Here is a 115,343-nt window from a genome sequence, read left to right as displayed (position 1 = left end):
ATTCCGAAATCCGCACGCGCACACGAGAAATGAACATGCGAATGGCGAGGCGGGTGCCGACGATCGCCGCCGCCTCCGCGGCCGGGGCGGTCGGCGGAAACAACCAGCACGCGGCGATCTCGACCGCCAGCAGACCCAGCGACGAAATCACCATCCACTGACCGGATTCGATCTCGTCACCCGTGCTGTCGGCGCCCTCGGCGATATTGGCGAAGTCGTGCGCCAGCCTGGCTACGGATCCGTTCTCCGGATCGTCGAGCGCCTTTCCGTTCCCGTCGCGCAACGAATCGAATGCCGCGGCGATCTGTTCCCGGGCCTTCCCTTCCGGGTACGCGTCGAGCGCGGCCTTCTTGGCCGCGTCGATATCCTTCTCGATCTCCTCGAGTTCCCTGGCCGCGTTACGCCAGAGCTGCGCGAGCGCACGCATCTTGTCCGGATCGCCATTGGGCCATTCCGACCCAGCGACCCAGCCGAGGGCGCTCATCAACTCCATATGCGGTCATCCCCGATCACCAGCCGGAATCGGTGATTCCTGGCTCTCGGGGATCGCGCTTCTCGACGACCTCGACATTGTCGAAGGTCATCGGGCGCCCGGTATCGTCGGCGGATCCGAAGATCTCCTGGGCGCCGGGTTTGGTCACGGGGGCGCGCTCCGGGGGCGGTACCTGTTCGCGCAGGTCCGGCATGCCCGGGACCATATCGGACAACTTCGGCAGCCGCGCGCGCTGTTCGTCCAGCGGCGACATCAATTCACGCGCTTTGCGGTTGACGTCCGCGGACGCCTCCTGCACGGCCTCGATCACCGCGCGCGCCAGCTCCGGATACTCGAGATCCTCCACGTCGCGCCCGAATTTCAGATCGACCAGCACACTGTCGGCATTCACCACGGCGGAGACCCGGCCGCGCCGCACCGACGCCTTACCCACCAGCGCCGTCCGCTCACGCTGCAATCGGGCAATGGTCTCCAGGGTGTCCTGGATATCGTCCATCAGGTCCGGGAATTCCTCCGGGCCGAATCGCCCCGACATGGCCCGCTACCCGTTCGACCGGAAACGGCGGCGGTTGTCTTCCTCGAGCTCCTGCCGCACCTTCTCGCCGGTCTTGCGCTGTCCGTCGGCCAGGTTCCCGACGTTCTTGACAATGCCCTTCTCGCCGGTGAGACCCTTTCCCACGTTCTCCTGGGTCTTGATATATCCGTTGCCGTTCTCGCCCTTGCTGAACTGCTCGCCGGTCCGGCACGTACCCCACGGGCTGCCGAGGGCGTCGGCCCCGGACTCCAATGTCGACCAGACCTCGCCGATCCGGTCGGCGACATGCTGCGTCTTACTGGCGGCCTTCCCGAAGGACTCCGGGTCCAAATGCCAACGCTGGGTCCCCATCACGCACCCTTTCTGTCCGGACACCGTTCATGTCCTTATCGAGAGTCGGCCGAATAACGGTAACATTGCTGAACCAAACCGACCACTCGGTGTCAATCGGCAAACCCCTGCCCTGTAACCGATTCTGACATCCCAACGGGGGCTTATAAATCGGTTACGAGCAGCGAAATCTCGAGGGCATGTCAAAGATCCGGCGCTCGGCCCCGTCGCGGCAAAGAGCAGCTCGTGAGCCCTGTGGTTTGCAAGGATCGGCGCGTAAGGCTCGCGGTGGTCGAAGACGATGAGGGTGTCGGGGGACGCGGTCAGCAGGCAGCAGCTGATGGATCGCATAGGGGGCGACGCGTTCCTGGCCGTCTCTTGCGCTCAGCTCCCCGCGTCGCCTGTCGACTTGCGGCGGTGTTCGTCGAACATGGCCTCCATCCGGGCGCGGCGGGCGGCGTGGTTCGAACCGTCCAGTTGTCCGGCGAAGGCGCGGTGGGCGGCGGCCACGAGCGCATCGGGGACGTCCGGGTAGGCCCGCGCGATATCCCACAGGGCCGCCTCGGTCTCCATGTCCAGGCCGGTGTCCGACGACAGTCCGCCGCCACCGCACGCCGAGGTGAGTTCCTCCTCGAAGTTGCGGCGCAGCTCGGCCTGCGTGGGGGGATTCAGGCGCACGATGCCTCCTCGAGGTTTCCGGCGGAACCTCCGGTCGCCGATGCAACGGTTTTCGGACCAGCTTCGTCAGGCCAGGCCAACGCTCGGTGACCGGGCGGGAACGCGTCGGTGACATCCACTGCTATGGGTCAGCCGCGCCGGTCGAACTGTTCCAGTTTGCGGGCCAGGGCGGCCTGGCGGGCCGCCGCGTGCGAGCCGTCCAGCTGGCTCGCGAAGGTGCGGCGGGCCGCCTGGATCAGCTCGTCGGGGACGTTGGGGTGGGCGTCGGCGACGGCCCACAGGGCCTCCTCGGTCTCGGTGTCGAGGCCGGTCTCGGAGGTCAGGCCGCCGCCCGTGGAGACCGATTCCAGCTCCCGTTCGAAGTTGCGTCGCAGTTCGTCGTCGGACGGACGTTCCTCGCGCACTGTTCCTCCTCTGCGCCGCTCCGATATTTCCGGTGCCTCATCGGGCGAAGATACGCTCGCGCCGGGCCGGGTCCGCGCAGACGTCGCGGATCAGCAGTCCCACGTCGTGCTCCGCGGAAAAGGCGCGGTATCGCAACTCACACTCGACCGTCCCCGCGACGGTGACCGCGAACCTGATTCGGTTCTCTGCCAACGGTTCCCAGGTAACCGACACCATTCCGGACGCCAGGTCGACGGACCGGTCGCCCACCCGCAGCGCCAGCCCGCCCGCGCCGCGGTAGAACACCACCGACACCCCGCCGAGTTCGCCGTACACGCCGCCCGGCGCCTGCATGGCCAGCGCGGCGGGCCGCAGCGCTCCGGTAGCGGGGTGGAACTGCGCCAACTCGCCGAAACCGCCGTAGGCCTGCACCAGAATGTCCGCACCGGCGGACTTGGACGCGCTGGTGAACATCCGCCTGCGCTTGCCGTTGTCCGCGGGCGGCGCGGGCATCCCGGGCGGGCCCGGTGGCGGCATCATCGGCGCGGCCGAATCCTGTTGCGGCCCAGGCGGGGTCACCGGAACACCCGGCGAATTCGAGGGCACCGGAACATCCGGCGGCCCGGGCGGGTTCGGATACCCCGGCGGCAGCACACCAGGCGGTCCCGGCGGCGCGGGCATATCCGGCGGTTGCGGCGGCAAAGGTGTACCCGGCTGCGGCAGCGGCAGCGGGGGCTCCGACGGCAGCGGAACACCCGGGGGCCACGGCGTACCCGGCGGCAGCGGAACACCCGGGGGCACCGGCGGATTCGGATACCCGGGCGGCGGCGTACCTGGCGCCCACGGCGGCTCCGGAATACCCGGCGGCACAGGCGGACGCGGCGGCTCAGGAGCTAGCGGCGGGTAAGGCGGCTCCGGAGGACGCGGAGGACGCGGAGACTCCGGCGGGTACGGCGGCTGCGGAGGCAACGGCGGGTACGGCGGACGCGGGGGTTCCGGCGGACGCGGCGGCTCTGGCGGGTACGGCGGCTCTGGAGGCGACGGCGGACGCGGCGGCTCCGGAAGACGCGGCGGCTCCGGAAGACGCGGCGGTTCCGGAGGACGCGGCAGCTGTGGCGGGTCCGGCGGACGCGGCGGCTGCGGCGGCTGCGGCGGCTCGGGCGGGTATGGCGGGTACGATGGCTCCGGAGGCGACGGCGGACGCGGCGGCTGCGGCGGCTGCGGCGGCTGCGGCGGACACGGAGGCTCCGGCGGACACGGAGGCTGCGGCGGGTACGGCGGTTGCGGAGGCTCCGGCGGACGCGGCGGCTGTGGCGGACGCGGCGGTTCCGGCGGGCGCGGGGGTTGCGGAGGCTCAGGCTGGCGCGAAGGCTCGGGGGGCTCCGGGGGTTGGGGCGAGAGCCAGGGGCCCGGGTCTATCGGCTTGTTCGGCTTTACGTCCGGGAGGTCGAACTCGGGCTCGTGTGGCGGATGCGGGATGTGGGAGCGCAGGACCGGGCCGCGGCGTGGGCCCCGCCCTTCGGGCCCGCCGCCACCGCGGCCATTGCCGCCGTCTCCGGGAGGTGGTCCGCCGGAACCGGTTCCATCGTCGCCCGCGGGCGTCCCCGAGTCCCCACCTCCATCGGGAGTGCGCGCACCAGCGTCATCACCCACAGTCCCGCGCGACGGGCCACCATCGGCCCCGTCACCCGAACGGGCACCCGCATCGCCACCCCGACCGTCAGCCCTCCCCGACTCACCTCCTTCATCAACAGCCCTCCCCGACTCGCCACCTTGTTCGGCAGACCTCCCCGACTCGCCACCTTGTTCGACAGACCTCCCCGACTCGCCACCTTGTTCGACAGACCTCCCCGACTCACCACCTTGTTCGACAGACCTCCCCGACTCACCACCCTGTTCGACAGACCTCCCCGACTCACCACCCTGTTCGGCAAACCTCCCCGACTCACCACCCTGTTCGGCAAACCTCCCCGACTCACCACCCTGTTCGGCAAACCTCACCGACTCACCACCCTGTTCGGCAAACCTCACCGACTCACCACCTTGTTCGGCGGACTTCTTCGGCTCTCCAACTTCGTCAGGCGAATTCGGGTTCGGGGCTTCGGGGAGCGCGGCGTCGGAATCGTCTGGTGCACCGGGCTCGAGTGCGGCGAATCGGGCGCGCATTTGCGCCCGTGCTTCTTTCAGTTCACGCATCAAACGCTGGTGTTCGCGCTCCACCTCGTCCGCGTGCTGCCGCAGCGCGGCATCCAATTCCTCCAGTTCGCGCGCTACGACGCCCTGTGGGGACTCCGACTCCGGTTGCTGCCCAATCTGTTTCGAATCCGGCTCGCCGTCCTGCCGCGCGGGCGGTCCATCCGGCGAGCGCGGGCGGGAGTCGCCACCCGGTTCGGCATCCGCCGCGGGCGCCGCCCGATCGAGATCGTCCGCCTCGAGCTCGGCGAACGCTGCCTCCAACTCCTCCTGAACCTCCGCCAGACGCCGCATCGCCTTCCGATGCTCGCGTTCCGCCTCGACGGCATTGCGCCGCATCGCCTCGTCCAGCAGCCGGCGCTCCCGCTCGGCCGCGGCCCGGAACGGATCCGGCTCCGGTTGCCGCGCAGCAGGTTCCGGCTCACGGTCGGAACGCGAGCCTCCCTCCGGCGGCGCATGGGATTCCGGCGCCCCAGCAGGCTCGCCCGCGGAAGGCCCGGAATCCGATGCCGCACCACCGGAATCGCCCGCACCGTCGGCCAGCGATACATCGAGCCCCGCCCGCGACTCCGCCTGGATCTCGGCCAGGCGCTGCATAGCCTTCTGATGCTCACCGGAAGGTTCCGGCGGGGCCGAGCCCGGCGGTGCGCCCGAATCATCGGGCCGGGACGGGCGGGGGCCGGGGAGCCCGGCGGGACCGGAACCGTTGCCGCCGTTCTCCATTCGAGAGGTTTGCGACGGTGGCGCGTAAGGAATGTCGGCACGCCAGTCGGTGAGCGGCGGCCGGTTGGCGTCCCAGTGCAGCCCCTCCTTCGCGGCAACATACGCGTTCGCCTCGTGCCAGGTGGCGCCCTCGTTCGTCGCCAGGAACCGCGCCTCGGCCAGCGCATCGCGCAGCAGCAGGATGTCCTGGTCCAGCGGATCACCGGACACCAGCCGGTTCCACGCCTCGGCGACATCGGCCACGCAATCGAGCGGGCGGCGGGTGAGCAGGTGCGTATCGGGATCGAGCACCAGCAGCGGATCGCGCATCAGGTGGTTCTTGATCTGCACCAGCTGCTCACGGGTCAGATCCGGAATATCGGCGTCCATGTGCGGAGTGAGCACCGCGGCCAGGGCGTCGGCGTCCGCACCGTCGAGCAGCAGCGTGCGAATGTCGTCGATGGTGTCGCGCACGCTGTCCGCGTCGGCGCCCCGGAACTTGCTCGCGAGTTCGTCTGCCACGCGGTTGATCTCGTCGTCCGAACGCAACAGCTGCGCGTCGACGTCGCCGCGCGGATCGATCCCGCGGTCCGCCTCGACCAGCTGCCGACGGACCGCGTCGACGACGTCGCGCGCGGCCCGCGCACACTGATCTCGCCGTAGCGGCGCCAGTTCCCGGAGGATCCGATCCACGTCGGTGTCGGCCGAATCGTCGCGGTACCGGCGGTATTCGGCGTCCGCCCACCGCTGCACCTTCGCCCACTCCTGCTCGCGCGCGAGCTGCTGGCGCACGAATCCGGGATCGATCTCGCCGCGATCGTCGGCCAGTGTGCCCCAGTCGATCTCGCGCACCAGGGGCTGCGCCTCGGAGGGCTTCTTCTTGAACCAGTAGTGGCCCTTGAACCCCGGTCTGATCCGCCCCGGATGATCCGGGTCGTTGTACCAGGTGAAGCCGCTCAACTTCGCCGTCTCCAGGATGATCCGCATGGTGTTGTAGACGACCCCGGCGAACGGCACGTCGTAGGCCTGCACCCCGGGCGGGACCATCGGCTCCCCACCCGGAATCGCCGGAAACAGATCCTTCGGAATCGCGCCGGGCTGGTGATCCACGAGCGCGCCCTCGACCGCCGCCTGGGTCGGGTCGACCGCCCAGCCGCTGACTCCTTCCGGCAGGTCGCGCGGCTTGAACGCCTTCGGCACCGCTGCCGAGGACCCGCTCATGACCCGGTCCGGCTTGGCCGGATCCACCGAATGCCACTGCCCGGCCTCCTCGCGCCACATGGTGACGTCGATCCGGCGGCCGCCCTGCCAACCGGTACTGAATCGCCGCACGTCCGGCGGCGGCAGCTCGGTCACGGTCGGCTTGCCGTTGCGGTCGACGGTGACCCGGTGGAACTCCACGGTGGTCTCCGGCCGCACCATCGCCTGCGCCACCGCACCGCTGCGGTCGAGCGCGCGGGCCAGCTCGGCGTCGAAACGCGCGCGCGGCGAATCCCCCAGTGCGGCACGCGGTCCCAGCACGATGATGCGCGGGCGCTCCCCGTCGACGAGGCCGACGGTGCCGGTGATCATGCGCCCGCCCGCATCCTCGACCAGCCGCCGCCAGACGCCCGCTGTCCGGGCCATCTCGTCCTGGATTCGGCCGATCTCGTTGTGCGCGGCGTTCACGTCGCGCGCGGCATCGCGCAGCGCATCGATCTCGGCCGCGCGCTCCGGCTGCTCGGCTGCCACGCGGCGCAGCGTCGCGTCGAGTTCCCCCGCGGTCAGCGCCTGCTCGTCGAGCACCCCGTTCTCGTCCACCAGGCCCAGCCGCGCGGCCAAGTCGTCGCGCATGCCGCGCCGCGGTTTGATCCGCAGCAGCTCCTCGGCCCGGTCCCGGGCCAGCTGCTCCAGCCGGTCCGCCACTTCCTGCGACGGCGGCCGGTTCACCGCGCCGCTGCGCTCCAGCTCCTGAATCTGGCGATCGAGGTGGCGCACCTGATCGTCGAGCTGGAAGACGTGCTGGGCCGCGTCCACCATCTTGGCGAGTGCTTCGCGGCGGTAGGCCACGTCCAGCGGCTCGGCCCGGCGATCGAGGTGCCCCTCGGCGTCCTCGCCCAGCGGGTCGACGTCGACGTGGCGGACGACGGCGTCGCCGTAGCGGAGCAGCACCTCGCGCGCCAACCGGCCGCGGTCACCGAGCGCGTCGAGAATCCGCTGCGAGTCCGCCAGCCGACCGACCCGGTCTTCCAGCTTGACGCGCCAGAATTCCGACTCGCGCACCAGGTTTCGGCGCTCCTGCATGAGCCGGTCGTATTCGTTGTTCGCCCATTGCGCGGCCGGGTCGCCGTCGTCCGGCTGGTCGTCGTCGAAGTGGCCGCGCGCGTCGTCCGCCCGGTCCGGGCCGTCGGGGCGCGTGCCGGATCCCACCTCCGGGGCGATCGGCCGCGCCGACCGGGCGGCGGATTCCAGCATGTCGTAGAGCGCCCGGGTCGGTTCGCTCACCGCGTTCCGGCCGCGCAGCATCACGTCGGCGAAGGCCTCCGCCAGCGCCTCGCCCGGATTCAGGTTCGTCTTGGCCGAATCGTGGAAGCTGTAGCCGCTGAGCTGCTGCATCCACCGCTCGAACTGGGCCATGTCCCCGTCCGGATGCGCCCGCATGTACGCCCGGACCATGTCGATGGGCGTGCCCCCGTCCAGGCGCATCCGGGTGAGCGGGGAACCGGCATTGTCGAGAACGTGGCCCATTTCGTGCAGGACGATGCCCCGCACCGGGCGGTCGTGGAAGCTCTGATGGAAGCGGCCGTCGCCGATATTGAGGTCGACCGAGCTGTTGAAGTAGGCCAGATTCGTGGCCACGGTGCGGTTGACGACGAGTTCGGAGTACTGCCCGTTGCGGTCGCCCGGCCGCGGATGCGCCACCGTCTTGGCGAACCTTCCGTCCGCGAGCGTTTCCACCCGAACTGCCCGCAGATCTATTTGCGGGTACTCGGATCTGGGGTACTTGGTGAGTACTTCCTCGACCGCCCTGGCGATCTCGCGCACCACGTCCGGGTCGGCATCGGCGAGATCGATATCCTGGATGCCGAATTCGTCGCGGAGCCGATCGGCCACCTGATCGGGGTCCAGCGGTGTCCAGCTGTCTTGGAGGTCCGGACGCCGGGGGTCGGCGGAGTCACCGGGCCCCAGTTCACCTTGCGCCGCATCCGTGTCGGATACCTCCGGAAGCCGTTGCGCCGCACCGCCGCCGCCAGGCATGTCCGGAGGTGGCGCCGCTCCCATCGGTGCCGGATCGGGCGGCTCGTCGCCGCGATCACGACCCTCCGGCCCGTCGGATTCGCCGGACAGCTCGCGCCGCACTAGCGCCAGATGTTCTTGCACGCGCCGGAATTCGGCGTCGATCTCCTCCTGCTGCCGCCGGAACTCCGCCTCGATCTCCGCTCGCCGCCGCCGAAACTCCGAATCCGCCTCGTCCCGCCGACGACGCGCCTCCGATTCGGCATCATCCCGCCGACGACGCGACTCGGACTCGACATGATCCAGCCGACGACGCGACTCGGACCCGACATCATCCCGCCGACGACGCGACTCGGACCCGACATCATCCCGCCGACGACGCGACTCGGATTCGACCTCATCCCTCCGACGACGGGCCTCGGATTCGGTATCGTCTTGCCGACGACGCGACTCCTCAGCGGTATCTTCCTGCCGACGACGCGACTCCTGGTCGGCTCCGTCCTGTTGGCGTCGGGATTCGGCCTCGGCGTCTGTCTGTCGCTGCCGGGGCGGCGGGTCGGCCGGATCGCCCGCAGGCTGACGCCCCTTGGGCGATTCGGCGGATGCATTGTCCCCGAACAGATTTCGGCGGAATTCGTCGAGGTCGGCCATCAGGCGCTGGAACTCGTCCGCTGCCACACCGGCGTTGCGCAGGTAGGCCTGGTTCAGCTCGGCCAGCTCCCGCTGCAGCGCGCCCTCCACGTGCGACGATGGTTGCGCCGCATCGGGCTCCGGCGCGGTGCCGTCGCGGAGTTCCATCCGCAACTGCTCGATGCGATCCATCAGATTCCGATGCTGGCGCTGCTCCTCCTCCGCATTGCGCCGCATCACCTCGTCCAGCTTGTCCAGCTCACGCTGCGCCGCCGTCTCTGGTCGCGAGGGCTCGGCGTCCGGCTCTCGCTGTGGCATCGCGGATTCGTCAGCGGCGCGGCCCGCATCGGCGGCAGGCCCCCCTTCCCCGGCCAGCTCCTGCCGCAACTGCTGCACCCGCTCCATCAATTCCCGATGCTGACGCTCCGCCTCCTCCGCATTGCGTGCGAACAACTCGTCCAGCTTGTCCAGCTCACGCTGCGCGGCAGCTTCGGGCCGAGACACCTGATCGCGCGATTCACCCTGCGGCTCATCACCTTTCGACTCGAACGCAGCACCACTCGGCAAAGCCGCACCACTCGGCGAAGCGGCACCGTCCGGTGGCGGCCCACCCGGCTGAGCCGGACCATCCGGGGGCGGTCCGCCCGGTGCGTTCGCCCCGCCCAGTGGCGAGGGGCCGGGCGGCGGGGTGGGCGCGGCGGGACCTTCGTCGGGGTCGACGCTCGGGTCCGCCGCATCCAGGCCCCGCACCTCCCGCAGTTGGGCGGCCAGGGTTGCGAGGGTGTTGATCTGCTGCTGCCGGTGCCGCACCTCATCGCGCAGATCCCCGACCTCGGCGCCCAGATCCTGTGGCCCCTCGTGGTTTTCGATATTGCCGTCCTGATAGGCCGTGTAGACCTCGAGGAAGCTCGGATCGTCCGGATGCGGCACGCCGACACCGACCACCCGCGACCAGTCACCGCCCGGCTCGGGACGCGGGCCCGTGTGGTCGTCGAGCATGCCGCCGTCCGCCTCCGCGCGCGCGACCGCCTCCGCGACGGCCTGGCCGAAGGTGGCCGGCTCACCGGTCGCACAGGCGTCGGCGACGATATCCCGCAACTCCGGCAGCGCGTCGGTGTCGTGCACCGCCGCCTCGGGATCGGCGACCCGCGGATCGGCGGCGTGGTCGCCGCGCGCGACCTCCGAGTACGGGTCGATCTCGATCAGGGCGCGCGCGAACTCCTCCATCGCGTCGCGCGCCTGGGATCGCCTGCCCTGTTTCGCCAACCGTGCCAGCGCTTTTCGCAGCTCGGCCGGATCGATCGACGTCGAATCGGAGTTTTTGTGCTTGCGGCGGGCGCCCGTTTCGGGGTCGTTCCTGTACTCGTCCGGGTACAGCGACGATTCCGGGATTCCGAGGTCCTCGGCAAGCCGGGCGCGCGCCGCGGTGAAGGCGTGGACATCGACGGCGCGCAGCCGGGCGGCGTACCCGCACAGCGCCTGCATCTGCTGCCCGCGCAGGAGAAATCCGTTGCCCGGGTCGGTGATTCGGTCCGCCAGGCTCGCCGGGGTCAGCGCCGCTTCCGACAGCCCGAGCGTCTGCGCCAGTTGTGCTCGCCCCGCCGGGTCATCGGCCCTGGGGCCGCCGTCCTGCAGCCCGTAGTAGGTCCCGATATCGCGCATCGTCCTGGCGAAGTCGGACAGCGCCTCGAGCTGTCCGGCGCGCAGGGCGTTGCCCAGCTTCATATCGGCGATGATCTGTTCGCCACCGGGCTGCAGCAGCCGAACCACGTCCGCGGGGCCCAACCCGAGATCCCGCGCCACATCGACCAGATCGCGCAGCAGTTCCTCCCGCGACCGCGGCGACGCGAGATCCGGTGTGCCATCAGTGGGTTCGGTGATCGACACCGGATCGACGGTGTGCGGCACCGCACGCCACTCACCGTCGCCATCCCGAACCAGTGTCGCGACCACCTCCCGGCCGTCGACGGTCTCGCGATGGTGATACACCTCCGGCGTCTCGACCGGATCGAGGCGGATCTCACCGTCGGCCTCGGTGCGCGTCTGCCGATAGTCGAGCATCACCTCGCCGTCATTCAGTTGCCTTGCGAGAACCGGGTTTTCGGCAAGCAGATCCGCGAGCACGTCGTTGCGCTCGCGCTCGCCGTCGACGATGACCAGCCGATTCGGCTCGCCGTCGACCGGCACCCGCACCGCCTGATCGTTGAGCGGAGCGGGCGACAGATCCGCCTCGGCGACCGCGGCCAGCTCGGCGAGACGCGCCATACGGGCGTTGTTCTCGTCCCGCAGGCGGTCCAGCGTCGCGTCCAGGTTCGCCGAATCAACCTCGTCGAATCCGAGCCCGAACATCTGTGTCCACGTGGACAATTCGTCCCGCAACTGATCGCGACGCAGCGCGTTGGAATAGTACGGTGGCAGGCCGCCGTCGCGATCCGATTCGGGATTGGGCGAGACGTGGTGCCACTCACTGATCGTGTCTTCGCCGGTGAGGACGCCCGGCGTAGTCCGCAGACCGGTATCCCCGCCGAAGGCGCCGATCACCTCGGTGAGGAAGTCACCCATCGGGTTCTCGCTGTAGAAGTCGCGCTCGCCACGCGGGACGGGCGCGGACTCGTCGCCGTTTCCGTAGGGGCGAGCCATCTCCTCGTTGTAGCGACGGGCCGCCTCGCCGAGCCCCTCGATCGCGCCGGTCGTGCGCAGGCAGCGGTACTGCTGTTCGTCCAGCATCTGCCGGATGGTGGCCGGATGCTCGTCCGGCAGTGGGAAACCGAGCCGGGCGGCCATTTCCGACAGCGTCTCGTCCTCGGGCGGCGGGGCCTCGGGCGGCGGTTGTTTCGGAATCGCGTCGGCCGGGTCGAGTACCGGTTCGTGCTCGAGCGCACGCGCCTGTTCGTCGGTGATCAGATTCCGGTTCGTGAGGTCGTCGAGAATCTGCTGCCGCAGATCCGGATCGGACGCCAGGTCCCGTAATTCCAGCAGGCGCTGCCTGCCATCCTCCGGGGCCAGGGTTCCGTCCTCGAGTCTCGCGACGAGATCGGCGTGGGTATCGGCGAGGTCTCCGAACTCCAACGCCATGGCGATGTCGTTGTGCGCCAGGCCGTTGTCGGCCAAGTCGTTGACGATCCGCTCGCGCAGCTCGGTATCGGCGACCGACCCGTACAGCTCCCGCAGCGCCACCCGGGCCTGCCGCGGCGAGACCAGGTCGAAGTGCGCCAGGTCCCCGATGGTCCGGCGGTGCAGGTCCGAATCCGTCGGCAGGCCCGTCTCCGGATCCCGCGTCGCCTTCAGCAGATCAAGCAGGTCCTCGAAGCCGTCGCGCGGCGAAATCAGGCCCTGCTCCAGGCTTCTCACGACACCGGTGCGGGCCGTTTCCGGCTCGACGTCGGTGATCCAGGGCTTGTATTCGCGGCCGTCGGCGGCGCGCAGCGGCACGTGCTCGCCGACCTGCAGGACGATCTTGGATGTCAACCGCCGCAACAGCGGAACATGCTCGAGGTTCGCGATCATCAGCTGGATGATCTGGCCGATCCGGGCCAGCGGATCCTCCGGCGTCCCACCCGAATCCGGCGGGGCCTTGAACTGCGGCAGGTCCGACGGCGGGGGCTGCGCCGGCGGCGCGGGCGGCGGGTCGGCCAGATCGGGAATGCGCGTGGCGCCGTCGATGGCCGCCGACTGTCCGCGCGAATCGAGCCGAGATCCGGAGGGGTGCTTGGCGATCGGGTTGTGGCCGTGCTCGTTGAACCTCTTCCGCAGCCGGTCCAGCGCGCGCCGCAGCGCCGACTTCTTGCGTGGCGGCTGGGAGCCCTCGGGGCGGGCCGGGGCATCGGAGTCACGGTGCCCGGTGCCGGTCTCGCCGTCACGCGCCGGTCTCCAGCCGCCTCGGCCGTCGGGAACGCAGCGCACGGTCACCTGCTCGCCGTCGATCTCCACGACGATGTCGCGCGAGCGCTCCGGGGTTTCGATCGAGGTCGGCTCGATCGCTTCGGAATCCTGCTGCTTGCCAGGATCTTCCGCGGCCGCCGGATCCTCCGAATTCGCCGATTTATCGGGACCGGAACCGTCCCCGGACTCCGGCCGCTGCGGGCTCGAACCGTCGCCCGGATCATCCGGCGATCCAGCGGGCTTCTTGGGCCGGCCGGGCGGCGGTTCCTTGCCCCCACCTCCGGCGGCGAGGGCCGGACGCGGTGCGGGAGCCGGTTCGGCGCCGACTGCCACCGGCACGACGAAAGGCGCGGAACCGTCGGATTCCCCGAGCTTTTCGGCCGATCCGTCCTGGCCGCGCGGCGTGCGAGGCGCCTCCTTCCCGCTCGATGCCGCCTGTACGCCCGAATTACTGTCCTGCGGTGGCGAACTCGTCGCGTCCGCGCGGCTCTTCGGTGCGCCGGAGCCGTTTCCGTCGCCCGCGCGCAGCTGCTCCGCGCCGGACCGTGCCTCACCGCCGCGGCTCTCCGGTGCTCCCGTGCGCGGCTGGACGGGCGACGAACCCTTCGGTTGGTCCCCACCGTCCCCGACACCACGCGCCTCACCCACCCGGCTGCCCTCCGGGGTAGCGAGAGACGAACCGCCACTGGGGTTTTCGCCGCCACTCACGACCGGGGACGCACCGGTTCCGGCCGTACCCGCCGCTGGACCACCCGAGTTCGAACCACCCACCACCGGGCCACCCACAATCGGAACAGCACCGTTCCCGACCGGATCGGAAGCCTGCCGAACCCCACCTGCCTCGGCATCCCCCCTCGGCGCACCATTGGCGCCCTGCCCGACCCCGCCTTCCTCAGCATCACCCTTCGGCAACACACCCTCAACACCCGGCTCGGCACCCTGCCTAACCCCACCTACCTCAGCACCGCCCTTCGGCAACACACCCTCAACACCCGGCTCGGAAGCCTGCCCGCTATCACCGGCTTCGGTATCTCCCTTCGGCGTGGAGCCCTCGGCGGCCGGGCCTGCCCCGGGCTCGTCGGCGGTCTTACCGTCCGGCTGTGGCACACCGGCTCGCGCGTCCTGCCCGCCGGGCTGGCCGGAATCACCTTGTCCGGCAGTGTTGTCGGCGTTCGCCGGGCCTCGGTCGCCTGCAACCGGCGCGGCCAGCGGGCTCGAACCGGTCTGTGGTGGCGCGCCACCGGCCTGACCGTCGTCGCCCGCCTGCTGGGGCGCGCCTCCCTGCTCGGCACGTCCCGCGCCGGGGGCGGTGCCGGTCGTCTGGTTGTCTCCCGAATTTTGTTGCTCCGCAACAGGTTCGGATTCAGCAGCGGGATCCTCGCCGCGCTGTGCGCCGTCCCCGGGCGGCTCGCCTGTGGCCGCCGCGGGCTGTACTTGGCCGTCGTCCGATCCCTCGGTCGGCGGGGCAGCCACTGGTTCCGGAGCGACTGCGGGTTCCGGCGTCTCCTCGGGTGTCGAGGCGCGGCCCTCGGGTTCCGATGCGCCGTCCGGCATTCCCGCGCCCTCGGGACCGCCGCCCTCGGGCACGCCTTCGTCCGGATTCGAACCGCTTCCCTGGGGCGCGCCCTGCACGTTCGAAGGGTCGCTACCGTTCTGACCACCCTCCGGCGCACCCTGCACATTCGACGGATCGCTACCGTTCTGACCACCTGGCGCCGCACCGGCACGCGCCGGATCGCGAGGCGCACTGCCGTCGCCCCCCGGGTCCCCGCCCGGCTGGTTCATCTGGTTGAACACATCGTCCATCCGCGACCCGAAGCTGGGACGATTGGCCAGATCCGGGTTGTGGCTGTTCCAAAAGTGGTTCGCCCCAGCCTTGTTCGCGCCGCTGAGCGCGCCGTTGGAGGCTCCCGCGGTGAACATGAGCGGATCGATGCCCGCGGCTTTCGCATTCGCCCAGGCCTTGTCGAAACCGTATTTATAAGTGTCGATGGCCATTTGAGTGCCGGTCGCCGCCAGATACCCCGCCCCCGCCCCGGCCAGACCGGCGGTGGTCCCGGTGATCGCGCCGTTCAGGAGCTTACTGCCCAGCGAGTCACCGAGCTTGTTCCCCAGCGACTTACCGATCTTGTCGCCGAGCGGTCCGGCGGCGGCGCCACCGGCCGCCGAACTGATCGCGGTGACCGCCACCTGCTCCAGATTGATGTTCTTCCGATGGCCGGCGTTGACCTGATACGCCTGGATCCCGACCTCTTGCAAGGTGCCCAGCGCGGTATCGATGGCCACGTGCCTGGCCACGAACTTCAGCGTCGACGACGAGACCAGCCGCCGAACGATCTGCTGCACGGCCCTTCTGGCCCCCGCGCTGAGCAGGCGCAGGCCGACCCGAGTACCCGCGATGGCCGCCGCCTCCACCGCCGGCGCCGTCGGCGGGAAGATCCACGCCGCCGCGATCTCCGCGGCCAGCAGCCCCAGCGACGTGATGAACATCAGCTGGGTGTATTCGATTTCGGTGCCGACGCCGTCGGCCGTCTCGGCCATCGCGTCGAAGTGCTTGGCCAGCTGCTCCAGCGACGCCTCGCCGTGCAGCAGCTGATCGAAGGCCTTGGTGATCTTCTCGGTGCCGTCGCCCTGCGGATAGGCCGCCAGCGAGGCCGCCTTGGCGTCCCGGATGTCGTCCAGGAGGTCGCGCAGGTCACCTGCCGCGGTGCGCCACGGCTTGCCGACGCCGTCCCACATCCGATCCGGGTCGCCGTCGGGCCATTCGGAACCGGCCACCCATTCCAGCCAGGTCAGCCAGCCGGGCAGCTCAGCCATCCCCGCCTACTTCGCGATTACCAGCCGGAGTCGGTGACGCCGCGACCGCGTTCACCGTCCGAAACGGCTTCGACGTCGGTGAACCGCATGGTCTCCGCGGACTCCGCGAGCCGCTCCGGCGCGCCCGGAGGTGCGGTGGAAACCGGTGGCGGAGAGGGTGTTTCGGCGCTGAGGTCGGGCATGTCCTCGATCAGGTCCGTCAGCTTGGGCAGCCGAGCGCGCTGATCGTGCAGCGGCATCATCAGTTCCTGCCCCTTGCGGGCGGCCTCGGCGGCGGCCTGCTGCGCGGCCTCGGTGAAGGCCTTGGCCAGCTCCGGACAGGTCAGGTCCTCGGCCCCCGCGGCCAGCTTCGTCTCGATGACAACGCCGTCGGCGTTCACCGTCACCGTCACCCGCTTGCGGACGGTCGCGGTGCCCGTCAGCCGCGTACGTTCCTGCTGAATGCGCGAGATCGTCCGCAACTGGTCCCGGACGCCGTCCAGGACCGCGGCCATCTCCGCCTTCGCGTGTTCGTTTGTCACCCCGGCCCCCGATCAGCGCCGGAAGTTGGCGCGGTCCTGGCCCTCCAGCTTCGTGGCGGCGTCCTGCTGCCCCCGGGAGAAGTCACCGAAGGTGGTCTGGAAGTTACCGGCGTTGTCGTACAGGTTCTTTCGGGTGACGCCGTAGCCGTTCGGGCCGTCGTAGAACTGCGAGCCGATCTTGTCGTTACCCCAGGGCGAGCCGGAATCCAGCGACCCCTGCAGCGTGTTGATGACATCCTGGATCTTGTCCCGGAGATCCCCCGTCTTGGTGGACGCCTTGCGGAACCGTTCCGGATCGAGCTCAACGGTCATCGTCATTCCCTCCACGTTCTGCCGCCCGCGCCCGCCCGACGCCGGTGTACATCACTGCACGATGACAGCCGGGAGGAAATCGCTTCTTGCCTGAACGTGAACGGCAGATACCCCGGTGGGTGAACGGGATTCGTTCACCACCAGGACCGCGGGCGTACGCGGTTGGCCAGATCGACGAGCGCGTAGCGCTGCAACCTGCGCGGCGAGGTGCGCGCGACGGTCCGCAGCACCGTCTCCAGCCCCTCGCGCAAACCCGTTGCGGTACAGGGGAATCCCAGAATCGTGGACTGCTCCGGATCCGGCCGCCCGCCCGCGCGCACCCACGACAGCGCCGCGCCCAGCACGACGGCCTGCATCTGCAGCAGGCGCGGGTCGTCGGGCAGCGCCTCCAACCGGGCCTGCGCCTCGTGCAGATCGGCCTGCGTCAGCTCCTGCGGCGGCCGCGAGACCAGCAGCAGGCAGGCGGTGAGCCGGGCGGCGTTGTAGTGCCGCGACACCTCGGGCATCTGCTCCAACGTGCCGACCGCGGCCGCGACGTCGCCGTCGGCGACCTGCCTGCGTGCCAGGCCGAAGGCCGCGCTCGCCAGACCGCGGTCGACCTGCCACGCGGCGCGGTAGTGCGCCGCGGCGACCCGGGCCCAGCGTTCGCCGCCCCCGGACTCGGCGCCGAGCTGCACCAGCAGTTCGGCGGTAGCGGCCAGCGCGAGCTGTGGCGCGACCTCCCCCGGCACCGCGCCGTGTACGAGATCGAACAGCTTGTAGGCCCGTTCGATCCTGCCGTCGCCGAGTTCGGCGATTCCGCTGTACCAGTCCAGGCGCCAATCGCCGTGATACTCGGCCCGCAACCGGTCCAGGTCGGCGCGGGCGTCGTACACCCGGCGCAGATCGAGCTGCGCCCGGATCTCGGTCAGGGCGGCCTCCAGTTCGAAGGTCTCCGGCATGGCAATGTCGCCCGCGCTCATGTTGTCCCGGTGCAGCCGCAAGGTGTCCAGCGCCTGGTTCGGGTCGCCGTGCAGCAGCGGCGACACCAGTTCGTAGCTGGGGTCCTCGCTGTCGATCAACGGAACGGGCAGTGCGGCAAGCACACTGGCAGCATCGAGCGAGGGCGGGCGATACCGGCCGTCGATGATGCCGTCGGTCTGGCGCAGCAGTGCGGTGACCCCGAAATCGCCACGGGGAGCGCCGAATACGGACGACACCTGGGGGTGTCCGCGATCGGTGTCCGCGGCGAGCACCGCCCGCAGCACGCCGCCGAGCTGCCGATACATCGCGAACGTCGACGGAAACCGCTGTGCGGGATCGGGATGCGTGGCCCGGCGCAGCAGCCGCTCGAACGACGGGTACCGCCGCAGCACCGGCTCGCGATCGGCCGACGGCAGCCCCGGGAGCTTGCGGCCGCGCCGATCGGTGGGCAGATCCAGGGTGAGCGCGGCCAGCGTCCGGCCCACCGTGTAGATGTCGGACGCGATGGTCGGACCGGTGCTGGTGTACTCGGGCGCCTGGTATCCCTGTGTGCCGTACAGGCTGCCGCCCGACTGCCGGGCCGCCACCGCGCCCAGGTCGATGAGCTTGACCTCATCCTCGCTCACCATGATGTTGTCCGGCTTCAGATCGTTGTACGCCAGTCCGAACGAATGCAGATAGTCCAGTGCCGGAAGGATTTCCATCACGTAGGCGATGGCCTCGGCCACCGGCATGCGCCGCGGCGCGTGCATGTCGAGCACCGTCTTCAGGGAGCGGCCGCCGATGTACTCCATCACGATGTAACCGCACGACGCGCCGTCTGCGGCCCGGTGCGTGACGAAGTTGAAGATCTTCACGATCGCCGGATGCGCCATCTCCGAGAGGAACTGGCGTTCGGCGAGCGCGACCACGTTCGCCTCGAAGTCCAGCGGGTTCTGCAGGCCCTTCAGCACCACCCAGCGCCGGGCGACATTGCGATCGCGGGCCAGGTAGATCCAGCCCAGCCCGCCGTAGGCGAGACACCCCTGCACCTCGTACTGGTCGGCGACCAGATCGCCGGGGTTCAGCAGCGGACGGAAGTTGAACGGCGCGCCGCAGGACGCGCAGGTACCGGCCGACCGAGCCGGGCCGTCCGCCCCCGAGCGGCCGACCGGCTGCGAGCACTTCCAGCAGAACCGCTTGTCCTCGGGCACCTCGGGGTCGGACAGCATCGCGGTGGCCGGATCGGTAGAGGTGAACGCGGGAAGTGCGACCAGCCCGGCACCCAATCGCCGCACGCTGGGACGGGACCGACCCCCCTCACGGTTCGAGCCCGGGTCCTCGTGCTCCGAATTCTCGATCTCCGAAACCCCGTCTTCCGAATGCGACCGCTCCGAGCCGGTGAACTCCGGCGACCACGGACCGGTCGCGGAGCCGCCGGGGCGGGCAGCCCACCGGTAACTCCGGTCGGCGTCGCGCAGTTGCCGCGACGCCCACGGTTGCGAGCACAGGCGATCGGATGCGGTGGCATCGTCCGGCATGTGACCCTCTCAACCTATCGCGCCGCCCCGAAACCTGAACCGCCCCGCGGGACGGAGATCATCCGTCCCGCGGAGCGGCCGGGGCCGGTCCCATGCGGCGTCACAGAGTCGGGACCGACGGGCATTACCGCGATTCTGCCTCATCGCGGGGTTCGGGGTGTGGGCTCGCTTCGGAAGGCTCTTCTGCCACCTTGTCCTCGCGGTGCTCGAGCGGCCGCTCGGCCACCACGGGGAACTGCCCGGTGTAGCCCTCGCGCAGCGCCGCCACGTGCAGGACCTTGCGGCGCGCCAGGAACCAGCCGCCGACCAGCAGCGGGATCATGATCACCGCCATCGCGATGACGGCGCCGCGCTGGGTGTCGTCCTCGCCGAACAGCATGAGCAGCACCACGATCGCCATGAAGATCAGCGCGGCGATATTCGTGTAGGGCGCGCCCATCAGCTTGAAGGAGGGCCGCTGCATGCGTCCTTCCTTCGACCACTTCACCAGCTTCATCTGGCAGAGCAGAATGGCCGCCCACGCCGTGATGGTGCCGAGTGCCGACATGTTCAGCACGATCTCGAACGCCTTCTCCGGGACGATCGCGTTCAGCCCGACACCAGCCAGCGCGATGGTGCCGGTGGCGAGAATGCCCACGTAGGGAACGCCCTGCTTGGACATCCGGGACGCCAGGGAGGGAGCACTGCCGTTCATCGACATCGAGCGCAGGATCCGGCCGGTCGAGTACAGCCCGGCGTTCAGGCTGGAGAAGGCGGCGGTCAGCACCACCAGGTTCATCACCGTGCCGGCGCCGTCGACGCCGAGCTTGGAGAAGAAGGTCACGAACGGGCTCTCGCCGGACTTGAACGCGGTGAAGGGCAGCAGCAGCGCCAGCAGCACGAGCGAACCGACGTAGAACAGGGCGATGCGGGCGATGACCGAGTTGATCGCGCGCGGCATGATCTTCTCGGGGTTCTCGGCCTCACCGGCGGCCGTGCCGATGAGCTCCACCGCGGCGTAGGCGAACACCACACCGGTGACGGACAACACCAGCGGTAGCGTGCCGTTCGGCAGCAGTCCGCCGTGGTCGCTGATCACGCTGATACCGGTCTGCGCGCCCTCGATGGTGAAACGCCCGGCCAGGAAGATCGTTCCGACGATCAGGAAGCTCACCAGCGCGACCACCTTGATCAGTGCCGCCCAGAACTCCATCTCGCCGAACCACTTCACCGACACCATGTTGATGGCGACGACGATCGCCAGTGCCACCAGCGCGATCGTCCACTGCGGGATCACCTTGAACGCGCCCCAGAAATGGACGTAGGTGGCGATCGCGGTGATATCGACGATGCCCGTCATACACCAGTGGAAGAAGTACATCCAGCCCACGCCGAACGCCAGCTTCTCCCCATAGAACTCGCGGGCGTACGAGACGAACGAGCCCGACGACGGGCGGTGCAGCACCAGCTCGCCGAGCGCCCGCAGGATGAAGAAGACGAAGATGCCGCAGACGGCGTACGCGATGAAAAGGCTGGCTCCCGCCTCGTGGAGCCGACCGCCCGCGCCCAGGAACAGGCCGGTGCCGATCGCTCCGCCGATCGCGATCATCTGCAGCTGGCGAGGCCGCAGCGCCTTGTGATATCCCGCGTCTTCGGCGTCCAAGCCACGCGCGGCCGCCTCCGTCTCCGGCGGGTGTTGAACGGTGGTCATAGTGAGACCTCTCCTGTGATGCCGATCATACCATCAGTCCATGGAACATACCTCCAATCGATGGCACATACAACGCCGGAACGAAATTTGTAACGCCGCGGAAACCCGGCCGGGACGGTCGAAAGCGATTGCCCGGCAATAGCGATCGAAGCCGAAGCGCCGCGGACACGCGCGGGCGTCGTTTGCCCCCGCGTCACCCGTCCGACCAGGGCCGCCGCTTCGCTCACACGAGGCCGACCGGGGTGCCGGTGTGGTTTCCTTGAAACATGACATCGGGTGCGGAGTTCACGATCGACGAGCTGGCGCGCGAATCCGGCATGACCGTGCGCAGCCTGCGGGCCTACCAGGAGCGCGGCCTGTTGCCGCCGCCGCGCTTGAAGGGCAGGACCGGGATCTACAGCCCGCAGCACCTGAACCGCGTGCGCATCATCAGTCGGCTCATGGATCGCGGAATAAAGCTGAGCGGCATCCGGGAGCTGCTCGACGCCTGGGACCGCGGCGACGATCTGGGCGACGTCCTCGGCGTCAGCCTCGAGGCGGAGGGCGTCCCGCCGCGCGGCACCACGCCGCAGGGCCGACCCGAATCCGAAAAGACCATTGCGGCAACGGATCTCGCGGCCCGCTACGGCGAGGTACCCAACGGCCTGGCCCGGGTGGTAGCGGCCGGTCTGTACGAGCCGTTCGACGCCACCACCTATCGCGAGAGCGATCCGCAACTCGTCCGGTTCGCCGAGCAGCTGATGCTGTCCGGAGCGCCGCAGGTGCGGGTACTCGACGAGCTCGAGCGGCTGCGCGCCGACTGCGACCACATCGCCCGGCGCTTCGTCGACCTGTTCGAGAGCACCGCGGTCCAGCGGTATCAACAGTCCGAGCACACCCCCCACGACCTGGCCGAATTCTCCGAACAGCTGGCCACCACGCGGAGCCTGCCCGGCCGGGTGTCCGCCGAGCTGGTCGATCGGTTCGTGGGGCGGTACCTCGAGCATGCGACCAGGGGACTCGACGAGATACCGGACGAGCAGACCGAGCCCACGCGGCCCATCACCAGGACACGTCCCGCCGAGTAGTGGCACATAGGTAGCAAATCCGCCCGCCCGAGCGTCTGCGATGATCGCGGGCATGCGAGTACTTGTGCAGAGGGTGAGTTCGGCGCGGGTCACCGTCGGCCACGAGGTCGTCGGGCGCATCGATCCCGCCGCCGCGGGCGCGCCGCACGGCCTGCTCGCGCTGGTCGGCGTCACCCACGACGACACCGCGGCCACCGCGAAAGCGCTGGCGGACAAGCTGTTCCGGCTACGCGTCCTCGACGGCGAACGCTCCGCCGCCGATCTGAACGCGCCGATCCTGGTGGTCAGCCAGTTCACGCTGTACGCCGACACCACCAAGGGCCGCCGCCCGTCCTGGTCGGCGGCCGCCCCCGGCCCGATCGCGGAACCGCTGGTCGACGCGTTCGCCGCCACCCTGCGCCGGTTGGGCGCCACCGTCGCCACCGGCCGATTCGGGGCCCACATGCACATCGAGCTGGTCAACGACGGTCCGGTGACGGTACTGCTGGAGGCGTGACTCCCGACAGCGCCGCTACCCGGCGGACTGTGGCCGGAATGGAATCCGCGCGCGCGTTGATTGTGAAACGTCCAGTCGGACACGGAACGGCCGTGGCGCGGCATCGATCCGGTTAGTGTCGAGCACGACTCACGTCTGAGCAGCAGGCCCGATCGGGCCGGGAGATAAACCGGTATGCGCAAACGCCTTCCATACACCGCGGCATCGGAGCTGCGGGAGATTCTCGACTATTTCGGCAAATGCCCCGAATGTGGTTACCCCGCAAGGGCTTCGACGACCCTGCGAGATACCAGAACCGTCTTCGCCTCCTGCGACCGGCCGTGCGGCTGGACCGGCGTGGTGCCCCTGACGACGATGACCGAGCACCGGCGGCGGGCCGACGTGCACGACTGACGAGCGCCGTCGGCCAGCACCCGGAATTGCGCCGACTCACCCGCGTGGAACCAGTCGACGGTGATCCGGGGTCGTCCGGATCCACCACCCAGCTACCGATGCGCAACGCCAGCCCCTGCCGATCCCGGCTGATCTCACGGCTGCGGTGCTACAGGCGGCGTCCGCAACTGCGGCGGCACGGGACCGAACACCGGCGTTGACGAAACCGATGCGCCAGAACTACTCCGGACGCAACGTCAGAATCCGCGGCCCGTCCTCGGTGACCGCCACGGTGTGCTCCCAATGCGCGGCCCGGCTGCCGTCCTCGGTCACGACGGTCCAATCGTCGCCGAGAACCCGGGTCTGAGTAGTCCCCAAGGTGAGCATCGGCTCGATCGCAAGTACCGATCCCACAACGAGTTTCGGCCCCCGGCCCGGCTCGCCCTCGTTGGCGAGGAACGGGTCCATATGCATCTGCCGCCCGATACCGTGGCCCCCGTAGCCGTCCACGATGCCATAGGCGCGGTCGTGTTCCCGCTCGGCTGCCCGGGTGCCCAGCTCGATGGCGTGGGAGACGTCGGTGAGCCGGTTCTCGGGCAGCATGGCCGCGATACCGGCCTCCATCGACAGCTTGGTCGCCTCGCTCAGCAGCCGGTCGGCCTCGATGAGCTCGCCGATGCCGAACGTCCACGCCGAATCGCCGTGCCAGCCGTCGAGAATGGCGCCGCAGTCGATCGAGACCAGATCGCCCTCGGCCAGCACCTCGTCCTTGGTCGGAATCCCGTGCACCACACGGTCGTTCACCGAGGAGCAGATGGATCCCGGGAAGCCGTGGTAGCCCTTGAACGACGGCACGGCCCCGGCCTCGCGGATGATCTGCTCGGCTACCTCGTCCAATTCCAGCGTGGATACACCCGGCTTGGCCGCCGACCGCACCGCGACCAGCGCCTTGCCCACGACGGCCCCGGCGGCCGCCATCGCATCCAGCTCACCGGCGGTGCGGAACGGCACCACCTTCTTGTGCTTGCGGCCGAAGACCATTCGCGTCAGCGGCCCAGGGCCCGGAGCAGACGGTCGTTGACCTCGTCGACCTCGCCGACGCCGTCCACCGAGACGACCAGCCCGTCGTAGTGCTCGAGCAGCGGCTCGGTCTCCTCGCGGTACACGCGCATCCGGTTGCGGATCACCTCTTCGGTGTCGTCGGCGCGGCCACGGCCCATCATGCGGCCGACCACGACATCCTCGGACACCTCGAAGCTGAGCACGGCGTCCAGCTCGAACCCCGCCTCCTTCAGCATCTTCTCCAGCGCCTCGGCCTGGTCGACGGTGCGCGGGTACCCGTCGAGCACGAATCCGTTCGCGGCATCCGGCTCGGCGATGCGGGCCTCGACCATGCGGTTGGTCACGTCGCTGGGCACGAGATTGCCCGCGTCCAGGTACTTCTTCGCCTCGCGGCCCAGCGGCGTCTGCTGGTCGATGTTCGCACGGAACAGATTCCCCGTGGAGATATGCGGGACACCCAGCTTGTCCGACAGCAGTTCGGCCTGCGTGCCCTTGCCGGCACCCGGCGGTCCGAGCAGTACGAGTCTCACTTGAGGAACCCTTCGTAATTTCTGTTCATCAGCTGGCTCTCGATCTGTTTGACCGTATCGAGGCCAACACTCACGACGATCAGCACGGCCGTGCCACCGAACGGCAGGTTCTGCAAACCGCTCGAATTGCCCATATTAAGGAACAGGTTGGGCAGTACCGCCACGGCACCGAGATAGAGGGAGCCGGGGAGGGTGATGCGGCTCAGGACGTAGTTCAGATAATCGGCGGTCGGCTTACCGGGGCGGTACCCCGGAATGAAGCCGCCGAACTTCTTCATCTCGTCCGCGCGTTCCTCCGGATTGAACGTGATCGCCACGTAGAAGTAGGTGAAGAACACGATCAGCGCGAAGTAGATGACGATGTACGCCACATTCGTCGGATCCACCAGGTACTTCTGGATGATCTCCTGCCACCAGCTGGGGTCGGTCGAATTCGTCGACTGCGTCAACTGGGCGACCAGGTTCGGCAGGTACAGCAGCGACGACGCGAAGATCACCGGGATGACACCCGCCTGATTGACCTTCAACGGCAGATACGTGGAGGAACCGCCGTACATCTTGCGGCCGACCACGCGCTTGGCGTACTGCACCGGTATTCGGCGCTGACCCTGCTCGACGAAGATCACCGCGACGATCACCAGGAAGGCGCCGACGCACACCAGGGAGAAGATCAGCGCACCCTTGCTGTCCAGGATCGCCTTGCCCTCACCGGGAATCCGGGCCGCGATACCCGCGAAGATCAGCAGCGACATGCCGTTGCCGACGCCGCGCTCGGTGATCTGCTCGCCGAACCACATCACCAGCGCCGCACCGGCGGTCATCACCAGCACGATGATGATCATGCCGAAGATGCTGGTGTCGGCGAGGATGTCCTCCTGACAGCCGCGCAGCAGCTGACCGCGGGCCGCGAGCGCCACGAGGCCGGTGGCCTGCAGGATCGCCAACGCGATCGACAGGTACCGGGTGTACTGCGTCATCTTGGTCTGGCCGGCTTGGCCTTCCTTGCGCAGTTCCTCGAAGCGCGGAATGACCACCGTCAGCAGCTGGATGATGATGCTCGCGGTGATGTACGGCATGATGCCGATCGCGAACACCGACAGCTGCAGCAGCGCACCGCCGGAGAACAGGTTGATCAGCTGGTAGATCCCGGCGTTCTCGCCGCCGGACACCTGCTCGATACACGTCCGGATCGCCTTGTAGTCGACACCGGGCGACGGCAGCGCGGCACCGACGCGGTACAGCGCGACGAGGCCCAGCGTGAAGAGAATCTTCCGCCGTAAGTCCGGGGTCCGGAAAGCCGATACGAAGGCGGAAAGCACAGATCCTCCTGGCTAACGACATGGGGCAGGGCAGACAACAACTTGACTTTAACAGCGACGCCGGACGGGCTCTCACCCGTCCGGCGCCCCCTACTACATAAGGTAACTGTCAGCCCAGCTCGGTGGCGGTTCCACCGGCGGCGGTGATCTTCTCCTTGGCGGAGCCGGAGAACTTGTCGGCGGAAACCTGAACGGCCACACCGATTTCGCCCTCGCCGAGCACCTTCACCAGTTCGTTCTTGCGCACCAGACCGGCCGCGACCAACTGGTCCTTGTCGATCGCACCGCCCTCGGGGAACTTCACGGCGATGTCACCGACGTTCACGACCTGGTACTCGGTCCGGAACGGGTTGTTGAAGCCCTTCAGCTTCGGCAGCCGCATGTGCAGCGGCATCTGGCCACCCTCGAAGCGGGCGGGCACGTTCTTGCGAGCCTTCGTACCCTTGGTACCGCGGCCCGCGGTCTTGCCCTTGGATGCCTCACCGCGACCCACGCGGGTCTTCTCGGTCTTGGCGCCCGGGGCCGGACGCAGGTGGTGGAGCTTGATGGTCATGCCTTGACCTCCTCAACATTTACGAGGTGGCGCACGACGTTGATCAGCCCGCGGTTCTCGGCGGTGTCCTCGCGAACGACGGACTTGCGGATGCCCTTCAGTCCGAGGGTGCGCAGCGAATCGCGCTGATTCTTCTTGGCGCCGATCGTGGACTTGATCTGGGTCACCTTCAGCTGGGTCATATCAGGCTCCCACTCCCGCGCGCGCACGCAGCATGCCCGCAGGTGCCACATCCTCGAGCGGCAGGCCACGGCGGGCCGCCACCTCTTCGGGACGCTGCAGCATCTTCAGGGCCGCCACGGTCGCGTGCACGACGTTGATCGCGTTGTCGCTGCCGAGCGACTTGGCCAGGATGTCGTGGATGCCCGCGCATTCCAGCACGGCACGCGCGGCGCCACCGGCGATCACACCGGTACCCGGCGAGGCCGGACGCAGCATGACAACACCGGCCGCCGCCTCACCCTGAACCGGGTGGGTGATGGTGGAGCCGATCATCGGGACGCGGAAGAAGTTCTTGCGCGCCTCCTCGACACCCTTCTGGATGGCCGCCGGCACTTCCTTGGCCTTGCCGTAACCGACGCCGACCAAGCCGTTGCCGTCGCCCACGATCACCAGGGCGGTGAAGCTGAAGCGCCGACCACCCTTGACAACCTTGGACACGCGGTTGATCGCGACAACGCGCTCGAGCTGGTTCTTCTCGGCGGCATCGTTGCGACGATCGTCGCGGCGGTTACGCCCGCCGCCACGCTCCTGGCGGCCGCCCTCGTTCGAATTCTGTCCGGCGGGTCCGTTTCCGCCGTCACGCCGCTGACGTCCCGGCATCAGACGTTCCTTCCGTTCATGCGCTTGGTGCTGGTCATTAGAACTTCAACCCGCCTTCCCGTGCGGCATCCGCCAGGGCGGCGATGCGGCCGTGGTAGTCGTGGCCGCCGCGGTCGAAGACCACGACCTCCACACCGACGGCCTTGGCGCGGGCGGCGATCAGCTCGCCGACCTTGCGGCCCTTGGCGGTCTTGTCGCCCTCGACGGCCCGCACGTCGGGCTCGATCGACGAGGCGGCGGCGACAGTCTTGCCGACCGAGTCGTCCACCAGTTGGGCGTGCAGGTGCCGCGCGGAGCGGAACACGACCAGGCGCGGCGCCTCGGCGGTACCGGCGACCTTCTTGCGCAGCCGGAAGTGCCGGCGCGTCTTCGCGACTCGGCGACGGGTCGACACGTCCTTGCCGAGCGGCTTGCGCGCGGCCTTCTGAGTATCAGTTTGTGCCATGGCTTACTTACCCGTCTTCCCTTCCTTGCGCCGCACGACCTCGCCCTCGTAGCGAATGCCCTTGCCCTTGTACGGGTCGGGCTTGCGCAGGCGGTGGATCACCGCGGCGACCTGGCCGACCCGCTGCTTGTCGATGCCGGACACCGAGAACTTGGTGGGGGCCTCGACCTTGAGGGTGATGCCCTCGGGGGCCTTCACCGGAACCGGGTGGCTGTAGCCGAGCGCGAACTCGAGGTCGCTGCCCTTCTGCTGCACGCGGTAACCCACGCCGAAGATTTCCATCTTCTTCTCGTAGCCCTGCGAGACACCGATGATCATGTTGTTGATCAGGGTGCGGGTCAGACCGTGCAGGGAACGGTTGCGGCGCTCGTCGTCGGGACGAACCACCTCGAGTTCACCGTTCTCGGCCTTGGTGATCGTGATCGGCTCGGCGATCACGTGCGACAGGGTGCCCTTGGGGCCCTTGACCGACACGCTCTGGCCGTCGATGTTCACCTCGACGCCGGAAGGAACGGCAATCGGCCTCTTACCGATACGCGACATTGTTCCTAACCTCCCTTACCAGACGTAGGCGAGGACTTCGCCGCCCACGCCGTGTTGCTTGGCCTGACGGTCCGTGAGCAGGCCCTGCGACGTGGAGATGATGGCCACGCCCAGGCCGCCCAGCACCTTGGGCAGGTTGGTGGATTTCGCGTACACCCGCAGACCCGGCTTCGAGACGCGGCGCACGCCCTGCAGGCTGCGCTCCCGGCTCTGGCCGTACTTCAGGTCGACGACCAGGGTCTTGCCGACGGTCGCGTCTTCGGTGCGGAAGTCGGCGATGTAGCCCTCACGCTTCAGGATCTCGGCGATATTCGCCTTGAGCTTCGAATGCGGAGCCTTCACCTGATCGTGGTACGCCGAGTTGGCGTTGCGCAGACGGGTCAGGAAGTCTGCGATCGGATCAGTCATGGTCATGCTTGACCGCTCACCTTTCTCGCCGCGGTTCCCATACAGCACCCGCGTCCCTTTCGGCACGCCGATCGTGGGCCTACAGCAATTCGGCTGGTCCGGCCGACGATCTGTCAGCCGGTTGAGTACGTATCGCCTGGGTGGTGCACACGCGAACATGGGCACAGCGGTGCCCAGGCAACTGCTCCAGTGTAAGCAAGGCCCTCGTCGCGACCAAAACCGGGGGGACGTGAGGTTGCGCTCAACAGGACGAACGCCGGAGCCGTCAGCGGTCAGGGGCGCATATATGACACAATACTCATATGCCTCTCAAGCGCACCATGGTCTACGCCGACGCCGAGGACCTGGCTGCCATCAAGGAGGCGGCCGCGCACAGCAACGTCAGCGAGGCCGAGATCATCCGCAACGCGATCCATCTGGCAGCGATGCGAGTTCGCCGCCGGTCGGAACCACTGCGCCTGCGCCGTTTCGCGAGTGGTGATCCCACGCTCGCCGAGCGGGTGGACGACATCCTCGCCGATGGCTTCGGCAGCGAGGATATCGGCGGCGACTCGGCCGACCGCTGATGCTCGACCCCGAGGGCCTCGGGATCGTCATAGCCGACACCTCCGGCCTCATCGCCGCCTTCGACACCTCGTCACCGGACAGCGACGGTGCCTTCCGGGTTCTCGAAGAGGCTGGGCTGGTCGTCCTGTCGCCGCTGGTGCTGGCCGAGGTCGACCATGTCGCACGGCGGGAGCTGGGTCGGCGCATCTCGGTCGAGATGATCGAGGATCTCACGATCCAGACGCGGACCGAGCACTTCGAAGTGGCCGTCGTGAACACCGATGTCCTCGACCAGGCGAACGCCCTGCGCCGGCTCTATCCCGACCTGCGTCTCGACCTCGCCGACGCGGTGTCGGTGGCGCTCGCCGCAGACTACGAGACCAACGAAATCCTCACCCTCGACAGGCGAGATTTCCGCGCTCTCACTCCCCTGACCTCGCACAAAGCATTCCGCGTACTGCCTGACGATTTACCCGGGTGATCGTCGCACGACACAGCCGCTGCCCGGGCTTCCCGCATCCGAGCGACGCGGAATCGGCGTGTGCGGCTGTGCTGCCGTGCGACGTCACCGCACTCAACGCAGTACGGAAGCCGAGGGGACCACGACGCCGTAGAGGTCGCCGATGGTGGCGAGGGCGCTGCGGTGCAGCTGCTCGGCGGATACGTCGCCGGTCACAGTGGGCAGGGGCCGGGTCGCGCAGGCGTCCGCGACGACCGTCGGGTGGTTGCCGCGCAGGAAGGCGCCCTCGGTGGTTCGTTCGCGCACTCCTTACATGGACCTGCAACCAGTGCGGGAACGACCAGAGGGTGCGGGAATTGGAACTCTGCCGACCGGTAGGCGCGGTCGCGGTCAGAGGTTTCGGATTATGCGGCAGGGGTTCCCGGCGGCGAAGACCTGTACCGGTAGGTCTCTCGTGACGACGCTGCCCGCACCGACGACCGTGTTCGCGCCGATCGTGACTCCGGGGCAGACGATGACACCGCCGCCCAACCAGACGTTGTCGCCGATGGTGATCGGAGCCGCTGTCTCCCAGCGGCGGCGGCGCAGTTCGTGGTCTTCCATCGGGTGCAGGGCCGTCAGCAGCTGGGCGCGCGGGCCGATCGACACATCGTCACCGATGGTGACCGGGGCGCAGTCCAGCACGATCGCGTCGTAGTTCAGAAAACTGTTGCGGCCCAACCTGACCAGATGGCCGTAGTCGCATTGGAACCGCGGCATGACCCACGAATCCTCGCCGATGGCGCCGAGCAGCCGCTCGAGAATCTCGCGGCGCTCGGCGTCCGCACCCGACCGGGTCTCGTTGAACCGGTCCAGCATTTCCTGACAGGCGCGACGCTCCGCGACCAGTTCCGGGTCATTGTCCCGATAGGGTTCTCCGCGCAGCATGCGCTCCTTGTGCGTCACCACGGCAACGATCTTGCCTCGACGGGTCTACCCGGCGGCAGCCCCCGCCTGTCTGCCACTCGGTGGTTCTCGGCAATCGCATCACACGAGAAATGCCCCTTGGCGGCTACCCCACCGCGCGGCCGAGGAAGGCCAGGAGCCGGGTTTGATCGTCCGCGCCGGACGGCGGGTTGACCTCGGGGCCGAAGAATCCGGGCGCGCGAACGATATTGGCGTGCGCCCACGTGGAGGCCCGCGCGACCAGGTCGGGTGGGACCTGGATGTCGATTCCGAGCGGATGACCCATATCCCAGGCGTGGGTGATCGAATCGGTCAGCAGCAACGGCAGGATGGCCGCGAGGGGGATCTCACCGATGCCCGTGATCTGGGTGATCCGGGCCAGCGCCGCATCGGTCAGCGCGGCATCGCACGCGGCGCGCGCCGCCCGGAAGGTCTCGACCGGATCCTCACCCGCCAGCACGGCGGGATGCGCGGACCCTGGCGCCCCGCTGCGGTCGGTGAACTCCTCCCCCGTCGCCCAGGCCCGCATCTGCCGCTGCGCCCAGGCGACGTGCCCGGCGATATCGCGAACCGTCCACTCGGCACAGGCCGACGGCGAATCCCACTGGTCCGCCCCGACTTTCGCCAACACCCCTTCCAGTTCGTCCACCGCCCGCCGATAGGCCCGCAAAGTCTCATCCATAGCTGTTCCTCGCTCTCGAGGGTCATTGTCACAGCAAGGACGATCAGCACCCACCCATCTCGACACCACCAACTGAGAACCCATCCGGCAATTGACGGCGACCAATTCATAGCAGCGCATAGCATCCGCCGCTATAATCAGGACATGACGAAAACGATCACACAGGCGGAGCTGCGCAACGGCAGCGCCGGCGTGATGGATGCACTCGAAGCCGGCGAGGACTTCGTCATAACCCGCAATGGACGACCGGTCGGCGAACTACGCCCACTCGCTCCGCGGCAGGACATGACGATCACGGAACTCAAGGCACGGCTCGCCCGATTCGCCGGAACCGCGAGCGGCGCAGCCGAACGAGCCGAAATCGAGGCCACGTTCGGCGAGGACCGCCTGGATGACTGAGTCGACACCAGAGGAGCAACGGTTCCCGGTGGGGCTACTGGATACCTGTGTCCTCATCGATATCGATGCCATCGCCGACACCGACCTTCCAGTTCGAGCGAGGATAAGTACTGTCACGCTTGCCGAGTTGGGCCTGGGAATCGCTCTCGCCGGGACACCGGAAGCACTCGCGCTGCGCACCGAGCGACTTCTCGAAGTCGAGCACGGCTTCGACGCCCTCCCGTTCTCGTCGACAGCAGCACGGCGGTTCACCTCCATGGCCAAACTGGTGGTCGCTTCGGGACGAAATCCGAAGCCGCGCAAAATGGATCTGATGATCGCCGCTATCGCATCGGTCAACGACCTGCCACTGTTCACGCGCAACGCGGATGACTTCAAGGGGTTGGACCCGTTGTTGACCGTGGTCTCGGTATGAAATTGAGATTCCCGGGATATGCGAATGCGGTGGTCCGTCTGTGACGGACCACCGCACCGGCTTTCAGCTGGGGCTTACCAGCTGGACTTGTGGACGCCCGGGAGTTCGCCCCGGTGGGCCATTTCGCGCAGGCAGACGCGGCACAGGCCGAACTTGCGGTAGACCGCGTGGGGGCGGCCGCAGCGCTGGCAGCGGGTGTAGGCGCGAACGGCGAACTTCGGCTTCGCGTTGGCCTTGTTGATCAGAGCTTTCTTAGCCATGTGCTCAGTTCTCCTTGAACGGGAAGCCGAGGTGACGGAGCAGCGCGCGGCCCTCCTCGTCGTTGGTAGCCGTCGTCACGACCGTGATGTCCATACCGCGCGGGCGGTCGATCTTGTCCACGTCGATCTCGTGGAACATCGACTGCTCGCTCAGGCCGAACGTGTAGTTGCCATTGCCGTCGAACTGCTTCGGCGACAGGCCGCGGAAGTCGCGGATACGCGGGAGCGCGATGGACACCAGGCGGTCCAGGAACTCCCACATGCGGTCGCCGCGCAGGGTGACCCGGGCGCCGATCGGCATGCCCTCACGCAGCTTGAACTGCGCGATCGACTTGCGGGCCTTGCGGATCTCCGGCTTCTGACCGGTGATCAGGGCCAGGTCGGCGACGGCGCCGTTGATCAGCTTGGCGTCGCGGGCGGCGTCACCGACACCCATGTTCACGACAACCTTCACCACGCCCGGGATCTGCATCACGTTGGCGTAGTCGAATTCCTTGTTCAGCGCGTCCTTGATCTCCGCGCGGTAGCGCAGCTTCAGGCGGGGCTGAATGTTTTCCGTAGTGGTCATCAGATGTCCTTCCCGTTGCGACGGGAGATGCGCACCCGCTTGCCGTTCTCGTCGGTGCGGTAACCCACGCGGGTCGGCTTGCCGTCGGAGTCGACAACCATCACGTTCGAGACGTGGATGGGCGCCTCCTGGGTCACGATGCCGCCCGAGCTGGCGCCACGCTGGTTCGCGGAGTTCGCGACATGCTTCTTGATCCGGTTCACGCCCTCGACCAGGACCTTTTCGGTCTGCGGGAAGGCCTGGATGACCTTGCCCTTCGCACCCTTGTCCTTACCCGAGACGACGATCACGGTGTCGCCCTTGTGCACCTTCATGTCAGAGCACCTCCGGGGCCAGCGAAACGATCTTCATGAAACGCTTGTCACGCAGCTCGCGGCCCACGGGGCCGAAGATGCGGGTGCCGCGCGGATCGTTGTCCGGCTTGATCAGCACCGCGGCGTTCTCGTCGAAACGGATGTAGGAACCATCCGGACGACGGCGCTCCTTGGTGGTACGCACGATGACGGCCTTGACGACATCACCCTTCTTGACGTTTCCGCCGGGGATGGCATCTTTCACGGTGGCGACGATCACGTCGCCGATACCGGCATAGCGACGCGACGACCCGCCGAGCACGCGGATGCAGAGGATCTCCTTGGCACCCGTGTTGTCGGCGACGCGCAGTCGCGACTCCTGCTGAATCACTTCAGCTCCTCCTAGACCTGGACGATATGCACGCCGGATTCCGACCCGACGGGCATGGCCAGTTGCCCTCCGCACGCGCGCCTGCCAGCGGTTTCGCAGATCTGGGTAGATCAACCACTGTGGGTTCGCGGCCGGAGTGTGGGCACAGTCGTCCCACAGGCAACCGGTTCAGTGTAGCGAAGGCCCAGGTGGGCCCCAAATCGGGGATCCCGGCGAAAAGCGTGCCGGAAATGAGGAGGGAGCTGCACGCCAGGAATGAGGAGGGGCCGCACGCCGGGACGGGGGAAGCGGCCGCGCGCCGGGATGGGGGAAGCGGCCGTATGCCGGGATGGGGGGCTGCACGCCGGGACTGAGGAGGTGGCCTGCATGCCGGGAATGGGGGCCGCACGCCGGGGACGGGAGAACAGCCGCGCGCCGGGAACGGGGGAAGCGGCCGCGCGCCGGGAACGGGGGAGGTGGCTGCACGCCGGGACGGGGGAAGCGGCCGCACGCCGGGATGGGAGGGGGCTGCGCTGGGAACAGGAGAGCAGCCCTACGCCGGGGAACAGGAGTAGGACCGCATGCGGGAGGGGCCGTGCGTGGCGAGGGCGTGGATTCAGCGTTTGCTCAGCCCGCTCTACTAACGTTCGCCCAAGCTACCTCCGAGCAAGCACACGCCGTCGACAGAGGAGACCCGTGACCGCGCCCGAGCGTTCGTCCAGACTCGCCCGCCGCACCTTTCTGACCGCCCTCGGGTTGGTACCCGCCGCGGCGGCGCTGGCCTCGTGCACCTCCGATTCGGCGGCTTCCAGGCCGCTGTCCGGACCGGACATGTCCGGCGCGGATCCGGCGGTCCGACCCCAGGACGATCTGTTCCGGTTCGTCAACGGCACCTGGCTGCGGGACTACCGACTGCCCCCGGACAAGACCTCCTTCGGCAGCTTCGACGAGGTGAACGATCGCGTCGAGGGCGAGCTGAAGGAGATCATCGAGGGGATCGAGGATCCGGAGGACGGGACCGCGGACCAGCAGATCCGCGATCTGTACGACGCGCGCATGAACGAGGACGAGCTGAACAGGCTCGGCATCTCGCCCCTGCAGGACCTGTTCGCGCAGATCGACGGGGCGGCGAACAAGACCGACCTGGCCAGGGTAATGGGTTCGCTGCCCAACGTCGGGCTGATCGGCCTGGGCGTGACGGCCGATCCGATGGACTCCACGGCCAACCAGCCGGTGGTCGCGCAGTCCGGACTCGGGCTCGGCGAGCAGTATTACCGCAAACCCGAATACGCCCAGAAACTCGCCGCCTACCGCACGTTCATGGAGCGCATCGCCGCGGGTGCGGGCTTCCCCGATCCGGCCGCGTACGCGCAGCGAGTGGTCGATCTGGAGACCCGCATCGCCGCCGGGTTCTGGGACAACGTCCGCACCCGCGACGCCTCGGCCACCTACAACCTGCGCAGCTGGGCCGAATTGGCCTCGCTCGCACCGGGATTCGCCTGGGACGCCTGGCTGGCGGGCAATACCGACCGGCCCAGGGAACTGTTCGCGACCGTGAACGTCGCCGAACCGTCGTTCGTCACCGAGGCCGGAAAGCTGTGGGACGAGGTCGACATCCCCACCTGGCGCGACTATCTGAAGCTGAGCCTGGTCCGCGAGTACGCGCCGAATCTGACCAAGGACATCGCCGACGCCAACTTCGACTTCTTCGGCAAGGTGATGCAGGGCATGCGGGAGCGGCCGGAGCGGTGGCGGTCGGCCGTGAACACGGTCAACTCCAACCTCGGCGAACAGCTCGGAAAAGTGTACGTGGCCAAGTACTTCCCGCCCGAGGCGAAGGACCGCGCCGACCAGATGGTGTCGGACCTGATGACGGCCTACCGCGACAACTTCCGCAATTCGAACTGGATGTCGCCGCAGACCCGGGACGCCGCCATCGCGAAGCTGGACAAGATCAATGCCAAGATCGGCTACCCGGACAAGTGGACCGACTACTCCGGGCTGCGGATCACCCGCGGTAAGCTGGTCGAATCCCTGCGCGCCGCTACCGCTTTCGAGGCGAAGCGGATGTTCGCCAAGCTGGGCAAGCCCGTCGACAAGTCCGAGTGGGGCATGCCGCCGCAGACCGTGAACGCCTACTACAACCCCTCCGGCAACGAGATCGTGTTCCCGGCGGCGTTCCTGCAGCCGCCGTTCTTCGATTCCAAGGCGGGGGCGGCGGTGAACTTCGGCGCGGGCGGTGCGGTGATCGGCCACGAGATCGGGCACGGCTTCGACGACCAGGGCTCCAAGTACGACGGCGACGGCAACCTGAAGGACTGGTGGACGCCGCAGGACAAGGCCGCCTTCGAGGCCAAGACCAAGCAGCTAATCACGCAGTACAGCGCCCTGGTGCCTGAGGGCCTGGCGCCCGATCAGCATGTCAACGGCGAACTCACGGTGGGCGAGAACCTGGCCGACCTGCGCGGTTTGATGATCTCCCTGGCCGCCTACCGGATCGCCGAGCAGCGCGACGGCACCGAGAACCCCGACTACCACCCGGTCTTCGAATCCTGGGGCCGCACCTGGCGCACCAAGCAGACTCCGCAGGCCACCGAGACCCAGATCGCGAGCGACCCGCACTCCCCCGCCGAATTCCGCTGCAACCAGGTGGTCCGCAACCTGCCGGAGTTCTACGCCACCTACAACGTGCAGGAGGCCGACACGTTGTTCCTTCCCCAGGACCAGCGGGTCGCGCTGTAGGAGACCCCGGCCAAAAGCACGCCGGGGAATGAAGGGAGCGCGTGCCCGGACATGAGAGTGGAGCGCATCGCACCTTTTGGGCTGTTGTGCCGGTAGCCTTTGCGCAGCAAGTCGGCTACGAGCATGGGTGCGGGGTCTGCCCGCCGGGGAGTGGGTTTCTGGTGACATCGTCGGGTCCGGTGCGCCTCGAGCGTCGTACGTTTCTGATCGCGATGGGACTGGTGCCCGCGGCCGCCGCGCTCGGGGCATGTTCGAAGGACGAAGCGCCGAGGCAGTTGCGCGGGGCGGATGCGTCGGGCGTCGACGAGGCGGTGCGCCCGCAGGACGATCTGTACCGGTACGTCAACGGCAAGTGGCTGCGCGAATATCAGCTGCCGCCGGACAAGTCGGGGTACAGCGCGGGCACCGAGGCGGCCGAGCGCACGCAGGATCAACTGCGCGAAATCATCGACGGCATCTCCGATCCGGAGGAGGGAACCGAGGCCCAGCACATCCGCGACCTCTATGACGCCAGGGTGGACTGGGACGAGATCGAGCGGCTGGGCATGACCCCGCTGCAGCCGATGTTCGACCAGATCGACAAGGCCGCAACGAAACCCGAGCTGGCCCGCGTGATGGGCGAACTGCCGCTGGGCGGGCTCATCGGGCTCGGCGTCGGTATCGACCGCAAGAAAACCGACAGCTATGTGGCCTCGATCGGCCAGTCGGGCATCGGACTGGGCGAGGAGTACTACCGCAAGCCCGAGTACGCCGACAAACTCGCCGCATACCGCACGTTCATGGAGCAGATCGCCGCGGGCGCCGGACTTCCCGATCCGGCGGCGCTGGCCGGGCGCGTGGTCGATCTGGAGATCCGCATCGCGGCCCACCACTGGGACAACGTTCGCCTGCGCGATGCGAACGCCACCTACAACCGGATGACCTGGGCCCAGGTGACCGATCTCGGCAAGGGATTCGACTGGGACCCTTGGCTTTCCGGCACCACAGACCGACCGAAGGACCTCTTCGCCGAGCTGGTGGTGGGCCAGCCGTCGTATATCCCGGCCGCGGCGCAGCTGTGGACGGAGGTGGATATCGCCGGTTGGCGAGAGTACTTGAAACTCAGTCTCGTTCGCTCCTTCGCCAAGTATCTGCCCAAGGCGATCAACGACGCCAACTTCCACTTCAACGGCACCGTCATGCTGGGGCAGAAGGAGCGCCCCGAGCGCTGGAAGTACGGGGTCGGCATCGTCCAGGAGTCACTGGGCGAGCAGCTCGGAAAGCTCTACGTGGACAAGTACTTCCCGCCGGAGGCCAAGGACGAGGTCAAGAAGATGGTGGCCGACCTGATGGAGGCCTACCGCGAGGACTTCCGCCACTCCAGCTGGATGACCCCGACCACCCGGGACGCGGCGCTGGTCAAGCTCGAGAAGATGACCGTCAAGCTCGGGTACCCGGACAAGTGGACCGACTATTCCGGCCTGCGGATCACGCGCGGCAAGCTCGTCGAATCCCTGGTCGCCATCAACAATTTCGAGGCCAAGCGGGCGTTCAACCGGCTCGGGACCCCGGTGGACAAGGCCGAATGGAACAGCACGCCGCAGACGGTCAACGCCTTCTACTCGCCGCCGAACAACGAGATCACCTTCCCCGCAGCGTATTTGCAGCCGCCGTTCTTCGACAAGGATGCGCAGCCCGCGGTCAACTTCGGCGCGGTCGGCGCCACCATCGGCCACGAGATCGGCCACGGTTTCGACGATCAGGGCTCCAAATACGACGCCACCGGCAACCTGCGCAACTGGTGGACGCCCGAGGACCGCGCCGCCTTCGACGCGAAGTCCAAGCAGTTGGTGGACCAGTTCAACGTGCTGGTGCCCGAGGGGCTCGAACCGAATCAGCACGTCAACGGCGAGCTGACGCTGGGCGAGAACCTGGCCGATCTGCGCGGCCTGCAGATCGCGCTCGCCGCCTACGGCATGGCCGAGCGGCGCGCCGGTCGAGAACCCGACTACCGCAGTATGTTCATGTCCTGGGCACGCAGCTGGCGCGGCAAGCAGACCAAGGAACTCACCGCCGAACTGCTCACGGATACCCACTCCCCCAACGAATTCCGCTGCAACCAGGTGGTGCGCAACCTGCGGGAGTTCTACGACACCTTCGGGGTGCGGGAGGGCGACGAGCTGTTCCTGCCGCCGGACCAGCGGGTCACGCTGTAGGGCCCCGCGAAACCGGGTGACGTTCGCGTGGCGCCGATATACTGCGAAGTCGGCGGGGACAACGGGACACGGGAGGCCGCTCGGTTATGCGCAGTTCGTTCTTCGGCAATATGGACCAGGGCCAGCTACCCGGGCACTTCGCCCTGCAGAACGCCAAGATGCTCCGGATCCAGCTCAACGGTGACGTGCTGGCCAAGCAGGGCTCCATGGTGGCCTTCCAGGGCCAGATGGACTTCGACTACGAAGGCGCCGGGGGCATCGGCAAATTCATCAAGAAGGCCGTGACGGGCGAGGGCGTGCAGTTGATGCGCGTCAAGGGCCAGGGGCTGCTGTTCCTGGCCGACGACGCCAACGATGTGCAGATGTTCTACCTGGAGAACGAGGGCATCACCGTCAACGGCGCCAACGTCCTCGCCTACGACGCCGGCCTCACCTCCAACATCCAGCGGGTGCAGGGTGCGGGCATGGCCTCGGGCGGCCTGTTCAACACCACCCTGCAGGGCACCGGATGGGTGGCGATCACGACCCACGGCGCACCGGTGATGCTGGACGCGGGCCGCGCCCCGACCTTCGCCGACGGCCAGTCCGCGGTCGCCTGGAGCACCAGCCTGCAGGTCGGCGTCAACCGCACCTTCAAGGCGGGCGCCCTGATCGGCCGCGGCAGCGGCGAGGCCATGCAACTGGCCTTCCGCGGCCAGGGTTTCGTCCTGGTCCAGGCCAGCGAGGGCCCCACGGTCCCGCCGCACACACACTGAGCCGCCGCGGCGTCAGTGCGTGATCAGGCGCCAGTCGTCGGGGAGGTTGGAGGCGGTGATGTGGTCTCCGTCGACCGCTAGGTCGATCACCGAGCCGCCCAGTCGCAGGTCGGTGAGTTCGACGCGGCCCCAGCGGGGCGGCAGGTGCGGGAGGACGGTCAGGGTGCGGCGCGGCGCGTCCGGATCCAGTCCGAGGAACGAGCGGACCAGCAGCAGCGGGGCCGCGCTCGCCCAGGCCTGCGGCGAGCACGAGGTCGGATACGGCACCGGCGCCGCGAACCTGGATCGCGGGAAACCGCAAAACAATTCGGGCAACCGGCCGCCGAAGGCCGCGGCGGCGTCGAGCAGGCCGTCGGCCAGCCGGGTGGCCAGTTCGACGGCGCCCGGGATGTGCCGGTAGCGCAGCAGCCCGGCCACCGTGATCGAGGTGTCGTGCGGCCACACCGAACCGTTGTGGTAGCTCATCGGATTGAACGCGCCCATATCGGAAGCCAGTGTGCGCAAACCGAATCCGGAATCCATCTCCGGCGTGGACAGCCGCCGCACGATCTGCGCGGCCTGCTCGTCGGTGGCGATACCCGACCACAGACAGTGCCCGACATTGCTGGTCAACGCATCGATGCGGCGCTTGCTACCGTCCAGAGCGACCGCGTACCAACCCCTTTCGGACAGCCAGAACGCCTCGCCGAACTTGGTGCGCAGCTGCGCGGCATGTTCGCGCATCCGGGCGGCCGTCGCCGCGTCGCCGAACTCGTCGGCCAGTTCGGCGCGCGCCAGCAAGGCCCCGTACACGTAGCCCTGCACCTCGCACAGCGCGATCGGCGCCTCCGCCAGATGACCCGCGGCATCGTTGATGCCGTCGAAACTGTCCTTCCAGCCCTGGTTGATCAGGCCCCGGTCGGTGGCGCGCTGGTACTCGACGAACCCGTCGCCGTCGCGATCGCCGAAGTGCGTGATCCAATCCAGCGCGGCATCGGCCGCGGGCAGCAGGGCCTGCACCGCATCCGCCGGGGCGCCCCAGCGCCGCACTTCCGCCAGCAGCATCACGAAAAGCGGTGTGGCGTCGACGGTTCCGTAATAGGTCTCGCCGCCCAGCGCCAGTCCGCCCGAGGGCCCGCGCCGGATCTCGTGCATGATCCGGCCCGGCTCCTCCTCGGTGAGCGGATCCACCCGCTGCCCCTGCAACTCGGCCAGCCGCTGCAGGGTGCCGATCGCGAGTCCGACGTCGAGCGGCAGCGCCATCCACGCCGTGAGCAGGCTGTCCCGTCCGAACAGGGTCATGAACCAGGGCGCACCGGCCGCGACGAAGGTGCGCCCGTCGTGGGAGTCGTCGTGGATCTGCAGGGCGCCCAGGTCGCTTTCGGTGCGCTGCAGCACCGCGGTGAGCAGCGGGTCGCCCGTGGTGAGCTTGGTCGCCGTATCGCGCCAGGCCTCGATCTTGCGGCCGGGCTCGCTGGTCTCGTAGCGCTCGCCGGGCCGCAGCGGCAGGCTGACGCGCTGATTGGCCACGGTCGGCTGGGCCAGGATCTCGGTACTCCAGCGTCCGCCCGCCGGGACCACCACCCGCCACAGCAGCGAGCCCGGCAGCACCCTGGGCGGCTCGGATGCCGAGATCGCCAGGCCGCGCGACCGGTCGGAGCGGTCGTTGAGCAGCAGTTCGCTGTCGGTGACCATGACCTCGGCGCGCCCGTGCCCCTCGCGGCCCTCCTTGACCGCGAAGAGATCCACGAAGTCGGCGTCGGCATACAGCTCGAGCGTCACCGCGGTGGGCTCGCGACCGAGATTCTCCACGCTCACGGTTTCGCGCAGACCGTCGACGACGAGCCGCTCCCGCACCACCAGCAGGCTGCTGTCGGCGGCCCCGGCCCGGGGCGGCCGCCGCGCGATGAACCGCGCGGTGAACGCCTCCGGACTCAGTACCGACAGCGGCTCCGGGCGCTGGCCGTCGACCCGCAGCTCCCAGCGCGACACCACCCGCGCATCGCGATAGAACAGCCCCTGCGCGGTACCGGGCTCGACGTCGCCGACCCGGTCGGAAAGGCAGAATGTACTGCCCTCGACCAGGGTGACCGCGCCACCGGAGCTGCCGAGCACGGACGGCTCACCGGAATTCAACGGGGTGGGACCGGTCATACGGCATCCTTTCCGGCATGATCGGGCTCTTGCGTCGGTACGCTCCGCTGCCACCACTGTGCCCGATCGCGGCCCGCGACCGCAGCACCCGGCGGTACACCTGTTCGTAGCCGCAGCCGAGGGTGTCCTCGCCGAAATGCGCGACCACGTGCGCCCGGCAGGCCGCCGGGTCGTATTCCCGCACTTCCTTGACCGCCACCGGCAGCTCGGCCGGATCCTCGCAGACGCGGCCGGTCACGCCGTCGACGACCACCTCGGCCACGGCGCCGCCGCGCAGCGCCACCACCGGCGTGCCGCACACCATCGCCTCGATCATCACCATCCCGAACGGTTCCTCCCACTGCACCGGGAACAGCAGACATGCGGCCTCGGACAACAACTTTCGCTTGGCGACGGCGTCCGCCATGCCGAAAACCCGGTCGTTCTCGGTCAGCAGCGGCCGCACCGCCCTGTCGAAATACGCCTTCTCCCGGGGTTCGTTGCATTTACCGGCGAGCACCAGCGGGATTCCAGCGGCGTGTGCGGCCTCCAGCGCCAGGTGCGGCGCCTTGTCGGCGGTGAACCTGCCCAGGAACAGAGCGTAGTCGCTCTTGTCGGCTCGGAAGGGCCAATCACCGATGCGCAGCGCGTTGTGCACCCGGCCCGCCCAGTTCAGATCCGGGGCGAGCTCGCGCTGCCGGTCGCTGATCGCGACCAGCGACACGTCGCGCCCCAGCTCGCTGTAATAGAGGTGCGGATCGCCGTTCACCGGCCCGTGCACCGTGACGACCGTGGGCAGGCCGAGATCCCGGTAGTACGGCGCGTTGAGGGGGCCCGCGAAGGTGTGGTCGTGCACCAGGTCGATGCCGTCGCGCGGGCAGAGCTGATCCAGGGCGCGGCGGATCTTCAACGCGTGCAGCACTTCCGGGAACGGATCGCCCAGTCGATCGGCCTGGATGCTGTCCCACACCGGGACGAACCGCGCCTTGGTGCCCGGCTCGCCCGCTCCCAGCAGCGTCACCTCGTGACCGCGCCCGATCAGCGCGTCGACCAGATCGGCGACCACGGCCTCGACGCCGCCGTAGGCCTTGGGCGGAACATCGAAGTAGGGCGGCACCACCATCGCGATATGGAGGGTGGCGGGCGGGAACTGCGCGTTCATGACTTCTCCTGATGACACACAAGCGGTCGGCGCCCGGGCACCGAGTGCCGAATGTGCCGCGGCGGCATCGGAGATGCCGATGGCAGACGTCGCCGGACGAGGACGGACGTCGGCACACGACGACACAGCCTCGTTCGCGAAGGGTGTTCAACGATGAAATCTGCCCGGACGGCGCCCCGAAGCGCGTCATCGCGCCGGGCGGCCAGCGGCTGATCACCACTCTAGCGCCGGACCGGCGTCCGTCCTGCGCTATCCCCGAAAACATCGGCTCGTTACCGAAATTAGCTTAGGCTGCCCTATGCTTACTGGGCCGAAGTGGCCCCGAGGATGTTCCTCGGTGAAGGAGGAAGAACAAAGATGCAGGTGTTACGGATATTCCGCGGTCGGCGGCGGGCGATGGCCGTCGCGCTGGCCGGGCTGGTCAGCCTGGGACTGGTTGCATGCGGCTCAACGGATGACACGACCGACAGCGGTTCCGCGGTCACGATCAAGCACGTTCACGGCGAGACCGTAATCCAAGGCACCCCCGCCAAGATCGTCACGCTCGGTAATCAGTGGCTGGACGCCGCCCAGGCGCTGGGTGTGACGCCGGTCGGCTATATCGACACCGTCGCGACCGTTGCCGGCGCCCCTCCGCCGTGGGAGCCGAAGTCGCTGGAGACGGCGAAGACACTGAATCTCGGCGGCGATATCCCGGAACAGGTGGCGGCCCTCGCCCCCGACCTGATCCTGGCCGACCCGGCGATCGCGACGGCTCCGACCTACGCCCAGCTCTCCAAGATCGCGCCGACGCTGCCCGGACTCACCGACGAGGCGTCCGCGCCGTGGCAGGACCAGGTGACCACGCTGGGCAAGGTGCTCGGCAAGCAGGCCGAGGCCGAGCAGGTCGTCACCGATGTGCGCAGCAAGATCGACAGTATCGCCCAGGCCAACCCGGGCCTGCGCGGAAAGACCTTCGTCAGCACCTATCTGGCGGGACCGACCCAGTTGATGGTCCTCACCGATCCCGAAGACGGCTCCGGGCGGGCCTTCACCCAGTTGGGCATGAGCATCCCGGAAAACCTGCGGAAGATGCCGTCGACCCAGGGCCGCGTCGCCCTCGCGCCCGAGCGTGCCGACGAACTGTCCGCGGATCTGCTGCTCGCCGGCTATGCCGGGCCCGGCGGCGATCAGCAGTACCGCGAACTGCCCGGCTTCGCCGGGCTACCGGCGGTCCGCAAGAATGCGGTGGCCTTCCTGGGCAACGCCGACATCGGCGCGATCAACCAGCCGACCGCGCTGTCGCTGCCGTACATCCTGGACAAGCTCGCACCCACGCTCGCGAACGCGACGAAGTAGCGGCGACGAGTTTCCCAGCACCGTGCGTGCGGGCCGAACAACCTCGGTCCCGCACGCACGGTATCAGTTAGGCTAGGCTCACCTATTCACCAAGGTGTGGCGGGAACGGCCACACAGGCCGCCAGGAAAGCGAAGGTTCCGTCTTGCCCACCGCCGCCTACCCCGGACAGTCCCGCTACACCCTCCGGGAAGGGGCCACCTGCCTCACCGTGCCCGCCGGCGCCGTGCTCCTCAACCCGCCGAACAACGAGAAGCTGACCGGGCTCGACACGGCGCAGGTGAATGCGCTCGAGGCGCTGAAGCGCGGCCCTGCCACCCTGTCGGAGATGTCACCGAACGAGGCTCCGACGGTCGCGGCGCTGATCAACCGGATGGTCGACGGGGGCTGGCTGCAGGTCACCGTCCGCCACCACGAGCGGGAGCTGTACACGGTGCGGCCGTTCACGATTCCGCCGACACCCCCGGCCGACAGTCCGAAAACACCGCTGATCCTCTCGAAATTCGCTGTCCTGCACCGTGATTCAGAAGGATTCACCCTCGAACACCCGATGTCGTGGTGTGATCTGCGGATCGCCGACCACCGCGTGCTCGCGCTCCTGGGCGGCCAGGACCCCGCCGAATCCGACCTTCCCGCCGCCGTGATCGACCGACTGGCCGCCGATCTGCACTGGGGCGGTTTCTCGGTGGAAGCACCGGACCAGGAAGCGAAGGAATTCAGCACACGCAGCTGGAGCACCCCCGACCTCTGGTTCCACCGCCGCAGCACGCTCGGACCCCGCACCATCACCTGGGAGCATTTCGGGCCCACGAAATGGGCCAAGGGGGATTTCCCGCAACCACCGGCCCGGAAGCGGGCCTACCCCGCAGACCCGATCGAACTGCCCGCTCCGGACCTGTCCGCCCTGCGTGCGAACGATCCGACTCTCACGGCCGTCGTCGAAGATCGATACTCCTGCCGCGAGCACGACGACGCGACACCGATCTCCCGCGCCCAACTGGCCGAACTGCTGTACCGGACAGCGCGGACGCGCGAGATCCGATCGGCGGGCGCCGGTGAGGACCTGCTGTCGCGACCGTATCCGTCGGGCGGCAGCGTATACGAGATCGAGGTCTACCCGATCGTGCGCCGGGCTGAGGGCCTGGATCCCGGTATGTACCACTACGATTCGTTCGATCACGTGCTGCGCCGGATCGCCGACGAGGACTCCCCGCCGGTGCAGCGGCTGGTCCGCTCCACCGCGGCCACCATGGTCGATGGGCGAGAACCCCAGGTGGTGCTCCTGCTCGCCGCGCGCTCCGGCCGCGTCATGTGGACCTATGAGCAGGTCGCCTACGCCAGCATCCTCAAGCACGTCGGCGTGCTGATGCAGACCGTGTACCTCGCCGGCACCGCGATGGGGCTCGGCGTGTGTGCCCAGGGATTCAGCGATACCGCCGCGTTCACCGCGGCGGCCGGCGTCGATGAGCTGGAAGAGTGCGGCGTCGGCAGCATCCTCGTCGGGACACCCGCCGCACGCTGATCCAGAGCGGCGGTTCGAAAAGCACGGACTACCCTGCGCCGAAACACATTCGGCGCAGGGCCCGCATTGTCAGCGTCGGGCGGCCCAGGCGGCCCCGAGACCCGCGAGCGTCTCCGCGTCGAGACCGGACGCCGCCATCGGCTCCACCCGCTGGTCGGCCGCTGCCGAATTCGCCGACTCCGCCGGCGGATTCGCAATGATCTCGTCCACCGCCGCACCCAGATCCGCGATGGTGAAGTGTTCGAACATCATCTGTGGCGTCAGCGGGAGTCCGGCCTCACCGGCGCGTGCGGCCAGCTGGATCGCGACGATACTGTCACCGCCGAGTTCGAAAAACCCGTTGTGGCGGCCGATCTCGTCGATCTCCAGCAGTTCCCCGAGCAGCGTGGCAATGGTGCGCTCGGTCTCGGTCCGCGGCGGCGCCGCCGCGATCTCGCCGGCCGGCGCCGGTGCGGCGGCGGCCGGCCGCACCACCGACCTGCCGGTGTCCCAGCCTTCGCTGAGGAGCTCCAATTCGCCGACCGCACGCTCGGGATCCTCGGCGAATGCCTCGATCACGCGCACGAGGACATCGGCGAACACCTCGCCGCTGGCCGGTTCGTAGAGGTCGGTATTGAGCACCACGCGCGTGGTCAGCGAGCCGTCGAGTTCCACCGTGTAATCGAAGTGGAAGTCCATGAACGAGACCTCGTAGAACTTGGCGATACTCGTCACCGTGGTCGCGCCGTCCGCGGTGAAGTCGGTCGGCCGCAACCGGTTTCGGAAATGCATGACCACCTGGAACAGCGGGTTGCGCGAGAGTGAGCGACGCGGGTTGATCGTCTCCACCAACCGATCGAAGGGAACGCCCTGACGGGTGATCGCGTCCAGCGAGAAGTCCCGTACGCGGCGCAGAATCGCCTGCAGCGTCGGGTTACCGGACAGATCGTTGCGCAGCACGACCATATTGGCGAAGAGGCCGATCATGTCGTCGGTGATCTCGTCCAGCCGGTTGGCCACGGCCGCGCCGATCGGCAGATCGTCACCGGCACCCAACGCATGCAGGGTGACCGCGCACATGGCCTGGCACAGCATGAAGTCGGTGGCACCGGCCTGTTCGGCGAAAGTCTTGGCGGCGGACCAGGTTTCGGCGGGAATCACCCGGGTGGTGCTCACGCCGCCGTGGCCGAGCACCTGCGGCCGGGGTCGGTCGTGGGCCACGGCGATCTCGTCGGGCATCCCGGCGAGCGTGTCACACCAGTAGTCGAGCAGTTCTTGGCCGTACGCGCTGATCTCGCGACGGCCGGGCGAACGGTCGAAGATATCGCGCTGCCACATCGCGAAGTCCGCGAACTGGATCCCCAGCTCCGGCAGAGCCGGCGCCGCACCATCGATGCGGGCCCGGTAGGCCGTGCTGAGATCGTCGACGAAGATATGGCAGGACCGCCGATCGGCGATGATGTGGTGGGTCAGGAACGACAGCACATGGGTGCGCTCGTCGAGGACGAACAGTCGGACCCGCAGCAACGGCTCGTGCTCCAGATCGAAGACATAGGCTTCCTCCTGCGCCAGTTCCCGGTCCACCCGCTCCTGCGCATCGGGCAGGCCGGTGAGGTCGGTGATCGGCAGCGGGACCGGACCCGCCGGGTGAATGTACTGGTACGGCTCGCCCTCGTGCTCCGGGAAGGTGGTACGCAGCGATTCGTGCCGGGCCGCCACGTCGGTGATCGCGGCACGCAGTGCGTCGATGTCCAGCGGCCCGTCGAATCGGACCGGGTAGGCGACGTTCTCGCCGTTGATCCAGCCCTCCATCCGCCGCTGCAGCCAGTACATGCGCTGCGCGTAGGACAGCGGAATGTGTTGCGGCCGTTCGCGCTTGATCAAATCAGGACGGCCTTTGTCCGCGGCGGCACTCGGCTCCGCCGCGCCGGCCTGCGCATCGTCGCCGCCGAGGTCATCGATATCGATCCCGAACTCGTCGCGGAACCGATCGGCCAGATATCCGGCCAGTCCGGTGACGGTCGGGGTGTCGAAGGGGACGCGCATATCGATCTCGATGCCGAACTCGGCCCGGATCATCGAGATCAGCCGGGCGGCCAGCAACGAGTGCCCGCCGAGTTCGAAGAAGGAATCGTCGGCGCCGATCCGCCTGCCGTCGAAGAGATTCGCGTAGAGCGCGGCCACCTTGCGTTCGGTCGGTGTTCGCGGTTCCCGGAAGGCTCGGTCGACCGCCATGGCCGGCGCCGGGAGCGCGCGCTTGTCCAGTTTGCCGTGGGTGGTGAGCGGAATCTCGGCGATGGGTGTGATGGCCGCGGGCACCATGTAGTCCGGCAGCCGCGACGCGAGGTGGGAGCGCAACGCGTCCGGGTCCGGTTCGGCGCCGGCCGCGGGGACGACGTACGCCACGAGAGTCTGCCCCAGCGATTCGTGCTCGGCGACCACGACGACCGAGTGCGCGATATCCGGGTGATCGGTGAGCGAGGCCTCCACCTCACCGAGTTCGATCCGATGGCCCCGCACCTTCACCTGCTCATCGGCGCGGCCGATGAACTCGACCACGCCGTCGGCACCGCGACGCGCGAGATCGCCTGTACGGTACAACCTCCCGCCCGGACGGAACGGGTCCGCGACGAAGCGTTCCGCGGTAAGCGCGGCGCGGTTCAGATAGCCCCGGGCCACCTGATTGCCGCCGAGGTAGATCTCGCCGACCACACCGTCCGGCACCAGCTGCAGGGAGCCGTCCAGCAGATACAGGTGGACGTCGTGATTCGGCGGACCGATCGGCACGATCCCGGCGCCCTGCGGGCCCGTCACCGCCATGCTCGTCGAACACACCACCGCTTCGGTCGGGCCGTAGTGATTGCTCAGGTCCGCCTCGAACAGCGCGGCGAACCGGTCGGCGACCTCGCCGGGCAGCGCCTCACCTCCCACCGGAACCCACCGCAGCGTGGTCCAGTCCTTGACTTCGGGCACCATCAGGAAGGTGGCCAGCATGGACGGAACCATATGCAGCACCGTGACACCGTGCCGGACGACCAGCTCGGTGACATACGGGATATCGCGATACGCGTTCGGCTTCGGAACCACGACCCGGGCTCCCGCGGCCAGGGTGACGAAGATGTCTATCAGCGAGGCGTCGAAGCTCACCGAGGTCGACTGCAATACCCGATCCTCGGCGGTGAACCCGCACTGCGCGATGATGCCCGACACAAGTTCGGCGATCGCGGCATGCGGCACCGGAACCCCCTTGGGCCGCCCGGTCGAACCCGATGTGTAGATCACGTACGCGATATTCTGCGGTCGCAGCGGGGAAATCCGATCGGCATCGGACGGATTGGTCTCCGACAGTGTCGCGGCGGCGGTCTCGGCCGCGGCAAAGCCCGCCTCATCGAGTTCGATTCGAGGTTCGGCGTCGCCGAGCAGGTACTCGATCCGCTCCGCGGGATAGGCCGGATCGATCGGCAGGTACGCCGCTCCCGATTTCAGCACCGCCCAGGTACCCACGATGAATTCCACCGAGGTGGCCAGGCGTAGCGCCACGATGTCCTCGGCGCCGACCCCTCGACCGATCAGCCAGTGCGCCAGCCGATTCGCGCGCCGATCGAGTTCGGCGAAGGTGAGCACGACATCATCCGAAACCACGGCGATGTCGTCGGCGGAAGCGGCGGCCTGCTCCTCGAGCACGGTGGTCAGCGTGACCGGCGGCCGCTCGACAACCTTGCCGCGGGAGCGCGCGACGAGCTCGGCCCGGCCGGCGCCGAGAATATCGATGGTGCGCAGACGCTGGCCCGGATCGCGCAGCACGCAGTCGAGCAGCCGGACGTAGTGGTCGAGGAACTGTGCGACAACTCGCTCGTCCAGCGCGTCCACCAGGTAGGTCGCTTCCAGCCGGGCCCCGGCGGAGTCGTTCACCACCATCAGGCCGAGCTCCTCCTGTGCGACGCCGCCGCCCAGAGACACTTCGACCGCGTCCACACCCGGGAGGTCGAACGAGTTCACCGCACCACGCATGGCGAAACTCAGCTGCACCAGTTGCGCCATGCCGTCCCGCCCGGCCGCGCGATCGGGGCCGACCGCACTGATCACCCGGTCGATGCCGACGCCCTGATGTGAGAACGCGCCGATGCACGCATCCCGGGTGGATTCGACCAGGGAGGCGAAGGATTCGTCACGCCCGACGGCGGCGCGTAGCAGCACGGTGTTGCCGAAGTAACCGATGAGCTTGTCGGCGCCGCGGCCGGCGCGGTTGGTCACCGGGACCGCGATCAGGAAGTCGCCGGCCGCGGTGTAGCGGTGCACCAGGGCCTCGAACGCCGCGAGCAGGACCATGAAATCGGTCGCCGAATGCGCGCGAGCGATGTCGGAGATTCGACTCAGCTGCGCCGGGGTGAGCGGACGCACGCAGGTGTCCGTGGTGCCGGCGTGGGCGCCCACCGGGAGGCGTCCGGGCAGCTCCAACCGGGACGGCAGCGGAGTGAGAGCGTCGCGCCAGAATGCCAGGTCGGCGTCGTCGGCGGCGCTGCCGGGGCGCGCGGCATCGACGTCTACATACTGGGCCCCGATCGGCGGCAACCCCTCACCTCGGTACGCGGCGTTGACCTCGGCGAAGAACACCGGCCAGGAATCGTCGTCCCAGCCGATGTGGTGGACGGTCAGTACGAGCACGTGCTCGGCCGCGCCGGTACGCACCAGCATGGCGCGCAGCGGCGCGTCGGCGGTCAGATCGAACGGCCGGGCGAACTCGCGGCGGGCCAGCACCTCCAGGCGACGTTCGCGGCCGCCGGCGGGCAGCTCGCAGAGATCGTGTTCCTGCCAGGACAATTCGGTATCGCGACGGGAGAGCTGATACGGCTCACCGGAGTCGTCGACGTGATATGTCGTACGCAGTATCTCGTGCCGTTCCACCACGGTGCCGAGGGCGGCCCGCAGCCGCGCCGGATCCAGCTCACCGTCGAGCCGGTAGGCGACGCAGATGTTCAGGGTGGTGTCGGCGGGGTCGAGACGCTGTAGGAACCACATCCGGCGCTGGGCGCCCGACAGCGGACTCGGCTCGTGCTCTCGGCGCGCGGGCGTCGCCGGGGCGGCCACGTCCCGCTCGTTCATGCGCTGCTGTAACAGTCGCTTACGACGTTCGAGAATTTCGTCTGACATGTTCGTCCTTCGGATCCAAAGAATGGCGGTGGGCCGGCTTATGCCGTCACCCGTCGGAGCACACCGACCGAGGCGTCCCAGATTTCGGCGAAGCGCCGCAGATCGTCCTCGGTGAACACCACGTCGCTCCAGCGCAGGAGCGTCACCAACTGCGGGCCGTCCTGGGTGTCGCGGACGCCCGCGATCACGTCCAGCGCGTGGCGCAGCGGGAAGTCGGGTTCCGGCACAGTCGTCAGCCGCTCGATCAGTTCGAAATCGGCCGTGGGCGCCCACGGCCGATCCGCTCCGACCAGATCGAGTCGGCCGACGTAATCGAAAAGCACCTGCGGTTCGGGCGCTTTCGCGAAGCCGGATTCCTGATCGAGGTAGCGCAGCGTGCCGTAGTCCAGCCCGTTGTCGGGAATGGCGGCGAGGTCGGCGGCGATCGATTCCAGCAGTGCACGAGCCCGCGCGGGTTCGGCCTCCACCGTCTCGATGTCGACCCGGATTCCGACACCGAACCGCGCCGGGAAGACGGTCGTGAACCACCCGACGGTGCGGGAGGTGTCGATGTCGTCGCCGAGGGCCGAGTCCTCGCGGCCGTGTCCCTCCATCGCGAGATAGGCGCCTCCGGTGGGGTCTTGGCCGCGTTCGGTGCGCCACGTGGCCAATGCCACGGTGACTGTGGCGAGCAGGAATTCGCGTACGCCGAACTCCGCGGCCGGTCCGTCGAGGATGGCGGTGGTCACCGGGACCGAGGCGCTCACCGGCTGCAGGCGATACGTCGCCCAGGTGTCGGCGACCGGATCGGGCCGTCGCGCACCGAGCACCGGATCGGGCCCGGAAATCTGACGCAGCCAGTATTCCCTTTGGGCGGCAACCTGATCCGACCCGACGCGCCGACCCAATCGAGCCGCCCACTCCCGATAGCCGGTGTATTCGACCGGTGCGCGCACAACCGGGTGCTCGGATCGTCGTCGCGTCGCCGACAGCTGGGCCCAGCAGTCGGCGAGGTCCGCGCTGATGATGTGCCAGGACACCGGATCGACAGCGAGGTGGTGCGCGACGAGTAGCAGCATGTCGGGGGCGCCGGTGCGGGTGAACCACACGGCCCGTACGAGATCGCCGCCGAACGGATCGATTCGGTCGACGGCGGTCCGCGCCTGCTCCGCGACGGTCGCGCCGAAGTCGGCGCCGCACCGGACCGTGGTCAGCACGTCCGCCGCCCGCACCACTCCCGGCTCGCGGGTGTACAGCTCGTAACCGGTGGTCGTCTCGACGAATCCAGCCCGCAGCATCGGGTGCCCGTCCAGTACGGCCTGCAGGACCAGCCGCAGGCTCGACAGGTCCACTCCCGCGGGGAGTTCCAGCAGGACCGCCAGCGACAGCCGGCGGTAGCCGCCGTACTCGCGCATCCACGACAGGATCGGCACCGCACCGACGACACCCGAATCCGACTGTGCCGCGACGTCGGTGGCGGAGCCGGCATCGATCCGCGCGGCGAGTTCCCGGATCGTGCCCGCGGCCAGCACCATTCGCGGAGTCGTCGCCAAGTCCGCGCGGCGCAGGGCATTCACCAGCGAGATGGCGACGATGCTGTCGAGTCCGAATTCCACCAGCGAGTCGTCGATCCCCGGCTCGGCACCGATCAGGTCGGCGACCACCGTGCACACGGTGCGTTCGGTGTCCGTGCTCGGCGCGGTCGTCGCACCGCCGGTGCGAAGCGCCTCGAGCGCAAGGGTTTCCAGCCGACGAGCATCGAGTTTGCCGTTGCCGGTGACCGGGAGCTCGTCCACGACCAGGATGCGCTGCGGAACCATATAGCCGGGCAATGTCTTTGCGATCTCGGCCCGCACTCGATCGGTGCGTACCTCGGCGGTGCCGATGCCGACGACGAACCCGGCCAGCACCGTCCCGCTCGGGCGACGGACCGCGAGCACGGCCGCCGACCGCACCTCGGGCAGCGCCGCCAAGGCCGTCTCGATCTCGCCGATCTCGATGCGATAGCCGCGGATCTTCACCTGGCCATCGGCTCGGCCCAGATAGGCGAGATCCCCGGAGGGCATGCGGCGCACGAGATCTCCGGTTCGATACATCCGCATGCCGCGGCGGTAGGGGTCCGCCACGAACCGCTCGGCCGTGCCCGCGGCCCGCCGCACATAACCGCGAGCCAGTTGTGCGCCGGAGAGATACAGCTCGCCGACGACTCCGTCGGGAACGGCGCGCAGCCGGGAATCGAGGACGTAACCGGCCGATCCGGCGGTCGGCCGGCCGATCGCCGGCGCCGCCTCCGGATCGGCGACCGCGGCCACGACCGCCTCGACCGTGGTCTCGGTCGGCCCGTAGCAGTTGTGCACCGCGGTCCCGCGCAGCCCGCACAGCTGCCGCCACAGCGGCACTCCGATGGCCTCGCCACCCAGCGCCAGCACCGCCAACGGCGCCTCGCCGGATGCGTCGACCAGCCCCGCCGCGGCCAACTGGGCGAACATCGACGGAGTCGTATCGAGCATGTCCAGGTCGTAGCGCACGATGTCGGCGGCCAGTCCGTGCGCGTCCCGCATCCGGTCGGATCCGAACAGGTGCACGGCATGCCCGTCGAGCAGGCCGATCAGCGGCTGCCAGGACGCGTCGAAACTCAGCGACCACGCGTGCGCGATCCGCAACGGCCGCCCCAGCCGAGCCGTGGCGGGCCGGTAGATCCGGTCGCGGTGATCGGCGAAGTAGCTCGCCAGCGCCGCGTGCGTGCCCATGACGCCCTTCGGCTCGCCGGTCGAACCGGAGGTGAAGATCACGTACGCGCACTGCCCCGGAACGACCGCCGGCAGCGCACCGGCAGCATCGCCGCTGTTCAGCAGGGTGCCCACGCCGACCAGCGGTGGCAGCTCGCCGATCTCGTCCAGCACCGAAACGCCGTCGTCGTCGGTAACGACCAGACGGGGCTTCGATTGGCGCACAATCGATTCGATACGGGCAGGCGGCAGGTCGACATCCACCGGGACGTACGCGGCCCCCGCCGACAGCACGCCCAGCATGGCGACGATCGCCCGCGGCGAGCGCGGGAGTGCGAGCGCCACGACGTCCTCCGCGCCGATACCGCGCGCCGATAACGCTGCGGCCAAGCGGTTTACGTCCGCCGACAGCTCCCGATACGTGTAGCGCTCGTCCGCCGTGCTCAACGCCACGGCATCCGGTGTCGCGGCGACCTGCCGGGCGAACAGTTCCGGCACACTGATTTCCGGCGCGGGCGTCTCGGGCGCCATCGGACGCTCCCGCGGTAGCAGCACGTCCAGCTCGTCCACCCCGGTGTCGTCGTCCAGGGTCGGCAGCTGACGCAGCACCGACAGCAGTCGCGCGGGCAGATCCTCCGCGGACAGCATGCCGAGCAGCGTCGGGACCGCCTCGACCCCCACCGAGAGCTCCCCCTCGAACAGATACGCCACGACCGCGAGGGGATAGTGCGTAAGACCTTGCGAGCAGGTGGTCCGGAATTCGGTGCCGTCGGCGAGCGTCATGGGCCGCAGCACATCGGCGACCGGCGCGTTCTCGAAGACGAACAACGTATCGAACAGCCCCCCGCGCCGGATGGCTCGCTGCACGGTCGACAGGCTCAGGTAACCGATGTCGCGCATCGCCGCGAACTCCCGCTGCACGCGCGCACACGACCGGGCGATGGTGTTCGCTTCGCCGCCGGGAGCGTCGAGCCGGATCCGAACGGGAATGGTGTTGATGAACAGGCCGATCATCGTCTCCACCCCGGCCAGTTCGTCCGGCCGGCCGGAGACCGTGGTGCCGAACAGGACATCGCGGCGGTCGGTGAGCGCGCCGAGCACCGTGGCCCAGGCGAATTGCACGACGGTGTTCAGGGTCAGTCCGTGCGCGCCCGCCCAGGTGCGCAACCGCTCGGTCTCGGTCGCGTTCAGCACCTGCCGATGCACGTCGGGCACGACGGTATTGACGGTCTCGGACCGCTCACCCAGGAACAGTGGCTCGGCATCGCCGATGTAGTCGATCCACCGGTCCAGATCGGCCTTGCCGTCCCGCGCCGCGAGCCACGCGATGTAGTCGCGATAAGGCCGAGGCGAGGGCAGGGCGAGCGCGGACCCGCCCGCCTCGTAGACCGCCAGCATTTCGCGGACGAAGACGCCGAGCGACCACGCGTCCATCAGCAGGTGGTGCACCGTCAGGATCAGCTGATGCGACTCGGATGAGCTGCGCGCGAGCACGATACGGAGCGACGGACCACGCTCGAGGTCGAATCCGGTCCGGGCCTCCGCCTCGGCCAGCGAGGCGAATTCCGCCGCGTCGACCGCGCATTCGCGCCAGGGCAACTCCGCCGAGCTCGGCACGATCTGCACCGGCCGGGGCAGATCTCGGTCCCAGAACGCGGCGCGCAGATTGGGATGCCGGGACACCACGGCCTCGATGCTGTGTCGCAGCAGTGCGCTGTCGAGACGGCCGCAGATCTCGATGATGGCCTGGATCGTGTAGAGATCCCCGTCACCGGCCAGCCTGGCCAGGGAGAACAGGCCCTCCTGCAGTGGGCTCAGCGCGAGCACATCTTCGATCTGCGGCGCCGAATCATCCTCGGCCGCAGGCGCTTTCCCCATCATCGACATGAAGCAGACTCCTCAGCCCGTATTTCCGGGCCCAACACTTTCGAACCCACGCTACCAAGTTAGGTTAGCCTACACATATGGGTTGCCCAACGAGGGTAGGCTCACCTTCCTCAACCCCCGGAGTTAATGTAGCCTTACCTAAATTCACCTCCGACGGCCGCCCGGCGGCACACCTGCGGTGGACGAACGAGAACAAGGAGAGCAGGATGCATCCGAAGCCTCGGTGGATCAGACAGTTCCACCAACCGCACCATCCGGACGCGGGACCGCTGTTGATCTTTCCGCATGCGGGCGCGGGCGCTTCGACATATCGAGCCTTCTCCAAGGCACTCAGTTCGACTTACGACGTCATCGTGTTCCAGTACCCGGGCCGCCAGGACCGCGCCATGGAACCCGCACCGGACAACCTCCCCGAATTCGCCGCCGGCGCATTTGCCGAATTCCGCGAATCACCGCATTACAGCGGTGCTCCCGTCACGGTATTCGGACACAGCATGGGCGCGATCGTCGCGTTCGAATTCGTCCGGCTGGCGGAGGCCGCGAACGTCCCGGTGCGCAAGTTGAACGTGTCCGGTGCGGTGGCACCGTTCCAGACGGCCGCCAAACCCGCGCCGCCGGAGGAAGACGAGGCCCTGCTGGATCACCTCGGCACGCTGGAGGGCACGAACAGCGCGGTGATGGCCAACCGCGAACTCATGCGCGCGGCACTGCCCGTCGTCAAGCGGGATCACGCCGCGTGGGCCGCGTACTCCTGCACCGACGACATCAAGATCGGCGCGCCGATCCTCGTCACCGGTGGCGACCAGGACCCGATCGTATCGATGTCGGACCTGCACGGCTGGCGCAAACACAGCGCCGACGTCGAGGTGGTTGTATTCGAGGGCGGGCATTTCTATCTGAACAATTCGGTCGACGCGATCGCCGAATTAGTTTCTCCCAGAACGTAATCCACGCTCGACACCAGAGGATCAGCAGTGAGTTCGACAGCCGCGACAGACGGCGACCACATAGTCATTTCCGGAATGGCGGTGGAGGCGCCCGGCGGCGTAGACACCCCCGCGGCCTATTGGTCGGCGCTGAGCCAGGGGCAGGAATTGGTGGGGCCATTCCCGAGGGATCGGGGATGGCCCATCGACGAAGTACTCTCCCTCGGCACCCGGGACGGCTGGGGAAATGTTGCCGATTCCGGCGGATTTCTCTCCGGCGCGGCGGAATTCGATCCCGCCTTCTTCGGGATCAGCCGGCGCGAGGCCCTCGCGACGGATCCCCAGCAGCGGGTGGGCATGCGGGTGGCCTGGCGTGCGCTGGAGAATGCGGGCATCAACCCTGGCATGCTCGCGGGCGAGGAAGCCGGGTGCTATCTCGGATGCTCGCCGATGGAGTACGGACCGCGGCTGGCAGAAGTAAACGAGCACAACGGACTTCGCACCACGGGACAGGCTGTGCTCGGGGGCGCCGGCCGGATCTCGCACCTGCTCGGACTGAACGGCCCGTCCATGTGTATCGACTCCGCCTGTGCGTCTTCGCTTTCCGCCGTCCATCTGGCCGCGTCGGCGGTTCGCAACGGCGAGTGCGACTGGGCACTCGCCGGCGCCGTCAGCGTCATGGGCTCGCCGTTTGCCTTCTACGAGTTCGCCAAGCACAACGCGCTGTCCGCCGACGGCCACCTGCGGGCCTACGCCGACGACGCCAGCGGCACCCTGTGGGGCGAGGGCGCAGGCATGGTCGTGATCGAACGCGAATCCCGCGCCCGCGCCCTCGGCCATCCCGTGCACGGTCGCCTCCTGGCGACCTATACCAATCACAACGGCAGCGGCCGCCCGATCCTCGTCCCCCGCCAACACGCGCAGGAGCGGATGATCCGCAGAACCATCGAGATATCCGGAATCGATGCGGCCGATGTCGGCATGATCGAAGGCCACGGCACCGCGACCCGCGCCGGCGATCCGGCGGAACTGCGTGCGCTGCAGCGGACCTACGGTCTCGGCGGCTCCCGGGCCCTGATCGGTTCGGTGAAATCCAATGTGGGGCACGCCCAGGCCGCCGCCGGCATGCTCGGTCTGGCCAAGCTGCTGCTGGCGGGCGACCACGGCCTGATCCCGCCGTCGCTGTTCGCGGACAACCCCACCACCGCGATCGACTGGGACGCCACGCGACTTCGACCCGCCACCGAGCTGACACCTTGGGAACCCAGGGACGGCCTCCGCTTCGGCGCCGTGTCGTCCTTCGGCGCCGGGGGATCCAATGCGCACGCCATCATCGCGATGCCGGTCCACGAGGAGAAGGCCAATTTCTGACTACGCACTGCCGAACGGGATCATCCCCGTGCTCCTGTCGGCAGACACCCCCGACCTGCTGCGCGAGGAGGCCGCCGCCCTCCTCGCCTTTGCCGTGGACCATCCCGATGTGCCGCCGCAGCGCATCGCGGAGATGATCTTTCGCACGCGGATGTCGCGCCGACACCGAGCCCTGCTGACGGTGACCGGTACCGAGGAACTGGCCGTCGCGCTGCGGGCCGTCGCACACGGCGACGCCCACCCGGCGGTGACACGCACCGACGGACCCGCCGCGCCCCGCCGCGTCGGCTTCGTCTTCCCGGGACAGGGCGGCCAGCGGCCCGGTATGGGCCGGCTCTACTACGAAGCGGTGCCCGCGTTCCGCGAGGAGGTCGACCGCTGCGACGGCCTGTTCACCGAGTTCTTCGGCGCATCGCCGCTGAAATACCTGCTGGACGAGACGGTCCCGGCCGACGACGACGCGCATGTCGTGCAGCCGGCCTTGTTCACGCAGATGGTCGGCCTCGCCGCCGCGTGGCGGTCGTTCGGGGTGTCGCCGGCCGCCGTGGCCGGGCACAGCCAGGGCGAGCTGGCCGCGGCATACGTGTCGGGCCGGATGACCCTGTCGGACGCGGTGTTCGTGGTCGGAACGCGGGCGCGGGCCGTGGACAAGATCTCCTCCGACGACTACGCCATGGCGGTGGCCGCGGCCGACCGCGACGCCTGTGAGGACCTCCTCGCCCGACACTCCGGATGGGCGCAGGTCTCGGTCGTCAATTCCCCGAATATGGTCGGAATCTCAGGCGAGCGTAATACCGTTGAGGCCCTGGTGGATTCGTTCACCGAGCGAGGCATTTTCGCCCGTGTGATCCGGGTCCGGTACCCGGCGCACACGGGCATGGTGAACACCTTCCGTGACGACATCCGCGATGCGGTGCGGGACGGTCTGGACAACCGGTACTTCCTCGACGGTCCCATCCCCTGTGTCGGCGCCACGCTCGGCGGCGAGATCACCACGGACCTGCCGCTCGACGAGTACTGGTTCTGGAACCTGCGCAATCCAGTCCGTTTCGACAAGGCTGTGGCGGCGCTGTCGGACCTGGGCATCGACACACTCATCGAGATCGCCGAGCATCCCACCCTGCAACTGGCGCTCCAGGAGAACCTGAGCGCCATCGGAAACCCTGGCCGCGTCCTCGGCACGTCCACCCGAACCGCCACGGATCTGGGCGAATTCACGCACAACCTGGTGGCGCACGCCGTCAACGACCTGGACTATCCATGGCAGCGACTGCGTGATCCCGACGGTCCGGTGACCCTCCCGCTGCGCGACTTCCCGAATGTGCGGATGAACAATTCGCCGCTGTGGCTGCCCTACGATCAGTCGCCCCGGAGGTCCACCGACGCGCCCGGGGACACGTCTGTCGGGGTCGCGGCGACCGCGCCGGTGCCGACCCAGCTCATTGTCGAGGGCTGGGACCGGTTGCCGCGGCGCTCGCTGACCTCCCCACGCGCACTCGGCATCATCGATCACACCGGTGCGGCCGCGGCACTGGCGACGGCGCTGTGCGCCGAAGCCGAGAGTCACGGCGCCACAGCGCGTTTGGTCGATACCGACAGCGAACTCGGCGCGGTCGATACGCTCGTGGTCCTGCTGCCCCGACGGCCCGAGACGACAGGCGATGGGGCCGTGGCCGAGATCGCTGAGTTCTTCGGCGAACGCCGGTGGTGGCCGGGACCGGCCGCGGGTGTGCGGTCGTGCTGGCTCGTGACCGTGGGTGGCGAATCGGTCACCGCCGACGACGTCGCGCCGGATCCGGTGCACGCCGCCATTGCCGCGGGATTCCGCTGCGCCGGCACGGAGTATCTCGACATCGGATTCAATCACCTGGATCTCGAACCCGATACGGCCGACGCCTCCGCGATCATGCTGGCGCTGCACACATCCGGAGAATCCGAACTCGCCTTGCGCGGCGGCACCCTGTACGCGAAACGGCTGGGCGAGGCCGACGACACGGTACGCGGCCGCGAACGGCCGACCCCGCACCACGTCGTGATCATCGGCGGCACGGGCAGTCTCGGACTGGAGATCTGTGGGCATTTCGCCGACCAGGGCACCACTCGGATCACCCTCGTGAGCCGATCCGGCGAGACCCCGGAAATCACCGAGCGGCTGCGCCCGATCCGTGCCTCCGGTCGAGCCGATATCCGAACCCTCGCCTGCGACGTGGCGGACGACGCCGCGGTCGCGCGACTGGCGCACGAAAACCGGGATACCCCCGCGGATCTGATCATCCACGCCGCCGTGGACTACGCGAGCGGTTTCGACTCGATGCTGCCGGACATCACGGCCGACCTGGTCCGAGGGATGTTCCGCGGCAAGATCACGGGGATCGCGAATGTCGTGGATCTGCTGCCCCGCACCGACACCTGCCACATTGTGCTGTGTTCATCGCTGGCGGCGAGCATCGGCGGGCCGGGCAGATCCATCTACGCCGCGGCCAACCGCATGCTGGACGCGTACGCGCAGAGCCAGCGAGCGGCGGGACACGACTGTGTCTCGGTGCAGTGGGGTCACTGGGCGGCCTTCCGGTCGCGGTCGGACAACGACACGGCTCAGCTGGCCGCAGCCGGTAACCATCCGATGTCCTCGGCGGATGCCATCGCGTTGGGGCTGAACGGATTACACCGCAACGCCATCGTCGCCGCCTGCGACTGGACGCGAGCGTCCTGGGTCCTCGGCGCCTACGGCTACGGTCCGGTACTGTCCAAGCTCGCCGGATCCCCGACGCCCGCACAACCGGCCGATGTCGTACCCGAACCCGTCGCCCCCTCGAGCGCCGACCCGCGAAACGGCGTAATGTCCGCGCTCGCGGCATTACTCGGCATGGACGCCGAAAATCTGGACACCACCCGGCCCCTGGTGGCGCTCGGACTGGATTCCTTGCAGGCGTTGGAATTCCGGCGCCGCATCGACGCCGAGTTCGGTCATGATCTGCCGCTCGCGGACCTGCTCGGCGGCGCCACCGTCGACGACATCGTTCGTCGAGTCGGCGCCTCATCGCAGCCGCGGCAACCGGCCACAACACCTGCCCGGGCGCCGGCGAACCCGCCTGCTGTCCATCGGGTTCCGACCTCCCCGAAGGCCGCCACGCCACCCCCGACCGAATCGACGGATATCGGCGAACGGGCCCGCAGCACAGCCGAACTCGCGATGCCCGAGGACCTGCGGCCGGAGGTGCTGCGTTCGGCCCGTGCCGACCTGGACCGCTTCGGCATGCGAGCCATGCTCGACACCCTGGATCCGGTCCTGCGCGACGGCCGCTTCCACACCGCCGACGAGATCGCCGCCGGTGTCCGGTTCGCGCCGCGCCACCACTGGCTGCTGCGGCGCTGGCTGAACGAACTGGCCGCCCACAGTTGCCTCGACCGCGATCCGGTCCGTGGCTACCGGCTCGCGCGCCCGGCGCCGGCGCCCGAACGGGCCGACCTGTTCCAGGTGTGCGCCGACCTCGGCTACTCGCGCGAGTTCGCGACGTTCCTGGACAGCTCGATCGCCAAGCTGCCCCAACTCGCCCAGGACACGGTCCGCGTCCAGGAGCTGCTGTTCCCCGGCGGCGACATGCTCACCGCGGAGGCCGCCTACCGGGAAAATCTCATCAGCCGGTACCTGAACCTGGCCGCCCGGGAGGCCGTGGCCGGTATCGCCGCCCGCATCCGACAGGACCGTTCCCCGGTCCGCATCCTCGAATTGGGCGCGGGCATCGGCGGCACGACCGATGACGTCGTCGCCGGTCTGACGGGGCTGCCGATCGACTATCACTTCACCGATCTGTCGACGTTCTTCCTCGAGGCGGCCCGCGACCGTTTCGCCCACCTGCCGTGGATGCGCTACGGCATCGTGGACATGAACGCCGATCTCGCGCGACAGCCGGCGCACGACATCGTGATCGGCGCGAACGTCCTGCACAACGCCCAGCACATCGGCACCATGCTGCGGCAACTGCACGATCTGCTGCGGCCGGGCGGCGCGGTCGTCTTCGTCGAGGCCTGCCATGCCAACTATCCGTTGCTGACTTCGATGAAGTTCCTGATGTCGCCGGCACCCGGGCAACCGCATCCGGGCCGGGACGATATCCGGGCCGGAAACAAGATATTCCTCACCGAGGACGAGTGGTGTGATCAGCTGCGGGCGGCCGGATTCACTCCCCTACTGGTCCTGCCCGACCGTGATCACCCGATGTTCATGCTCGATCAGCGGGTGTTCGCCGCGATTCGCGAGTGATACACCCAGCGCCGTCCGATCGCAAGACCGATATCAAGGAAAGCTGATGAATCCGAACATTCTCGCGCGCGAACTGACCAAGGTCCCCGACGATGTCCGCGACGCCCCGGCCCCGGCGATTCCGGTGTTCGCCGAACCATTCCATCTGCGACCGGTCGACCTCGACAGCGACGATCCGGAGCGGATCGCGGAGTGGATGACCCGACCCCATCTGGTCGAGACCTGGGAGCAGCCGTGGACGGCCGAGCGCCGCCGCGCCAACTGCGCCGCCCAGCTGGCGGGAACCTATTCTCGGCCATGCATTCTCAGCTACGATTTCGCTGCCGACGACGGTTCCGGCACGCGGCGTCGCGATGTTGCCTACATCGAGTTCTACCGTTCCGCGAAGGACGAAGTCGCCCGGCTCTACACCGTCGATCCGTTCGACGTGGGCTTTCATATCGCCACCGCAGATCAGAACCTCGTCGGCCGCGGCATCATGTCCGGATGGATCGGCCTACTGCCCGCCGCCGTCTGGGCCGCGGATCCGCATTGCCGCCGGATAATGGGCGATCCGGACTATCGGAACACGCGTACGCGCAGGGCTCTTGTGAAGAACGGATGGATCGATCTGGGAGAACTCGATGTGCGGCCGGATCGCCGTATAGCTCTGCATGCCCGGCCCCGCACCCCGGGTGATCTTCCGGACATTCGGAACTGAATTGCGGTCGCCCGCAACAACCTACGAACGTCGCCGCCGATCTGCCGGCCAGCCGGAAGTGCTCAGTGGGCCCTCGAGGTACCTCGCATGCGCGCCGTGCCCGAGCGCGGCAACGCCGGGTCTGGCTGCAGAATTCGGTCCGAGAGTTCGCCGAGGCAGCTCAGATTCGGGAAGCCGGCACCCTGCGCCAGGCCCGCGAGGTTCGGCAGGTACAGCTTCGTCTCCAATCCGGAGACCGCCAGGTCGTAGCCGATGGATGCCTCCAGGCGCGCCTGCGTGATCGGGCCGCCGATGGCGAGCTCCACCAGGTCCGCGGCGTCGACGTCGAACAGATCCAGGAACCACAGCGGCTGACCACCGGTCGCGTCCACCACCAGATCGAAGGTGTGTGTCCGGTCCGGGCGGTTCTCGTTGTGCAATGTGAGCGCCACGCCCTCCGCCTGGTCGGTCACCCGGGTGACCCGGCCCTGCAAGTGGTGTACTCGACTGTCGGCCAGCAGGTTTTCCTGCACCCGGACCGAGAACACCCCGCGGTCGGTGCGGCGCACCACATCCCGGCGCTCGTCGATGCTCAGCCCCCGCCACTTCGCGGGATCGCTGTACAGCGAGTTCTCGAAGTAACTCTCACCGCGCGTGTAGATCGTCGCCGCCGGGGAGATCACCGACACGGTCAGCACCTCGTGACGCACCAGCTCGTCCATGGCCGAGGCCGCGGTCTCACCGCCGCCGATCACCGCCGCGCGCGACGACACCGGCAGCTGCCGGCGGCCGACCAGATCCCAGAAGTCCGCGATACTCAGCACTTTCGGGTGGTCGGCCAGCGCCCGTCGGCTGCTCCCCGGCCCGGTGATCATCAACCGTTCCGCCTCGAGCTCGATGGCCGGACCGTCCGCGTCCAGCACCGTCACCACCCAACCGCGCGCCGACGCGGAGATCCTGCCGACCGAACCGAGAATAAGCTCCACATCGGCCTTCTCGGCGACCCACTGGAGGTATCGGGCCCAGAGATGATGCTCCGGATTCGGCCGCCCGCGATCGATCCATTCCGCGTAGGCGCCACGGTCCACCAGGAAGGAGGTCCAACTGAAAGACATCATGGCTCGGTCGACCTCGCGGTTGTAGCCGCGGGCCCAGATCGAGTGGTACGGGAAACCCACATCCTTCTCCGGACTCGTGCCGAGCCGATGCTGCCCGCTCGTCCAGCCGCCGCTGGGCAGCCAGTTTCCGCCCACCGCATGCGATTCCACGACGGTCACCCGCGGCGCCGGCAGACCCAGTTCCCGGAGCACGGCCGCCTTCGCCACCACTGCCATCGCCTTCGGGCCGGCGCCGACAACGAGAAGTCTGTCCACCGATTCTCCCTTCATCGCCACTTCAGGCCCATCAATCTTTGCATAGCCTAACCTAATTATCCATTCATCCCCGAGGGCAGGCGTGAGGCGAGACATTCTAGTTTACTTAGGCTAACCTTAACCCCATGGGTAGAGGAGCCAACGGCGTGATGCTGAAGATGTGGCGCGCCGACGACTACAAACTGGATGTGATCTCGACCGAGACGATCACCGAAAACTATGTGCGGATCGGGTTCAACGCCAATGGCTTGCTCGCCAACCATCCCGTTCACCCCACCCAGTTCATCCGGCTGTGGATCCCCGACGCGGACAGCGACACCCTGCATCACCGCGCCTACACCCTGGTGGACCAGGAACCCGAGAACGACCGCTTCCATATCGAGTTCGCGGTGCACTCCGGCCCGGCCAGCCGGTGGGCCGCGCGCACGGCGGTCGGCGACGTCATCGAAGCCTCCGTTCTCGGTTCGAAATTCCAACTGCCGGAGACGGTTCCGAGCGAGTATGTGATCTTCGGGGACACCGCCTCGCTCCCCGCGATCAACTCCCTGCTCGACGCCATCGGCGACACCCCCGCCCGGGTCTGGCTGGAGTGGCAGTACGAATCCGATACGACGCTGCCGGTACGCAACCGGGCGACACACCAGGTCACCTGGCTCCAGCGCATCGACGACGGCCGCCTGCTGCGCGAGCAGGCACACGAGATCACGGTCCCCGCAACCGCATTCGGCTGGGTGGCCTGCGATGGCGCCACCACCCGTTCGATCGTCAAGACCCTCAAGACCGTCCACGGCCTGCCCAAGACAGCTATCAAGTACCAGGCCTACTGGAAGTAAGCCGCCTCGGGCCGCTAGGTCTGCGCCAGTACTTCGTCGTCGCTCATCGCGGCTACCTCGCAGTACATCCGGGCGATCTGCGCGAGCCGGCCTTCCTGCGGCTCCCGCTCCGTGAGCCGTCGCGCGAGCGCCGCGACGGTCCGGGCGGCGAACATATCGGCCACGAGCGCGTAGTCGACGTCCAGCCACTCACGGATCCGCGCGATCGCCGTGGTGGCCAGCACCGAATCGCCACCGGCAGCGAAGAAGTCGTCGTAGATGCCGATCTCGCCGACGTCGAGAACTCCGGCGACGATATCGGCCAGCGCGGCCTCCACATCATCGCGGGGGGCGACGGTCTCGGCGGTGACGGCGTCGGGTGTCAGCAGCGCGGTCACCGCCCGCCGATCCAGTTTGCCGTTGCCGGTCAACGGAATACTGTCCAGGACTTCCAGCCGGGTCGGGATCATGTAGCCGGGCAGGCGGTCCGCGAGGGCCGCGAAGATCTGTTCCGAGGAGATCGACTCGCCCGCGACGGCCGCGACGAGCCTGGGCGCGACGTCACCCACCACCGCCGCCACCGCGTGCCGCACTCCCGGCACGCTCCGCAGCGCCGTCTCCACCTCGCCCAACTCCACGCGGTATCCGCGGATCTGCACCTGGTGGTCGGCGCGGCCGAGGAACTCGATCGTGCCGTCGGGCCAGTAGCGCGCCATATCGCCGGTTCGGTACCAGCGCAGGCCCTCGTACTCGACGAATCGCTGGGCGGTCCGCTCGGGATCGTTGCGATAACCCGCCGCGACATTGTCGCCGCCCACCCAGAATTCACCGGGAACCCAGTCCGGGCAGTCACGTCCGGCGGCGGAGACCACCCGGCACCGCACGTTGCGCAGCGGGACGCCGAACGGCACCGTCGCCCAATGCTCCGGCGGGTCCGACACCTCGCAGATCGTGTTGTGGATCGCGGTCTCGGTGGCGCCGCCCAGCCCGGAGAAACGGCATCCCGGCACCTGGCGGGCGAGACGCCGGGCGAGATCGGCGCCCACCCAGTCGCCTCCGAGCGTCACCGCGCGCAGCGAATCGCCCAGCTCGCCGCCGCCGAGCTCCAAGATCATGTCGAGCATCGCGGGCACGCAATTCAATACGGTCACCCGGTGCCGCCGCAGCAGGTCCACCCACGTGCCAGCTTCGGCCCGCTGTGCCGCCTCGACCGCGACCACCGAACCGCCGACCGAGAACATGCCGAACATGTCGTAGACCGAGGCATCGAATTCGAGTGCGGACAGGCCGAGAACCCGGTCGGCCGGTCCGATGCCGAACCACTCGTTGACCGCGTCGATCGTATTCATGGCAGCGCTGTGCGGCACGTCCACCCCCTTCGGGACACCGGTCGAGCCCGAGGTGAAGATGACATAGGCGATGCTGTCGGCCTCCGGCACGACCGGCCGCGCCAGCGGTTTCGAGAAACACCGGGCGGCCTCGATGGAAAGGCGCCTGATCCGCTCGCCGACCGCATCGGTATCCGCGGCGACCAGCGCGGCGACCACATCACCGGTGCGCAGGATCTCGGCCCGGCGCCGGACAGGCTGGTCGAAGCCGATCGGCACGTAGCATCCGCCGGCCGCCAGCACGCCCAGGACGGCCAGAATCTGATCGGGCCCCTTGGGCAGCTGGACCGCCACCGCGTCACCCGGACGCACGCCGCTGTCGACCAGCGCACCGGCCACCGCCAACGCCTGCCCGGCGAGTTCGCCGTAGCTCCACCCGCCGTCGACGCCCGCACGGGTCCACACCACCGCCGGACTGTCGGGCCGCGTGGCCGCGTGGTCGAAGAAGCCCTCGTGCAGCCGACGCCCGCTGACCGGGCCGTCGGTGTCGTTCACCTGTGCGCGCACCTGCGCCTGCGCCAGCGGCAGTCGCACCGGCGCCTCCGCCTCCCAGCCGGCGTTGCCCTCGCAGAGTCGATTGACCGCATCGGTGTACCGGGTGAACATGGCCTCGATCATCCCGTCGGGGAAGGCCGAGTCCCGCACATCCCAGTTGAGCAGGAGGCCGCGCTTCACCTCGGTGACCTGAGCATCCAGCAGCACCTGCGGTCCCTGCGAGATGATCCACACCGGTTCCCCGAAGGTGTCCAGCGCCGAATCGGCGAACAGCTCACCGAGATTGAGCGCACTGGTGTAGACGATCGGCGCGAGCACCGACTCACCGCGGAACCGGCCCAGATCACGCAGTACCTCGAGCCCGGAGTACGCCGAATGCGCACCGTTCGCATGCATGGCCCGCTGCAACGCCCGGGCGCGATCGGCGACCGTGACATTCTCGGTGACGTCCACGTCCAGCATGATCGACGAGCTGAAATCGCCTACGACCCGGTCGATTCCGGGGTGCACCGGCTCGCGATGGAACAGCGGCACGTTCAGCAGGAAACGGCCGGTCGCGGACCAACCGCCGATGGTCTCGGCGAATACCGAGGCCAATGCCATGGCGGGAGTGATACCACGCTCGTGTGCCGCGGCCAGCAGGCGCTGTTTCGCCTCCGGCGCCAGCCAATGACTGTGGCGGACGGTGCGATTCGGTTCGGCACGGTCGGCGACCGGCACCGTCGGCAGCTCCGGCGGGCCGGGCAGTTCCTCCATCCGTTCCCGCCACCACTGCCGGTCCCGGTCTCGGGCGGCCTCGTCGACGGTGCGCTCGGTGCGATACCGGCGATAGCTGTAGCTCTGTTCGGGGAGGGTGCGTCCGTGGTACAGGTCGGCAAGATCGGCCACCAGGACGCGGTAGCTCATGGCGTCGGCGGCGATCATGTCGAGGTCGACGTGCAGCCGGGCGCGGCCGTCCGCGAGCAGGCTCAGCGCGATGTCGATGACCTGCCCGTCCTCGATCGCGAGGCGCTGGTGGGTCATTCGTTCCCGCAGCCGCTCGAGTTCGGCCTCGGCCGCCGCCAGGGGCCGGTCTCGCAGGTCGTTCAGGGTGAACACCGGTCGGCCGGGTACTGCCAGGGTCTGCTGGGTGCCGTCCGGCAGTATCCGGGTGCGCAGCATCGGATGCGCGGCGACGAGACCGGCGACCGCGTGCTCCAATCGCTCGGGATCGACGTCGCGGCCGTCGAATTCGACGAACAGGTGCGCGGCGACCCCGCCGAGTTCCTGCTCGTCGGAGCGGCCGATCCAGTACGCGTGCTGCATCGGCGCGAGCGGGAACGGATCGGAATCACCGGTGTCGGACGTTTCCGAATCGCCGTGCGCTCGCTCTTGTTCGGCGTCGACGGCTTCCGATGACGTTGTGCCGGTGAGGATCAGGTGCCAGCCCGCCACCGTGGGCTGCGCCACCAGTTCGGCGAAGTTGACCTCGTATCCGCGTTTGCGCCAGCCGCCCGCCAATTTCATGGTCCGGATGGAATCCAGCCCGAGCCCGATGAGATCGATCTCGTCGCCGACATCCGTCACCGGGATTCCGAGCTGCGCGGCGACCGCCGCACGCACCTCGTCCACTCCGATCGATCGGTCCGACTGCTCTGGCTCCGTCACCGCTGTCACTCCTTGGGTACTTCACGGCATTCCCGCCCGAGCAGAATAACCCACCTACAAAGGTGTGCCTAACCTAAGTCACGCGAGAAAGGTCACCCGCACTCGTCAGTCGCCAGCCGCCGGCACGGGAGCGCTCGTTCCAGAAATCCGCGTAACGGCCACCGAGCTCCAGCAGTTCGGCGTGTGTGCCACGCTCGACGATCCGCCCGTCGTCCATGAACAGGATCTGGTCGGCATGCGCGATCGTGGCCAACCGGTGCGCCACCGCGACCACGGTCCTACCCCTGGTCAGCTCGTGGATGCCACGCACCACGACCGCTTCGCTCTGCGGGTCGAGCGCGCTGGTCGCCTCGTCCAGCAGCACGACGGGGGCATTCTTGAGCAAGGCCCGGGCGATCGAGATCCGCTGGCGCTCACCGCCGGACAGCAGCGCCCCGCCCTCCCCGACCATCGTGTCGTAGCCGTCGGGCAACCGCTCGGCGATCTCGTCCACCCGTGCCGCCTCGGCCGCCCGGCGCACCTCCTCGTCCGTCGCGTCCGGACGGCCCACCCGAATGTTCTCGAACACCGACCGGTCGAACAGATACACGTTCTGGAACACCGGTGATATCCCGCTCAGCAATGCCTGCGAGGCCTGCTCGCGCACATCCTGACCGCCGATCCGGATCGATCCAGAATCTACGTCGTAGAACCTCGCCGCCAACCGCAGCACGGTGGTCTTACCGGACCCGCTGCGTCCTACGATCGCCGTCGTAGTACCGACGGGCACAGTGAAATTCACTCCCGACAGCACCCGCTCGCCGGGCCGGTAACCGAATTCGACATTCTCGAACACGATCTCGGACCCCGTCGCGTACGCCGCGGAATTCGCCTCCGGCAGCACCTTCTCGTCCAGGAGTTCCGTGGCCCGGTCGACGGCGGCGCCGGCCGCCCGCAGCGCGTTGGTCAGCTGTGCCGCCTGATTCACCGGTTCGATAAAGCGCGAACTCACCACGATCAGCGCGATCGCGGCGGCGGCCGAAATGGCGCCTCCGGTCACCCGGCTGATCACGATGTAGGCGAGGGTCAGAAACACCGCCTGGACGACCAGGGAGAACGAGACCCCACCGAAAACCGCCGAGAACACCGTGCGGCGAGCCGCCCGCTGCTGCCCCCGCAATGCGGCGTCTAGGGCGCGGTTTCCGGCGCCGACCGCCCCGAAGGCCCGCAGCACCGGCTGCGCCTGCGCGAATTCCACCACTCGGGAATCCGCTTCGGCGGCGGCCTCGTGCATGCTCCGGTCCGATCTTTGATAGGACCGATCGGCGAGGCGATTGACCGCGAAGAGAATCGGCGCCGCGATCAGCATGGTCAGCGAGATTCGCCAGTCGACGAGCACCATGCCCACCGTCACACCGACCGGTACGACGATGCCCGCCACCACCTTCGCCGTGAGGTAGGCCACCGCACCCTGAATCTCGCGCACATTCTCCACCATGAGCCGGGAAAGCGCTGCGCCGCCGCGGTTCTCGAACCAGCCGAGCGGAAGGGTGTTGAGGTGATCGCCGAGGCGGGTCTGCAATCCCCCCGATACCGGCACGGCGATACGTAGTCCGAGCGTGGCCTGCAGGAAGGCGAATACACCCATGGTCGCGACGGCCACCAACATCGCCACCGCCCACAGCCACGCTCGCCCCAGGTCGTCCTCGAACAGCGATTCCAGAACCGGGACCAGCAATAGATAGGCCGCGGCCTGGGCCAGCGCCTGCGCGACGGTCGCGGCGAACAGGAGCGGAGTGAGACGGGCGTGCTCGCCCGGGACGAGGCCGAACAGCTTGCGAATCATCGAGTCTCCTCCGCGTAGACCGTGGCCACCGTGCTCAGTGCCGCCTCGTTGATCTCCCACAGCCGCTGGTACGTGCCGCCCGCCTCGCGCAGTTCCTCGTGGGTGCCCTGTTCGACCAGTCGGCCATTGTCCAACACCAGAATTCGATCGACGCCGGTAATGGTGTGCAGGCGATGCGCGATCACCAGCACCGTGCGGTTGGCCACCAGGACGGCCAGCGCATCCTGCACCGCGGCCTCGGATTCCGGATCGGCGAAGGCCGTCGCCTCGTCCAGTACCAGCACCGGGGTATCGGCCAGCAGCGCGCGGGCGATGGACAGGCGCTGTGCTTCCCCGCCCGACAGCACGGCGTCGTCCCCGATCTCGGAGTCGTAGCCGCGCGGCAACGCCATGATGCGGTCGTGAATCCGCACGGCGCGTGCCGCCCGCTCGACCTCGGCCGCGTCGGCGTCCGGGCGGGCCAGCAGCAGGTTCTCGCGGATGGTGCCGCGAAGGAGCCGCACGTCCTGGAACACGAAACCGACAGTGCGGTACAGCTCGTCGCTCGGGTAGTCGCGAATGTCGCGGCCGCCGAGGGTGATTCGGCCGCTGTTCACGTCGTAGAAGCGGGGCAGCAGCTTGGCGAGCGTCGACTTGCCGGAACCGCTCGGCCCGACCAGTGCGGTGATGGTCCCCGGCTCGAGGGCCAGGGTGATGTCGCGCAGTACCTCCCGGTCGTCGCGATATCCGAACGTCACCGACTCGAAGCGGACTCGGCCCGCGGCCTCGGATGCCGAACCGGCGGTGGCGGCCGCCGCCTCGGTCTCCCCGTCGTCCGGGGCGGACGCGGCCAGTTCGGGAGTCCGCTGCAGTTCGTACAGCCGCCGTGCGGCGGCTCCGGCCGCCCGCAGGAACTGACCGCTGTATCCGAGCCCGAGCAGCGAACTGCCCAGGCCCAGCCCAACCAGCAGGAACGGCACCACATCGAGGGCCGCGATCCATCCGAGCCCCACACCGGACAGTCCGGCGATTACCACGACCAGCATGATGAAAACCGGCATGACGATGACCTCGGACACCGCCTGCATGCGAATCAGCGGCCGCTTCCAGGTCGTCAGGCTCCGGGTCTGGGTGTCCACGGCGCGCTGGAACTCATCGTGTGCCCGCCCTGCCTGGCCGAACATGCGAACCACCTGAATGCCGTCGACGAACTCGACGGTCGCCTCGCCCACCCGCTGCTCGGCGCGGGTGTACAGCGACATCCGGTCGCGGTGCTCGATGGACATCATCCTGCCCAGGACGATTCCGTAGGCGACGAGCGGCAACAGCAGCACCAGCGCGAGCCGCCAGTCGACGGTGCACAGATACACCAGCGTGGCCAGCGGGACCGTCACGGCGCCGATGAAGTCGAGCCGACCGTGCGCCACCAGATAGTGCAGCGCGTCCACATCGTCGCGCAGGTACGTCTTCACCTCGCTGGAGCTGCGTTCGCCGAACCAGCCCAGCGGTACCCGGGTCAGTTTCTCGGCGAGCGCCCGGCGCACTGTCAGCTGGTAACCGGCGTCGGTGAGATGCGACCACGTCATGGCCGCGGCTTGCAGGAATCCCTGCACCACGAGCACGCCGATCGCGATTCCCAACAGCCGCCAGACGCGGTCGGTGTCGACCGGACCGTCGAGCAGTTCCCGGCAGATCTCGACAATGAGCACATATGGCACGACGGCACATATCGAGGCGACAGCCACGACGAGGCTCGCGAGATCGAGGGTGGTCCGAACCGGAGCCAGGATTGCCCGGCGCCCCTCGGCCTCCTCCTGCTTCCGCCGCTTCGCGATCGCGCGCGGCGGCTTGTTCCTGGTATCGACCTCGGGCAGCGGCTTGGCCTCCACCGTCATATGTCCTCGCTAACTCGGGTTCTCGACGGCCGGATCCGTCTCCTACGCTGCCGTTCCGGCCGATCTTCGTATACAACCAGCGCGGTCACACCCGCGGTTCGGTCTCGATGACCAGCCGACCCGCCGCGGTCCAGCACGCGCGCGCACCGGGCGGGAACAGTCGACCCGCGGAGCCGTCGCCGGGCTCCGGACCGACGACGAGCCGACTCGAAAAGCCGTAGGCGCCATCGTCTTCCGCCAGTGAGACACCGCCGACGTACAGGTCGCCGGTGACACCCGGTGGCACCGGCTGCCGATCCTCGTCCAGCACGAGGACGCGAGCGCCGGGAATCGGCCGCAGGTGCCCGGCCCCGTCGAGCGGACCGCGAGCGACGGCGCCGGCGTACTCCGGCAACCCGTAGGCGAAGCTTGTGAGCGCACCGGGCGACAGCTCCCGCAGCCGCTCGGAAAGCCCCGCCGGGCAGGCGGTTCCGATGACATCCCACCGCCGCACCGAGGGCAAGCCGGCCGTCTCGTCCAACCGCCGCAGGATCGCCGGCGAGGCGACGACATGGGTCACCGACCGTTCGGCGATCAGCTCGCCCAGGGCGACCGGATCGTTACGCTGCGCCGTGGTCGGCACCACGAGCGCCGCCCCGTCGGCGAGGGCGGCCAGCAGCTCGATCAGCGTGTACGCGTCGTCCGGCCGTGCGACCACCAGTCGTACGTCGGCGGCGCCGAGCGCGGGATCGGCCGAATGCCACCGGCGTTCGGCCGCGACGGCGCGCCGATCGGCCACCGCCGCGGCCAGGGCACCAACACCGAACAGCACACTGCCGCCATCGGCACGCCGTACGCGAATCGACTCGTCGCCACGCACACCGAGGGCGGCGAGCATGTACACGCACCGATCGATGGAATCCGGTACGTCCGTTCGCCTCGTCGGGTCGAGCCGATCGATGCGCGTGAACAGCTCGCCGTAGTCGAGGTGCTCCGCCCCGCACCACACCGCGGGCCGGATGATCGGAACCGACTGTCCACGCCGGAGCAGCCCGGATACGGTGACCACATCCGACGGCTCCACACCGGTCGCCCACTCGTCGAGCACCCGCCGTCGCACGTGCTCCGGTAGGCCGGATTCGATTCCGGCAGTGGCAATCTCGGACATCACACTCGGCATCAGCCCGCCTCCGGCAGGTCGGTGAGGCGGCCGCCGCGGACGAAGAAGCCGGCGGCGTCGTGTTCGACGCCGCCCGCCGTGCGGACACGGGTGATCAGCAGGCCGCGGTTGCGCCCACGGTGTGCGTCCGGACCGCAGGCCACGACCCCACCGCCCTCCATCGGCACGACGAGGCCGGGGGTGCCGCCGTACCGCGACTCGGACAACGTCGCGGCCGTTATCTCGACCTTCTCACCTCGATAGTGGGAGAACGCCCGCGGGTACGGCTCCGACAGCGCTCGTACGAAACGCTCGAGATCGATTGCGTCCCAACGCCAGTCGATGCGGCTGTCGCGCTCGGAACGCTCGTGGAAATACGTGCGCTCGCACGCCTTCTGCGGCTTCCATTCCGCGGTGCCGGATTCGACGGCAATCAAGGCCTCGCGCAGCGCGCCCGGAATGAGCTCCAGACCCTCCAGCACGAGTTCGGCGCCGGTGGCGTCCGGGGCGATCGGCAGGGAGCGCTGCACCAGGATGTCGCCGCCGTCCAGGCTGTCGTCCATCCGGTACACGGTCAGTCCGGACTCGGATTCGCCGCTGATCAGCGCCCACAGCGCCGACGAGCGGCCCGCGAACTTGGGTAGCAGCGAATCGTGCAGCCTCAGCGTGCCGTACGTGGGCAGCGTGCACAGCTCGGGCGGCATCCGGGTGTACCAACCGTTCACGACGGTGATGTCCGGCTCGGCCCGCTTCACCAGATCGACGGTCTCGGTGTCGGCCGACTCGGTCAGATGCACCGGAATGCCGTGCTCGCGGGCGAGTTCCTCCACCGAATCGGACCATATGCCCTTGTCGGAGTGCTCGCTCGGGGGGTGGGTGACCGCGAGCACCACCTCGTGCTCGGAATCGATCAAAGCCTGCAGCGTTCTGCGGCCCCAGGTCTGAAAGCCGAACGACACGATACGCATGAACCGAACCCCATCCTCCAATAACTAAGGCTAGCCTAGCCTACTGGCACTCCGGTTTCGCAAGCCCCGGCCGATCGCCCCGCGCGAGACGACTCCCGGATCCGGAGCCCGTGCGGCCGCCGGGCGAATTTTCCACGGGCACCGATGATTTCCCCCGGTAGCCGCCGTCAAGACCTGTGAACCCAGCGAGGAACCGCGGCCTCGGGGATTGTCAGCACACGGTTTTCACGGAAAGAGCCCGACATGTTCAAGACCACCCTCGCCACCCTCGCTGCCGTCGCCTCCGTCGCGGTCCTCACGGCCTGCGGATCCGATCGCCCGGCCGCGCCCGAACCGGCCACGCCCGGCCGCTACGCCGACGTCGGCGGCCTGCGCATGTACTACGAGATGCACGGTCAGCCGACCGACCAGCCGCCGGTGGTGCTGCTGCACGGCGCCCTGTCCGGTATCGACACCGATTTCGGCGCGCTCATCCCCGAATTGGCGAAACGCCGCCAGGTCATCGCCGTCGAACAACAGTCGCACGGGCACACCGCCGATATCGAGCGGCCACTGCGCACCGTGCACATGGCCGACGACACCGCCGCGCTTTTGCGGCAGATCGGCGTCCAGCACGCGGACTTCCTCGGCTACAGCATGGGTGCCAACGTCGCGCTGGATATCGGTATCCGGCACCCGGAGGCGGTGCGCAAGCTGGTGCTGGTATCTAGCAGCCTCGGGCCGGACGGCCTGCATCCGGGCACACTCGACGGCATTGCCGAACTGCAGCCGGAAATGCTGCACGGCAGCCCGTTCCACGCCGACTATCTCGCCGATGCGCCGCGGCCGGAGGACTTTCCGAAGATGGTGCAGCGAGTGAAGGAGATGGACAGCAATCTGCCGACGGTGCCCGCCGAGCAGGTCCGCACGCTCGGCAAGCCCACACTGAACGTCATCGCCGACTCCGATATCGTCCGACCCGAGCACGCGGTGGAGGTGTTCCGGCTGCTGGGCGGCGGGGTCATGGGCGACACCCCCGCGGGGCAGCCCGATTCGGAGCTGGGCATCATCCCCGGCGCGTCCCACGTCACGGGCGTGCACCGCACCGAACTGCTGGCCCCGATGGTCACCTCGTTCCTGGAGCGGCCGGTGCAGGCCCAGGCCTGACCGGCAGTCGATCCCGGATCCCGCTTCGGCGCGATCCGGGATTTCGCGCGCGTCGGGGAACCTACTCCACTCGCATCCGCATCCGCCCGGACCGCCCGTTAGGGTCGATATCGTGAGGCGCAGGCAGAAGCCGCCACTACCCAAGCGGAACGGATTGGATCCGGCGCGGCTGCGGCTGCCGGAGGAGGGGAACTGGGCGACCATCCGCGACCACCTCGTGGAACGGTTGCCCCGGGTGTCCGCCGCACGGATCGACGAACTGCTGGCGGAGGGCGGCATCGTCGACTTGCAGGGCCCGATCGCGCCGAACGCCCCCTATATTCCCGGCGGCGCCGTGTGGTTCCACCGGGACCTGCCCGTGGAGACCACGGTGCCGTTCGAGATCACGATCGTGCACCGCGACGAGAATCTGCTGGTGGTCGACAAGCCACACTTCCTGTCTACGATCCCGCGCGGGCAGCACATCCTGCAGACCGCGCTGGTGCGGCTGCGGCGCGAGCTGGACCTGCCCGATCTGGTGCCCGCGCATCGGCTCGACCGGGCCACCGCCGGGCTGGTCCTGTTCGTGGTCGATCCCGCCCGCCGCGGCGCGTATCAGACGCTGTTCCACAAGCGGCGGGTGTTCAAGCAGTACGAGGCCATCGCCCGCTACGACCCCGATCTGGCGCTACCGCGCACCGTCACCAGCCGAATCATCAAGGAACGCAACATTCTCCGCGCCTTCGAGGTCGACGGCGAGCCGAATGCCGAAACCCTGGTGGAGCTGCTGGAGCATCGGAGCGGCCTGGGCCGCTACCGCCTGACCCCGCACACCGGACGCACCCATCAGCTACGCCTGCACATGAGCGGCCTCGGCATCCCCTTGCTCGGCGACGACTTCTACCCCGAAATCACCGACCGGACCGTCGACGACTTCACCCGCCCGCTCCAATTACTCGCCACCACACTGGAATTCACCGACCCGATCACCCGCGAGCCCCGCCGCTTCCGCACCACCCGCAGCCTGCGGGCATGGACGGATCCGGACGGCTGGGCTGGCAGCTGAGCCCTGCCGAATTCGGCCGAAATTTACTACCGTGGGTCGGGCCGATCAGGGTGGGGCGCGGCGGCTGTCCGACGCCGCCGGGGCGCTGCACGGCCTCGGCCTCGGCGACGCCGCCGACGTGGCGGCCACCCTGCGCAGACTCGCACCCACGTACGAGCAGCTGGCCACACGGCTGGCCCGACACACGTCGGGCTGATCGGCGCGGTGGTGCGCCCCGGTAGCCAGCGGCTGCCGAAATATCTCGCGACGTGGTTCAATCAGCCGACCGATTCGCGGCGCGGTGAGACGGAGGGCGGCAGCGTGTCACAGCCACAGCCACAGCATCCAGCGGGAGCGGGACCGATGGGCGCACCGTCGCGCCAGCCGGTGACGCCGTCGGGCCGCTGGTACGTCTTCGCGGCGCTGCTCGCCGCCGCGGGAATCGTCGGCGGCATCGTCATCGGCATGGTGGGCTTCATGCAGATGTCGGACAAGGTCGACGGCTTCCATCGGATCGAGGTTCCCGGCTCGGCCGATATCCAGCTGAACGAGACCGGCGGCTACACGGTGTATTTCGAGTACCCCGCCGCCTCGTCCCGAGGCCCCGAGGGGAATGTGAACGTCCGACTCTCCGGCCCGGACGGCGAGCCGATCGCGCTGCAGGACTACACCTCGGACCTGACCTACAGCGTCAGCGGGCGCGAAGGGCGGTCCGGGTTCTCGTTCGATGCCACCCGGACCGGCACGTATCACCTTGTGACACAGGGTGATTCCTCGGTCACGGCGGCGGTCGGACGCGGCATCGGCTCCTCCATCGTGACCGCTCTCCTCCTCGGATTCGGTGTCGTGGGGGCCGGGGTGCTCGCGGGTGTCATCATGCTCATCGTCGTTGCGGTCAAACGTGGTTCGAGTAAGCGCAGGCTGGCGGCACAAGGCTGGGGTGCATATCCCGCGGGTCCCCCGCCCGGGTATTCGAGGTAACCGGGCCGCAGAAGTTGAGAGCACAAGGCGGGGCCGCCCGCTCGACATTCCGAACGGACGGCCCAGCCTACCGGGTTCGAACGGCTCACCGACGCCGCTCGCCGGTGTTAGACCAACTCCACTGCGAGCCCTGGCGCTCGGGAACCGATACCGTGGGTACGCCATCGTGGTCGTGAGCATCAGTGTGCATGTACTTCGACCAGTTCGGATCGTGCTGCACCGCAGCGGTATTCGGCCGACCGCCCTTACCCTCGGGCTTGCTGTCCCCGTGCCCCGGCCACCACGCGCGATGCCCGATGAGCGCCGTCACCGCGGAAGTGAAGAACAGTGCCATGACGAAGGCCGCGATCGCGATACCGACCGAGATGGCGAAGCCCATCTCCGACAGCATGGTGTTGCCCGCCAACATCATCGAGGCGAAGGTGCCCGCGAGGATGACACCCGCGGCGACGATCGTCGGGCCGGTGTGCCGCACCGCCAACGCGGCCGCCCGGTGCGGATCGTTGCCCTCGCGCGCCTCCTCGCGCAGCCGGGCCACCATCAGGATGTTGTAGTCGGTGCCGAGCGCGACCACGAACAGGTACATGATCACCGGCAGCGTGAAGATCAGCCCCGGCTCGCCCCGCATGTGCTGGAACACCAGCACCGAGGCGCCCAGCGTCGCGGCGAATCCCAGGAACACCGAGGCCATCAGGTACCACGGCGCGACCAGGCTGCGCAGCAGCAGCGCCAACACGATCATGATCAGGATCGCGGCGACCGGGAACACGACCGTGTAGTCGTGGTTCATCGCATCCTGGAAGTCGACGAAGACCGCGGTCATGCCGCCGACCGCCGCCGTCGTCCCGGGCGGCGCGGCCGCGTGCGCCGCATCGCGCAGCGGCCCCTCGACCGTGTCGATCGCCGCATCGGATTCGGGCGCGGAGGCCAGGGTCACCCGGTAGTCCGCGACCGTACGATCGTGCGACAGAGCGGGTTCCGCGACCTGGCCCACGCCCGGCACCGCGGCGAGCGCGTCCCGATAGGCGCCCAACTGCTCGTCGGTCAGCCCACCCGTCGACCGCAGCATCACATCCGACGGCTGGGTGACACCGGCGGGCATCCCCTTCACCAATTCCTTGTTGTAAACCACGGATTCGGAGGCATTCGAGGTGGACCCGGAGGTGAGGTCGAACGTCGGGCTGAAGCCCACGGCGAACACGCCGAGCACGACCAGCACGCCGCCGGAGACGACCGCGAAGACACCCGGCCGCTTGCCGAGCCCGCGGCCCACCGCGGCGAATCCGGCGCCCTTCGGCTCGGCCCGCCACGCCTTCGACGGCCAGAACACCTTGGTGCCCAACAGCGAAACGATCGCGGGCACCAGGGTCAGGCCGGCCACCAGGGCCACGCCCACGGCGATCGCCAGCGCCGGGCCGAGCGACTTGAACAGGCCGAGCGTCGACAGCGTGAGCGCCATGAACGCGATGATCACCGCGCCCGCCGCGGACGTGATCGCCTCGCCGACCCGGGTCACCGCGCTGACCATCGCGGTCTTGGGATCCTCCCCCGCGCGCAGCCGCTCCCGGTAGCGGAACATCAGGAACAGGATGTAGTCGGTGCCGACGCCGTAGAGCACGACGAGCAGGATCGAGGTCACGGAGCTGTCGACCTTCAGGTCGAAACCCTTACCCACCCAGGCGATCAGGCCGTTGACGACGCCGGTGATCGCGCCGATCACCAGAATCGGCAGCAGCGCGATGACGGGGCTGCGGAAGATCACCAGCAGCAGCACCAGGATCAGCAGGATCGTGGCGATACCGATGATCGCCATGCCCTTCTCCGACGATTCGGTGGCGTCGAGGGTCTGCGCGGCCTGGCCGGTGACGCCGCCCTTCAGCTCCGTGCCGTCGACCTTCGACTTCAGGGCATCACGCAGATCCCGCACCGCGTCGCTCTGGCGGGTGTCGCTCGGCCCGGTGGCCTTGGTCATCTGCACGGCGGCGATCTGGATCAGCCGGTTGTCCGACGGTGGCGCCGCCTGGATACCGGTGACGTTCTCGATGCGCGCCTGGCCCAGCTGTCCCGTGATCGACTCGACCGCGGCGGAATCGGCGGCCGACAGCGGCGCCCCGTCCGCCCGCTCGAAGACGACTATCGCCGCCGGTGCGGAGCTCTGTGGAAATGCCTTCTCCTGCAGTTCCATTGCCTGAATCGACTCGTAATGTGAAGGCAGGAAGTCGGATTGGTCGGTGGTCGAGGCCAGTTTCGGCGCCGTCGCCATGACCGCGATCACGATCAGTACCCACAGGCCGATCGTCTTCCACGGGTTGTGGACGACTACTGCGCCCAGCCGTGCGAACATGTTCAGGGTCCTTTCCGGGAGCGGGCCCGTTCAGATGTCGAGGGTCTCGGCCTGCGGCTGCTCGACCACAGCGGCAACACGGCGAGAGAGCTTGGGGGTGACCACCGCGCGCAGCTCGTCGAGTGAGTCGACGATCTCCACCGTGAAATCACCCCAGTCCTGGTCACCCTTGCCCAGGACGCCGCGCCAGTTCCGCCAGTCGGCGGCCAATTCCGACAGCACCGACAAATCGGACCAGTCCGCCTGCTGGCGGTGGACCACGAACTTGCCCTTGCGGCTGCGGTAGACCCGGACGACCTCCGTCCCGGACTTCCCGACCTCCCGGGCCTCCGCCAGGTAGCGACCGGTGAAGCGCTTGACGCGCAGGCCGCCGGGCCCGTCCTTCAGGCTGATCTCGCCGAACTCGCCGTCTGCCGTGATCACCTGAACCGGATCGGCGGACTGGCCCCGGTCCAGCGTCTCGGCCTGCTGATCGACCGGATGCGACTCGTCGGCCGGATTCTGTGCGCCACTTGCGTCGAAACTCTGCGGATCTGCGTTCATCTGTCCTTCTCCCGTTCATGCATTACTGCACACGTGCGCATTAGACGATCTCTGGCGCACGGCGTCACCCGTTCCGATCGGGTTGCGGTGAGCGCGAACTCGAGCCCACACCCCTCGTCGGACCGGCTCGACACCATCGTGGGGCGCTCAACTCACCACCCGATGGAGACTATACGTAGACGTATACATACAAAGCAAGACCCTTGGTTCCCGGCCGATGTTCGGGGGAACACAGCGCGCCGGCGACGGATGAACGTAGACTGGCGGCGATGTCTCGAAACGATAACGACGCTGTACCGCTTTCCGAGGTCACCGGCTCGCCTCGCCGGTTGCACGCCTACCTGGACGTCGCCGTTGTCGTGGTGGTGCTGGCCTGCACCAACCTGATCGCGCACTTCACCTCGACCTGGGCCAACATCGTGACCGTGCCTATCGCCGCGGTGGTCCTGGTGGCCATGATGCGGCGGCGCGGGCTCGGCTGGTCCGAACTCGGACTCTCACCGCGGCAATGGCGCAAGGGCACGCTGTACTCGGTCGCCGCCGTCGGCGTGGTGCTCGGCGCCGTCGCCATCGGCGCGCTGCTGCCGATTACGCGCCCGTTCTTTCTGGCCGATCGCTACGCCACGATTTCCGGCGCGCTGATCGCCTCCATGATCGTGATCCCTTTGCAGACAGCCATTCCCGAAGAGCTGGCGTTCCGCGGCGTCCTGCACGGGGCCCTCGACCGCGCCTATGGCGCGCGCGGCGTATTCGCCGCCGGGTCACTGCTTTTCGGCCTCTGGCATATCGCCTCGTCGCTGGGCCTGACCAGCAGCAACCGCGGGCTGAGCACATTCCTCGGTGGCGGCCTGGCCGGGCAGATCGGCGGCATCGCGCTCGCCGTCCTCGCGACCGCCGCGGCGGGCGCGGTATTCACCTGGCTGCGGCGGCGCAGCGGCAGCGTGCTCGCGCCGATCGCGCTGCATTGGTCGCTGAACGGGGCGGGCGCCCTGACGGCGGCGATTCTCTGGCATACCGCAATGGGCTGAACCGAACTCATGTTCGGTGTCGCCATTGACCACGGGTAGGTTACGGATTACTCTCACTGCGGTCACACATATGTTCGAGTAATCGGCTGTTGCGGATATTCGGCACCATACCTTCGTCATGGAAGGCTCGCGATGCGCGACGACCAGTCGGCCGGGAATGCAGAGATGTCAGCAGAGATCGCCGCGTTGGCCCAGCGGGTGGCGACCGCGCGTGGCAAGCTTCCGCTGCAGACCGATCCCGCCCTGTTCGACGAGATGTCCGAATCCGAGATCGCCGCCGAACGTGATCTGGCGGAATGGATTCGAGCGCAGCGCCGGCGGCAGCGACGCGGGGCGGTGGCCGCCGAACTGGCCGCGGAGAAGCGCGACCGCCGGGTCGAGCGTGCGCTGCGCCGGGCGGACGACGCGGATGCCCGCTGGCATCGCAAGGCACTCGCCGCGCGGCGCCGGGTCTCGAATCCCGATGCGCGCCTTGCCCAGCTGTACCGTCGCGCCGAATGGTCCTCGCGAGCCCTGATCGGCGTGGTGGTGCTCGGCATGGTGTGGGCGGGCGTCAACGTGCAGCAGAATCTGGTGCCCAGCGGCGACATGTCCGACCCGCTGTACTGGCTCAGCTACGGCTTCGAGGCGATGATCTCCATCCCGATCATCACCATCATGGTGGTGGCGACGACCGCGGCGCGCTGGGGGCGCGAAATCGCCAGGGGCAAGGTGGTTTTCCTGGAGGCGGCGCTGCTGGGCGTCACCATCGCCCTGAACGCGGGGCCACACCTCGCGGGCGGCGCCCCCGCCCGCGCCGCCGAGGCCGCCGTGGCGCCGGTCATGGTGGGCGTCGTGATCTGGCTGCACGCGTGGGTCTCCGCGCGCTACGCACAGCTGATCGACGCGATCCCGGATCACTCCACGGAGCAGCGCCGCACGGTCACCCACCGCATCGTCGACGCCTTCGCCCCGGTCCGCGGGGGGTCGGGCGAATCCCGCCACCTCTCCACGGCTCCCGAACAGTCTTCCGGCCCAATGCTTTCCGAACATCCGGCCGACAGCCGGGGGCGTCGGTCGGAGGCAACCGGGGTCCACCGGCGAGACGAAACCGCCGCTCCCCCCTCCGCAACAGACCATTCCCAGGTCAGCGGACACAACGGCCACGTGTACCCGCCGGACGGCTACCCGGCGGCCCAGCAGCACGGCCTCGGCTATTCGATGCACCCCGAGCACCAGACGTCCTACTCACAGTCGGCGCGAGACATTCGCGGAGACCACACTCACCCCGCAGATATCGCGCCCAGGACCAACGGCCGTAACTATGCTCCCGACGCCGAGACGCACCCCACGCCCGCGCCTTCCCGCAACGGCAACACGCACCCGTCGGCGGCGAACGGCTACCACCATGGCCGTCCGACCGCAGCCCACGCCGATCACGGCGACGGTGATCGCCAGCCAGAGACCCCCGCTACCAACGGTTTCGGCAACCACCCACACGACCTGCCCGCAAAAGACCTCGAGTCCAACGGGTTTCCCACGCCATCCCGCAGCATCGGCAGCAACCGGGTGGATCCACAGCGCGGCACCTCGCCGACAACGGGCGATTCAGGGCGCAACGGCAAGCCTGCGCCCCGGGCCAATGGGCAGCACGCGGACAGCGTTGCCGGGCAATATCTCTCGGACATGCAGTATCGGCTCGGAGAATCAGCAGGCTCGGATACCGAACGGGTGAGCCCACCGGACGACGAGGACAGCCGATCCAACGGCCGCGGGGGCGAGCGCCCCACTCCGGCCACCCCCATGGTGGAACCGGCGGACCCCATCGTCGAGCGGGAGACCGCGCCCGGCGACGACTCCGGTCCAGCGCCCGGCTCCACCGCGGAGCGCACAGACCCCGCCGCCGAGCCGGACACCCATCATTCCGGGCCGAACGGATCGCAGCCCGTCGCCGACGGTGGGACCAGCACAGACCGGCAGCACACAGGCAGCCGCCCCCGCAACCCTGAACCGCAGGGGCGCGACGACTCTCGGCACACCGCGAAGACGACCACGGCCGCGCACCCGTACGCCCGCCGACCCGCCGCGGTTCCCGAGTCGGCCGAGCCCGCGACGCCGACCGACACGGATCGGCCAGCGCCTACTCCCGACGTCTCCAAGTACCGGCGTCCCTACGCGGTGGTCGAGACCGAACCCGAAGCGGCCGAACCGGACTCGGGCGAGGTCCGGGCGAGCGCCGCCGACCTGGCCGCCGAGATAGACAACGTCGGGGTGTGGGCGGTGGCGCGCGAGATCTCCGAGCGCCGCCTGTCCAAACTTCCGGTGGAGCAACTCGCCGAGATACTCACCCTCGCCGACGAATCCTGGACCCCCGCCGCCATCGGCTCCTCCATCGGCCTACCCGGCTCCCGCATCCTCGGCATCCTCGAAGCCGCCCGCCGCATCCGCCTCCCCTACGCCATCAGCGGGTGACATTCGACCTAGGTTGGGCTTGCGGCATTGTTGCCAACGCCACAATCCAGGGCCGGACATACCGTGCGGCCCTGATCTCCCGTCAGCCACAACCGGAGCTATTGTTCGGCGAAGGCGAGTGGGCAGGCTCTCTCGATGCCCGCGCCTTCGCCAGGCGACATCGACCGATATCTCGTTGCGGCTGCCGTCTGATGGTGCTGACATGAGAGGACATGGCATCCGCATCCTTGGGTGAACTGGGGTTCATATGGATATCACCACGCTGGAACGGCTCTGCTGGACCTGGGGCGAGCGGGTGGCGGAACTGACGCCCGCGCAGTGGGCGACGCGCACGCGGCTTCCGGAATGGACGGTGCAGGATCTCGTCGCCCACATGGCGCCGGACAAGCAGGTACTGGACTTCCTGCGCGGGGAGCGGGTGGACTCACCCGCGGTGACCAGCGGCGCACAGTGGCTCCGGATCTTCAACGAACCGGGCGGGGCGGCGCACACACTGGCCGACGACGTCGCCGAGCAGGCGCAGCAGACCTCGGCGGTCGGCCCCGAGACGCTGGTCCGGCATTTCGCCGACGACGGCCCGGCGATGCTCGCGGAGCTGCGCGGGGCCGATCCCGCCGCCGGGCTGGTCCATCCGATCCTCGGCACCGTCAGCTTCCAGGCGCTGGCCGACACCATGATCGTGGAGGCCACCACGCACCTGCTCGACCTGGTCGACGCGATCGGAGGCGACCCGCCGCCGCGGGTTGGGCTGCGACGCACAGTCGAAATACTTTCCGCGATACCGGATCCGGTCGCCTTCATCGAAGCCGCCACGGGGCGTTCACATGCCCCGGTGCTGCCCGTTATGCGTTGACGGCCCTACTCGGAATCCCGTGCGGGACCGGCGACTCCGACCGCCTCCGCCCCCTCGCGGGCCGAAATACCCTCATGCTCCGGGCGAATGGTGACATCCGCGGCGCCACTGCGAGCCGAGGTCGTACCGGCCCGGGTCCACGGCGTCGGGGAAGACTCCGGCGGCGCAGCACCGTCATTCGTCGCGACGGTGGCGTCATCCCCTGCGGCAGCGGGCCTCTCGCCACCGTCCGACTGCTCGGCGCCTGCGGCCTGTTCGGCCATTTCGTCCAGTGCGGCGAGGCGTAGTCGTTCGGTCACCTCGTTGAAGATGTAGAAATTTGGGATGGTTTCGACCGCGACGAGCGAAACCCATTGGCCTGCGGCCTTGATGCAGACCAGGCCGTGGTGCGCCTCGATTCGCTGGATGTGCTCCCACGGATACGAGGTCTCGGCGAAGGTGAGGCAGTTCAGATCCACCGTGATGTCGCCGAAGCTAATCGTTTGCTCACCATCGATGGCGGCGACCACATGCGGCAATTGCGTTGCCGTAACCGCGGATTGGATCGCCGGGCCCCATTCCTTGGCGCCGTCGAAGATCGACTCGTCGAAGGCGGCGGTACTGTTTCCGGGGCCCGTCAGTGTGAACGAGTAGTCGGTCGCCGCGGCGGCCGCGTTGTGGAACGGAATGACCTGCTGCCGGACCTCGAGGGTATCCCAGCGAAACGCCACGATCTTCTCGACCCCGCGGTACACGGTCATGCCGTAATCGAACAGATCCAGTCGCGCCCTGCGGCTACCGCGGTTGCGGCGACCGCGCAGGAATGCGACCGCGGCGGGCACCAGCGCCAGCGCGCCGACCGCCCCGCTGCCCACGAGTGATCCGGCGGCCGCGCAGAGCCCGCCCACGACGACCAGCCCGCCCGCCACCAGCGCGCAGCCGCGCACCACGGTGTCTCCACTCATCGGCGGCGGCAGAAACGTCTGGCGGTGTTCGCCCAGCTTGTCGTGCTCGGCCATGAGGTAGATCAGCTGCGACAGGGGTACCGTTCGCCGACCTGCGGTTCCCCCGGTCTCGCGCTCCTGCGTACTCGGGGTGGTCAATTGTCCCTCCAACGGACGGTTGGTTCCGCGCGGATCGTATTCGACTCGACGGAATCCCGCCACTACTCCACGCGGTTCGGTGGCAACCAATAATGCGCGGCTTCGGATTTCGATCACTTACCGAGGGCGAGGTTTCCTGTCCGCCATCAGCTCTCACAAGCGAGTTCAATCCTTCAGCACTATTGAAGGTTGGCGGCTACTCCGCTGACCTTTGGGGCGACATGAGCGAGTCTACTACTACACGTAATAAATTCGGGTCGAGCTTGGGATCGGTCTCGCGGCGGTCGGCGCCGTCGCGGGGCGTGTCACGGCCCCGCAACGCTCGTCCCCACCTCGAATACCGGGGGCGTTCCACGGAATTCATCAGGGCGGGCATCGCCACGACGGCGCAATCGCAGGCCCTGGTCCTCGCTTGCTGCGATATCGCGCGGCCCGACCGCGCCGCGCTGCGGGATCTGCTGGCGGCCTGGACAAATCACCGCGGCGGCACTCGCGATAGACGACAAGGTGCCCGAATAACCAGGTGTACCAGCCGGATTCAGCACACACACCAACCTCGAACTCTGGCCACCCACAACGCATTACGGAGGAATTCATGACCGACCAAGGCGTCACATTCATCAACGCGATCGAACCGCCCGCCGAGCAGGTCGACGAGTTCATCGAACAGTGGCGCGAGCGCGTGGCCCTGATACGCACCGCCCCAGCTCCCGTGACGTCCGCCCGCACCTCATGCCCATCTGGGTGAAGTCCCAAAGAATCTCGACATCGGAACGAAGCGCTTCGGGCAACAGCGCGGCGACACCGAGCCATCGGGCCAGACGGGCGCTCTTGCTGGGCGGGTCTGCCCGGTACCCCGGTATGGCAAACGGTGAACAGTATGGCTCCCGAGGCTGAGGTGTGTTTGGTCGGAGCCTCCTAGCGTAGGTTCGGCCACGCTATCGAAGGGACGGAAATGCGCAGGTATACCTACATCTTCGGTGCGCTCTGCGCCACGACTGCCTTGACCTTGTGTTCGTGCGGAGTGGGGGATCGCGCGGATGCCGAGGACCAGCCGAGCTATGTCGAGGTACGAAACGTGCTGCACCGGTTGACCACCGCCGACGGCGCACCGGGGGCGCTGTTGGAGGTGCGCGACGCACAGGGGCGACGGACCGTGCTGACGAGTGGTGTCGCGGATATCGAGACCCGCGCGCCGATGTCCGGCGACGAGCGGTTCCGCATCGGCAGCATGACCAAGACGTTCACCGCGACCGTGGTGCTGCAGCTCGTGGGCGAGCAGCGGGTGGCACTCGACGCGCCGGTCGAGCAGTACCTGCCCGGAACGATTCGGGGCAACGGCAACGACGGGCACGACATCTCGGTGCGGCAGCTGTTGCAGCAGACCAGCGGGCTGCCCGACTACCTGGACTATCTGCCCCTAGAGCAGGTCCTGAGTAATCCACTCGTCCACCATGATCCACTGGAACTGCTGAACCTGGCGCTGGCCCACCCGCGGCAGTTTCCGCCGGGAACCGCCTGGCAGTACTCCAATACGAATTATCTGCTGGCCGGAATGCTCATCGAGAAGGTCACCGGCCGGCCGTACGAGGAGGCGATCGAGCAGCGTATTGTCCGGCCGCTCGGCCTGCGCGGTACCTCGGTTCCCGGAGACGAACCGAGCATCCCGGGCGATCACCCGCAGGGCTACGGTCGGCAGGGCGAGTCCGGGCCCATCGACCTGACCGAGTTCAACCCGTCGATCGCGGTCTTCGGCGGGGGGATCATCTCCAGCGCCGCGGATCTGAACCGGTTCCTCGACGCCTTGGTGAACGGCGGCCTACTGCGCGCACCCGAACTCCGGGAGATGATGGCAACCCGGCCGACCGGCAATTCGCACAGCGATGCCTACGGGCTGGGCCTGCAGAGCACGCCGCTGCCCTGCGGCGGCCTGCACTGGGGCCACGACGGCGGTATCCCGGGCTACCAGACGATGGGCGCGACCACGACCGACGGCCGCAGCGCGACGATCATGGTCAACCTCCACCCCGGCGAGACCGACGCCCAGAACGCGGATATCCGCACCGCCCTCGCTACCGCGCTGTGTACGAACGACCCGGCGACACCGGCGCCCTGAACACGACGAAGGCCCGCTTCCCAATCAGGAAGCGGGCCTTCGCTTTACAGACCTCAGCCGAGGCGGAGCAGGCTTACTTGGCCTTCTCCAGGACCTCCACCAGCCGCCACCGCTTGGTGGCGGACAGGGGGCGGGTCTCCATCAGCTGGACGCGGTCGCCGACGCCGGCGACCTCGTTCTCGTCGTGCGCCTTCACCTTCGAGGTGGTGCGGATGATCTTGCCGTACAGGGGGTGCCGGTTACGGTCCTCCAGTTCGACGACGATCGTCTTGTTCATCTTGTCGGAGACGACGTAGCCGACGCGAACCTTGCGGCTGCCACGATTCTCCTCCTTGGCCGGCGTCTTGGCCGGGCCTTTAACGTCGCTCATGCGGCGTCTCCCTTGCCTTCAGGACCGGAGGCCAGGCCGAGCTCGCGCTCACGCATGACCGTGTAGATGCGCGCGATCTCGTGACGGACCACGCGCAGGCGCCGGTTGTTCTGCAACTGGCCGGTCGCCATCTGGAAGCGCAGGTTGAACAGCTCTTCCTTGGACTCGCGCAGTTTCGCGACGAGCGCGTCGTTGTCGAGCTCGCGGAGCTCTGCGGCCGGGTTGGCGGTAGCCATCAGAACTGCTCCTCCCTGGTCACGATCCTGCACTTCATCGGGAGCTTGTGCATCGCGCGGCGCAGCGCCTCGCGAGCGGTCTCCTCGTTCGGGTACGACATCTCGAACATGACCCGGCCGGGCTTCACGTTCGCGACCCACCACTCGGGCGAACCCTTACCGGAACCCATGCGGGTCTCGGCGGGCTTCTTGGTCAGCGGGCGATCCGGGTAGATGTTGATCCAGATCTTGCCGCCACGCTTGATGTGGCGGGTCATCGCGATACGCGCCGACTCGATCTGCCGGTTGGTGACGTAGGCCGGCTCCAGAGCCTGGATGCCGAACTCGCCGAACGCCACCGAGGTGCCGCCCTTGGCCATACCGGACCGCTTGGGGTGATGCTGCTTGCGGTGCTTGACCTTGCGAGGCATCAGCATTGGTCAGCCCTCCTTGGACTCTGCCGGAGCGTCGGCCACCGCTGTCGCGGCACCCGCACGCCCGGCCTCAGTGCTGGTCGCGGTGGTACCGGACGAACCGGACCGCCGCGGACGGCTCGGCCGCTCACGACGCTCGCGACGCTCACCGGCCGGCGCGGCTGTGACCTCGCGCTTGCCGCCGACGATGTCGCCCTTGTAGATCCAGACCTTCACGCCGATGCGGCCGAAGGTGGTCTTCGCTTCGTACAGGCCGTAATCGATGTCGGCGCGCAGCGTGTGCAGCGGCACCCGACCCTCCCGGTAGAACTCCGAGCGCGACATCTCGGCGCCACCGAGGCGGCCCGAGCACTGCACGCGGATGCCCTTGACGTTCGGCGAACGCATGGCCGACTGGATGGCCTTGCGCATCGCGCGACGGAACGCCACACGGTTCGACAGCTGCTCGGCCACGCCTTGGGCAACCAGCTGCGCATCCGACTCGGGGTTCTTGACCTCGAGGATGTTCAGCTGCACCTGCTTCTTGGTGAGCTTCTCCAGCTCGGCGCGGATGCGGTCGGCCTCGGCGCCGCGACGACCGATCACGATGCCCGGACGCGCGGTGTGGATATCCACCCGGACGCGATCACGAGTGCGCTCGATCTCGACCTTCGAGATGCCCGCCCGCTCCATGCCGGTCGACAGCAGCTTGCGGATCGCGACGTCTTCCTTGACGTAGTCCTTGTACTGCTTGTCGGCGTACCAGCGGGACTTCCAGTCGGTGGTGATACCGAGGCGGAAGCCATGGGGATTGATCTTCTGTCCCATTTACTTAGCCCCTCCCTTCCGGCGGCTGCGAGCCGGGGCGGCGCTGGCGACGCTCTCGACCTCGATGGTGATGTGGCTGGTGCGCTTGCGAATCCGGAACGCGCGACCCTGGGCCCGCGGCTGGAAACGCTTCATGGTCGCACCCTCGTCGACATAGGCCGTCGAGATGACCAGGGTGTCCGGGTTCAGGCCGAGGTTGTTCTCGGCGTTCGCCGCGGCGCTGGCCACGACCTTGGCGACCGGCTCGCTCGCGGCCTGCGGCGCGAACCGCAGGATGTTCAGCGCATCCTCGACCCGCTTGCCGCGGACCAGGTCCACGACCCGGCGGGCCTTCATCGGCGTCACGCGGACGAACTTGGCGGTCGCGCGCGCGGTCGGGTTCTGAGTTTCAGTGCTCATCGCCGCTTGCTCTTCCGATCTTCCTTGACGTGGCTCTTGAAGGTCCTGGTCGGCGCGAACTCACCGAGCTTGTGCCCGACCATGTTCTCCGACACGAACACCGGCACGTGCTTGCGGCCGTCGTGGACGGCGAAGGTGTGGCCGATGAAATCGGGGATGATGGTCGAACGACGCGACCAGGTCTTGATGACCTGCTTGGTGTTCTTCTCGTTCTGGACGTCCACCTTCTTGAGGAGGTGTTCGTCGACGAACGGGCCCTTCTTCAGGCTGCGTGGCATGTCTTAACCTCCTCTTCAGCGCTTCTTGCCGCGACGGCGGACGATGAGCTTGTCGCTCGGACGGTTGGGTTTACGGGTGCGGCCCTCGGGCTGACCCCACGGGCTGACCGGGTGGCGACCACCGGAGGTCTTGCCCTCACCACCACCATGCGGGTGGTCGACGGGGTTCATCACGACACCGCGGACGGTGGGGCGACGGCCCTTCCAGCGCATGCGCCCGGCCTTGCCCCAGTTGATGTTCGACTGCTCGGCGTTGCCGACCTCGCCGACGGTGGCGCGGCAGCGCACGTCGACGCGGCGGATCTCGCCGGAGGGCATACGCAGGACGGCGTAGGCGCCTTCCTTACCCAGCAGCTGGATGCTCATACCCGCGGCACGGGCCATCTTGGCGCCTCCGCCCGGACGCAGTTCCACCGCGTGGATGGTGGTACCGGTCGGGATCGAGCGCAGCGGCAGGTTGTTGCCCGCCTTGATGTCGGCGCCGGGGCCGGACTCGATCTTCGTGCCCTGGGTGACGTTCTTGGGCGCGAGGATGTAGCGCTTCTCGCCGTCCGCGTAGTGCAGCAGGGCGATGTTCGCGGTCCGGTTGGGGTCGTACTCGATGTGCGCGACCTTGGCCGGGATCCCGTCCTTGTCCAGGCGACGGAAGTCGATGATGCGGTAGGCACGCTTGTGACCGCCACCGCGGTGGCGAGTCGTGATGCGGCCGTGCGCGTTACGTCCGCCGGACTTGGACAGCGGGCGCAGCAGCGACTTCTCGGGTGTCGAGCGGGTGATCTCGGCGAAGTCGGAAACCGACGACCCACGCCGTCCCGGCGTAGTCGGCTTGTACTTACGGATAGCCATGAGTTCTTCTCTGCTTTCTGGAATCCCCGCCGCTTACGCGACCGGGCCTCCGAAGATCTCGATGGGCTTGCTGTCGGCCGAGAGGGTCACGAGCGCGCGCTTGGTGCTCTTGCGCTGTCCGTAACCGGCGCGGGTCCGCTTGCGCTTGCCCTGACGGTTGGCGGTGTTGACGCTGGTCACCTTCACGCCGAAGACCTTCTGCACGGCGATCTTGATCTGCGTCTTGTTCGCGTCCGGATGCACCAGGAAGGTGTAGGTGCCCTCCTCGATCAGCCCGTAGGACTTCTCGGAGATGACCGGCGCGAGCAGGATGTCGCGGGGATCGGCGATGGTGGTCACTTGCTGTCCTCCTGTGCAGCCTCAGCGGGCCCGTGCACGAAGGCGTTCAGGGCCTCCACGCTGAACACGATGTCGTCGCTGTTCAGCACGTCGCGGGTGTTGAGCTGGTCCGGCGCGATCGGGTGCACGTTCTGCAGGTTCGCGACGCTCTTCCACGCGGTGAGATCCTCGCGGCCCACCACGACCAGCAGCTTCTTGCGGTCGGTCAGCTCGGCCAGGAAGCTCTTGGCGCTCTTGGTCGAAGGCGTCTGTCCCGCGACCAGTTCGGTGACGACGTGGATCCGCTCGCTGCGCGCGCGGTCCGACAGTGCGCCACGCAGGGCGGCGGCCTTCATCTTCTTCGGCAGGCGCTGCGAGTAGTCGCGCGGCTGCGGGCCGTGCACGGTGCCACCGCCGGCGAACTGCGGGGCGCGGGTCGAACCCTGGCGGGCGCGGCCGGTGCCCTTCTGGCGATAGGGCTTCTTGCCACCGCCACGGACGTCGCCGCGGGTCTTGGTGGCGTGCGTGCCCTGGCGCGCGGCGGCCTCCTGGGCCACGACGGCCTGGTGCATCAGCGCGATGTTCGCGGTCACGTCGAAGATCTCCGCGGGGAGTTCGACGGTGCCGTTGGTCTTGCCGCCCGGCTCTTTCACCGGCAGCGTCAGATTGGTCTTGGTTTCGGTGCTCACGCGCGTGCACCACCCTTCACTGCGCTCTTGACGATCACGATGCCGCCCTTGCGGCCCGGGATCGCGCCCTTGATCAGCAGCAGACCGTTCTCGGCGTCCACCTTGTGGACCGAGAGGTTCTGCGTGGTGACGCGGTCGTTGCCCATCCGGCCCGACATCCGCATGCCCTTGAACACGCGGCCCGGGGTGGCGCAACCACCGATCGAGCCCGGACGGCGGTGCACGGCCTGCGCACCGTGCGAGGCGCCCTGGCCACGGAAGCCGTGGCGCTTCATGGTGCCCGCGAAGCCCTTGCCCTTGCTGGTGCCGGTCACGTCGACGTAGGTGCCCTCTTCGAACACGTCGGCGGAGAGTTCCTGGCCGACCTCGAAGGTCGAGGCGTCGGCGACGCGGATCTCCACGACGTGGCGGCGCGGGGTGACACCGGCCTTGGCGAACTGCCCGGCGACGGGCTTGATCACCTTGCGCGGGTCGATGGCGCCGAAGGCGAGCTGCACGGCGCTGTAGCCGTCGCGCTCCTCGGTGCGAATCTGGGTCACGACGTTCGGCCCGGCCTTGACGACGGTCACGGGAACGACGCGGTTCTTCTCGTCGAAGACCTGGGTCATACCCAGCTTGGTGCCCAGGATTCCGGCCGCAGGCCTGTTCTTGTTGTCAGTCATATCTGCAGTCCCCGTCACTGAATGTTGACGTCGACGCTGGCCGGGAGGTCGATGCGCATGAGCGCGTCAACCGTCTTCGGCGTCGGGTCGAGGATGTCGATCAGCCGCTTGTGCGTGCGCATCTCGAAGTGTTCGCGCGAGTCCTTGTACTTGTGCGGCGAACGGATGACGCAGTACACGTTCTTCTCGGTCGGCAACGGCACCGGCCCGACGACACGGGCACCGGTGCGGGTCACCGTCTCGACGATCTTGCGCGCAGAGGCGTCGATCGCCTCATGGTCGTAGGCCTTGAGCCTGATGCGGATCTTTTGTCCCGCCACGCTGAGTGTCCTTTTCTCCGCTTGCGTTGTGTTCCGGAAGTCGCCTCCCGAAGCACCCTCATTTGCATGCCCGAACCTGAGAAGTCACAGCTGACGCATCCGTCTAGACCACGACCGGGGCTGACCCGATCCCTCGCCGCTGTTCATCTGTCATGGTTCTTCCGGTCCACGCGGTCGGGCGTGTCGCACGTCCGCTCATTCGTCGGCCCGGGAAATATCTTCCTTATGAGCCTCGGAACGTTCGTCCCGGACGTATCCACGCCGGACTCGACGGGATACTTGGTGGGTACTGCTCACCCGACACCTTCGAGCCGCATATCCACAGGACATACGCCACCCGGAGCAGGCAACCCGAACAGTATGCATGAGCCGCCGACGCGACTTCAAATCGGGGTCCCTGTGATCCTCCCGACCCCGGCGACCAACCCTTGTCGCACCCCTTACTTGCTCACGCACCCCGTACAGGCACTGCACCGGGTGCGGGAACGAACGCGGGGTGCGGGAAACGGGGACGGTCGCGGGCGCGGAACTTACTCAGAAGTAAGATGCGGGTATGACGAACGAGACCGCTACCTATCGCGGCTGGAAGAAGCTGCCGGACAACAAGCTCGGGCATGCGCTGTTCTCACTGGGCATGGTGGCCCGGGTGCCGTACTTCGGGACCGTGGTGCCGAGCGTGGTGCGGCTGGAGCCGGGGCTGTGCGAGGTGACGGCCCCGAAGTGGTTCGGCATCCACAACCACCTGGGCACCTTCCACGCCATCGCCGCGTGCAATCTGGCCGAGGTGGCGATGGGAATGCTGAGCGAGGCGACGGTGCCGACCACGCACCGCTGGATCCCCAAGGCCATGAACGTCCAGTACCTGGCCAAGGCCGGGTCGGGGCTACGGGCGATCGCCCAACTCCCCGAAGTCCCCGACTTCGCCGAGATCACCGAGGGACAGGATCTGATCGTCCCCGTCTCGATCTACGACAAGTCCGGGATGGAGGTTGTGCACGCCGATATCACCACGTGGGTCACACCGAAGTAGGGGCGCGCCGCTTCGTCGCATCGCTGAGCCATGCCGCCTCCCCTGATCTCCCGTCAGGCTATGCCGCCGCCCCTGATCTCCCGTCAGGCCATGCCGCCGCCCCTGATCTCCCGTCAGGCCATGCCGCCGCCCCTGATCTCCCGTCAGGCCATGCCGCCGCCCCTGATCTCCCGTCAGGCCATGCCGCCGCCCCTGATCTCCCGTCGTCGCGGCCCCCTAGGGCCGCGACGACGGGATCTCGGGTTGTTCCTGCGCCGCATTGCTGTTGGTGATCGGGGTGGCTGATTGAATGGGGTTATGAGTACGCCGCGTGTCCGGGAAGCCGATGTGTGTGTTGTCGGGCTCGGACCCGCAGGACGGGCGCTGGCGCATCGGGCTGCGCGGGCGGGGCTGGATGTGGTGGCGGTGGATCCGCGGCCGGAGCGGCTGTGGCCGCCGACGTTTTCGTGCTGGATCGACGAACTGCCGGGGTGGCTGCCGTCGAGCGCTATCGCGCAGCGGATCGAGGCGCCGGTGGTGTGGACGAAATCCGCGCATCGCATCGAGCGGCCGTATTGCGTGCTGTCGAAACAGGGGCTGCGCGACGCGCTTCCCCTCGATGACGCGACGGTCGTGGCGGGGCGGGCGGCCAGTGTGGAGGCGCATCGGGTCGAGTTGAAGGACGGCAGCGTGATCACGGCCTCGGCCGTGGTCGATACCCGTGGCCTGCCCTCCCCCGGCTCGCGCCGCACCGCCAGCGCGCACGGCATCTTCGTCGATGCCGAGCGCGCGGCGCCGATGGTCGCCGGCGGCGAAGGGCTGCTGCTGGATTGGCGCGACGAGAACGGCGCCGGGCCCGGCGAGCCGCCGTCGTTCCTGTACGCGGTGCCGCTCGGCGACGGCACGGTGATCTTCGAGGAGACCAGCCTCGGGCTGCGCGGCGGGATGCCGCAGCACGAGTTACGCCGCCGCACGCTGAATCGGCTTGCCGCCCACGGCATCCGGCTGCGCGGCGACGAGCCGACCGAGGCGGCCCACTACCCACTGGACCAGCCGCCGCCCGAACGCAGCGCGGCCGGTCCGGTTCCGTTCGGCTCCCGCGGCGGCATGATGCATCCGTGCACCGGCTACAGCGTGGCCGCGTCGCTGGCGCTGGTGGACACCGCCGTCGACGCGCTGCGCGGCGGTGCGGATCCGGTTGCGGCGCTGTGGCCTTGGCAGGCGCGGCTGGTGTACTGGATGCGCATGCGCGGGGTGTACGGCCTGGGCAGGCTCACCACCGCGCAGGCGACGTCCATGTTCGAGGCGTTCTTCACCGCCTCGCCGCGCCAGCAGCGCGCCCTGCTGTCCGCCCACGCCGACTACGCGCCGCTGGCCGCGGTGCTGTTCATGACGGTGGCGCGCACCTGGCCGTTCCGCTGGCGCTACGACCTCGTCGGCTGGACCAACCGAAACCGTTGGGTGGGTTACGAATACGCCCCGCCGGGGGGCACGGACCCGAACGACGGCTCGCTGGAGACCGGGCAAGCGTCTGCGCGCCGGATCACTCCCGGGGCGTAGAGCACCGGCCCCCCGAGCCTTGCTCACACCCAGTTCTCGGACCAGTATTTCCAGATGACCGGGGCGTAGGCGGCCAGCGGCGGTACCCGAATGTCCGTGCCAGCCAGTGCCGCATCGGTGTTGCGGGAGTCGAACCAGCAGCCGAATTCGCTGTGCTCGAGTACATCTCGCGGTACGCCGACCCGCGGCAGCATCCAGCCGATGCCGGGCAGGCGCAGCATCATGTCGAGGGTCGGCTTCGGCATCACCTCGACCAGGTGCGGGGCTCCGGCCTCGTCGGCGAACAGGTTGAGCACGTCGGCGGCGCTCTGCCTGCGCGGGTCGACCAGGTGGAAGGTGGCGCCCGGTTCGGCCGGGCCGTGGGCGATGTGGGCCAGCGCCCGGGTCACGAAATCCACCGGCACCATATTGGTTTCGCCGAGCTTCGGCACCAGCAGCGGCAGGATCCGGGGCAGTTGGGCAGCCATCCGCAACAATCGGAAGAAGTAGTACGGTCCCGAGATCCGATCGATCTCGCCGGTGCGGGAGTGGCCGATCACGATCGACGGGCGGTAGACGCGCCAGGGCACCCGCGCCTGCTCCCGGACCACTCGCTCGGAGTCGAACGCGGCCCGCTGGTAGGGCGTGCGCGGCGTCTGCCCAATGTCGAACATGTCCTCGGTGAACAACCCCTCCGCCGCACCGGCCACCTCGACGGTGGAAACATGGTGCAGCGCACCGGCTTTCAGCCGTGCGGCGACATCGACCAAGTGCCGGGTGCCGCCGGGCACGGCGCTGTCGAGACCGGCGGCCAGATGGAATACGTGGTCGATCGAACCGCGATGCGCCGCAATCCAATCCGGATCGATATCGAGGCCGGGGGCGCCGAGGTCGCCCCGCACGGGCCGCACCCGGTCGCCACCGCCCCACTCCCGCGCGCAGCGATCGAAGCGATAGGCCGAGTCGGCTCCTGGCCGCACCAGCACGAATATCTCACCGTTACATTTCAGCAACTCCGGAACGAGATACCGACCGATGCACCCGCTCGCCCCGGTAACCAGGTAAGCCATAACGCCACCCTAGCGCGCACCCCCGACCAAGATCGGTAACCGAGTTGCGCGCCATTCGCCAACTATCCCACCACTCCCGCACCTCCCCCGACTTGCCCACCACGCCCTACCCCGCCCCCAACGTCCTGCACCTCGCCCCGGTGTCCTGCACCTCAATTCCCCGCGTGCTGCACCTCAATACCCCGCGTGCTGCACCTCCATTCCCGGCGGACTACACCTCGATCCCCGGCGAACTACACCTCAACCCCCAGCGCACTACACCCCAATACCCGGCGAACTACATCCCCAAAACCCGCGCACTACATCCCAATTCCGGCGTGCCGCACCTCAATCCCCGCGTGCCGCACCTCAATCCCCGCGTGCCACACCTCAATTCCCGGCATGCTTTTGGCCGGGATCCGCTCGTCATGAGTGGATCCCGGCCAAAGCGTGACGGGCGGGCGGGAGTTGCCTGCCGGCGAGCGGGAGTCAGCGGGCCGGGTAGTGCTGGTCCAGCCACTCTTCGAAGGTTGGGCCTGCGATGAGCGCTTCGGGGCCGGGGAGCAGAGCGCCGGTTGCCTGCGGTTCGCGGTTTGGATCCTCCTCGACCACGACCTCCTGGACCTGGGCCGGGGCGCCGCGGCGCTCGGCGAGCCTGGCCGTGGCGGCGGCGAGGTTCAGCTCCTGTGGACCGGCGATCTCGACGCGGTCCGCGCCGCCCTGCTCGACCACCATCTCGGCCAGCTTCTCGGCGACGGTGCGGGCGGCGACCAGCTGGGTCCGCATCTTCGGGACGTAGGCCGTATCGCCCTGGGTGGTCCAGTCGAGCATCATCTCGGTGAACTCGTGGAACTGCGCGGCACGCAGCACTCGAACCGGAACGGGCCCTTCCTGATAGGCGCGCTCGTGCGCCAGCTTTCCCGCGAAGTGGCCCGCGGTGAACTTGTCGATGCCGATGATCGAGACCGCCACGATCCGCCGCACCCCCGCCACGGCCGCCTCCCGCTGCACGTTGTGCCCGATGGTCCGGAAGTAGTCGGTGACCGCCTCGGTCTCGGTCGTCGACGCGTTGATCGCGTCCACCACCACCTGCACTCCCGCCAGCGCCTCGGCCAGCCCGGTTCCCGCGTACGCGTCGACCCCCGCGGTCCGGGTCGCCTCGACAACCTCGTGCCCCTGGTTCTTCAGCACATCGACAACCTCGCGGCCGATCCGCCCGCTGGCACCCAGTATTGCAACCCGCATCTCACGCTCCCTTGTCTCGGTATGTCACGAGGTTGACGCCGCAGCGCGGCGGAGTGTGACATCCGCAGGGATTCCGGCGAAAAGCATGCCGGAATGACGAGACGCGGGGGCCATGAACTGCAGGAATGACGAGACCGCGGGCGACGAACGACCCGAACCACGAGACACGGGGCAACGAGTCAGCCCGAACGACGAGACGGCGCGGTGCGCTCAGCTAGCTGAATACGGCCTTCCGCTTCTGCAGCATCGCCATAGCGCCCTCCCTGAAATCCGCCGACTGCAGCAGTTCGATCTGCCCGGACTTCTCTGCGGCCAAGGCGGTATCGAGGGAGGCCAGCGCTGCCTGGTTGAGTGCGCGCTTGGTGAGCTCGAGGGCGCGGCGTGGTCCGGATGCGAGCTTCGCGGCGACCGACTCGACCCTGGCGTCGAGTTCGTCGGCGGGCAGCGCCCGGGTGAGCAGGCCGTGCCCGGCGGCCTCGGTCGCGGGCAGTCGCTCGCCGAGCAGCGCCATCTCGGCGGCCAGCGGGCGACCGGCGGCCGCGGCGACCATGGCGGCCGCCCCGCCGTCGGGCATCAGGCCGATGTTGACGAAGGCCAGCAGCAGGTAGGAGTCGTCGGCGGCGTAGGTGAGGTCGGCGGCCAGGGCCAGGGCCACGCCGATTCCGGCGGCGGCGCCCCGCACCCGCGCGACCACGGGCACCGGCGCGTCGACGATGGCCCGCACCAGCCGGTTCGCGGAGTCCATGGTCATGGCGGGGGTGATCCCGCGCTGCGCCTCGGCGGCCGTGGCGGACAGGTCGGCGCCGGTGCAGAAGTCGCCGCCCTCGCCGGTGAGCACGATCGCGCGCACGGACGAATCCGCGGCGGCGGCGAGGAAGGTGTCGCCGAGGCCGACCATCGTGTCGTAGTCGATGGCGTTCTTGCGCTTGGGGTTGGTGATCGTGACGCGCAGCACGGGCCCGTCGTGAACGGCGCTGAAACCGGTCGGGGCGGTCGTGTGGTCGGTCGTACTCATGGCTACTCCCAGAAAGGCCGCCAGCGCTGGCGGCGTCGCGAGAATGATGGTTAACTTTGCGAATTGTGGTTAACTTATGTTGACTTGTCCGGCGCTGTCAACAACGACGGCACGGCAGAAGGAGAGGTGTATGGTCGCGGATCGCAGCGAGGCCGGGCTCGCTTCCGCGCGACCGGACAGCCCCGCGGCCGGGCGCCGCCCGATCCAGCGGCGGCCCAAGAACCGCAAGGCCCAGATCGTGCGGGTCGCGGCCCGCGCCTTCAGCGAGCGCGGCTACCACCCCGTCGGCGTCGACGAGATCGCGGCCGAGGTGGGCATCTCCGGACCGGCCCTGTACCGCCACTTCACCAACAAGTACGCGCTGCTGGTGGCGGCCGCCGAGGCCGGTGCGCAGCAGTTGCTCGACACCGCGCAGGCCGCCGACGACCCGCGATCGGATCCGGAATCGCGACTCACCACGCTGATCCGCGCCCTGGCCGAGCACACCATCGAGGTGCGCCGCGAGGGCGGGTTGTACCGCTGGGAGCGCCGCTATCTGGAGCGCGAGGACCGCGCGCGAATCCGTGTCATCTACGCCGGACTGCACGAGACCGTGGAGAACGCGATCGCGCCGCTGCGCCCGGACGCCTCCCCCGCCGACATCCAGATTCTCGCGACCGGGATGCTCGGCGCGATCGGCAGCATCACCGCACACCGCACCGCGCTGTCCACGGCCCGGCTCACCGAGCTGCTGCAGGACATCTGCCGGGCGATCCTGCACACCGAGCTGCCCCCGCCGCCCGCGCGGGAGACGGCCGAATCGGCGGTCCGCGGGCTGCCGTTGAGCAGCAAACGCGAACAGCTGCTCACCGAGGCGATCCGGATCTTCGGCCGACAGGGCTACCACGAGGCCAGCATCGAGGAGATCGGCGCGGCCGTCGGCATCAACGCCTCCAGCGTGTACCGCTACTTCACCAGCAAATCGGACCTGCTGGCCGCGGCCTTCCACCGCACCGGCGAGCGGGTCGCGATCGCCAACTCCGAGGCGCTGGCCGACGCGACCGGCCGCGCGGACGCCGCGCTGCGCATCGCCGCCCGCTTCGCGCGGCTCACCTTCGCGATGCCGGAGATCCTGCCGGTCTACTTCGCCGAGTTCTCGAATCTGCCCGCCGCCGAACAGCAGAAGCTGCGGTCCATCCAGCGCCAGAACGTACTGGAGTGGGCGCATCTGCTCGACGGCGATCCGGCCGAGGCGCGCTTCCGGGTGCACGCCGCCATAGCCCAGGTCGTGGACGTCGGCCGCCGCATGCGTTTCGACAGCCGCCCGGAAACCCTGGCCCGGATGCAGGCCATGATGAAAGCCGTGCTGCTGGGCGAGGAGTCGCCGGGCGAATAGACCTCAGGCCGTCTCGGCGGCCCGCCGATAGCCGCGCACGGCCGGGTAGGCGAAGATCGCGATCGCTCCGAGTGTCCAGGCCAGGGTCTTCAGCAGCGGCTCGGCGACCGGACCATCGAAGGCGAGCCCTTTCATCGCATCGATGGCCGTGCTCATCGGCTGATTCTCCACGGTGTTCTGCAACCACATCGGATACGCGAACACCGGCACGAATCCGGAATTGAAGAACATCAGCAGCGTGGTCACGATACTGATGGTGGTCACCAGCACGACGCCTTCCGAAACCGTCGCGAGCGCCGTCACCATCACCGCGAATGCCAGCCCGAACAGAACGGGGATGGCGAACAGCGCCACAGACGCCAGCGGGCCGTTCCAGAAGCGGAAGCCGATGCACACGCCGACCACGACGACTCCGACCGTGGTGACGAATACCCGGATGACCTCGGCCAGCAATCGTCCGGTGAGCCCCGAGGCGCGATGGGTCGGCATCGTCCAGAATCGGCTCAGCAGTCCCGATCGCTTCTCGTTCTGGAAACCGAGGGCGCTCACGATCCCCCCCGACATCGCCGCCACCAGCGTGACCAGCGCGACGAAGCCGTACACGCTGCGTGTTCCGGTCGCCCGATCGATCGAATCCCCCAGCACCACGCGGAACATCAGCAGCATCAACACCGGGTAGACCATCGACTGGATGGTGGTCGCGGGATCTCGCGTCCACACGGTCAGCAGCCGCTTGCACTGGATCAGGCTGTGCCGCGCCCACATCGCGACCGATCGCTCCGACCGCGCGGACACCACCGGCAGCGGCGCCTTCCACTCCGTCGAATCCTTGTCCGCGGCAATCGAATCCGCGCTCGCCTCGACCACGCTCACGACCGCCTCACACTCGCCCAGACCGCCAGCGGCACGAAGACGACCGCCATCGCGCCCAGCCACACCAGCGGCACCCACAGCACCTGCCAACTCACCCCACCCTGCGCCATATCCCGCATGGCGTAGGAGAATTGCGTGATCGGCTGATTACGCACGAACGGCCGGATCCACACCGGAAAGCCGCTTTCCGGAACGAATCCGCACGACAGCATGCCGAAGATCAGGGTCGGCAGCGTCAACGCCTGGCTCAGCGATTCCGGGCTCTTGGTGAGGCTGCCGAGCGCGTCGGCGCCGATCGCCAATACCGTGCCGACCGCCAGCGCGAATACGCAGAACAACACCGCCTGCTCGAATCCGGCGATGAACCGGAACCCGATGATATGACCGAAGCACAGGGCCGCGACCAACGAAATTCCTGAGCGCACCAGACCGGCCGATATCCGTGAGCTCAGCGGTACCAGCGATCCGATCGGCATCGTCCGCAGCCGGTCGCTCAATCCGGTCATCGACTCGGTGGCCGCCAGCTGCGCATTCGACATCATGGTGAACGCCATGGTCTGCAACACGATGATCGGCATGACGAACTGGGCGTAATCGATGCCGTTGCTCTTCATCACGAATCGCAGCGGCAGATAGAACCCGACGGTGAACACCAGGGGCGCGATAATCGCGACTACCAGTTCGCCCCGCGTCACCATGGTCCGCACGATGCGTCCGCTCAATGCCCGCCACTGCGCGAAACTCGACGGCCGCGCAGGTGGGATATCGGAGGACAGCAGGGTCTCGACAATTGCGGTTGGAGAACTCACTGATGTCCGCCCGAATGGCCGGTGATGGATAGGAATACGTCGTCCAGGGAAGGCCGCCGCAGCGCGATATCGGCCAGTTCCACGCCCGCGCCGTCCAGGCGACGCAGGGCCTCCGCGAGCGTCGCGGCGCCGTCGGGGGCCGGGATGGAGGCGCGATCGGCGCCGTCGGCCAGCAGATCCTTGCGGACCGCGGCGGGCACCAGGTCGCCGAGCGCCTCGATGGCCCGCACCAGGTGGGTCGGGTCCAGCGGCACGACCTCGCAGTAGTTGCCGCCGGTCTTGGACTTCAGCTCGTCGGCCGTGCCCTCAGCGATGACCGTGCCCTTGTCGATGACGATGATGTTGTCGCTGAGGACATCGGCTTCCTCGAGGTACTGCGTGGTCAGCAGCACCGTGATGCCCTGTACCTTGAGCGCACGCACGAGATCCCAGACGCCCTGGCGGCTGCGCGGGTCCAGGCCGGTCGTCGGCTCGTCGAGGAACACCACCTCCGGCCGCACCACCAGCCCGCACGCGATATCGACGCGGCGCCGCATGCCGCCGGAATAGTTCTTCACCGCGCGTCGGCCCGCGCCGACCAGGTCGAACTCCTCGAGCAGGATGTCGGCGCGCCGCCGGGCGGCCTTCTTGGTCAGGCCCATCAAGCGGCCGAACAGCTCCAGGTTCTCCCGGCCGGACAGGTTCTCGTCCAGGGCCGCGTACTGGCCGGTCATCATGATCGAGCGGCGGACGCCGGCCGGGTCCTTCTGCACGTCGTGCCCGGCGACCTCGGCGGTTCCCGCATCGGGGCGCAGCAGCGTGGACAGGACCTTCACCGCGGTGGTCTTACCGGCGCCGTTCGGGCCGAGGATGCCCAGCACGCTCGCCCGTTCGGCGGTGAAGCTGACGCCGCGCAGGGCGTGGACGTCGCCGAAGGACTTGCGGACATCCTTCACCACCACCGTGGGGTCGGGAGCGGACGCGGATGCGTCGACGGGTGTCCGCGACCCCGCTTTCTCCCCGGGGTCCGACTCCGCGTTGTCCAAGCTCGGCATCAACTCTCCACTATCGACCCGGGTAGCGACCGGTTTTGTCGGGAACGCCGTGTGTACGCCCCGCTTGGTGATCCCATCCACCAGCCGCGATGTTACTGGGTCGTCCGGGGCGGCCTCGGGTTCGGACTCTGCCCGAGGTGTCGCTTACGTACCGCGTGCCTGGCGGCCGACATCCACGGTTGTGCCCGAATAGTTGTGTCGTTACTCACATTTCGACTCCAGAGGCCGTTCGAGGCGGGATCGGCGCTGGTCCCGCACACCGACCGAGTGGTCTGCCCGCCGTGACCGATTCTTGTCCGCCGACCGGGGCGCCCATAGTCTGGCGGGCAGGGGTACAGATACGCACTCACCTGTCCGCGGTAATCGCGATCCGGTCGGGGAGGACCGGTTGCCGGGGCATTCGCCAGCGAGAGGGTGACCAATGGCCGAGTCCGCGCAACGCGGCCGCCCGAAGGTGCTGACGTCCTTCGACCCGCGCACCGGCGAGGCCGTCGGTGACTACGCGATGATGGGCACCGGCGAGCTGACCCGCACGGTCCGTGCCGCACGATCCGCCGAGAAATGGTGGGCCACACTCGGATTCGCCGGGCGCAAGCGCTGGCTGCTGGACTGGAAGCGCACCATCTCGCGCAATGCCGGAGAACTGGTCGAGATCGTCTGCGCCGAGACCGGAAAGCCGGAGGTCGACGCCGCGATCGAGGTGATGCTGGCGGTCGAGAACCTGGACTGGGCCGCGCGCAATGCCGAGCAGGCGCTGGGTCGTCGGCGCCTGGGTTCCACCTGGCTCACGCGCAATCAGCGCGCCTCGGTCGGCTATCTGCCGCTGGGCGTGGTGGGGGTGCTCGGCTCCTGGAACAATCCGGTCCTCACGCCGATGGGTTCGATCGCCTACGCCATGGCGGCGGGAAACGCCGTGGTGTTCAAGCCCAGCGAACTCACGCCCGGCGTCGGCGTCTGGCTGGCCGAGAGCTGGAGCCGGCTGGCGCCGAATCAGCCGGTGCTGCAGGTGGTTACCGGCGACAGCGGCACCGGGGCGGCGCTGTGCCGCACCCGGATCGACAAGATCGCCTACGCGGGCTCGGAGAGCGGTGCGCGGGAGGTGATCTCGCAATGCGCGCAGTCCATGACGCCGGTCGTCGTCGAGCGGGGCGGCAAGGGTGCGATGGTGGTGCAGGTCGACGCCAAGCTGGACGATGCCGCCGAGGCCGCGGTCTTCGGGGCCATGTCGAACGCGGGGCAGAGCGCCGCGGGCATCCAACGGGCCTACGTCGCCGATTCGGTGTACGAGCCGTTCCTGGAGAAGGTCGCCGCGCAGGCCCGCAAACTGCGGCCGGGCGCCGATCGCCGGTCCTCCTACGGCCCGATGATCCTGGAGTCACAGGTCGACATCGTGCGCCGCCAGGTCAAGGACGCGATCGCGCGCGGCGGGCGGGCCGTGGTCGGCGGGCTGGACTCGATCCGGGAGCCCTATATCGAGCCGATCGTGCTCGCCGAGGTACCGGAGGACAGCTCGGCGATCACCGGCGAGGCGGTCGGCCCGGTGCTGATCGTGAATCGAGTGGCCACCATGGACGAGGCGGTGGAGCGCATCAACGCGGCCGACCACGGCCTGGCCGTCGCGGTCTTCACCCGCGACGTCCGCGCGGTCCCCGAACTGGCCGACCGCATCAGAACCGGTGTGGTGACGATCAACTCGTCGATGGCGCACGCGGGCATCCCGTCCATGCCGTTCGGCGGGGTCGGCGAGTACGGACAGGGCCACACGCACGGCGAGGCCGGGCTCCGCGAGTTCAGCCGCACCCTCGCCATCGCCCAGAAGCGCTACAGCGCCCCCGTCAACCTCTCCACCTTCGACCGCCACCCCCGCCACCTGCGCCTCGCCAAGGCCATCTTCCGCCTACGCCACGGGCGAGGATGAACGCGCGCAGCTGCGCAGGGAGTCGATGTAGTCGGTACCTGCTTGATGAGGGCGGGTTGACAGGCCCGCCTCCAGCAGGCCGCGGATGTGGACGACCTGCTCGACCAGGCGGTCGTCGTAGTCGCGGTAGCCGTGCTCTTGGCCGGGAACCGGGGCGGTGGGTCCGACGGCCCGTGCGGACCCACCTGCCCCGGCGACCGGCAGCGGCGCGGCTCAGGAGCCGCTGCCGGTGACTGTGAGGTAGATCAGGAGCAGGTTCAGCGCCGAGATGACCGCCGCGATCAGCCAGGCCGCGGCGGTCGTCCAGCGGTGGTTGACATCGGCGCCCATCAGCGTGCGGTCGCTGGTGAGGCGCACCAGGGGAATCAGGGCCAGCGGGATACCGAACGACAGCACCACCTGCGAGATCACCAGGGCCCGAGTCGGATCGATGCCCGCGGCGAGGATGGCCAGCGCCGGGATCAGCGTCACCACGCGGCGCAGCAGCAGCGGAATATGCCTGCGCAGCAACCCTTCCATGATCATGGCTCCCGCGTAGGCGCCGACCGACGTGGACGCCAGGCCGGAGGCCAGCAAGCCGACCGCCAGCAGCAGGGCCGCCCACGGCCCCAGTGCGTCGCCGACCGCGGCGTGCGCGGATTCCAGGGAGTCGATGTCGTCGCGGCCGTTGAGGGTATTCGCGGCCATCAGCAGCATCGACAGGTTCACCGCTCCGGCGATCACCATCGCGAGCCCGACGTCGATCCGGGTGATCCGCAGCATCCGGGTGCGTGCGGGCCCGGCCTCCGGCTGTCCGTGCCGGTCCCGGGACAGCCCGGAATGCAGATAGATGGCGTGCGGCATCACCGTCGCGCCGATCATCGCCGCGGCGAGCAGCACGCTCTCGGTGCCGTCGAAGCGCGGCGCCAGCCCGCCGAGGGTGCCCGCTGCCGAGGGCGGCGAGATCACCACGCTGGCCATGAATCCGATCGCGATGATCGCGAGCATTCCGATGATGACCCGTTCGAACGGCTGCTGCCCGCGCTTGTTCTGCACCGTCAGCAACGCCATCGAGACCACGCCGGTGATCACGCCGCCGACCAGCAGGGGCAGATCGAACAGCAGGTTCAACGCGATCGCGCCGCCGACCACCTCGGCCAGATCCGTCGCCATCGCGACCAGTTCCGCCTGGCCCCAGTACGCCAGCCGCACCGGACGGCTCGCTCGGTCGCGCACCACCTGCGGCAGGGTGCGCCCTGTGACCAATCCCAGCTTCGCCGAGAGGAACTGCACCAGCGCGGCCATCACATTGGCCATCACGATCACCCACACCAGCAGGTACCCGTACCGCGCACCGGCACTGATGTTGGAGGCGACATTGCCGGGATCGACGTACGCGATCGCGGCCACGAAAGCGGGCCCGAGCAGCATGGTCACCGACCGCGCCCGCTTCGGAGGCAGGCGAGGCGCATCGACGATGGTGCTCACGAATCTATTTTAAGGGTTCCCGAACTTTTTGTTGAGCGAACCCTGGAAAGCGTGATGCTCCTGACCCCGATCGCCTAGGGGCGATCGGGGTCAGGGAATGAGGAAGGCGATGTAGGTACAGAAGAAGGCCGCAGTCGTTGAGACTGCGGCCTTCTTCTTTGTTCTTGGGAGGGGCTAGATGCCGAGGCCGCGGGCGAGGACCGGCCAGGAGTCGATGAAGTCGTCGTGCCAGTAGCCCCAGGAGTGGGTGCCGGAGTTGCGGAAGTTGTAGGTCGCGGGGATGCCGAGGCCGTCCAGCTTCGTCTTCAGTTGCTGGGTGCAGTAGTTGGTGCCGGCCTCGATGACGCCGCCGATCAGGATCTGGTTGCCCAGGCCGTAGGCGCCGGGGAGCGCGTAGGGGCCGTTCATGGTGTCGTGCATGCCGGGCAGGCCGTTGCCGGTGGAGATGTACATGTCCAGGCCGCGCAGTTCGGCCGCGTGCACGTACGGATCGTTCTCGACCCAGGCCGGGCCGTTGTCCGGGCCGTACATGTTCTCGACGTCGCCGCCGCCCCAGGTGTTGACCGTGAGCTTCACGAATTCACGGCCCGTCGGGTCGCTGGTCATCGCGCAGCCCGAGTAAGCGGCGACGGCCTTGTACAGACCCGGCTTGTGGATCGGCAGGTTCAGCACGGTGGTGCCCGAGGTGGACAGGCCCGCAACGGCATTCACGCCGTTGGTGCCCAGCGCGCCGTCGATGAGCGGGGGCAGTTCCTCGGTGAAGAACGTCGTCCACTTGTTGCGGCCCAGCGTCGGGTCGTCCTTGATCCAGTCGGTGTAGTAGCTCCACTTGCCGCCGATCGGCTGCACCACGTTGACGTTCTTGTCGCCGAGGAAGCCGTTGACGATATCGGTCTTGCGCTGCCAGGAGGCGTCGTCCTGACCGCCGCCCGCGCCGTTGAGCAGGTAGAGCGTCGGCCGCGGCTCCGACGTGTCGGCCGGGCGCTGCACATCGACCGGGAAGGTCTGGTCCATCGCGGCCGAGTACACGTACAGCCGGATGCTGCGGTCGTCCTTGTAGGTGGCCTTGGAGATATAGGACCCGTCGGGCGCCTTCGGATCACCCAACAGGGTCTTGGAGGCGATGATCGGGTCTTCCGCCGAGGCGGTGGGTGCGCCGACTCCGGCAACGACGCCAGCGAGAACTCCGGTGGCCGCAATCGCGGCGGCGGCACGCAGACCGCTACGCCGGAAGTGTCGACGAATCAATGTTTACACCTTCGCTATCTGATCGATTTTCGGTCCCGCGATTCCCGTCGGCGCCCCGTGCCGACACCCGTGGGCCGGTCGGCGCCGCGCCCGACCCTACGGCCTTTCTAGTCGTCCGACCAGAGGACATCGTTACGTCACGACCGCCTCATCATGCCCGATCGGTGTCCGCCACAGCGTCATCGGCCCCGGTCGCGAGCAGAATTCCCAGTCGCGGGCCGATTTGCGCCAGCGCCTGCGGCGTGGTCATCTCCTCATGCACGGCGTTCACCGGGTAGTCGGCGATCTCACCGTCGACGTAGGGGTACCAGTTCTCGGCGCCGCTCGGGCGCCCCTGCGCCGAGAAGTAATCGACCCGGCCGCGGAACACCGCCGGGCGGTGCTCGACGATCAGCTCGGCCGAGCGGACGGCGCCGCGATAGATCCGGCGCAGCCGCTGCGGGGTGAGCGCGGCCAGCTCCGGCGGGATGGCGGCGTGCAGGGTGGCCAGTGCCTCGTCGTCGAGGTCGTAGATGTCGCGATGGGCATCCGGGGAGCCGTCGCCGATCAGCGCCTCGGCGCCGATCCCGATCTCGGCCAGGACTTCGCGGATCGCGGCGCCGAAATCGGTCAGGTCGATATCGAGGCGGCTGTCGAGCATGGCCAGCAGTTCCACCCGCTCGCCGTCGGCCTGCAGCACCGCGGCGATCTCGTGCGCCAGCACGCCGCCCAGCGACCAGCCCAGCAGGTGGTACGGGCCGTGCGGCCGGACCCGCCGGATCTCGTCGACGTAGCGAGCGGCCATGTCCCGCACCGACTCCGGCAGGTCGCCGTCCTCCGTCAGCACCGGCGATTGCAGCCCGAGGATCGGGCGGTCGCCCGCGAAAGGCACCAAACCGGCGTAGCACCACGCCAATCCGTACATCGGATGAATACAGAACAGCGGAGCGCCCGTACCGTCGGCGCGGATCGGCAGCAGCACCTCGAGGGCGGCGTCGGCGGCCGGGGCGGCGTCCTGGGCGGCCAGGATGCGCTGCGCCAGCGCCGCGACGGTGCATCCGGTGAAGAACCACTGCACCCGCACCTCCGCACCGGTCGCCGCGCGCAGGCGGCCGACGGCGCGGGTAGCGCTCAGCGAATTGCCGCCCAGCTCGAAGAAGTCGTCGTCCACGCCCACCTGCGCGATCCCCAGCACCTCGCCGAATACATCGGCGACGGCCTGCTGCAGTGGCGTCGAAGGAGCGCGGTAGGGGCGGGCGGCGAGCCGCGGCATCGGCAGCGCCGCGCGGTCCAGCTTGCCGCTGGCATTGAGCGGCAGCTCGTCGAGCACCACCAGCGCGGCCGGGATCATATAGGCGGGCAGTGACTCCCGCGCGTGGCCGAGCAGCGCGGCCTCGTCGATGCTCCCGGCCGCGGGCACCAGGTGCGCGACGAGCCGGTCGCCGGAAGCGCCGCGCACCAGCGAGACCACCGCATGCCGCACCGCCGCGTGGCCCGCGAGCACGGCCTCGATCTCACCCAGCTCGACGCGCTGGCCGCGCAGCTTGATCTGGAAGTCGCTGCGGCCCAGGTATTCCAGGGCGCCGGCGTCGGGACCGCCTACGGGGTCGGCCACCCAGCGGACGATATCGCCCGTGCGGTACAGGCGTTCGCCGCCGTCGTGCGCCACGAACCGCTCCGCGGTCAGGGCGGGCGCACCGAGGTAGCCGCGAGCCAGCTGCACCCCGGCCACGTACAGCTCGCCGGGCGCTCCCGGCGGCACCGGCCGCAGGTGGCGGTCCAGCACGTGCACCCGTGTGTTGGCGACCGGCGCACCGATCGGGACGGCCACGGCGGCAGCGCGATTCGCCGGGTAGGCGGTGACGACCGTCGCCTCCGCCGGGCCGTACCAGTTCACCAGCTCGGCGTGCTCGAGCAGGGCCGCGCAGGCGGCCGCGGTCTCGCCCGACAGCGCCTCGCCCGCGGCGAAGACCCGCCGCAGCGACGGATACCCCTGCGCCACGGCGGGATTCGTGTCCACGTCGAGGAATGTATCCAGCATCGACGGTACGAAATGCACGGTGCTGACCGACCTCTCGTCGATCAACCGCGACAGGTATGCCGGGTCGCGGTGACCACCCGGCTCGGCGATCACGATCGCGGCGCCGGTCTGCAACGGCCAGAACAGCTCCCAGGCGGAGATGTCGAAGGTGATGGGGGTCTTGTGCAGCACCACGTCGCCGGTGTCGTGCGGATAGGCGCGCTGCGCCCAGCGGAACTGGTGGGCCATCTGGCGGTGCGTGGTCGCCACACCCTTGGGCCGCCCGGTCGATCCGGAGGTGTAGATGGTGTAGGCGATGCCGTCGGGGCGCACCGCCGGGAACTCCCACATCGCGTCGTCGCCGGGCAGATACAGCCCATCCACCTCGACGATCGTTGTGGCCGTACCGGTTTCGAAGCCGTCGCGGCTGGTGGTGAGGACGCACACCGGATCGGCATGGCGCAGCACGAATTCGTTGCGCTCGGCCGGGTGATCGGGGTCGACCGGGACATACCCGCCCCCGGCCCGCAGCACCGCGTAGATGGCGATGACGAGGTCGAGGGAGCGCCGCATGGCCACAGCCACCAGCGTTTCCGGTTCCACGCCGCGCTCGACCAGATTCCGCGCCAGCGCCCGGGAGCGGGCGTCCAGCTCGCGGTAGGTCAGAGTGTCATCGCCGAATATCAGCGCCGGTGCGTGCGGAGTCCGGGCTACCTGGGCATCGAACAGCGACAGCAGCGTCGCGTCGTCGAGCAGTTCGAGCGCCGCGGTGGCATTGCGGGAGGCGAGAGCGTCGCGCTCACCGTCGAGCAGGGCGTCCACCTCGGCGACGCGCGCCCGCGGGGCGAAGACGAAGTGGCCGATGAGCATCGAAAGACGTTGTGCCAACGACTCGGCGGCCGATTCGTCGAAGACGTCGCGCAGGTACTGCACCGAGATCCGCAGGCGGTCGTCCAGCGAGGCCAGCACGGTCACCGGATAGTGGGTGCCGTTGATCGAGCCGATGCCGGTGACGCGCATGCCGTCGATGGAACTCGCCCGATCCAGCGCCGCGCGATCGATCGGGTAGGACTCGAACACCACCAGTGAGTCGAAAAGCCCTTCCACCCCGATGGTTTCCTGAATATCGCTGAGGCCCAGATAGTGCACGTCGAGCAGATCGGCCTGCTCGGCCTGCAGCCGATGCAGCAGCGCGCCCAGCGTCTCCGTGGGATCCAGGCGCACGCGGACCGGGATGGCGTTGACGAACAGGCCGACCATCGTCTCGACGCCGGGCAGCGCGGGCGGGCGGCCCGAGACCGTGGCGCCGAAGACGACATCGTCGCGATCGACACTGCGGCCGATCAGCAGTCCCCACGCCGCCTGCACCACGGTGTTCACGGTCACGCCGAGGCCGGCCGCCAGCCGGGTCAGCTGCGCGGTATCGGCGATCGACAGCTCGAAACCGGTTTCGCCGGTGCCGGAGGCGATTTCGCGGCCCGGATCGACCGGCGCCAGCGGGGTCGGCTCGCTGACCCCGGCCAGCGCCCGCCGCCAGGCCTCCCGGGCGGCACCCGGGTCCCGCGCGACCAGCCACGCCAGGTATTCGGCGTAGGAGCGGACGGGCCCCAGGTGCTCGGACCGCGGGCCGAGCGCGTACAGGGTCAGCAGGTCCTGCATGAGCAGCGGTGTCGACCACCCGTCGATGAGGATGTGATGGCTGGTGACGAGCAGCTGATAGGACTCGTGCTCGACACGGATCAGGGTGAAGCGCAGCAGCGGCGCGGTGCGCATGTCGAAGCCGTCGGCATAGTCGGCATACTCGATCCGGGCCAGTTCCGCCTCGGTCGCCTCGTCGTCGAGATCACTGAGATCGATGGTGTGCCACGGTATCTCGGCCCTGTCCAGGACCACCTGCACCGGATTGCCCGCGGCGTCCGCGGCGAAGGCCACCCGCAGGTTGGCGTGCCGGTCCAGTACGGCCTGCGCGGCCTCGCGCAGCCTCCGACCGTCCACCGCACCGGCCAGGTCGACGGTGAACTGGGTGGTGTAAGCGTCGACCGAGGCGTCGGCGAGCAGGGCGTGGAACAGCATTCCCGACTGCAGCGGTGTCACCGGCCAGACGTCGGCCAGGTCCGGGTAGTCCCCGTGCAGCCGGTCGATATCGGCCTGCGCCAACCGGACCAGCGGGAAGTCGGACGGCGTGAATCCGCCCGCGGGGACGCGAGTGCCGTGTTCGGCCAGGCCGCCCAGCGCCCGCACCCAGTGTCCGGCAAGCTCTTTCACCTGCTCGACGGCCAATGCGGCCGCCGCGTAGTCGAACCGGGCCAGCAGACCGTCGGCGGTGGCCTCGACGGTGATGTCGAGCAGCAGATCGGGGGCCGCGATATCCGGCAGGGGGCGGGCGGGCCGCAGGTCCCGATAGCGGAAGGCGGTGCGGCCCTGGGCGAGTGCGGCCAGTTCGGCGGCCGCGCCGGGGTTCAGATATCGCAGCAGTCCGTAGCCGACGCCCCGTCCGGGGACGGCCCGGCGCTGCTCCTTGATCCGGGCGATCACGCTCCCGGCGGCGGGCCCGCCGAGCAGCGCGTCGTCCACGTCGATGCCGTCCAGGCCCAGCACGAACGGGTGCGCGGCGGTGAATGCGCCCACGGCGGTGGCGGATTCGGGCTCGGCGAGCAGGCGACCGTCGGCGAACAACTGCACCACCGGGCCGAGGACGTCCGCGGCCGAGGGGCCCTCGGTCGTGCGCGGAAGCAGCGGGGTACCCCCGTCGTCGGCCCGATCGCCCGCCCGCTGCCTGCGGCCGGGCTCCAGCGCCAGCGCCAGGGCGGCGAGCAGCACGTCCTCGAGCGGGGCGCGATAGGCCGTGGCCACGGCGGCCACCGCGGCCGCGCCCTCGCCGGTGATCGTCAGCGACACCCGGCCGCGGGCGGTCAGGTCCATACCGTCCAGCGCGGCGTCGGCCGGGACGTCGGCCAGAGCCCGCTTCCACCAGTCGATTTCATCCACGGCGGCGGATTCGGCCGCGCGGGCGGCCAGCGTGCGGGCCACGCTCGCCGCTCCGGCGTCCGGCGCGACGGGGGCGGCGTGATCGCCGGACCACGCCGCGGACAGCTCGTCGATGATCGTGCACCAGGAGGTGTCGTCGACGACCAGGCCGCTCGCGACGATCACCAGACTGTTCGGAATATCCTGCGCCGCATCGGCTTCGGTGGGATCGGTCGGCGCGATCAGACCGAACGCCGTATTGCGTCCCGCCGCCGGGTGCAGGTCGGCGGACAGGGCGCGGACGGCGACCTCGGTGGCGTTCGCGGACGGCACGAACTGCCGCAGCGAAACTTCGGGGACCGCATCGGGAACGACCAGGCACCGATCGAGCGCATCGTCGGTCGCCGTCGATCCCGCGCTCGGGTCCTGCTGCCCCGGATTCTTCCGGGTCGCGAGGACCGGAAGGAATTCGGTAGCCGCCTCGAACGCGGTGCCCGTCAGGAACTCCGGGCCGCCTCCCGCCGTCGCGACCGGCAGGAACTCCGTCGGGGGGTCGGCCCAGGTATCGGGGTCGACCTGGGTCTCTCCGGCGGCGGCGTAGGCGGGGATCCGCACGCCCACGGGCGGGCCGAACGGGCTCCCGGCCGTGGCGGTCGCGAGCGGGACCCCGGAAGACCGCACACCGTCGGCGATTTCGAGGCTCGCGGACAACATCGGGTGCCGGTCCAGCACGGCCTGCACGGCGGCGCGGACCCGGGCCGGATCGCTGTCGGCCGGGAGGTCCACGACGATGGCGCGGCGATCACCACCGGTGGGATCGCCGCGCAGCAGCCGAACCGGCATCGGGGGCAACGGAACCGGGCCGGTCGGCGGCTCCGCGGCGGCGACCGGCGCGACGGTGGCGACGGCGGCCAGCGCCTCGACGGTCCGGAATCCGAAGACGTCGCGGGGTGTGAAGGTCACCCCCCGCGCCTGGGCCCGCGACACCAACTGGATCGACATGATGCTGTCGCCGCCGAGCGCGAAGAAGTCGTCGTCCAGGCCGACCCGGTCCAGACCGAGAATCTCGCCGACGACCTCGACGATCACCTGCTCGGCCGGGGTCTGCGCGGCCCGGTACGCCGTGACCTCCGGGGCCGGTTCGGGCAGCGCCCGGCGGTCGAGCTTGCCGTTCGTGTTGAGCGGCAACGCATCCAGTGTCACGAATGCCGCGGGGATCATGTAGTTGGGCAGCGCGCCGCCCAGCGCCGACTTCACCCGCGCCGTGTCGATGTCAACGGCCGCGGGAACCACATAGGCCACCAGCCGCGCGCCGCCGCGTCGGTCCTCCCGGGCGAGCACCGCGGCCTGCGCGACCTCGGGCAGCGCCAGCAGCGCGGCCTCGATCTCCCCGAGTTCGATGCGGAAACCGCGGACCTTCACCTGGAAGTCCGTGCGGCCCCGGTATTCCAGCTCACCCGCCGGGTTCCGCGCCGCCAGATCGCCGGTGCGATACATGCGGGCGCCACCGGCCCCGCCGGTACCCATATCCCCGAAGGGGTCGGCCACGAAGCGGTCCGCCGTCAGATCCGGGCGGCCGATATAGCCGCGCGCCAGTTGCACCCCCGCCAGATACAGCTCGCCCGTGACGCCCGCCGGAACCGGATGCAGCCGCGAATCCAGCACGTACACCCGGGAATTCCACTCCGGCACGCCGATCGGCACCGACACCCGGTCGGTATCGGTCACCCGGTGGCTGGTGATCGAGACCGCGGCCTCGGTCGGGCCGTACAGGTTGAACAGATCTACGTCCGGATAGGTGGTCCGGAATCGCTGTGCCAGCGCGGCGGGCAGCGCTTCGCCGATCGCCAGCACTCGCCGCAGGCTGTTGGCGGCCCGGCCGTCGCCGCGCGAGGCGGCCTCGGTGAGCAGCGTATCCAGCATCGACGGAACCACGTGCAGGGTGGTCACGTCCTCGCGAGCCAGCAGGCCGTTCAGGTAGGCGGGATCCCGGTGGCTGTCCGGCATCGAGATCACCAGGCGGCCACCCGAGACCGCGGCGCACCAGAATTCCCACACCGACAGGTCGAAGGTCGCGGCGGTCTTCAGCAGCACGGCGTCGTCGACGCCCAGGCCGAACTCGGCTGTCTTCCACAGCAATTGGTTGACGACCGCCGCGTGCGGCACCGCCACGCCCTTCGGACGTCCCGTCGAACCCGAGGTGAAGATGACGTAGGCCGTGTGTTCCGGGCGCAGCGGGGCGATGCGGTCCGCGTCGGTGACGGGGGCGTCCGACAGCTCCGAAAGGTCGAGGCGGTCGAGCAGTACGGGGCTGCCCGCCGTCCCGACTGAGGCACCGCCCGTCATTCCGGCGGCACCGCCCGTCATTCCGGCGGCACCACTCGTCATTCCGGCGGCACCACCCGTCATTCCGGCCGACGAGTCACTCGTCATTCCGGCGGACGCCGGGATCGCGCCTCGGCGCGGAAGTCCCGACTCGGTCCCGGCGTTCGCCGCTGCGCTGGCGTTGGACGAATCCGATTGTGCGGCAGCGAAAGCCGGGATGGATTCGGAGCGCCCTCGCCAGTCGAGAGATCCGCCGTTCCCGGTCATGGCCGGGCGGAGCGCCGCGGCGGCGGGCGCGGCGGAGGTCGAACCACCGACCAGCCACTCGAGGGCACGGTTGGTCAGTACGCAGACCGGGTCGGCGGTCCGCAGGATGTAGTCGACGCGGTCGGCGGGCTGATCCGGATCGATCGGCACGTACGCTCCGCCCGCCTTGGCGACGGCGTACATCGCCACCACCAGATCCACCGAACGCGGCAGGGCCAGCGCCACTCGCGATTCGGGACCGACGCCCAGCGAGATCAGATGCCGCGCAAGGCGGTTCACCCTGGCATCGAGTTCGGCGTAACTCAGCTCGTCCCGGCCGGTCTCGGCGTCCGGCAGGTCCGCCACCAGCGCCACGGCTCCGGGCGAGGCCGCGACCGAGCGGTCCAGCAGCGACACCAGGGTCGCGACGTCGCCCACCGGATGCGCGGTGCCGCTGCGCCCGGCGAACTCCGGGGTGCGCTCGGCCGGGGTGAGTATCTCGATGTCTCCCACCGGTTTCGCGCTGTCGGCGATTACCGCGGACAGTATGCGCGACAGCCGATCCGCGAAACCCGCCACCGTCGACGCA

At 68.6% G+C, this 115,343-nt stretch carries 88 protein-coding genes and 1 pseudogene (1 of these 89 running past the window's edge); 30 read left to right on the top strand and 59 right to left on the bottom strand.

From position 1 onward, the window contains the following. The 10 genes from ACYVLQ_RS03780 to ACYVLQ_RS03735 form a co-directional block, all read right to left on the bottom strand. Positions 1-493 carry the beginning of a WXG100-like domain-containing protein gene (locus ACYVLQ_RS03780; protein WP_460695950.1) on the bottom strand. 30,008 nt of this gene lie to the left of the window's left edge, so only the first 493 of its 30,501 coding nucleotides appear in the window; the start codon lies at positions 491-493; the stop codon falls past the left edge of the window. A gap of 16 nt (positions 494-509) precedes the next feature. Beyond that, positions 510-1,028, bottom strand: coding sequence for a YbaB/EbfC family nucleoid-associated protein (locus ACYVLQ_RS03775; RefSeq protein ID WP_460695949.1), 519 nt, complete (start codon positions 1,026-1,028; stop codon positions 510-512). A 6-nt stretch (positions 1,029-1,034) separates the two neighbouring features. Further along, complete coding sequence (locus ACYVLQ_RS03770) at positions 1,035-1,379, bottom strand: hypothetical protein (RefSeq protein WP_460695948.1); 345 nt, start codon at positions 1,377-1,379, stop codon at positions 1,035-1,037. A gap of 363 nt (positions 1,380-1,742) precedes the next feature. Then, positions 1,743-2,036 (bottom strand): hypothetical protein, encoded by a 294-nt coding sequence (locus ACYVLQ_RS03765; RefSeq protein WP_460695947.1) that lies wholly within the window; start codon positions 2,034-2,036, stop codon positions 1,743-1,745. Positions 2,037-2,164: 128 nt separating this feature from the next. After that, positions 2,165-2,440 carry a hypothetical protein gene (locus ACYVLQ_RS03760; RefSeq protein ID WP_460695946.1) on the bottom strand — a complete coding sequence of 92 codons (276 nt, stop codon included), beginning with the start codon at positions 2,438-2,440 and terminating at the stop codon, positions 2,165-2,167. A gap of 37 nt (positions 2,441-2,477) precedes the next feature. Beyond that, positions 2,478-15,860, bottom strand: a complete 13,383-nt coding sequence (locus tag ACYVLQ_RS03755; protein WP_460695945.1) for a WXG100-like domain-containing protein — start codon at positions 15,858-15,860, stop codon at positions 2,478-2,480. 17 nt (positions 15,861-15,877) lie between these two features. Then, positions 15,878-16,381: a YbaB/EbfC family nucleoid-associated protein gene (locus ACYVLQ_RS03750; RefSeq protein ID WP_460695944.1), complete on the bottom strand. Its 504-nt coding sequence runs from the start codon at positions 16,379-16,381 to the stop codon at positions 15,878-15,880. A gap of 12 nt (positions 16,382-16,393) precedes the next feature. After that, on the bottom strand, positions 16,394-16,693 hold the full coding sequence (locus ACYVLQ_RS03745) for a hypothetical protein (protein WP_460695943.1): 300 nt from the start codon (positions 16,691-16,693) through the stop codon (positions 16,394-16,396). 134 nt (positions 16,694-16,827) lie between these two features. Next, on the bottom strand, positions 16,828-19,176 hold the full coding sequence (locus ACYVLQ_RS03740; RefSeq protein WP_460695942.1) for a serine/threonine-protein kinase: 2,349 nt from the start codon (positions 19,174-19,176) through the stop codon (positions 16,828-16,830). Between the two features lie 124 nt (positions 19,177-19,300). After that, positions 19,301-20,866 (bottom strand): amino acid permease, encoded by a 1,566-nt coding sequence (locus tag ACYVLQ_RS03735; RefSeq protein WP_460695941.1) that lies wholly within the window; start codon positions 20,864-20,866, stop codon positions 19,301-19,303. 266 nt (positions 20,867-21,132) lie between these two features. Here ACYVLQ_RS03735 and ACYVLQ_RS03730 point away from each other — a divergent pair, with 266 nt between their 5' ends. The 3 genes from ACYVLQ_RS03730 to ACYVLQ_RS03720 all read left to right on the top strand — a co-directional run bounded on the left by ACYVLQ_RS03730 (position 21,133) and on the right by ACYVLQ_RS03720 (position 22,822). After that, entirely contained in the window at positions 21,133-21,933 is an 801-nt protein-coding gene (locus ACYVLQ_RS03730; RefSeq protein WP_460695940.1) for a MerR family transcriptional regulator, read from the top strand. A 52-nt stretch (positions 21,934-21,985) separates the two neighbouring features. After that, a complete protein-coding gene (gene dtd, locus ACYVLQ_RS03725; protein ID WP_460695939.1) occupies positions 21,986-22,429 on the top strand; it encodes a D-aminoacyl-tRNA deacylase in 444 nt (147 codons plus the stop codon). A 174-nt stretch (positions 22,430-22,603) separates the two neighbouring features. Then, positions 22,604-22,822: a hypothetical protein gene (locus ACYVLQ_RS03720; protein WP_460695938.1), complete on the top strand. Its 219-nt coding sequence runs from the start codon at positions 22,604-22,606 to the stop codon at positions 22,820-22,822. Positions 22,823-23,041: 219 nt separating this feature from the next. Here the strand turns inward: ACYVLQ_RS03720 and map are convergent, their stop codons facing one another. The 9 genes from map to rpsH all read right to left on the bottom strand — a co-directional run bounded on the left by map (position 23,042) and on the right by rpsH (position 28,489). After that, positions 23,042-23,842, bottom strand: a complete 801-nt coding sequence (map, locus tag ACYVLQ_RS03715; protein WP_460695937.1) for a type I methionyl aminopeptidase — start codon at positions 23,840-23,842, stop codon at positions 23,042-23,044. Between the two features lie 5 nt (positions 23,843-23,847). Beyond that, positions 23,848-24,393 carry an adenylate kinase gene (locus ACYVLQ_RS03710; protein ID WP_460695936.1) on the bottom strand — a complete coding sequence of 182 codons (546 nt, stop codon included), beginning with the start codon at positions 24,391-24,393 and terminating at the stop codon, positions 23,848-23,850. Then, positions 24,390-25,712, bottom strand: a complete 1,323-nt coding sequence (gene secY, locus ACYVLQ_RS03705; protein WP_460695935.1) for a preprotein translocase subunit SecY — start codon at positions 25,710-25,712, stop codon at positions 24,390-24,392. The genes ACYVLQ_RS03710 and secY overlap by 4 nt, the downstream gene beginning before the upstream one ends. A 109-nt stretch (positions 25,713-25,821) precedes the next feature. Beyond that, positions 25,822-26,265 (bottom strand): 50S ribosomal protein L15, encoded by a 444-nt coding sequence (gene rplO / locus ACYVLQ_RS03700; RefSeq protein ID WP_460695934.1) that lies wholly within the window; start codon positions 26,263-26,265, stop codon positions 25,822-25,824. Continuing rightward, positions 26,262-26,447, bottom strand: a complete 186-nt coding sequence (gene rpmD / locus ACYVLQ_RS03695) for a 50S ribosomal protein L30 (RefSeq protein ID WP_068020629.1) — start codon at positions 26,445-26,447, stop codon at positions 26,262-26,264. The genes rplO and rpmD overlap by 4 nt, the downstream gene beginning before the upstream one ends. Before the next feature lies 1 nt (position 26,448). Next, the gene (gene rpsE, locus ACYVLQ_RS03690) at positions 26,449-27,087 is read right to left on the bottom strand and encodes a 30S ribosomal protein S5 (RefSeq protein ID WP_460695933.1); all 639 of its coding nucleotides are present in this window, start codon (positions 27,085-27,087) and stop codon (positions 26,449-26,451) included. 37 nt (positions 27,088-27,124) lie between these two features. Continuing rightward, a complete protein-coding gene (gene rplR / locus ACYVLQ_RS03685) occupies positions 27,125-27,532 on the bottom strand; it encodes a 50S ribosomal protein L18 (protein WP_460695932.1) in 408 nt (135 codons plus the stop codon). Between the two features lie 3 nt (positions 27,533-27,535). After that, on the bottom strand, positions 27,536-28,075 hold the full coding sequence (gene rplF, locus ACYVLQ_RS03680; RefSeq protein ID WP_460695931.1) for a 50S ribosomal protein L6: 540 nt from the start codon (positions 28,073-28,075) through the stop codon (positions 27,536-27,538). Positions 28,076-28,090: 15 nt separating this feature from the next. Continuing rightward, positions 28,091-28,489: a 30S ribosomal protein S8 gene (rpsH, locus tag ACYVLQ_RS03675; protein ID WP_460695930.1), complete on the bottom strand. Its 399-nt coding sequence runs from the start codon at positions 28,487-28,489 to the stop codon at positions 28,091-28,093. 296 nt (positions 28,490-28,785) lie between these two features. Between rpsH and ACYVLQ_RS03670 the strand changes: the two genes are divergently transcribed. After that, a complete protein-coding gene (locus ACYVLQ_RS03670) occupies positions 28,786-29,049 on the top strand; it encodes a ribbon-helix-helix domain-containing protein (RefSeq protein WP_460695929.1) in 264 nt (87 codons plus the stop codon). After that, positions 29,049-29,510 carry a PIN domain-containing protein gene (locus tag ACYVLQ_RS03665; protein WP_460695928.1) on the top strand — a complete coding sequence of 154 codons (462 nt, stop codon included), beginning with the start codon at positions 29,049-29,051 and terminating at the stop codon, positions 29,508-29,510. The genes ACYVLQ_RS03670 and ACYVLQ_RS03665 overlap by 1 nt, the downstream gene beginning before the upstream one ends. Positions 29,511-29,603: 93 nt before the next feature. Here the strand turns inward: ACYVLQ_RS03665 and ACYVLQ_RS03660 are convergent, their stop codons facing one another. The 3 genes from ACYVLQ_RS03660 to ACYVLQ_RS03650 form a co-directional block, all read right to left on the bottom strand. Further along, entirely contained in the window at positions 29,604-29,795 is a 192-nt protein-coding gene (locus tag ACYVLQ_RS03660) for a hypothetical protein (protein ID WP_460695927.1), read from the bottom strand. Between the two features lie 84 nt (positions 29,796-29,879). Continuing rightward, positions 29,880-30,416, bottom strand: a complete 537-nt coding sequence (locus ACYVLQ_RS03655; protein WP_460696178.1) for a sugar O-acetyltransferase — start codon at positions 30,414-30,416, stop codon at positions 29,880-29,882. A gap of 124 nt (positions 30,417-30,540) precedes the next feature. Next, on the bottom strand, positions 30,541-31,116 hold the full coding sequence (locus ACYVLQ_RS03650; RefSeq protein ID WP_460695926.1) for a TIGR03086 family metal-binding protein: 576 nt from the start codon (positions 31,114-31,116) through the stop codon (positions 30,541-30,543). Positions 31,117-31,260: 144 nt separating this feature from the next. On the opposite strand from ACYVLQ_RS03650, the gene ACYVLQ_RS03645 reads away from it, so the two are divergent. Both ACYVLQ_RS03645 and ACYVLQ_RS03640 read left to right on the top strand, forming a co-directional pair. Beyond that, the gene (locus ACYVLQ_RS03645; RefSeq protein WP_460695925.1) at positions 31,261-31,515 is read left to right on the top strand and encodes a type II toxin-antitoxin system Phd/YefM family antitoxin; all 255 of its coding nucleotides are present in this window, start codon (positions 31,261-31,263) and stop codon (positions 31,513-31,515) included. Continuing rightward, positions 31,508-31,930: a type II toxin-antitoxin system VapC family toxin gene (locus ACYVLQ_RS03640; RefSeq protein ID WP_460695924.1), complete on the top strand. Its 423-nt coding sequence runs from the start codon at positions 31,508-31,510 to the stop codon at positions 31,928-31,930. The genes ACYVLQ_RS03645 and ACYVLQ_RS03640 overlap by 8 nt, the downstream gene beginning before the upstream one ends. A 74-nt stretch (positions 31,931-32,004) precedes the next feature. Here ACYVLQ_RS03640 and ACYVLQ_RS03635 read toward each other — a convergent pair whose 3' ends face one another. The 4 genes from ACYVLQ_RS03635 to rplN are packed head-to-tail and all read right to left on the bottom strand — an operon-like array spanning position 32,005 to position 33,442. Then, positions 32,005-32,190 (bottom strand): type Z 30S ribosomal protein S14, encoded by a 186-nt coding sequence (locus ACYVLQ_RS03635; RefSeq protein WP_029923637.1) that lies wholly within the window; start codon positions 32,188-32,190, stop codon positions 32,005-32,007. A 4-nt stretch (positions 32,191-32,194) separates the two neighbouring features. Next, a complete protein-coding gene (gene rplE / locus ACYVLQ_RS03630; RefSeq protein ID WP_460695923.1) occupies positions 32,195-32,758 on the bottom strand; it encodes a 50S ribosomal protein L5 in 564 nt (187 codons plus the stop codon). Beyond that, positions 32,758-33,072 carry a 50S ribosomal protein L24 gene (gene rplX / locus ACYVLQ_RS03625; RefSeq protein ID WP_068020612.1) on the bottom strand — a complete coding sequence of 105 codons (315 nt, stop codon included), beginning with the start codon at positions 33,070-33,072 and terminating at the stop codon, positions 32,758-32,760. The genes rplE and rplX overlap by 1 nt, the downstream gene beginning before the upstream one ends. Position 33,073: 1 nt before the next feature. Continuing rightward, on the bottom strand, positions 33,074-33,442 hold the full coding sequence (gene rplN / locus ACYVLQ_RS03620; protein ID WP_280266752.1) for a 50S ribosomal protein L14: 369 nt from the start codon (positions 33,440-33,442) through the stop codon (positions 33,074-33,076). A 675-nt stretch (positions 33,443-34,117) separates the two neighbouring features. Between rplN and ACYVLQ_RS03615 the strand changes: the two genes are divergently transcribed. The 3 genes from ACYVLQ_RS03615 (at position 34,118) to ACYVLQ_RS03605 (ending at position 39,113) form a co-directional block, all read left to right on the top strand. Then, positions 34,118-36,163 carry a M13 family metallopeptidase gene (locus ACYVLQ_RS03615; protein WP_460695922.1) on the top strand — a complete coding sequence of 682 codons (2,046 nt, stop codon included), beginning with the start codon at positions 34,118-34,120 and terminating at the stop codon, positions 36,161-36,163. 161 nt (positions 36,164-36,324) lie between these two features. Beyond that, positions 36,325-38,358 (top strand): M13 family metallopeptidase, encoded by a 2,034-nt coding sequence (locus tag ACYVLQ_RS03610; protein WP_460695921.1) that lies wholly within the window; start codon positions 36,325-36,327, stop codon positions 38,356-38,358. 86 nt (positions 38,359-38,444) lie between these two features. Next, positions 38,445-39,113, top strand: coding sequence for an AIM24 family protein (locus tag ACYVLQ_RS03605; protein ID WP_460695920.1), 669 nt, complete (start codon positions 38,445-38,447; stop codon positions 39,111-39,113). 12 nt (positions 39,114-39,125) lie between these two features. Here ACYVLQ_RS03605 and ACYVLQ_RS03600 read toward each other — a convergent pair whose 3' ends face one another. Together ACYVLQ_RS03600 and ACYVLQ_RS03595 are read right to left on the bottom strand one after the other, a co-directional pair. Continuing rightward, the gene (locus ACYVLQ_RS03600; RefSeq protein ID WP_460695919.1) at positions 39,126-41,246 is read right to left on the bottom strand and encodes an amylo-alpha-1,6-glucosidase; all 2,121 of its coding nucleotides are present in this window, start codon (positions 41,244-41,246) and stop codon (positions 39,126-39,128) included. Next, positions 41,215-42,387, bottom strand: coding sequence for a glycosyltransferase family 4 protein (locus ACYVLQ_RS03595; RefSeq protein WP_460695918.1), 1,173 nt, complete (start codon positions 42,385-42,387; stop codon positions 41,215-41,217). The genes ACYVLQ_RS03600 and ACYVLQ_RS03595 overlap by 32 nt, the downstream gene beginning before the upstream one ends. A 357-nt stretch (positions 42,388-42,744) precedes the next feature. On the opposite strand from ACYVLQ_RS03595, the gene ACYVLQ_RS03590 reads away from it, so the two are divergent. Together ACYVLQ_RS03590 and ACYVLQ_RS03585 are read left to right on the top strand one after the other, a co-directional pair. After that, entirely contained in the window at positions 42,745-43,725 is a 981-nt protein-coding gene (locus ACYVLQ_RS03590) for an ABC transporter substrate-binding protein (protein WP_460695917.1), read from the top strand. Positions 43,726-43,868: 143 nt separating this feature from the next. Further along, entirely contained in the window at positions 43,869-45,245 is a 1,377-nt protein-coding gene (locus ACYVLQ_RS03585; protein ID WP_460695916.1) for a SagB family peptide dehydrogenase, read from the top strand. A gap of 69 nt (positions 45,246-45,314) precedes the next feature. Here the strand turns inward: ACYVLQ_RS03585 and ACYVLQ_RS03580 are convergent, their stop codons facing one another. Then, positions 45,315-50,375, bottom strand: coding sequence for an amino acid adenylation domain-containing protein (locus tag ACYVLQ_RS03580; RefSeq protein ID WP_460695915.1), 5,061 nt, complete (start codon positions 50,373-50,375; stop codon positions 45,315-45,317). A gap of 38 nt (positions 50,376-50,413) precedes the next feature. Further along, positions 50,414-54,970, bottom strand: coding sequence for an amino acid adenylation domain-containing protein (locus ACYVLQ_RS03575; protein WP_460695914.1), 4,557 nt, complete (start codon positions 54,968-54,970; stop codon positions 50,414-50,416). Positions 54,971-55,176: 206 nt separating this feature from the next. On the opposite strand from ACYVLQ_RS03575, the gene ACYVLQ_RS03570 reads away from it, so the two are divergent. Genes ACYVLQ_RS03570 through ACYVLQ_RS03555 form a run of 4 tightly spaced genes read left to right on the top strand, consistent with a single transcriptional unit; the run spans position 55,177 to position 62,231 of the window. Next, positions 55,177-55,917: a thioesterase II family protein gene (locus ACYVLQ_RS03570; protein WP_460695913.1), complete on the top strand. Its 741-nt coding sequence runs from the start codon at positions 55,177-55,179 to the stop codon at positions 55,915-55,917. Between the two features lie 27 nt (positions 55,918-55,944). Further along, on the top strand, positions 55,945-57,267 hold the full coding sequence (locus ACYVLQ_RS03565) for a beta-ketoacyl [acyl carrier protein] synthase domain-containing protein (protein ID WP_460695912.1): 1,323 nt from the start codon (positions 55,945-55,947) through the stop codon (positions 57,265-57,267). A 55-nt stretch (positions 57,268-57,322) separates the two neighbouring features. Beyond that, entirely contained in the window at positions 57,323-61,531 is a 4,209-nt protein-coding gene (gene nbtC, locus ACYVLQ_RS03560; RefSeq protein ID WP_460696177.1) for a nocobactin polyketide synthase NbtC, read from the top strand. A gap of 46 nt (positions 61,532-61,577) precedes the next feature. Beyond that, a complete protein-coding gene (locus ACYVLQ_RS03555) occupies positions 61,578-62,231 on the top strand; it encodes a GNAT family N-acetyltransferase (RefSeq protein ID WP_460695911.1) in 654 nt (217 codons plus the stop codon). Between the two features lie 62 nt (positions 62,232-62,293). Here ACYVLQ_RS03555 and ACYVLQ_RS03550 read toward each other — a convergent pair whose 3' ends face one another. Continuing rightward, the gene (locus ACYVLQ_RS03550; protein WP_460695910.1) at positions 62,294-63,583 is read right to left on the bottom strand and encodes a SidA/IucD/PvdA family monooxygenase; all 1,290 of its coding nucleotides are present in this window, start codon (positions 63,581-63,583) and stop codon (positions 62,294-62,296) included. Positions 63,584-63,708: 125 nt separating this feature from the next. Between ACYVLQ_RS03550 and ACYVLQ_RS03545 the strand changes: the two genes are divergently transcribed. Then, positions 63,709-64,416: a siderophore-interacting protein gene (locus ACYVLQ_RS03545; RefSeq protein ID WP_460695909.1), complete on the top strand. Its 708-nt coding sequence runs from the start codon at positions 63,709-63,711 to the stop codon at positions 64,414-64,416. Between the two features lie 14 nt (positions 64,417-64,430). On the opposite strand, the gene ACYVLQ_RS03540 is transcribed toward ACYVLQ_RS03545, so the two are convergent. The 5 genes from ACYVLQ_RS03540 to ACYVLQ_RS03520 all read right to left on the bottom strand — a co-directional run bounded on the left by ACYVLQ_RS03540 (position 64,431) and on the right by ACYVLQ_RS03520 (position 73,730). After that, entirely contained in the window at positions 64,431-67,925 is a 3,495-nt protein-coding gene (locus ACYVLQ_RS03540) for a non-ribosomal peptide synthetase (protein ID WP_460695908.1), read from the bottom strand. Positions 67,926-67,998: 73 nt separating this feature from the next. Further along, on the bottom strand, positions 67,999-69,750 hold the full coding sequence (locus ACYVLQ_RS03535) for an ABC transporter ATP-binding protein (RefSeq protein ID WP_460695907.1): 1,752 nt from the start codon (positions 69,748-69,750) through the stop codon (positions 67,999-68,001). Beyond that, entirely contained in the window at positions 69,747-71,624 is a 1,878-nt protein-coding gene (locus tag ACYVLQ_RS03530; RefSeq protein ID WP_460695906.1) for an ABC transporter ATP-binding protein, read from the bottom strand. Before ACYVLQ_RS03530 ends, ACYVLQ_RS03535 begins: the two co-directional genes overlap by 4 nt. An 85-nt stretch (positions 71,625-71,709) precedes the next feature. Further along, a complete protein-coding gene (locus ACYVLQ_RS03525; RefSeq protein ID WP_460695905.1) occupies positions 71,710-72,783 on the bottom strand; it encodes an AMP-binding protein in 1,074 nt (357 codons plus the stop codon). Then, a complete protein-coding gene (locus ACYVLQ_RS03520) occupies positions 72,783-73,730 on the bottom strand; it encodes a methionyl-tRNA formyltransferase (protein ID WP_460695904.1) in 948 nt (315 codons plus the stop codon). Before ACYVLQ_RS03520 ends, ACYVLQ_RS03525 begins: the two co-directional genes overlap by 1 nt. A gap of 243 nt (positions 73,731-73,973) precedes the next feature. Here ACYVLQ_RS03520 and ACYVLQ_RS03515 point away from each other — a divergent pair, with 243 nt between their 5' ends. From ACYVLQ_RS03515 to ACYVLQ_RS03500, 4 genes are all read left to right on the top strand, one after another. Next, positions 73,974-74,876: an alpha/beta fold hydrolase gene (locus tag ACYVLQ_RS03515; protein WP_460695903.1), complete on the top strand. Its 903-nt coding sequence runs from the start codon at positions 73,974-73,976 to the stop codon at positions 74,874-74,876. A gap of 112 nt (positions 74,877-74,988) precedes the next feature. Continuing rightward, a complete protein-coding gene (locus ACYVLQ_RS03510; RefSeq protein ID WP_460695902.1) occupies positions 74,989-75,921 on the top strand; it encodes an RluA family pseudouridine synthase in 933 nt (310 codons plus the stop codon). Positions 75,922-75,952: 31 nt separating this feature from the next. After that, complete coding sequence (locus ACYVLQ_RS03505; protein WP_460695901.1) at positions 75,953-76,117, top strand: hypothetical protein; 165 nt, start codon at positions 75,953-75,955, stop codon at positions 76,115-76,117. Positions 76,118-76,263: 146 nt separating this feature from the next. Continuing rightward, complete coding sequence (locus tag ACYVLQ_RS03500) at positions 76,264-76,881, top strand: hypothetical protein (RefSeq protein ID WP_460695900.1); 618 nt, start codon at positions 76,264-76,266, stop codon at positions 76,879-76,881. Positions 76,882-76,966: 85 nt separating this feature from the next. Here the strand turns inward: ACYVLQ_RS03500 and ACYVLQ_RS03495 are convergent, their stop codons facing one another. Both ACYVLQ_RS03495 and ACYVLQ_RS03490 read right to left on the bottom strand, forming a co-directional pair. After that, positions 76,967-79,225 carry an MMPL family transporter gene (locus tag ACYVLQ_RS03495; RefSeq protein ID WP_460695899.1) on the bottom strand — a complete coding sequence of 753 codons (2,259 nt, stop codon included), beginning with the start codon at positions 79,223-79,225 and terminating at the stop codon, positions 76,967-76,969. A 30-nt stretch (positions 79,226-79,255) separates the two neighbouring features. After that, on the bottom strand, positions 79,256-79,768 hold the full coding sequence (locus ACYVLQ_RS03490) for an EXLDI protein (protein ID WP_460695898.1): 513 nt from the start codon (positions 79,766-79,768) through the stop codon (positions 79,256-79,258). Between the two features lie 269 nt (positions 79,769-80,037). Between ACYVLQ_RS03490 and ACYVLQ_RS03485 the strand changes: the two genes are divergently transcribed. The 3 genes from ACYVLQ_RS03485 (at position 80,038) to ACYVLQ_RS03475 (ending at position 84,100) form a co-directional block, all read left to right on the top strand. Beyond that, positions 80,038-80,796: a lysostaphin resistance A-like protein gene (locus tag ACYVLQ_RS03485; RefSeq protein ID WP_460695897.1), complete on the top strand. Its 759-nt coding sequence runs from the start codon at positions 80,038-80,040 to the stop codon at positions 80,794-80,796. 165 nt (positions 80,797-80,961) lie between these two features. Beyond that, a complete protein-coding gene (locus ACYVLQ_RS03480; protein ID WP_460695896.1) occupies positions 80,962-83,247 on the top strand; it encodes a hypothetical protein in 2,286 nt (761 codons plus the stop codon). 247 nt (positions 83,248-83,494) lie between these two features. After that, positions 83,495-84,100 carry a maleylpyruvate isomerase N-terminal domain-containing protein gene (locus ACYVLQ_RS03475; RefSeq protein WP_460695895.1) on the top strand — a complete coding sequence of 202 codons (606 nt, stop codon included), beginning with the start codon at positions 83,495-83,497 and terminating at the stop codon, positions 84,098-84,100. 5 nt (positions 84,101-84,105) lie between these two features. Here ACYVLQ_RS03475 and ACYVLQ_RS03470 read toward each other — a convergent pair whose 3' ends face one another. Continuing rightward, complete coding sequence (locus tag ACYVLQ_RS03470; RefSeq protein ID WP_460695894.1) at positions 84,106-85,182, bottom strand: DUF6585 family protein; 1,077 nt, start codon at positions 85,180-85,182, stop codon at positions 84,106-84,108. 595 nt (positions 85,183-85,777) lie between these two features. On the opposite strand from ACYVLQ_RS03470, the gene ACYVLQ_RS03465 reads away from it, so the two are divergent. Both ACYVLQ_RS03465 and ACYVLQ_RS03460 read left to right on the top strand, forming a co-directional pair. Next, positions 85,778-85,930, top strand: coding sequence for a hypothetical protein (locus ACYVLQ_RS03465; RefSeq protein WP_460695893.1), 153 nt, complete (start codon positions 85,778-85,780; stop codon positions 85,928-85,930). Positions 85,931-86,206: 276 nt separating this feature from the next. Continuing rightward, on the top strand, positions 86,207-87,298 hold the full coding sequence (locus ACYVLQ_RS03460) for a serine hydrolase domain-containing protein (protein ID WP_460695892.1): 1,092 nt from the start codon (positions 86,207-86,209) through the stop codon (positions 87,296-87,298). 73 nt (positions 87,299-87,371) lie between these two features. On the opposite strand, the gene rpsQ is transcribed toward ACYVLQ_RS03460, so the two are convergent. Genes rpsQ through rpsJ form a run of 11 tightly spaced genes read right to left on the bottom strand, consistent with a single transcriptional unit; the run spans position 87,372 to position 92,636 of the window. Further along, the gene (gene rpsQ, locus ACYVLQ_RS03455) at positions 87,372-87,668 is read right to left on the bottom strand and encodes a 30S ribosomal protein S17 (RefSeq protein ID WP_460695891.1); all 297 of its coding nucleotides are present in this window, start codon (positions 87,666-87,668) and stop codon (positions 87,372-87,374) included. Next, positions 87,665-87,904: a 50S ribosomal protein L29 gene (gene rpmC / locus ACYVLQ_RS03450; protein ID WP_040855205.1), complete on the bottom strand. Its 240-nt coding sequence runs from the start codon at positions 87,902-87,904 to the stop codon at positions 87,665-87,667. Before rpmC ends, rpsQ begins: the two co-directional genes overlap by 4 nt. Continuing rightward, entirely contained in the window at positions 87,904-88,320 is a 417-nt protein-coding gene (gene rplP, locus ACYVLQ_RS03445; RefSeq protein ID WP_068020538.1) for a 50S ribosomal protein L16, read from the bottom strand. The genes rpmC and rplP overlap by 1 nt, the downstream gene beginning before the upstream one ends. 3 nt (positions 88,321-88,323) lie before the next feature. Continuing rightward, entirely contained in the window at positions 88,324-89,124 is an 801-nt protein-coding gene (gene rpsC / locus ACYVLQ_RS03440) for a 30S ribosomal protein S3 (protein ID WP_280267712.1), read from the bottom strand. Continuing rightward, complete coding sequence (gene rplV / locus ACYVLQ_RS03435; protein ID WP_040745656.1) at positions 89,125-89,523, bottom strand: 50S ribosomal protein L22; 399 nt, start codon at positions 89,521-89,523, stop codon at positions 89,125-89,127. It lies immediately after the preceding gene. Continuing rightward, positions 89,520-89,801: a 30S ribosomal protein S19 gene (rpsS, locus tag ACYVLQ_RS03430; protein ID WP_024800475.1), complete on the bottom strand. Its 282-nt coding sequence runs from the start codon at positions 89,799-89,801 to the stop codon at positions 89,520-89,522. The genes rplV and rpsS overlap by 4 nt, the downstream gene beginning before the upstream one ends. 15 nt (positions 89,802-89,816) lie before the next feature. Then, positions 89,817-90,647 carry a 50S ribosomal protein L2 gene (rplB, locus tag ACYVLQ_RS03425; RefSeq protein WP_068020529.1) on the bottom strand — a complete coding sequence of 277 codons (831 nt, stop codon included), beginning with the start codon at positions 90,645-90,647 and terminating at the stop codon, positions 89,817-89,819. Positions 90,648-90,680: 33 nt separating this feature from the next. Beyond that, a complete protein-coding gene (gene rplW / locus ACYVLQ_RS03420) occupies positions 90,681-90,986 on the bottom strand; it encodes a 50S ribosomal protein L23 (RefSeq protein WP_068020527.1) in 306 nt (101 codons plus the stop codon). Then, positions 90,983-91,654, bottom strand: coding sequence for a 50S ribosomal protein L4 (gene rplD / locus ACYVLQ_RS03415; RefSeq protein ID WP_460695890.1), 672 nt, complete (start codon positions 91,652-91,654; stop codon positions 90,983-90,985). The genes rplW and rplD overlap by 4 nt, the downstream gene beginning before the upstream one ends. Beyond that, the gene (rplC, locus tag ACYVLQ_RS03410; RefSeq protein WP_460695889.1) at positions 91,651-92,316 is read right to left on the bottom strand and encodes a 50S ribosomal protein L3; all 666 of its coding nucleotides are present in this window, start codon (positions 92,314-92,316) and stop codon (positions 91,651-91,653) included. Before rplC ends, rplD begins: the two co-directional genes overlap by 4 nt. A 14-nt stretch (positions 92,317-92,330) precedes the next feature. Next, entirely contained in the window at positions 92,331-92,636 is a 306-nt protein-coding gene (gene rpsJ, locus ACYVLQ_RS03405; protein WP_003938093.1) for a 30S ribosomal protein S10, read from the bottom strand. Between the two features lie 553 nt (positions 92,637-93,189). Here rpsJ and ACYVLQ_RS03400 point away from each other — a divergent pair. Together ACYVLQ_RS03400 and ACYVLQ_RS03395 are read left to right on the top strand one after the other, a co-directional pair. Beyond that, entirely contained in the window at positions 93,190-93,666 is a 477-nt protein-coding gene (locus tag ACYVLQ_RS03400; protein WP_460695888.1) for a hotdog fold domain-containing protein, read from the top strand. A gap of 297 nt (positions 93,667-93,963) precedes the next feature. Continuing rightward, entirely contained in the window at positions 93,964-95,205 is a 1,242-nt protein-coding gene (locus tag ACYVLQ_RS03395; protein ID WP_460695887.1) for a lycopene cyclase family protein, read from the top strand. Positions 95,206-95,228: 23 nt separating this feature from the next. On the opposite strand, the gene ACYVLQ_RS03390 is transcribed toward ACYVLQ_RS03395, so the two are convergent. From ACYVLQ_RS03390 to ACYVLQ_RS03380, 3 genes are all read right to left on the bottom strand, one after another. Beyond that, entirely contained in the window at positions 95,229-96,254 is a 1,026-nt protein-coding gene (locus tag ACYVLQ_RS03390; RefSeq protein WP_460695886.1) for an SDR family oxidoreductase, read from the bottom strand. A gap of 468 nt (positions 96,255-96,722) precedes the next feature. Then, positions 96,723-97,478, bottom strand: coding sequence for an SDR family oxidoreductase (locus tag ACYVLQ_RS03385; protein ID WP_460695885.1), 756 nt, complete (start codon positions 97,476-97,478; stop codon positions 96,723-96,725). Between the two features lie 214 nt (positions 97,479-97,692). Then, on the bottom strand, positions 97,693-98,493 hold the full coding sequence (locus ACYVLQ_RS03380; RefSeq protein ID WP_460695884.1) for an enoyl-CoA hydratase: 801 nt from the start codon (positions 98,491-98,493) through the stop codon (positions 97,693-97,695). A gap of 130 nt (positions 98,494-98,623) precedes the next feature. Between ACYVLQ_RS03380 and ACYVLQ_RS03375 the strand changes: the two genes are divergently transcribed. Continuing rightward, a complete protein-coding gene (locus tag ACYVLQ_RS03375; protein WP_460695883.1) occupies positions 98,624-99,868 on the top strand; it encodes a TetR/AcrR family transcriptional regulator in 1,245 nt (414 codons plus the stop codon). Between the two features lie 3 nt (positions 99,869-99,871). On the opposite strand, the gene ACYVLQ_RS03370 is transcribed toward ACYVLQ_RS03375, so the two are convergent. Genes ACYVLQ_RS03370 through ACYVLQ_RS03360 form a run of 3 tightly spaced genes read right to left on the bottom strand, consistent with a single transcriptional unit; the run spans position 99,872 to position 102,584 of the window. Then, the gene (locus ACYVLQ_RS03370) at positions 99,872-100,741 is read right to left on the bottom strand and encodes an ABC transporter permease (RefSeq protein ID WP_460695882.1); all 870 of its coding nucleotides are present in this window, start codon (positions 100,739-100,741) and stop codon (positions 99,872-99,874) included. Then, a complete protein-coding gene (locus ACYVLQ_RS03365) occupies positions 100,738-101,550 on the bottom strand; it encodes an ABC transporter permease (RefSeq protein WP_460695881.1) in 813 nt (270 codons plus the stop codon). Before ACYVLQ_RS03365 ends, ACYVLQ_RS03370 begins: the two co-directional genes overlap by 4 nt. After that, positions 101,547-102,584, bottom strand: coding sequence for an ATP-binding cassette domain-containing protein (locus tag ACYVLQ_RS03360; RefSeq protein ID WP_460695880.1), 1,038 nt, complete (start codon positions 102,582-102,584; stop codon positions 101,547-101,549). Before ACYVLQ_RS03360 ends, ACYVLQ_RS03365 begins: the two co-directional genes overlap by 4 nt. Before the next feature lie 421 nt (positions 102,585-103,005). Here ACYVLQ_RS03360 and ACYVLQ_RS03355 point away from each other — a divergent pair, with 421 nt between their 5' ends. Then, entirely contained in the window at positions 103,006-104,502 is a 1,497-nt protein-coding gene (locus ACYVLQ_RS03355) for an aldehyde dehydrogenase family protein (RefSeq protein ID WP_460695879.1), read from the top strand. A gap of 213 nt (positions 104,503-104,715) precedes the next feature. Here ACYVLQ_RS03355 and ACYVLQ_RS03350 read toward each other — a convergent pair whose 3' ends face one another. The 3 genes and pseudogenes from ACYVLQ_RS03350 to ACYVLQ_RS03340 all read right to left on the bottom strand — a co-directional run. After that, complete coding sequence (locus ACYVLQ_RS03350) at positions 104,716-105,969, bottom strand: Nramp family divalent metal transporter (protein ID WP_460695878.1); 1,254 nt, start codon at positions 105,967-105,969, stop codon at positions 104,716-104,718. A gap of 174 nt (positions 105,970-106,143) precedes the next feature. After that, positions 106,144-107,169: an alpha/beta hydrolase gene (locus ACYVLQ_RS03345; RefSeq protein ID WP_460696176.1), complete on the bottom strand. Its 1,026-nt coding sequence runs from the start codon at positions 107,167-107,169 to the stop codon at positions 106,144-106,146. A 199-nt stretch (positions 107,170-107,368) separates the two neighbouring features. Beyond that, a pseudogene (locus ACYVLQ_RS03340) lies at positions 107,369-115,177 on the bottom strand (amino acid adenylation domain-containing protein); the annotation flags it as partial. Between the last annotated feature and the right edge of the window lie 166 nt (positions 115,178-115,343).

This window comes from Nocardia thraciensis, assembly GCF_054782435.1.
Note: the sequence above shows the minus strand (reverse complement) of the source record. Positions and strands in the feature narration are given on the sequence as shown.

Coding starts and splice junctions, on each gene's coding strand:
- ACYVLQ_RS03555 (WP_460695911.1), top strand. CDS start 61,578: ATGAATCCGAACATTCTCGCGCGCGAACTGACCAAGGTCCCCGACGAT.
- ACYVLQ_RS03525 (WP_460695905.1), bottom strand. CDS start 72,783: ATGCCGAGTGTGATGTCCGAGATTGCCACTGCCGGAATCGAATCCGGC.
- rpsQ (WP_460695891.1), bottom strand. CDS start 87,668: ATGAGCGACGTTAAAGGCCCGGCCAAGACGCCGGCCAAGGAGGAGAAT.
- ACYVLQ_RS03740 (WP_460695942.1), bottom strand. CDS start 19,176: ATGCCGGACGATGCCACCGCATCCGATCGCCTGTGCTCGCAACCGTGG.
- ACYVLQ_RS03730 (WP_460695940.1), top strand. CDS start 21,133: ATGACATCGGGTGCGGAGTTCACGATCGACGAGCTGGCGCGCGAATCC.
- rplX (WP_068020612.1), bottom strand. CDS start 33,072: ATGAAGGTGCACAAGGGCGACACCGTGATCGTCGTCTCGGGTAAGGAC.
- ACYVLQ_RS03535 (WP_460695907.1), bottom strand. CDS start 69,750: ATGATTCGCAAGCTGTTCGGCCTCGTCCCGGGCGAGCACGCCCGTCTC.
- ACYVLQ_RS03355 (WP_460695879.1), top strand. CDS start 103,006: ATGGCCGAGTCCGCGCAACGCGGCCGCCCGAAGGTGCTGACGTCCTTC.
- ACYVLQ_RS03645 (WP_460695925.1), top strand. CDS start 31,261: ATGACGAAAACGATCACACAGGCGGAGCTGCGCAACGGCAGCGCCGGC.
- rplF (WP_460695931.1), bottom strand. CDS start 28,075: ATGTCGCGTATCGGTAAGAGGCCGATTGCCGTTCCTTCCGGCGTCGAG.
- rplR (WP_460695932.1), bottom strand. CDS start 27,532: ATGGCACAAACTGATACTCAGAAGGCCGCGCGCAAGCCGCTCGGCAAG.
- ACYVLQ_RS03770 (WP_460695948.1), bottom strand. CDS start 1,379: ATGGGGACCCAGCGTTGGCATTTGGACCCGGAGTCCTTCGGGAAGGCC.
- ACYVLQ_RS03495 (WP_460695899.1), bottom strand. CDS start 79,225: ATGTTCGCACGGCTGGGCGCAGTAGTCGTCCACAACCCGTGGAAGACG.
- ACYVLQ_RS03395 (WP_460695887.1), top strand. CDS start 93,964: ATGAGTACGCCGCGTGTCCGGGAAGCCGATGTGTGTGTTGTCGGGCTC.
- rplB (WP_068020529.1), bottom strand. CDS start 90,647: ATGGCTATCCGTAAGTACAAGCCGACTACGCCGGGACGGCGTGGGTCG.
- ACYVLQ_RS03490 (WP_460695898.1), bottom strand. CDS start 79,768: ATGAACGCAGATCCGCAGAGTTTCGACGCAAGTGGCGCACAGAATCCG.
- ACYVLQ_RS03635 (WP_029923637.1), bottom strand. CDS start 32,190: ATGGCTAAGAAAGCTCTGATCAACAAGGCCAACGCGAAGCCGAAGTTC.
- ACYVLQ_RS03640 (WP_460695924.1), top strand. CDS start 31,508: ATGACTGAGTCGACACCAGAGGAGCAACGGTTCCCGGTGGGGCTACTG.
- rpmC (WP_040855205.1), bottom strand. CDS start 87,904: ATGGCTACCGCCAACCCGGCCGCAGAGCTCCGCGAGCTCGACAACGAC.
- ACYVLQ_RS03480 (WP_460695896.1), top strand. CDS start 80,962: ATGTCAGCAGAGATCGCCGCGTTGGCCCAGCGGGTGGCGACCGCGCGT.
- ACYVLQ_RS03475 (WP_460695895.1), top strand. CDS start 83,495: ATGGATATCACCACGCTGGAACGGCTCTGCTGGACCTGGGGCGAGCGG.
- ACYVLQ_RS03720 (WP_460695938.1), top strand. CDS start 22,604: ATGCGCAAACGCCTTCCATACACCGCGGCATCGGAGCTGCGGGAGATT.
- ACYVLQ_RS03530 (WP_460695906.1), bottom strand. CDS start 71,624: ATGACGGTGGAGGCCAAGCCGCTGCCCGAGGTCGATACCAGGAACAAG.
- rpsC (WP_280267712.1), bottom strand. CDS start 89,124: ATGGGACAGAAGATCAATCCCCATGGCTTCCGCCTCGGTATCACCACC.
- ACYVLQ_RS03755 (WP_460695945.1), bottom strand. CDS start 15,860: ATGGCTGAGCTGCCCGGCTGGCTGACCTGGCTGGAATGGGTGGCCGGT.
- rplC (WP_460695889.1), bottom strand. CDS start 92,316: ATGACTGACAACAAGAACAGGCCTGCGGCCGGAATCCTGGGCACCAAG.
- ACYVLQ_RS03390 (WP_460695886.1), bottom strand. CDS start 96,254: ATGGCTTACCTGGTTACCGGGGCGAGCGGGTGCATCGGTCGGTATCTC.
- ACYVLQ_RS03605 (WP_460695920.1), top strand. CDS start 38,445: ATGCGCAGTTCGTTCTTCGGCAATATGGACCAGGGCCAGCTACCCGGG.
- map (WP_460695937.1), bottom strand. CDS start 23,842: ATGGTCTTCGGCCGCAAGCACAAGAAGGTGGTGCCGTTCCGCACCGCC.
- rpsS (WP_024800475.1), bottom strand. CDS start 89,801: ATGCCACGCAGCCTGAAGAAGGGCCCGTTCGTCGACGAACACCTCCTC.
- rpsH (WP_460695930.1), bottom strand. CDS start 28,489: ATGACCATGACTGATCCGATCGCAGACTTCCTGACCCGTCTGCGCAAC.
- ACYVLQ_RS03380 (WP_460695884.1), bottom strand. CDS start 98,493: ATGAGTACGACCGACCACACGACCGCCCCGACCGGTTTCAGCGCCGTT.
- ACYVLQ_RS03745 (WP_460695943.1), bottom strand. CDS start 16,693: ATGACCGTTGAGCTCGATCCGGAACGGTTCCGCAAGGCGTCCACCAAG.
- ACYVLQ_RS03360 (WP_460695880.1), bottom strand. CDS start 102,584: ATGCCGAGCTTGGACAACGCGGAGTCGGACCCCGGGGAGAAAGCGGGG.
- ACYVLQ_RS03385 (WP_460695885.1), bottom strand. CDS start 97,478: ATGCGGGTTGCAATACTGGGTGCCAGCGGGCGGATCGGCCGCGAGGTT.
- rpsE (WP_460695933.1), bottom strand. CDS start 27,087: ATGCCGGGACGTCAGCGGCGTGACGGCGGAAACGGACCCGCCGGACAG.
- ACYVLQ_RS03600 (WP_460695919.1), bottom strand. CDS start 41,246: ATGACCGGTCCCACCCCGTTGAATTCCGGTGAGCCGTCCGTGCTCGGC.
- rplO (WP_460695934.1), bottom strand. CDS start 26,265: ATGACCATCAAGCTCCACCACCTGCGTCCGGCCCCGGGCGCCAAGACC.
- ACYVLQ_RS03570 (WP_460695913.1), top strand. CDS start 55,177: ATGCATCCGAAGCCTCGGTGGATCAGACAGTTCCACCAACCGCACCAT.
- ACYVLQ_RS03580 (WP_460695915.1), bottom strand. CDS start 50,375: ATGTCAGACGAAATTCTCGAACGTCGTAAGCGACTGTTACAGCAGCGC.
- ACYVLQ_RS03545 (WP_460695909.1), top strand. CDS start 63,709: ATGGGTAGAGGAGCCAACGGCGTGATGCTGAAGATGTGGCGCGCCGAC.
- ACYVLQ_RS03520 (WP_460695904.1), bottom strand. CDS start 73,730: ATGCGTATCGTGTCGTTCGGCTTTCAGACCTGGGGCCGCAGAACGCTG.
- ACYVLQ_RS03775 (WP_460695949.1), bottom strand. CDS start 1,028: ATGTCGGGGCGATTCGGCCCGGAGGAATTCCCGGACCTGATGGACGAT.
- ACYVLQ_RS03595 (WP_460695918.1), bottom strand. CDS start 42,387: ATGAACGCGCAGTTCCCGCCCGCCACCCTCCATATCGCGATGGTGGTG.
- ACYVLQ_RS03515 (WP_460695903.1), top strand. CDS start 73,974: ATGTTCAAGACCACCCTCGCCACCCTCGCTGCCGTCGCCTCCGTCGCG.
- ACYVLQ_RS03590 (WP_460695917.1), top strand. CDS start 42,745: ATGCAGGTGTTACGGATATTCCGCGGTCGGCGGCGGGCGATGGCCGTC.
- ACYVLQ_RS03655 (WP_460696178.1), bottom strand. CDS start 30,416: ATGCTGCGCGGAGAACCCTATCGGGACAATGACCCGGAACTGGTCGCG.
- ACYVLQ_RS03375 (WP_460695883.1), top strand. CDS start 98,624: ATGGTCGCGGATCGCAGCGAGGCCGGGCTCGCTTCCGCGCGACCGGAC.
- ACYVLQ_RS03650 (WP_460695926.1), bottom strand. CDS start 31,116: ATGGATGAGACTTTGCGGGCCTATCGGCGGGCGGTGGACGAACTGGAA.
- ACYVLQ_RS03500 (WP_460695900.1), top strand. CDS start 76,264: ATGGGCGCACCGTCGCGCCAGCCGGTGACGCCGTCGGGCCGCTGGTAC.
- rplP (WP_068020538.1), bottom strand. CDS start 88,320: ATGCTGATGCCTCGCAAGGTCAAGCACCGCAAGCAGCATCACCCCAAG.
- ACYVLQ_RS03575 (WP_460695914.1), bottom strand. CDS start 54,970: ATGTCGATGATGGGGAAAGCGCCTGCGGCCGAGGATGATTCGGCGCCG.
- ACYVLQ_RS03670 (WP_460695929.1), top strand. CDS start 28,786: ATGCCTCTCAAGCGCACCATGGTCTACGCCGACGCCGAGGACCTGGCT.
- dtd (WP_460695939.1), top strand. CDS start 21,986: ATGCGAGTACTTGTGCAGAGGGTGAGTTCGGCGCGGGTCACCGTCGGC.
- ACYVLQ_RS03485 (WP_460695897.1), top strand. CDS start 80,038: ATGTCTCGAAACGATAACGACGCTGTACCGCTTTCCGAGGTCACCGGC.
- ACYVLQ_RS03735 (WP_460695941.1), bottom strand. CDS start 20,866: ATGACCACCGTTCAACACCCGCCGGAGACGGAGGCGGCCGCGCGTGGC.
- rpmD (WP_068020629.1), bottom strand. CDS start 26,447: ATGACCCAGCTGAAGGTGACCCAGATCAAGTCCACGATCGGCGCCAAG.
- ACYVLQ_RS03400 (WP_460695888.1), top strand. CDS start 93,190: ATGACGAACGAGACCGCTACCTATCGCGGCTGGAAGAAGCTGCCGGAC.
- rplV (WP_040745656.1), bottom strand. CDS start 89,523: ATGAGCACTGAAACTCAGAACCCGACCGCGCGCGCGACCGCCAAGTTC.
- ACYVLQ_RS03665 (WP_460695928.1), top strand. CDS start 29,049: ATGCTCGACCCCGAGGGCCTCGGGATCGTCATAGCCGACACCTCCGGC.
- rplE (WP_460695923.1), bottom strand. CDS start 32,758: ATGACCACTACGGAAAACATTCAGCCCCGCCTGAAGCTGCGCTACCGC.
- ACYVLQ_RS03465 (WP_460695893.1), top strand. CDS start 85,778: ATGACCGACCAAGGCGTCACATTCATCAACGCGATCGAACCGCCCGCC.